The sequence below is a fragment of the Nonomuraea pusilla genome (assembly GCF_900109355.1).
GTDB classification, from domain to species: Bacteria; Actinomycetota; Actinomycetes; order Streptosporangiales; family Streptosporangiaceae; genus Nonomuraea; species Nonomuraea pusilla.
Genome location: NZ_FOBF01000005.1, coordinates 111647 through 225095, shown reverse-complemented (window position 1 = coordinate 225095; position 113449 = coordinate 111647). Strand labels below are relative to the sequence as shown.

The following is a 113449-nucleotide window of genomic DNA, read 5'->3' as shown; positions in this document are numbered from 1 at the left end:
ACCGTCGACGCGCAGGGCGAGATCCTCGAACTCAAGGACACCCTGAACACGATGGTCGACCAGCTGTCGTCCTTCGCCGACGAGGTCACCCGCGTCGCCCGCGAGGTCGGCACCGAGGGCAAGCTCGGCGGCCGCGCCGAGGTCAAGGGCGTGTCGGGCGTCTGGAAGGACCTCACCGACAACGTCAACTCGATGGCCAACAACCTGACCTACCAGGTGCGCAACATCGCCCAGGTCACCACCGCCGTCGCCAACGGCGACCTCACCCGCAAGATCGACGTCGACGCCCAGGGCGAGATCCTCGAACTCAAGTCGACCATGAACACGATGGTCGAGCAGCTGTCGTCGTTCGCCTCCGAGGTCACCCGCGTCGCCCGCGAGGTCGGCACAGAGGGGCAGCTCGGCGGCCAGGCGCAGGTACGCGGCGTGTCCGGGGTCTGGAAGGACCTGACGGACAACGTCAACTCGATGGCCAACAACCTCACCTCGCAGGTGCGCCAGATCGCGGCGGTCTCCTCCGCCGTCGCCCAGGGCAACCTGTCCAAGAAGATCACGGTGGACGCGCAGGGCGAGATCCTGCAGCTCAAGGACACCCTGAACACGATGGTCGACCAGCTGTCGTCCTTCGCCGACGAGGTCACCCGCGTGGCCCGCGAGGTCGGCACCGAGGGCAAGCTCGGCGGCCAGGCCAGGGTGTCGGGCGTGTCGGGCGTCTGGAAGGACCTCACCGACAACGTCAACTCGATGGCCAACAACCTGACCTACCAGGTGCGCAACATCGCCCAGGTCACCACCGCCGTCGCCAACGGCGACCTCACCCGCAAGATCGACGTCGACGCCCAGGGCGAGATCCTCGAACTCAAGTCGACCATGAACACGATGGTCGAGCAGCTGTCGTCGTTCGCCTCCGAGGTCACCCGCGTCGCCCGCGAGGTCGGCTCCGAAGGCAGGCTCGGCGGCCAGGCCCGCGTCGAGGGCCTGGAAGGCACCTGGAAGCGGCTCACCGAGAGCGTCAACGAGCTGGCCGGCAACCTCACCACCCAGGTGCGCGCCATCGCCACCGTCACCAGCGCCGTCGCGCGCGGCGACCTGACCCGTTCCATCGCCGTCGAGGCGCAGGGCGAGCTGTCGGAGCTGAAGGACAACATCAACTCGATGGTGGCCAACCTCCGCGAGACCACCCAGGCCAACCAGGAACAGGACTGGCTCAAGTCCAACCTGGCCCGCATCTCCCGGCTCATGCAGGGCCACCGCGACCTGCTCGAAGTCGCCAAGCTCACCATGAGCGAGCTCACCCCGCTCGTGTCCGCCCGGTACGGCGCCTTCTACGGCATCGACCCCGAAGGCGACCATGAGCTGCAGCTCATCGGCGGCTACGGCGTCCGGCCCGGCAAGGGCCCGCGCCAGCGGTTCGCCATTGGCGAGGGCATCGTCGGCCAGGCCGCCGCCGAAGGCCGCCCCATCATCCTCGACGAGGTGCCGCCCGGCTTCATCACGATCGACAGCGGGCTCAGCCAGTCCACGCCCGCGCAGATCGTCGTCCTGCCCATCCTGTTCGAGAACCGCGTCCTCGGCGTGCTGGAGCTCGCCTCCTTCACCAAGTTCGGCGAGGTGCACCTCGACTTCCTGACGCAGCTCGTCGAGACCATCGGCGTCACCATGAACACCATCATGGCCAACTCGCGCACCGAGGACCTCCTCACCGAGTCCCAGCGGCTCACCCGCGAGCTCCAGGAGCGTTCCGACGAGCTGCAGCGGCAGCAGGAGGAACTGCGCAGGTCCAACGCCGAACTGGAGGACAAGGCCGCGCTGCTCGCCAAGCAGAACCGGGCCATCGAGATCCAGAACTTCCAGATCGAGCAGGCCCGCCGCACCCTGGAGGAGCGCGCGGAACAGCTCGCCGTGTCCTCCCGGTACAAGTCCGAGTTCCTGGCGAACATGTCGCACGAGCTGCGCACGCCGCTCAACAGCCTCCTCGTGCTCGCCAAGCTGCTCACCGAGAACGCCGAGGGGAACCTGACCTCGCAGCAGGTCGAGTTCGCCCGCACCATCCACGGCGCCGGGTCCGCCCTGCTCCAGCTCATCAACGACATGCTCGACCATTCCAAGGTCGAGGCCGGCCGGATGGACATCCACCCCATCCAGATGTCGCTGTCCAAGATGCTCGAACTGCTGGAAGCCTCGTTCGCGCCACTCGCGCAGGACAAGGGGCTGACGTTCGGCGTCGAGATCGACCCCGGCGTCCCCCAGGAGCTGCGCGCCGACGAGCAGCGCCTGCAGCAGGTGCTGCGCAACCTGCTGTCCAACGCCGTGAAGTTCACGCCGAAGGGCGAGGTGAAGCTGCGGGTCGTCCCGGCGCCGCCCGGCGTCTCCTTCGGCGACGACAGCCTCTACCAGGCGCCCGACCTGCTGGCGTTCCAGGTCATCGACACCGGCATCGGCATCGCGCCCGACAAGCGCGAGGTCATCTTCGAGGCGTTCAGGCAGGCCGACGGCACCACCAGCCGCAAGTACGGCGGCACCGGCCTCGGCCTCGCCATCTGCCGCGACATCGCGCGCCTGCTCGGCGGCGAGATCCACGTCGACAGCGAGGTCGGCAAGGGCAGCACGTTCACGCTGTACCTGCCCGCCGCCTACACCGGGCCGCTCGGCGCCCTCGACGGACGCAGACCTCTCGTGTCGGCCCCCGAGGAGCCCGCCAGCACCGCGCCCGAGCCGCCCGTGCCGCTCGACCTGCCCCTGCCCGAACTCGTCGAGACCCCGGCCGAAGTCGCCCAGTGGCAGGGCGACGACCCGCTCGACGGAGCCAAGATCCTCATCGTCGACGACGACATCCGCAACGTCTTCGCGCTGACCAGCGTCCTCGAACGGCACGGCGCCACCGTCGTCTACGCCGAGAACGGGCGCGAAGGCATCGAACAGCTCGAAAGGAACGAGGACGTCGCACTCGTCCTCATGGACATCATGATGCCGGAGATGGACGGCTGGGCCACCACCTCGGCCATCCGCCGCATGCCGCAGTTCGCCGACCTCCCGATCATCGCGCTCACCGCGAAGGTGATGCAGGGTGACCGGGAGAAGAGCATCGCCTCCGGCGCGTCCGACTACGTGCCGAAGCCGGTCGACGTCGACCGCCTGCTCGAACGGCTGCGCGGCTGGCTCAGCCGAGGCCGGGGCGGCGCCGGCTCCGGCTCGCCCACAGAAGGGTCGTGATCCATGGCCGACCGCGCCAAGATCCTCCTGGTCGACGACCGGGAAGAGAACCTCATCGCCCTCGAGGCCATCCTCAGCTCGCTGGACCTGGTGCCCGTACGCGCCAGGTCCGGCGAGGAGGCGCTCAAGGCGCTGCTCAACACCGAGTTCGCGCTCATCCTGCTCGACGTGCGCATGCCCGGCATGGACGGCTTCGAGACCGCCGCCCACATCAAACGGCGCGAACGCACCAAGAACATCCCGATCATCTTCCTGACGGTCGTCGACAGCGCCCCCGACTACGCCTTCCGCGGCTACGCGGCCGGCGCCGTCGACTACCTCACCAAGCCGTTCGACCCGTGGGTGCTGCGGGCCAAGGTGTCGGTGTTCGCCGAGCTGTACACGATGAACAAGCGGCTGGCGGAGCAGGCGTCCATGCTGCGCGACCGGCTCAACACCGAACTACCGCCCGGGGCGGGCGACCAGTCGTCCATCCTGCCGGAGCTGTCACGCCGGCTCACCGCCGTCGAGGACGAACTGGCCCGGGTGAAGGAACTGGCCCGCAAGTCACAGGACCCGGCGCTCTCGGCCCCCCTCACCGACCTCACGGAACGCCTCTCCCACCTCCGCGCCGGCTTCGACGCCCTCTCCTGACCCAACCCCCCGCCACACCAACGCCCCCCACCCGGTACGAAAGCCAGCCGCAGCCCACTGACGCCCCCACCCACAACCCCCGTCCACCGCCACCCCTGACCGGACCATGCCCCCCGCCCAACCGGAACCGAAATCCAACGCACCGCACTGCCACCACCCGACCGGTCCAGGACGCCACACATGACCGCTGACGCCCCCCGACCGGTACGAGACGCCCGCCACCGCCGCTGACACCACCCAACCGGTGCGGTAGGCCCGATGTGGCGCGCTGGTGCCGCAGGGTCGGTGCGGGAGGTCCGATGTGATGGCGTCGCCTGGCCGGCCTCGATCCCGGTCAGGGGTTCGGTGCAGGTGAGGGCATGTGCCGGGCCGCTTTGCGAGGCGCTGAGCGCAGGTCAGGGGCGTGTGCTGGTGCGGCGGTTACGAACGAGGCGCTGGGCGGGGGTCAGGGCATGGGGACGTACAGCAGTTCATCGGCGCGGGGCCGGGTGGGGCACTGCCTCAGGGTGGCGCCTCCGTCATGGTGACGGAGCCCGGCGGCCTGCTCAGCGAGAAACGGCGGACGGGGTCAGTGGCGGGCGCGTTCGAGGGCGTCCCAGAAGCCGCGCCGCAGGGCGTGGCGGACCTCGTCGTGCAGCAGGAAGTCGATCGGCAGCGACGAGCCCTGCAGCAGGCGCGCCTCCAGGTCGGACGGCATGCGCGGCTTGCGCGCCAGCACCGCTTCCAGCCAGAGCGCCGGCGCGTCGCGCGCCACGGACTCCCCGAAGTCGTGCCCTTCCCGGTGCGCGGCCTTCACCGCGTCGGCCAGGGTGGTGGCGCCCGAGGTGGCGGCGGGCGGCGGTGAGACGGGGGCGGGCTGTGGCCCGGTGTACGGCCCGAGCTGCGCCGACGAGTACGCCCCGCTGCCCGACGACGAGATCTGATACCCGCCGCTCCCCGGCTGTGGGACCTGGTAGCCACCGCTCCCGGACTGCGGCGACTGGTACGTCCCGTTCCCCGACTGCCCGGACTGGTACGCCCCGCTTCCGGACGGGGAGACCTGGTACCCCCCGCTCCCGGACTGCACCGCGAACTGCCCCGTGCTCGGCGACCCCGACGACGAGCCCGAGGACCCCGACGACGACCCGCTCTGAACAGGCCCTGTCACGGGAGCCGACGACGGCGAGGAGCCCGACGGCTGGTCGGCCTGGTAACCGGAGTAGGAGGGCAACGCGGGCGGCGTGGACGACGAGCCCAGCCCGGACGTCACCGACATGTCGGACGACGGCGTCTGGCCCTGCCCCGCGCTGTGACTGCCCTGGCTCTGCCCCGCGCTGTGGCTGCCGCCGGCGTGGCTGCCGCTGCGACTGCCCGCGTGGCTCCCGCTGTGCGCGCCCCCGGCGGAGCCGCTGTGCGTTCCACCGTGCCCCTGCGACGACGAGGACAACGACGAAGGAGACGCCGAGGACGGGGAGGAGGACGAGTCCGGGGACGAGGAGGCCGAGGACGACGACGGAGCGGCGTGGCTCCCGCCGCCCGACGACGCAGCCGCAGGCAGCGACCCCGGCAACGAACTGGGCAGCGAGTTCTGCGGCGAACCAGGCAACGAACTCGGCAGCGAGCTCGGCAGCGAACTCGGCAGGGAGTTCGGCAGGGAGTTCGGCAGGGAGGAGCCCGGCAGCGACGGCGACCCCGAGATCATCGGCGTCGAGGACGACGCCGGGGGCAGGGAGTGGGTGGCGTGCCCGTTGCTGACGGGTTGGCGTGCGTTCGACGGGTCGGCCGCGCCCGACACCAGGCTGACGTATGGACGCAGATGCGTGCCGCCCAGCTCGACCAGGTCGTCGCACTCCTGCCGAAGTGTGCGCGACGCCGCCCAGGTGTCGTCGGAGGCGATGTTGACGACGGTGACGCGGATGCCGAGGTCCTGGGCGTCGCAGACCACCTGGGCGAGGTCCTCGTCGCCGCTCACCACGACCGCGTCGCAGATGGCGTTGTTGCGGGCCAGCGTCATGAGGTCGCGGTGCACCTGCGCGTCGACGCCCTCGCGCCGTCCGGGACGGATGCGGGAGAGCCGCAGCTTGAGGCCGGGGAGGTCGGCCAGCGCGTCGTGTTCGGGGGTGCGGCGGCCTTCGACGGTGGCCTCGTACCAGTAGCAGCGCAGCAGCGGCAGGCCGGTGCGCTCGCGGGAGACGTCGCTCATGAGCTGGAGCAGACCTGGATAGTCCCAGGAGACGGCCTCGCGATGACGAGTGCCGTGCACGGCCATCGCCCCGTCCGCCAGCAGATAGCCAGCGTCCACGAACAGCGCACAGCGATCCACTGAACCGCCCCTTTCCTGGTGGTCCGACCTTGCTGGCTCTGCACCGTCAGAGACCGGACTCGGCGGCCCTCTCTCAGGGTAATGAAAGCAGGTGATCGCGCGAGGGTTAATCCTGACGATTCGACCCCCGCCCGCCGCCACGCCGGACCATTCACGCGAACCGTACCATTTCGGAGTAAATCGGATCATGAACGTGCCCGCACGCTGACCGCCGCCACGCCGACGAGGACGACGTCCTTGTCCGTCGTGATCGTGAGGGCCGGATCGTCGCCCAGCTCGGCCACCAGCGTGTCCACGTCCACGCCGGGAGTCATCTCCGTCGCCCCGTTCGAGGAGCCGTCGAAGACGTTCCCCGGGTCGCGGTCGCCGCCCAGCGGCGTGAGCGCGACCCCGCCCGCCGACACCTGGTCGTCCTTGATGTCGGCGTCGCCCTCCCAGGTCACCAGCTCGATCCTGGCGGGCGACGCGGCAGGGGCGAGACCGTCGAGCGGGATGCGCGCCGGTCCGGCCTCCCCGCCGACCACGGTCGCCGCGTCGAGCACCATCGCCCGGCTGTAAGGAAGCCCGGGATCGGTGGTGACCACCACCAGGCTCCAGCCCGCGTACCGTCCCACGCCCTCCGCCAGCGGCGCGTCCGCCACCCACCACGTACCGCTCTTACGCGCGGCCGACACCATCGCCGTGACGTCGGCGAACGCCTGGTACACCGGCACCGACGCCAGCTGGTGCCCCGTCACCTGCTGCGACTGCACCATGACGTACTTGCTGCGCCCCGGCGGCCTGACCATGATCGACCCGCCGGACGTGCCAGCCGCCGACCAGTACAGCCCGGCCCACACGATCTCGCCCTTCGCGGGCAGCGCGAGCACCGCCGAACTGGACGCCCGTGTGCTCCGCACCTTGTCCCCGTCGAACGCCGCCATCGGCCACAGGTCGTTGTCGCGCTGGATCCCCTCGCGCCGCCTCGCCTCCGCGCACCCGGCGCTCGCCGCAGGGCAGCTCAACAGCGAACCGCCGATCGCCCTCACGTCCACTCTCCCCTCGGTGGCGAACCTCGCCGGCGACCCGTCCGTACGCACCCCCTCCTGAGCGCGCGCGCTGACCCGGAGGGAACCGGACCCGACCCGTACGGACGGGCCTGCCGCGCGCGGCGCCTCGGCCGAGACCACGACCCGCAGGAACACGGCGGTGGACTCACCCGGCTGAAGCGCCGCCCGGCCGCACCGCGCACCCACGTCGACGGGCCGGCACACCCACCCGTCGGCATCCCCCACCGCCTCCAGCAAGGGCACCCCGGCCCCCGCGACCCCCCGCCCGGCCGCCAGCCCACGCACACCCCGCCCAAGGCCGGCGGCCCGAACACTCCCACCCGAGTCAGCCCGCCAGTCGCCAGACTGAACAAACGCCTTGTCCCCACCCAGACCCGACTGAGCAGACCCACCATTCCCGCCCAGACCCAACCGAGCAGACGCCCCGTCCCCACCCAGACCCGACTGCGCGGACCCACCGTTCCCGCCCAGACCCGACTGGGCGGAGAAGGCGACAGGGTGGGCGAACCGGCTCTTTCCACCCGGGACGGCCTCCGAGGCCGCCCGCTGGACTGCCGCGCCGTTCCCGCTCAGGCCCGGCTCAGGGGAGGAGGACATCGAACGAGCCCAGGGCGCGAGGCTTGCCGAGGCGGCGCCTTCGCCCTGATCCGACTGGCCGACTGTCGGGCGGGCGCGGCTCGCCCACTCCGCGGGCCCGCTGCGTCCACCTGAGCCTGACTGGAAAGCCGCAGGCTGGGGTCGTGTCCCTGGCTGCTGGACCGGTGTGACGCCGGGCGGCAGGTCGATGACGGCGTCCAGTTCCTCGGAGGGGCCCTTGCCGTCGTTGCGCAGCCGCATGCCGACGATGCCGGGACGCCCGCCCACCAGCGCACCGACCGCCTCGATCGACGCGTGCAGGCGCGGCTTGCCCGCCTTCTTCTTCCTGGACGGCGCGGGGACGCGCATGGGTTCCTCGGCCGGTGGCGGCGACGTCAGGTGCGCCGGGGCGGGCCCCTCGTCGGCCATCCCGCGAAGCGGCTGCATCACCGGCAGCTCCCCCGGGGCCAGGACGATCGCGGCAGCCACGCCAGCGGCAAGCGCCGTGGCCCCAACCAGCACGGTGCGATAGCGCCGCGCCCGCCGCCCAGAGTCAGGAGGTATCGCACCACCACCGGGCGGCATCCCGGCACCACCACCGGGCGGCATCCCGGCACCACCAGGTGGCCTTCCAGCACCCCCACCTGGCGGCGTCCCAGCACCACCAGGCGGCATCTCAGCACCACCCGGCGGCATCCCAACACCCCCACCTGGCGGCGTCCCAGCACCACCAGCGGGCGGCATCCCGGCGCCAGCAGGGGGCGTCCCTGCGGCGCCGCCAGGCGGCATCCCGGCACCTCCGCCTGACGGCGTGTCCGCGCCGGCGCTCTCGACGGGGAAGCCCCGGCCGCTCCCACCAGTACCTTCCGTGCTTCCGCCAGATTCGCCGACACTAGCGACACTTCCGACAGATCCGCTGAGACCTCGCGCACTTCCGAGAGATCCGCTGAAGCCTCGCGCACTTGCGACAGATCCGCCGGCATCTGCAGCGCTCCTGCCGATCCCGCTCACGCCATCGCCGCTTCTCTCTTCGCCGCCTACACCTCCGACGCTCCAGCCGTATCCGATGGCCTCTGGGGCGCTTCCTCCCGGTTGAGAGTCGGCACTACCGCCGTGAAGGTGGCCCACCGGGTCGGCGTACGGTCCGTCGGGAGCGCTGCGGTTGGGCACGTCGGGTGCGCTGCCGTGAGGCGCGCCTGCCATGCCGGTGGAGGCGTCCCACCTGGGCGAAGGGTTGGTGTCGTAGCCGGGCGGAACCGCCTCCCAGCCGGACGGCTCATACGGTCTGTACGGCCTGTCGACTCCGCCGTACTGGGAAGCGACGCCCCAGCTTGGCGCGCCTGCACCGTTCCAGCCGGACGGCTCGTCGGCGCTGTCCCCTCTGGACGGCTCGGTGCTGCCGTCCCAACTGGACGGCTCCGTGGTGCCGTCCCATCTGGAGGGCTCGGTGTTGTCCCAGTGCGGCTGGGCGGTGACTCCGGTGCCCGGAGGAGGGGTGTGTGGGTCTGGGTGCTGGACGGTGCCGTCGTTGGTCCAGGAGGAGCCCCGATGGTGCTCCGTCATGTGGTGGGTGGGTCGGTCCAAGAGGTGGTCGGTGGTGGGGCCAGGGGACGAGACGTCGCAGCCGTACGGCTGGGCTGCGCCGACCGACTGGGAGGGGACATGCCGACTGGGAGGCTCGCTGGTGGCGTGGTCGGGGTGAGGGTCCTCCCAGCCTGAAGGTTGGCTGGGGTTGGGGAACGGGCTGGGGGTTTGGGGTGTGCTGGGGTGGTTGGCGTTCCGGTCGGTGGCGGCTGGGTTTTGGTGGGGCGAGCCCGGAGTGTCGTGACTGCGCAGGTGAGGGACGTCTGTGGGCTCTGGGTGGAGGTGGATGGCGGGCGGCTGTGGGTTTGCCTGCGTGTCGGGCCTGGGCTCGGCACGCGCGGTTACGGCGGGGAAGGGCGGCTCGGGCTTGGGGTGGGGGGTGGTGGGGTCTGGTTGGGCGGCGGGTTTGCGGGGGCGGAGAGTTTTGAGGCGGGACAGGCGGGAGGGGGTGGGTTGGTGTTCTGGGTCGTTGTTGTCGGGCTGTGATGGGGGAGGCGTGGTCGTGTCGGCGCCTGTGCCCGCACGACGGCTCATGTCGCTGGGGTCTCCCGCGCGGTCTTCCGCATGGGTGCGGGAGCGTCTCGGGGGTTTGGTGGGCTTTCCCGATGCGGCCTCGGGGGTGGGCCGGGCGGTGAGGGTGGCCAGGTAAGCGGGGTAGGCCGGGCCGGCGATCAAGGGGCCCACCACCTGGTGGAGGCCGCTGTCGAGGTCGGTGAGGTCGAGCAGGACCGTGCGGCACTCCTCGCAGGTGGCCGCGTGCTCGTCCACGGCACGGGAGTCGCGCTTGGGGAGGCTGCCCCGTACGTACGCGCACATCTCGCCCAGCACGGTGCGGCAGCCGAGGCAGGGGCCGGTGGCGAGGTGGCGGTGGACGTACGCCTGGCGGAGCCCTTCGCGCGCCCGGTAGGCGAGCGCGGCGACGCCGTTGGGCGGCAGGCCGAACAGCGGGGCGACGTCGGGGGGCTGGGCGCGTTCGAGGACGGTGTGCCAGAGCACGGCCTGCCACCGTTCGGGCAGCAGCAGGTATGCCCTGGCCGTCAGGGTGTGCTCCAGCCCGGCGAGGGACGGGTCGACGAGGGGCGCCCCGGGGTCGTGGAGAGCCTCGTGCCCCCGGACGGGAAGCCCCGGCTGCCTCGCGGTGGCCTCCCCGCCGCTCAGGCCCGGCGGGGCCTGGTGGAAGGAGGGGCCGACGTGGAGGCGGGTGTCGATCGTGCGGCGTACGGCGGTGAGGAGGTAGGCGCGGAACGCGGACTCCGGCCCTCCGCCCCTGCCGACCAGGTCGAGGATCCGGGTGAAGGCCTCGGCGGTGACGTCCTCGGCCTCGGGGACGCCGCCGACGAGTTGCGCGGCCAGCGCGCGGCCCGCCCGGACGTGGCGCCGGTGGAGCCGCCCCCAGGCGGCGGCGTCGCCCTGCCGGACGGCCTGGAGCAGGTCCGCATCGCTGTGCGGCGTTTCCACACTCATGGTTACCTCACGATTACGCAGTGTTGCCGAACGCAATCATTCCGCAGCCAGGCGGGTGACTAAACCGCGACCGCCTCTTTACGCGCCGAGCGATCAGGGTGCCTGCGGGCGGCCGGGGAGGGGGACCATAAGCTTGGGCGCATGACAGACCGCGACAACCTGCTGGCGGAGATCCAGAAGAAGGCCGTCGTCCACGGCAAGGTGACGCTCTCCTCGGGCCAGGAGGCCGACTTCTATCTCGACCTGCGGCGCATCACGCTCGACGGCGTCGCCGCGCCCCTCGTCGGCAGGGTGATGCTCGACCTGACGTCCGATCTCGACTTCGACGCCGTGGGCGGCCTGACGTTGGGCGCTGACCCGGTGGCGACGGCGATGCTGCACGCGGCGGCGGCGCGCGGCCGGGCGCTCGACGCGTTCGTGGTGCGCAAGGCGCAGAAGGCGCACGGCCTGCAGCGCAGGATCGAGGGCCCGGACGTGAAGGGCCGCCGGGTGCTGGCCGTGGAGGACACGTCCACGACGGGCTCCTCGCCGCTGACCGCCGTGGCGGCGCTCAGGGAGGCGGGGGCCGAGGTGGTGGCCGTGGCGACGATCGTCGACAGGGGCGCGGCGGCCAGGATGGCCGAGGAGGGGCTCGACTACCGCAGCGCGTTCACCCTGCGGGACCTCGGACTGTGAACGCCTCCCGCGCGCCCGGCCTGCCCTGGGCGCGCGGTTTGCCGTTCTCGGTGACGCGGACGGTGCCCGCGTCGCTGAGCACCACGTCGAGTTCGGGCTCGAAGTAGCTGACCTCCTCGCCCCTGCTCATGTCGCGGTACTGGAGCACGTCGCCGCCGGGCACCCGGACGGTGACGAGGGGGCAGACGTCGGCCACGCACTCGATGCGTACGGTCGCCACCTGGGCGGAGGCCGACGGCGTGCCGCCGGCGGAGACATGCTCGCGCCCGGCGGGGTCGGGTGTGTCGAGCGAGCCGATCAGCGCCCGCGCGCCGATGACCAGGAGCGTCACGAAGCCTCCGACCGCCAGGACGGCGAGCGCGAGGCGGGCGAGGCCCATCGGATCTGACCTGTGGCGTCCCACAGACGGCACTGTACCGGCTGGTAACCCCGGGGGGACGGTCAGTGCTGGGAGTCGGTACGGGACGGGAGCCTGTGGTGCTTGCCGGTGGGGGCGGGGACGTTCTTGCCGGCCCTGCGGGTCTTGATCACCTCGACGACGATGGGGATGATCGAGATGCCGACGATGAGGAAGACGCCCGGCAGGATGTACTTGTCGATCTGCTTCGGGTCGACCTTGCTGCCGAGGAAGTGGCCGATGAGCAGCATGCTCTCGACCCAGAGCAGGCCGCCGAGCACGTTGTAGAGGAAGAACCTGCGCGCGGGCATCTCGAGGACGCCGGCGACGGGGTTCATGAAGGTGCGGACGATCGGCACGAACCTGGCGATGATGACGGCGCGCGCGGGGCCGAACTTGTCGAAGTAGTGCTCGGCCTTCTCGACGTACTCGCGCTTGAACAGGCGGGAGTCGGGCTTGTCGAACAGCCTCCTGCCGGCCTTGGCCCCGATGAGGTGGCCGAGTTGGGCGCCCGCGATGGCGCACAGCGGGGTGCCGATGAGCAGCACGGGGAAGGACAGCGGCTCGATGCCGATCCCCTGCGCGGCCGCGGCGGAGCTGAAGATGCCCGCCGCGACGAGCAGCGAGTCACCGGGCAGGAAGAAGCCGATGAGCAGGCCGGTCTCGGCGAAGATGATGGCCAGGACCCCGATGGTCGCGAACGCGCCCAGGATGGTGAGCCACCAGGTGGGGTCCAGGAGGTTGGAAAGCCAGTCCACGGTGCGACTCTACCGTTAGGGATGCCCGCAGGCGGTACGCGTCGTCACTACCCCATTGGGTAGTGAGCCGGGGATACTGGGCTGGCGGGAAGCCGTACTTCTCAGGGAGATGACTCATGCCTATCGCGACGCCAGAGGTCTACGCCGAGATGCTCGACCGGGCCAAGGCCGGCGGGTTCGCCTATCCGGCGATCAACGTGACCTCGTCACAGACGTTGAACGCCGCGCTGCGCGGCTTCGCCGAGGCCGAGAGCGACGGCATCGTGCAGGTGTCCACCGGCGGCGCCGAGTTCCTCTCGGGGACGACGGTCAAGGACATGGTCACGGGTGCGACGGCGCTGGCCGAGTACGCGCGGATCGTCGCGGAGAAGTACCCCGTCACGGTGGCGCTGCACACCGACCACTGCCCGAAGGACAAGCTCGACGGCTACATGCGCCCGCTGATCGACATCTCGCTGGAGCGGGTGGCGAAGGGGCTCGACCCGCTGTTCCAGTCACACATGTGGGACGGCTCGGCGGTGCCGCTGGAGGAGAACCTGGAGATCGCCAAGGAGCTCCTGGAGAAGTGCGCCCGCGCCAGGATCATCATGGAGATGGAGATCGGCGTGGTCGGCGGCGAGGAGGACGGCGTCGTCGGCGAGATCAACGAGAAGCTGTACACGACGCCCGAGGACGCCCTGGCCACCGCCGAGGCGGTCGGCGTCGGCGAGCAGGGCCGCTACATGCTGGCGGCGACGTTCGGCAACGTGCACGGCGTCTACAAGCCGGGCCACGTCAAGCTGCGCCCGGGGGTGCTGAAGGAGATCCAGGACGCGGTCGGCGCCAAGTACGGCAAGGACAAGCCGTTCGACCTGGTCTTCCACGGCGGCTCCGGCTCGCTGCTGGAGGAGATCCACGAGGCCATCTCGTACGGCGTCGTCAAGATGAACGTCGACACCGACACGCAGTACGCCTTCACCAGGCCGATCGCCGACCACATGTTCCGCAACTACGACGGCGTGCTGAAGGTCGACGGCGAGGTCGGCAACAAGAAGACCTACGACCCCCGCTCGTACGGCAAGGCCGCGGAGGCCGGGATGGCGGCCCGCGTGGCGGAGGCGTGCGAACACCTCAAGTCCGCTGGGACGAAGATCTCCTAGCCACGTCGGCGGCCCGCCGGGTATGACTTGTCCTATGGATAACCTTCTCGCCGGGCCGCCCCCGACCTACCTGCCGGACCTGCCCGAGGCCAGGGAGGCGCTCGCGTCAGGAGCGAAGGCCGCCGACGTGGCGGCGCGCTTCCCTGCCTACCCGGCGGCGTGGGCCGCGCTGGCGGAGGAGTACTTCGCCCAGGGCCACGCCGTCACCTCCTACGCCTTCGCCCGCACCGGCTACCACCGGGGCCTCGACCAGTTGCGCCGCAACGGGTGGAAGGGCCACGGGCCCGTCCCGTGGGAGCACGAGCCGAACCGCGGCTTCCTGCGCTGCCTGTACGCGCTGTCGCGCGCGGCCCAGGCGATCGGCGAGAAGGACGAGGCCGAACGGTGCCTGCAGTTCCTCAAGGAGAGCACGGAAACCGGGTATGACGCGCTGACCACGGCTTAGGCCTTGGGACGAATGGGGATACTCGGGTAGTCTCTCTACGCAAGAGCCCCTGTCGCGCTTGCGCCAGGGGTTTCGTTTTGTGCTCGGGAGACTGAACCATGCCGGCTGCCGTTCTCGTTGGTGCCCAGTGGGGCGATGAGGGCAAGGGCAAGGCCACCGACCTGCTCGGTGGCGACGTCGACTACGTCGTCCGCTATCAGGGTGGCAACAACGCGGGTCACACCGTGGTCATCGGGGACCAGAAATACGCGCTGCACCTGCTTCCTACGGGGATCCTGTCGCCGGACGTCGTACCGGTCATCGGCAACGGCGTGGTCATCGACCCCGGCGTGCTGCTGAGCGAGATCGACGGGCTGGCCGAGCGGGGCATCTCCGCGGAGCGGCTGCTGATCTCGGCGAACGCGCATCTGATCATGCCGCACCACAAGGCCCTGGACAAGGTGACCGAGAGGTACCTCGGCAAGGCCAGGATCGGCACGACGGGACGGGGCATCGGCCCCGCGTACGGCGACAAGGTCTACCGCATGGGCGTGCGCGTCCAGGACCTCCTCGACCCCGGCATCCTGGCCAAGAAGATCGAGTCGGCGCTGACCGAGAAGAACCAGCTGCTGACCAAGGTCTACAACCGGCGCGGCATCGAGCCGGCGGCGGTGCTGGAGGAGTACCTGGGGTACGCCGAGCGGCTCAAGCCGCACATCGCCGACACCTCGCTGGTGCTGAGCAAGGCGCTGGACGAGGGCAAGTTCGTGCTGCTGGAGGGCGGGCAGGGGACGCTGCTCGACATCGACCACGGCACGTACCCGTTCGTCACGTCGTCGTCGCCGACGTCGGGCGGCGCGTGCGCCGGCTCGGGCATCCCGCCGACGCGCCTGACGAAGGTGATCGGCATCCTCAAGGCGTACACGACCAGGGTGGGGTCGGGGCCGTTCCCGACGGAGCTCACGGACGAGATGGGCGACTGGCTGCGCACGACGGGCGGCGAGTACGGCGTCACGACCGGCCGCAACCGCCGCTGCGGCTGGTTCGACGCGGTGATCGCCCGTTACGCGACACGGATCAACGGGGTCACGGACTTCTTCCTGACGAAGCTGGACGTCCTGTCGGGGCTGGAGCGCATCCCGGTGTGCGTGGCGTACGAGGTGGACGGCGTGCGGCACGACGAGATCCCGATGACGCAGACCGACTTCCACCACGCCAAGCCGGTCTACGAGGAGCTGCCCGGCTGGCGCGAGGACATCTCGAACGCCAAGTCGTTCGAGGACCTGCCGCCGAACGCGCAGGCGTACGTGCGGGCGCTGGAGGAGATGAGCGGGGCTCCGGTGTCGGCGATCGGCGTGGGTCCGGGCCGCGACCAGACCGTGGTGGTCCGCCCCCTCGTGTAGGGAACCGTCCAGGGCCTGTCTCGAAGTGTTGATCAACGGCGTGTCGTAGCCGGATAAGCAGAGAGGTCTCCGGTAAAGGGTTCAACGACCAAGAAGAACCTGTACCCGGAGACCTCGTGGCCACCTTAGCGGTGACACGGCGGTTCGACCTCACCGATGCGCAGTGGGCGCGGCTGGAACCGCTGCTGCCCGCAGGCAAAAGACCAGGTCGACCGTCGCGATGGAGCAAGCGCCAGTTGATCGACGGGATCCGCTGGCGGGTACGTAGGCGCGCCGTGGCGGGACGTACCGGAGTGCTACGGCTCCTGGCAGGCGGTCTACAGCCTGTTCCGCCGCCGGCAGCGGGCCGGCATCTGGCAGCACATCCTCCCGGTGGACTACGACCTGAGCCTGCCGATCACGCCCTCGGGCGGTCCCGGGGCGGCCTGTCGACCAAGCTGCACCTGGCGTGCGACCAGGGCCGGCGGCTGCTGGCCCTGGTGCTCACCGCCGGGCAACGCGGTGACGCGCCACAGTTCCCCGCGGTCATGGCCGCGATCCGGGTGCCCCGGCTCGGGCCCGGCCGCCCGCGCACTCGGCCCGAGACCGTCCGCGCCGACAAGGCCTGTTCCTCGCGCGCGATCCGGCAGCACCTGCGCTCTCGCGGGATCCGATGCACCATCCCAGAGCCTGCGGACCGGATCGCCGCCCGGCAGCGGCGAGGCGCCCGCGGTGGCCGGCCTCCAGCCTTCGATCCAGTCGACTACCGCGCCCGCTCAGCCGTCGAGTGCGGCATCAACCGGCTCAAACGGCACCGCGGCACCGCTACCCGGTTCGACAAACTCGCCGTCCGCTACGAAGCCGCCATCCACATCGCTGCCATCAACGACTGGCTCGTGATTCTTTGAGACACGCCCTAGGCGATCCGGGCGAGATCGATGATCACGTAGTCGTCGCCCAGGGGATAGGCGACCAGATTGTTCGCGCTGATGCCCGGCTCCACGCTGCGGCTGCCCTTCCCGCTGGGGGTCAGACGAAGGCCCAGGTCCCCGGACTTGCCTGTGGCCAGGTCCAGCAGCAGCTGCCGTCGTACGCGCTGGTCCCCGGTCCACACGGTCATGAAGCGGTCGTAGGCGACGCCGGTCAAGGCCGGCTGCTGGATCTGCCGTTCGTTCGAGCCATCGCGCAGGCGATGGAAGGGCTTGTCATCCGCGGCGACGCCCACGCACGTCGTCACGCCGCAGCGGACGTTCTGGTCTCCGGGACGTACCAGCGCCTTGCTCGTCTCTCCGGTTTCGACGTTGCGGATCTCCTCGAAACTGGGCTCGTTGTTCGGTGTGTACTGGCCGGGGGTCCCCACCCACGGCCAGCGCAGGATGTGGTGGCGTTCGGCGTCGGCGACCGGGGTCACAGCGCCGCCCGTCAACGGGAGCGTGAAGACGCCGCCTTCCATGACGGAGAAGGCCAGCCTGTCGCCGACGACCACCACGGTGTCGGCACGACCCTCGACCGGGGCGTCCGTGGGGATGGGCTCTGGCTTCCCACCCGCGATGGGCACCGACCAGAACGTGGTCCGCATGTCGTCGATGGTCTGCCAGACGATGCGATCCTGGGCCGCCGCGTAGTTGGAGGCGTACACGCCCTTCGGGGTGCGGATGTCCGCGATCTTCCGATGCCCGCCAATGGTGAGGTCGTAGGCGTAGATCGCGTCCGCCTTCTCGAAGCTCTCCCAGGTTTCGAGGAGGACGGTGTGGTCGTCGATGAAGACGCGCGGCTGGTACTTCTTGACGCCGGGCAGCTTCGCCGGGATCTTCCAGACGGCCTGCGGCCACACCTGGTCGACAGGTCTGGAAGCGGGGGCTGGGGTCGTCGCGGCGGACACCGAAGGCGTGGCGACCGAGTCCAGCACCGCGGGGCCGTTGTCACCCTGCCCCCGCACCGCCCACCCGACGCCGCCCGCCACCATGACGACGGCGAGGGCCGCAGCCACGGCATGGCTACGCCTCCGGCGACGGCGCGACCGGCCGACGATCTGCGCCGGGAATCCAGCCGGCGCCTGCGGCGCACCCTCGGCCCCGCGCATGATGACCCGGTGGAGATCGTCTTCCAGATCCTTCGTCATGGGACGTTCCTCTCAGCAGATGCGGTGCGGGCCTGCGGCCTCGTCATGCGGTCGTGGCCGGCGGGTGTGGGACGGGCCTTCGCGGGCGACGCGCGGCGCGCGGCCATCTCCGAACGCAGCCTCGCCAGTCCGAGCGAGGCATGGCTGCGAACGGTCCCCTGAGAGATCTTGAGCAGGTCGGCGATCTCGGCGTCGGCCAGCTGCTCGTAGAAGCGGAGCACGAGAACGGCGCGCTGCTTGCGGGGCAGCCCGGCCAAGGCGTGCCAGAGATCCTGGTCGCCGTCGGAGGGCAGCGTGTCGTGGAGCGGGACCTCCGGTAAGGCCCACGACAGATGCTCGCGCCGCCTCAGGCGCCACCGGCTGATGTGCAGCCTGGCCATGATCACCTTGGCATAGCGCTCCGGGTCCTCCTTGCTGCGCACCCGCGCCCATGCGTGGTGCAGCCTGATCAGGGCCTCCTGCGTCAGGTCCGCCGCGTCGTGGGGGTTGCCGCTGAGCGCGTAGCCGTAACGCATGAGCGCGTTGGCCCGCTCGGCGACGAACTCCGCGAAACGGGAGTCGTCTTCCACCTGTCGTCTCCACCCTCTCCCTGGTCTGTCATCTCACAGACGGGGATGGGGTGCGTTTCGTTGAAGAACATCCGCAACTCCGAGAAACCCGCGATTCCGGCCCTGATCCTGGCGGCGTTGCAGGTGTTTGCGGACACCACGGAGAAGATCGGCTGAACGAATGAGTGTGGACTCCACCATCGTCCGGGCTCACCAGCACGCGGGCCGGAGCACGCCGACAAGGTCACCCGCGGAAGGAGCCGCCCGCAGGGGAGCGACATGAGCCCGCCGATCACGCGCTGAGGCGCCCGCGCGGCGCAACCAGTGGCTCAACGACTTTGAAACACGACCTAGGGGGCCAGGAGGACGGCGGCGGTCATGGGGGTGTGCAGGGTCCAGCCGAGGGTGCTGTACAGGGCGTGGCCGTCCGCCGTGGCGACGAGGACGCCGGTGCGGGCGCCGAGTGAGGCGGCCGTGGCGGTGAGGGTTCTCATGACGACGGTGCCGAGGCCGCGGCGGCGGTGGCCGGCCGCGGTCTCCACCTGGTCCACGACGGCGGTGGCGCGGGTCACGGCCAGCTGGCCGCGGGCGGCCACCTCGCCGGCGGCGGTGAGGAGGCGGGCGACGGTGACGCCCGCGCGGGTGGTGACGGCGAGCGTGTAGCCGGGCGGCGCCTGGGCGGGCTCGGGGGCCAGGGCGATGGTCATCAGGTACTCCGGCTTCTGGACGGCCCAGCCGGGCGCGAGCCAGGGGGCGACGGCGTCGGCGGGGGCGCAGATCTTGAGCCAGGTGCCGGGCGCGGTGAGCGCGGTGCTGAGCCGGGTCAGCGTCGCCGGGTCGGCGTCGGGGACGATGTGCCGGGCGACGTGGCCGGGCAGTCCGACGTCCACCCTGAGGCCCCAGGGTTCGGTGACGGGCGCGGGAGCCTGGCGGGAGATAACCCATCCATCCACCCATGCCCGGATTGTCGGCAGATGAATGGTTGTGAGGGTCTCCGTCATGGAATCAGCCTATGGGCAGCCCCTGTCATTTTTCCGGCCAGCCCCCTGTCAAGTGGGCGTACCAGGATAAAAAGGGCGCGGCGTGGCATCGCTCGAACCCGCCACGCGCCGGGTAGTGTCCCCCGTGTGCGCGTTGAGATTCACGGTCATCGGGGTGCCAGGGGCCTGTGGCCCGAGAACACCCTGCCGGGGCTGAGCAGGACGATGGAGCTCGGGGTGCACGCCCTGGAGTTCGACGTCGCCCTGACCGCCGACCGGCGCCTCGTGCTGACCCACGACCTCACGGTCTCCGCCGTCACGAGCGCCGACAGGCGGCCCGCCCACCCGGGCGACCCGCTCTACCCGTACGTCGGACGGCCGGTCAACGCGCTCACCCTGGCTCAGCTTCGCACCCTTGAGGTGGGGGTGCGGCTGCCGCGTCACCCCGACGACCCGTTCGCGCTCACCCAGGCGCCCGTGCCCGACACCCGGATGCCCACGCTGGGCGCGGTGCTCGGGCTGGTCGGCGCGTACGAGGCCGAGGGCGTCCGCCTGCACGTCGAGCTGAAGTCCGACCCGACCAGGCCGCACCTGACGGCCGATCCCGAGCTGTTCACCGAGCTGGTGGTCGAAGAGCTCGACCGTCACGGCAGGCTGGGCGGCACGGCCATCCTGAGCTTCGACTGGCGCATCATCAGGCACGCCGCCGCGATCGCCCCGGGCACCCGGCGCTTCGCGCTGATCGAGCTCGACACCCTGCACTGGCACGACGACCTGGGCGACGACGTCCCCGCCGCGGCCCGCGCCGCCGGCGCGACGACGCTCTCGCCCGAGCACGTCATGGTGGACGAGCGGCTGATGGCGCAGTGCGCCGCCGCCGGGCTCGACGTGGCCGTCTGGACGGTCAACGACACCGGGCTCGCCTCCCGCATGCTCGACCTCGGGGTGGCCGGGATCGTGACCGACTACCCCGACCGCATGCGGGAGCTGTGGCGCGAGCGCGGCCTCGACCTGCCGAGGCCGGTGGCGCCGCTCAGGCCGGTGGGCGTCTAGAGCCAGCCGTTGCGCCGGAAGCCGCGGTGCAGCAGGACGCAGGCGGTGACCATGACGGCCAGCACGGCCGGGTAGCCCCAGACCTGCTTGGTCTCGGGCATGAAGTCGAAGTTCATGCCGTAGATGCCCGCGATCATCGTGGGTACGGCGAGGATGGCCACCCAGGACGAGATCTTGCGCATGTCCTCGTTGGCCAGGGCGTTCGAGCGCGCGAGAGCCGCCTGCAGTATGGAGCTGCACAGCTCGTTCGACGACTCGACCTGCTCGCAGACGCGGGAGAGGTGGTCGCCGACGTCGCGGAAGTAGTCGCGCATCTCCGAGGGGATCACGCGGCGCTGCGGGAGCGCCGACAGGGGCGACAGCAGCGGCGTGACCGCCCGCTTGAGCTCCAGCATCTCGCGCTTGAGCTGGTAGATGCGGTTGATGTCGCGGGAGCTGACGTCGGCGAAGACGGTGGCCTCGACCTCCTCCAGCTCCAGCTGCATGAGGTCGGCCACCTGGAGGTACCTGTCGACGACGTGGTCGGCGATGGCGTGCAGCACGCCGGACGGGCCCCGCTTGAGCAGCTCGGGGTGGTCCTCCAGCCGCTCGCGCACCTCGATCAGGGGGCAGTGCCGCCCGTGGCGCACGGTCACGACGAAGTCGGCGCCGAGGAACACCATGATCTCGCCGGTGGCGATGATCTCGCTGCTCGCGGTCAGCTCGTCGTGGTCGAGGTAGGCGACGGTCTTGAGCACCATGAACAGCGAGTCGCCGTACCGCTCGACCTTGGGACGCTGGTGGGCCTTGACGGCGTCCTCGACGGCCAGCGGGTGCAGGCCGAAGACCTCGGCCAGCCATTCGACCTCGGGCGCGGCGGGCTCGTGGAGCCCCACCCAGACGAAGGCGCCTGCGCCGTCCTCGTTGTGCTTGCGCACGAGCTCCAGAGCCTCGGCGATGTCGAGGGCGTAGATCTTCTTGCCCTCGACGTAGGCGCCGTACTCCACGAGCGAGTCGACGGGGGGCACGCAGGGCTCACGCACGGGCTGCGGGAGCGGGCGCGCGACGCGCGGCTGCTGCACCGGGTGACGGTTGATACGACGGAAAAGCGTGGACGAGCGCATGGCAGTCCCTTTCCGCCCGACCTGGCACGCTCCACGCGCGATGAAAAATCACCTCAATCGACGCACATGCGTGGAGGCACGATCAGGCTGCCGGATTGGAGTGGTCGGGGGTATGCACGGCGTACGTGCGCGAGCACGTACTGCTGGGATCACCAGGATTCATCCCGGACCACCTCCAATCATCACGGGACGCCGCAAAGCCGCCCTAACTTACCACAAGCCGGTGAACCCCGCCGAAGGAACACGCCCTTCCCGCGCCGTCCCCCCGCCGGGACCGGAGCGGCGGCACCGCCACGGGCCTGCGAGAATGGAGCCCGTGCGCGTTCTAGTCATTGGTTCCGGCGGGCGTGAGCACGCCCTTTGCCGTTCGCTCAAGCTCGATCAGCAGGTCACCGACCTCCATTGTGCCCCAGGCAACCCGGGCATCGAGGAGGTGGCCACCGTCCACCCCGTCGATCCCGTCGATCCCGAGCAGGTGGCCGAGCTGGCGACCCGGTTGCGTGCCGACCTCGTGGTCGTCGGCCCGGAGGCGCCGCTCGTCGCGGGCGTCGCCGACGCGGTGCGCGAGGCGGGCATCGCCTGCTTCGGCCCGTCCAGGGACGCCGCCATGATCGAGGGCTCGAAGGCGTTCGCCAAGGAGATCATGATGGCGGCGGGCGTGCCGACGGCCCGCGCGCGCACCTGCGCCACCGAGCAGGAGGCCGCCGCCGCACTCGACGAGTTCGGCGCGCCGTACGTGGTCAAGGACGACGGCCTGGCCGCGGGCAAGGGCGTCGTCGTCACCCGCGACCGCGAGCAGGCGCTGCAGCACGCCCGCGCCTGCGAGCGCGTGGTGATCGAGGAGTACCTCGACGGGCCCGAGGTGTCGCTGTTCGCGCTGTGCGACGGCAGCACGGCCGTGCCGCTGCAGCTCGCCCAGGACTTCAAGCGCGCCTACGACGGCGACGAGGGCCCCAACACCGGCGGCATGGGGGCGTACACGCCGCTCCCCTGGGCGCCCGCGGGCCTGACCGACCAGGTCATGCGCGAGGTGGTGCACCCCACGATCGGCGAGTTGTCCCGCCGCGGCCTGCCCTACCAGGGCGTGCTGTACGTGGGCCTGGCGCTCACCTCGAAGGGGCCGAAGGTGGTCGAGTTCAACGCGCGATTCGGCGACCCCGAGACCCAGGTGCTGCTCGACCGGCTGGAGACCCCGCTCGGGGGGCTCCTCATGGCCTGCGCCACCGGCGAGCTGGGCCCCGACCCGGTCTTCAAGGACGGCTCGGCCGTCACCGTGGTCGTCGCGGCCGAGAACTACCCGGGCCCCCCGGTGAAGGACGACGTCATCGAGGGCTTGGAGCCGACCGGGCACGCGTACGTCATCCACGCGGGCACGCGGCGCGACGGCGACCGCATCGTCTCCGCCGGCGGCCGGGTGCTCAGCATCGTGGGCAGCGGGCCCGACCAGAAGACCGCGCGGGAGAACGCGTACGAGCTGGTGTCGAGGATCCGGCTGCGCGGCTCGCACTACAGGACGGACATCGCGCAATGAAGCACGTTCACTCGGGCAAGGTCCGCGACCTCTACGAGACCGACGAGGGGCTGCTGCTCATGGTGGCCTCCGACCGCATCTCGGCCTTCGACTACGTCCTCGAACCCGGCATCCCCGACAAGGGCGCCATCCTCACCCAGCTCTCGCTGTGGTGGTTCGACCAGCTGAAGGACGTCGTCCCCAACCACGTCGTGGCCAGGGGCGACGACTCCCGCAGCGTGCTGTGCAGGCCGCTGCGCATGGTGCAGGTCGAGTGCGTGGCGCGCGGCTACCTGGCGGGCGGCGGCCTGGCCGACTACCGGCGCGACCGCGCCGTCTCGGGCATCCGCCTGCCGGAGGGCCTGGACGACGGCTCCCGCCTGCCCGAGCCGATCTTCACGCCGTCCACGAAGGCCCCGATGGGGCAGCACGACGAGCCGATCTCGTACGAGCAGGTGGTCGCGGAGGTCGGCGAGGAGACCGCCGAGGAGCTGCGCCGCATCACGCTCGCGGTGTACGAGAGGGGCGCGGAGATCGCTCGCGAGCGCGGCATCATCGTGGCCGACACGAAGATCGAGCTGGGCTGGGACTCCGACGGCGTGCTGACCCTCGGCGACGAGGTGCTGACGCCCGACTCCTCGCGATTCTGGCCGGCCGACGAATGGCAGCCGGGCCGCGCACAGCCCTCCTTTGACAAGCAATATGTCCGGGATTGGTTGACGTCGCCCGAATCGGGATGGGACAAATCCACCGGAAATCCGCCGCCTCGCCTTCCCGACCACGTCGTCGAACGCACCAGGCAGCGCTATCTGGAGGCGTACGAGCGCATCACGGGCACTCCCTTTAACGGGTGATTCGGCTGGGCCACCTGGTGTGAGCGGCTACTGTTGGCCCGATCAAGCCTCACGTTCATTCGCAAGGAGCCGCACGAAATGGTCCGTTACCGCGTGCGCGGTGGCAACGCACTGCGTGGAACCGCGTTCATCCAGGGCGCGAAGAACGCCGTGCTCCCCATGATCGGTGCGGCTCTGCTCGCCGCCAAGGGCCGCACCGTCCTGCGGAACGTCCCGATCATCGAGGACGTCCGCCGCGCCGTGGAACTGGCCGAGGCCGTCGGCGCGTACGTGGAGCTCCACGAGGCGGAGCGCACGCTGGTCATCGACGCGTCCCGGCTGAACAACCCGGTGCTGCCCGCCGAGATCGCAAGGCGCTTCCGCGGGTCGGTGCTGTTCACCCCCGCCCTGCTGCACCGCCTGGGCGAGGCCGTCGTCGAGGGCGTCGGCGGCTGCAACCTGGGCAGCCGCAACCTCGACTTCCACTACCTCGGCTACAAGCGGCTCGGCGCCGTCGTCGACGAGGGCGAGACCGTCATCCACGTCAAGGCGTCGGGCCTGACCGGCGCCACGCTCTACCTCGACACCCCGTCCCACACCGGCACCGAGAACCTCATCATGGCCGCCGCGCTGGCCAGGGGCACCACCGTGATCGAGAACGCGGCGCTGGAGCCCGAGGTGCTGGACGTCATCGACATGCTCAGCAAGATGGGCGCGCGCATCAGGGGCGGCGGCACCGGCTTCATCACGGTCGAGGGCGTCGAGGAGCTGCACGCGGTCGAGCACACCGTGATGCCCGACCGGCTCGACGCCGGCGTCTTCGCCATGGCGGCCGCCATCACCGGCGGCGAGCTGAGCCTCGTCGGCACCGGCCTCGACCTGGGCGTGGTGCGGTACAAGCTGGAGCAGATGGGCGTCGACTTCGCCCGGCAGGGCGCGGTGCTGCACGTACGCTGCGACCGCCCGCTGCGGCCGATCAACATCATCACCGACACCTACCCCGGCTTCGCCACCGACCTGCAGTCGCCGATGATGACGGTCGCCGCCCTCGCCGACGGCACCAGCTACATCCACGAGCGCATCTTCGACGGCAGGTTCGCCCTGGCCGGAGAGCTCAACAAGATGGGCGCGAACGTGCAGGTCGAGGACAGCAGGGCGATGGTCTTCGGGCCCACGCCGCTGACCGGCGCCCGCGTCACCGCGCACGACCTGCGCTCCGGCATCGCCCTCGTGCTCGCGGGCCTGGCCGCCGAGGGCGAGACGGTCATCGAGTCCGGCTACCTCATCGACCGCGGCCACGCTCATCTCGCGACCCGAATGCGCGCACTCGGGGCGGACATTACACGAGAGATTTCTGATCGCTAAATATGCGAGAAAAGCCCCGCTGAGCTGGCGATACATCGAGTCGGAGGGTCAGGCAGAGTAGCTTTCCGGAAAAGTCGGGCGTGACATTACGGGCCCCGCGAGCGATCGTTCCAAAAGAGAGCACCGTAAACGGACGGCAGGATGGGACGAACATTGGTCGAGAGGGCCGAAGAAACTCCCCGAGTGTCACGCCCGGGCGCCATGACACCGGACCTCACCATCGGCGTGGTCGGACCCCACGACCTGGTCGAAAGAGTGATGCTGATGGGGCACGCGGCGGCGCCGCTGCCCTGTCGCCTCGTCGCGGCGGCCTACCGCGACGAGCAGGAGGCGCCCGACAAGGTGACGCGGCTCGGGCCCGGCGTCGACGCGTGCCTGTTCGCCAGCCCGGTCCCGTACGACCTGGCCCGGCGTTCCGGCGTGCTGACGATGCCGGCCACGTACGTGCAGCTGGGCGGGGCGGCGCTGGTGGCGGCACTGGCCAAGGCCGCGCTCGACCCGCGCGTCGACCCGAGAAGGGTCAGCATCGACGTGGTCAGCAGGGCGGACGTCGAGGAGGCGTACACGGATCTGGGGATCTCGGCGACGGACGTGCACAGCCGCGACGAGCCGGGGGCGACGGGAACGATCGCCGCCTACCACGAGCGGCTGGTCAGGCAGGGCGTCACCACGGGAGCGCTGACGTGCCTGCCCGCGGTGGCCGAGCGGTTGCAGACGTCGGGCGTGCCGGCGATCAGGATCAGGCCGACGTCGGCCGCGGTCCGCACGGCGCTGCACACCGCGGCGCTGCTCGGGGCGCACCACCGGCTGGAGGAGTCACAGCTCACCGTGGTGCTGGTGGAGGTGCCGACGCTGCGCGAGCCCGTGCGCCGCGCCGCGCCCCGCTACTGGCGCGACGAGCTGCGGCTGTCGCTGCACCGGCTGCTGGTGCAGGAGGCGAACCGCATCAACGCCACCGTCTGGCCCATCGACGACCACAGCTACCTGATCACCGCGACCAGGGGCTCGATCGCGACGGCGACGGACGGGTTCCGCGTGCTCCCGTTCGCCGGGAAGGTACGCGACGAGCTGGGGCTGGCGGTCGAGGTCGGCGTGGGCATGGGACGCACGGCGCACGACGCGGAGTCGCACGCGCGGGCGGCGCTGGCACGCGCGCAGGCGGGCAAGCAGGCGCAGGGGTTCGCGGTGGACCGCGAGGGCAGAGCGCTCATCCCGGCCCCGCGCATGCCGCCCGCGGGCGCCACGCCGTTGAAGCCGAAGGGCGTCGAGGTGCTGGCCCGGCTGGCGGCCAAGCTCGAAGGCGGGGACACGGTGGTCGACGCGGAGGGCGCGGGCAAGATGCTCGGCGTCACCCCGCGGACCGCCAGGCGGTTGCTGCGCACGCTGGTTGACGAGGGACTCGCGTGGCCGCTTCCGCCGAACCGCACTCCGCAGCCTGGCCGGCCCCGCCAGCTGTACCGGCTGATCGTGGAGAAGCTGGGCCCGAGGTAGCCCGCACGGGCGAGGTCCGCCGCCCCTTCCCCTTCCAGGCGGCGGGCCTCTCTTCGGCCCTCCTTCCGGAGGAATATGGAGGAATGTGGAGAATTATTGACAAAGCGTGTACGGCGGGCGAATGTCGTCGCCGGCTTTTGTGAACTTCTTGGTTGACCCGTGGAGATGCGGGTATGTTCTCCAACGCCCCCGATCGACAGGATTCGGACGGGGGCACCAGCTTTTCCGGCACGTTCCCGAGATGGCCCCCACGAGGGCTGTGGCGACCCGTGCGGGCCGCACGAGGCTCGGGCTTCACAGCAGGACCACCGGCCCTTCACGGCCCTGTGGCAGCCTCTCAGCGCGTCAGCACGCGCAGGACGCGCCCGACACGGGGGCGGTGAGCGGGTCCGCCGGGCGGCGGGTCACGCCGGAGGCCGTCTCCACCGGGAAGCCCTCCCTCGCCCAGTACTCGAAGCCTCCGATCATCTCCTTCACCGGATGGCCGAGCCGGGCGAACTCCAGGGCGGCGCGCGTGGCGCCGTTGCAGCCCGGACCCCAGCAGTAGGTCACCACCGTGGCCCCGGCGGGGACCGTCTCGGCCGCCCTGGCGGCGATCTCGGCGGTCGGCAGGTGGACGGCGCCCTCGACGTGCCCCTGCTCCCAGCTCTCGCGGCTCCGCGAGTCGACCACGACGAGGCAGGGCACGCGGGCGGCGAGATCGGCGGCCACGTCGGACACGTCGGTCTCGAAGGCGAGGCGGGCGGCGAAGTGCGCCGCGGCGACGTCGGGCGAGGCGGCGGGCACCGCCGTGACGGCCGACCCGGAGCCGTGCGTGCTCACGGGACCGGCCGGGGCAGGCGCGAAGAAGGTGGACATTTCGCGAAATTTCCTTCCTTAGTGGCTTCATCTGCGGAAACGCCTCGATCCTCGCAGCCGCCCCGGAGCCGTAACAGTGGCGTGAAAGACCATCACCGCTAAGATCCCGCCAGCTTCCTGGTCCGATCCCGGCGAGGTTTGTCCGGTGACCGCCCGCTATTGTCATCAGCCATGAGCTCCAACGCCGCTGACACCCGTGCCCCGCTCGTCTGGGGCGCGCTGGCCATCGTCTACGTCGTGTGGGGCTCGACCTACCTCGGCATCAGGATCGCCATCGAGACGCTGCCGCCGATGCTCAGCGGCGCGCTCCGGTTCGTCACGGCGGGGCTGCTGCTCGGCGGGTTCCTCCTGGTCAGGAAGGGCTGGGAGCCGTTCAGGATGACGCCGCGGCAGTTCCTCGGCGCCGCGCTCGTCGGGCTGCTCCTGCTGACCGGCGGCAACGGCATGGTGGCGGTCGCCGAACAGCACATCTCCAGCGGCCTGGCCGCGCTGCTCGTGGCGTCGGTGCCGCTGTGGCTCGTGGTGTTCAGGATCGCCGTCAGGGACCGTCCCGCGCTGCTGACCGCAGCGGGGGTGCTGGTCGGGTTCGGCGGCGTCGCCGCGCTGTCGCTCAACGGCGGGGGCGAGTCGGCCAGTACCGGCGGCGTCGTCGTGATCCTGGTGGCGTCGCTGTCGTGGTCGATCGGATCGTTCCTGTCGGCCCGCATCCCGATGCCCGCCCACCCGTTCGCGGCCAGCACGGTGGAGATGCTCGTGGGCGGCGCAGGACTCGCCGTGACCGGCACGTCGCTCGGCGAGCACCTCGACTGGGCGGCGGTGTCGGGGCGCTCGTGGCTGGCGCTCGCCTACCTGGTGCTGGTCGGCTCGCTCGTCGGCTTCACCGCCTTCACCTGGCTGCTCGGCAACGCCCCGATCTCGCTCGTCGCCACGTACGCCTACGTCAACCCAGTCGTCGCGGTGCTGCTGGGCGTCCTCGTCGTGGACGAGCACGTGACCACCCAGATCGTGCTCGGCGGCGTGGTGATCCTCCTGGGCGTCGCCCTGGTGGTGTCCACAGAGCGACGCTCCACGTCGAAGGCCCCCGCCGCCGAGGAGGCTCCGGCCTAGGCGCCCTGCGTCCGCTCCCGGAAGCGGGCGGCGGCGGTGAGGAAGGCGTCGTTCGCCTCCGCGTCGCCGATCGACACCCGGGCGCCCTCGCCCGCGAACGGCCGCACGGCCACGCCCTCCACCGCGCAGGCGGCGGCGAAGTCGAGCGTGCGCTCGCCCAGCCTGAGCCAGACGAAGTTCGCCTCGGTCGGCGGAACGTCCCAGCCCTGCGCGATCAGCGCCTCCCTCACCCGGGTGCGCTCCTTGACCACGCGCTCGACGCGCTCGCTCAGCTCGTCCTCGGCCCTGAGCGAGGCGACGGCGGCGACCTGCGCGAGGTGGTTGACCGCGAACGGGATGATCGTCTTGCGCACGGTGGCCGCGACGGGCTCGTGCGCGATGAGGTAGCCGACGCGCAGCCCCGCCAGCCCGTACGCCTTGGAGAACGTGCGCAGCACGGCCACGTTCGGCCGGTCGCGGTAGAGGGTGAGGCCGTCGGGGACGTCCTCGTCGCGGACGTACTCGCGGTAGGCCTCGTCCAGCACCACCAGGACGTCCTCGGGCACCCGGTCGAGGAACGCGGTCAGCTCGGCGCGGCGGACCGACGTGCCGGTGGGGTTGTTCGGGTTGCACACGAACACCATGCGGGTGGCGGGCGTGATCGCCTTCGCCATGGCGTCGAGGTCGTGGTCCTCGCCGGCCAGCGGCACCCGCACGGACGTCGCCCCGGCCAGGTCCGCCAGCAGCGGGTACGCCTCGAACGAGCGCCAGGCGTAGACGACCTCGGCGCCCGGCTCGCCCACCGTCTCGAAGAGCTGCTGCGCGACGGTGACGGAGCCCGCGCCCAGCGCGACGTGCTCGAACGGCACGTCGTACCGCTCCGCGATGGCCTCGGTCAGCTGCGTGGCGCCCGGGTCGGGGTACCGGTTGATCTGCCGCGCGCCCTCGGCGATCGCCTCCACCACGGAGGGCAGCGGGTCGAACGGCGACTCGTTGGAGGAGAGCTTGAAGGACCGGCCGTCGGGTGCGACCACGGCCTTGCCCGGCTTGTAGGCCGGCATGGTGTCCAGGATCTGGCGGAAACGAGGCATGGCCTAACCATATGAAATGCGGCGTCGTGCGGCACCCCCACCCACCCCGCTTCCGGAGCCTGGGCGCACCGTCACTCCTTGAGTGAACGCAGCATCGGCGGGTGGAGGAGCTCGGCCGGGCCGCGCCGGTAGAGCTTGGCGGGGCGCCCGCCGTCGCGGGTGGTGGTGGCCCCGGCCTCGACGAGGAAGCCCTCGGCCTTGGTGACCTTGCGGTGGAAGTTGCGCGGGTCGAGCGTGCGGCCCCAGACGATCTCGTACACGCGGCGCAGGTCGGCCACCGTGAACTCGGCCGGGCAGAACGCCGCCCCCAGCGAGGTGTACTCCAGCTTGGCGCGGGCGCGTTCGACGCCGTCGAGCATGATGCGGCGGTGGTCGAAGGCCATGACGGTGAGCGCGTCTACGGGCTGCCAGCTCATGTGGGCCTTCTCCGACGCGGGCAGGTCGGGGGCGAGGCCGAGGTAGGCGACGCTGAGGACGCGCTGGCGCGGGTCGCGGTCGGGGTAGCCGTAGGTCTGGAGCTGCTCCAGGTGGACGGGCGCGCCGGGCAGGCCGGCCCGCTCCCCCAGCAGGCGCTGGGCGGCGGCGGGGAGGTCTTCGTCGAGCTGGATGAACCCGCCTGGCAGCGACCAGCGGCGCAGGAACGGCGGGTTGTCGCGCCGCCACACGAGCGCGCTCAGCGCCTGGTTGCGGACGGTGAGCACGACCAGGTCGACGCTGACCGGGATGCTCGGGACCATGGACGGCACGTTACACGCTGCCGTGCGCGGGCTGCGAACGCCGTGTCACGCGCTGATGCGGACGTGCAGCGGCTCGGTGGTGGACTTGCCCGACGGCACGGTGACGCTGATCCTGACCCACTCCCCCGGCGGCACCTGGGTCCAGTCGAACGGCACCCAAGCCGTCACCATCCCCTCGGGGACGTCCTCGAAGGGGTTCTGGTCGAGCCAGCCGACGGCCGCGACGTCGAGGTCCTTCCTGCCGCCGGTCCACTCGACGACGACGGTCGCGCCGGTGAAGTTGTAGCCGCGTACCTCGACGCCGTCCTGGATGTCGCGGCCGCGCCTGATGGCGTCGACGGCGACGGGCCGCTGCCAGTCCGACATGATCTCCGACTCCAGCGACGGCTCGCCGCACGTCATGAAGTCGCTCCACATGTACGAGACGATCTTCTGCACGTACCGTCCGGCCATGGTGACGGCCTGGTCGAGGCGTTTCTTGTCGGTCTTGCCCCTGGTGCCCTGCGGGGCGCACGGCCGGTCGCCCGACGGCTCGAACGCCTCGACGTTGGCCCACAGGTCCACCTGGTGGCCCGCCTGGAGCATCTCCTCGCGGGCGGCGGCCATCTCCCTGTAGTAGTCGCGGGTGGAGCCGTGGTAGGCGGTGCCGTACGTCGCCTCGCCGACGACGGGCCGCAGCCGCTCGTCCACCTCGCTGTCGCGCTCGTCGGGCCAGAACAGGCCGACCTTGCCGGTGCCGCGGCTGTCCTGCGGCGCGATGATGCCCACCCCGGTCCGTACGAGCGCCTTGAAGCCCTCGGCCACCTGCTTGGGCGTCTGCCCGAACGCGACCCGCTTGCGCGCGTCGAGGTAGGGGCTGATGAGGATGGGCTTGCCCGGCAGCTCCTGCTCGACGACGGTGTGCTGGTCGGCGTACACCTGCAGGGTGGGGTTCGAGGCGAGCGTGTCGGCCATCTGCACCTCGAACGGCTGGTAGACGCCGCCGAGGGAGGCCCGGCCCGCGAAGCGCTGTCCGTAGTCCTGCAGGATGCGCCTGGTCAGGGTGGTGAGGGTGCCGATGTGCTTGACGTTGGCCCTGGTGGGCACGTCGGGGTCGCGGGGGGCGAGCGGCAGGGCGGGGAAGATCCGCATGCCGAACTGGTCGCCCAGGTTGAGCAGCTCGGTCAGGCTGTCGGTGGCGGACCCGGCGACCAGGATCAGGTCGTACGAGGTCGCCTTCTGGGTGAAGTCGCAGGTGGAGTCGTCGGAGCCGTCGGGCGGGGCGAGCAGGCGGAAGTAGACCCGCTTGCCTGCCTTGATGGCGCGCTCCATGCCGGGGCAGCGGAAGATCCCGTTCCCGAAGGACTCGTCGGTCCTGTACACGTACGTACGGCCGATCCGGTTGCCCTCGTTGGCCTGCCTCAGGTCGCGCTCGGCGGCGTCGTGGCAGCTCAGGCCGTCTTCCACGCAGTCCTTGTAGAGCGGGTCGAGCGTGCCGTCCTTGGCCTTGACCTCGCCCGTGCCCGAGTCGACCGAGCGGAACTGCAGGCCGTAGCCGATCCTGATGATCGTGTCGCCGCCGACGGTGTGGATCTCCTCCAGCTGGTGCCGCCAGGTGCAGGGGTTCGACCTCGGGGTGATCCAGTAGCCGGTCACCGCGTACGGCGCCTGCTCCTTCGTCTCGAACGTGCCGCAGGGGTCGGTGAACTCGCTCACCTTGGGTGTGGGCGCCCCGCTCGGCGCCTTGGACGAGGCCGTGGGCCTGGGCGGCTCCTGGGAGGACGAGGGAAGGACGATGATCACCGCCGCGACGGCGGTCAGGATGGCTGCGCCCAGGAGCACGAAGAGCCAGCGCACGTTCAGGAACCTACCGCCCTCGTGATCTGCCGGATGTAAACGCCTGCCGCGCGACTATCGGGTGACCCCGGCCCACGCCTCCAGCTGGGCCACGAACCGCTTCGCGGAGTTGGGCCAGTGGTGGTTGGCGCGGGCGGCGGCGTAGCCGCGGGCGCCCTGGGCTCGCCGCTCGGCGACGTCGTCCCGCAGGGTCAGCACCGCCTTGGCGACGGCCTTGGGGTCTTCCCACGGCACGACGACGCCGCTGTCGTAGCGCTCGACCAGCTCGACCGCCCGCGGTGACGGCGTGGTGATGACCGGGATGCCGTGCGCCATGTACTCCACGATCTTCGTGGGCATGGAGTGCCGGTAGTTCGGCTCGTCACGCAGCAGCGACAGCCCGGCCAGCGCGCCGTCGAGCCGCTTGAGCGCCTCGTCGTTCGGCATGAAGTCGCGCCACTCCAGCAGGCCCTCCGTGACGGCCTCGTCGAGCGCGGGACGGCTCTGCGGGTCGGCGTAGCCGATCAGCTCGACCGCCACCCGGTACGGCTGGAGCAACTTGGCCACCTCGATGGCCTCGGCCACCCCTCGGGCCCTCGACAGCCAGCCGAGGTACACCACGCGGTCGTCGCCTGGCGGCGTGACCGTGTCGGGCACCCACGTCTCGTTCGGGACGATGAGGTGCGAGTGCTTGAACCTGCCCGCGTAGGCCGTCTCGGCCAGCAGCAGGTGCAGGTGGCGCTCGGCGGTGCTCTCCAGCAGCCGGGCGAGGAACCGCGCCGGCGGGCGCAGGAGCGACGGCAGCCACGGCTTGAGCGACAGCGTGGCGGGCGTGTCCTCGTGGACGTCCCACACGACCGGCGGCCGGCCGCGCACGCCCCACACCGCGAACAGGAGTTCGGGGTCGTGGATCAGCGCGATGTCGACCTTGTCACGCATGCGCTTGAACAGCCGGCGGGCGGCCCACACCGCCGCGATCCGCTTGCGCTGCGCCGCCCTCGGCAGATCGACCCCCGTGACCCACGGCCTGGGGACGACGCCGTGCGCGGTGTAGGAGGCGGCATACGTGACCTCATGACCGGCATCCACGAGAGCGCGGATCTGCCGATGCAGGATTCTCGCGTCCTCGGGGTTATGCACCACCGTCATGACGAGCACGTGCACTGCGCGCAGCCCTCCGTCGCTACAGCCGCTCGACGCGTTCACCCTCGGCGAGAACGCCGCGGGTGTCCAGCACGAGCTTGGCCTTCGCCTCGACCATGTCGAGGTCGAACGCGGCGTGCTGCTGCAGCAGCAGCGTCACGTCGGCGTCGACCACGGCCTCGGCCAGATCTTCCTCACGCGGCACCGGGGTGCCGTCGACCTGCCACTCCTTGACGTACGGGTCGGCGAACGAGAGATCGGCGCCCAGCTCCAGCAGCGCACGCGCGACAGGGAGTGCGGGGGTTTCACGTTCGTCGGCGATGTCAGGTTTGTAGGTGACGCCGAGCATAACCACTTTGGCGCCGTTCACGGGCTTCTTGTGCCGATTCAGCAGTCGCTGGACGCGGGCGACCACGTACGAGGGCATGCGCTCGTTGATCTCCTGCGCCAGCTCCACGAACCGGAACGGGTAGCCGAGCTTGCGCACGGTGTACGACAGGTACGACGGGTCGACCGGGATGCAGTGGCCGCCGACGCCGGGGCCCGGCAGGAACTTCTGGAAGCCGAACGGCTTGGTGGCCGCGGCCTCGATCGACTCCCACAGGTTGATGCCCAGCTCGTCGCAGAAGATCGCCATCTCGTTGACGAGGGCGATGTTGACGTGCCTGTAGGTGTTCTCCAGCAGCTTGGCCATCTCGGCCTCGCGGGTGCCGCTGACCGGCACGACCTGCTCGATGAAGCCGCCGTAGAAGGCGGCGGCGCGGTCGCGGCAGGTGGGGGTGTAGCCGCCGACGACCTTCGGGGTGTTGCGCAGGCCGAACTTGGCGTTGCCCGGGTCGATGCGCTCGGGCGAGAAGGCGAGGTGGAAGTCCTCGCCCGCGACCAGCCCCGAGGTCTCCAGCAGCGGCTTGACGAGCTCGTCGGTGGTGCCGGGCCAGGTGGTGGACTCCAGCACGACGAGCGTGCCCTTGGTCAGGTTGCGCGCGACGGCCTTGGTGGCGCCCTCGACGGCGGACAGGTCGGGACGGTGGTCCTCGTCCAGCGGCGTCGGCACGCAGATGACGATCGTGTTGCTCGTGGCCAGCACGGACTCGTCGAGCGTCGCGCTGAAGCCGTTGGCCAGCATGTGCTCGAGGTCGGCGTCGGTCAGGTCATCGATGTAGGACTGCCCGGCGTTGAGCGCGTCCACCTTGCGGGGGTCGACGTCCACGCCGACGACCTGCAGGCCGGCGGCCACCGCTTCCTTGGCGAGCGGCATGCCGACGTAGCCCAGGCCGATGACAGCCAGGTCGATTTCTGTCACAGCTGTGCCTTAAGGAGCCGGAAACAACACTTCATGGAGGCAAAGGTTATCTCAAGTCCACCTAGCTCACGCCTAATGCGACCGAACCCGTCAGAACAGACAGCCAACATGGAGGTCATCATTGTGCAAGAGATCGGTAAAGAGCTTGATATGTCTCGGCGACCCGGCTCCACGTACGCTTCGCCGCGACTTCCGCGCGCCCGGCCTCGCCCATCTCCGCACGCCGGGCGGGGTCCTCGCGCAGCCCCGCGATCGCCTTGGCCAGCTCGGCGGGATCGCCGGCAGGCACCAGCAGACCGGCGCCGTCCGACCCCACGAGCTCCGAGAGAGCCGGCAGATCGCTGAGCACGACCGGCTTGCCGAGCGCCATCGCCTCGACCGGTTTCAATGGCGTAACAAGTCGGCAGACGCGGAGATCCTCACGCGGGCAGGCGAAGATGTCGATCGCGTCCTGCGCCTGCAGCGCCTCGTCGGGGCCGACCCGGCCCGGCAGGATCGCGTCCGTGAGCCGCAGCTCGTCCACCAGCGCCAGCAGGTTGTCTCGCTCGGTGCCGTCGCCGACGATCAGCACCCGCACCGGGGCGCCCTGGTCGCGCAGCAGCGCGGCGGCCCGCAGCAGGGTCGCGAACCCCTCGTAGGCCACGATGCTCGACACCGACCCGACCACGATCTCGCCCGGCTCGATGCCGTACGCGCTCCTGAACGACGCGCCGTCGTACTCCGCGGTCAGCAGGGAGTCGTCCACGGCGTTCGGCGCCAGGTGGATCCGCTCCCTGGGCACGCCGCGCTCGACGATCTCCACGGCCATCGTCTCGGCCAGCGTGACGACCGCGTCGGCCTCACGCATGAGGAACGCCTCACGCTCGCGCTGCAGCAGGTGGCGCTGGCTGCCCACCCTGATGGGGTCGCGCGAGGCCCACGTCTCCTCCAGGAAGCCGCGCACCTCGTAGACGAACGGCGTGCCCGTCCTGTCGCGCACCGCGTGCGCCACCGAGCCGTTGCGGTGGTCGGTGGCCGCGTGCAGCACCTGCGGGCGCAGCTCGGCGACCAGCCTGGTGACCTCGTCGGCCCCCTTGACCATGCGCCCGCGCATCTCGAACGGCATCTCGCCGCGCCCGTCGGGCAGCAGCCGGTGGTGCGGGATGCCGTCGATCTCCTCGTACGGCTCGGCGTCGGCGTGGCCCTGCAGCATCGGCCAGCCCCAGCTCGTGACCACGTGCGGGTCGAGCCCGGCGGCCTTCTGCGACGTCACGATGCGGTGGGTGCGCACGGTGTAGCCGGCCTGCGTGTACGGCAGGGCGTTGGTGACCAGGTGCAGCACCCGGCCCTCGACCCTGTCGGTCACGGCGACCTTCGGGCCGGGTGGGATCGGGTCGGGGCTGATCGCGGCCAGCTCACCCCGGTAGTAGGCGGCCCTGCGCTTGACGAACGGGTACTTGGTGTGGGCGTCCAGCACCTCGGCGGCCTCGCTGACGCGACCGGCGTCCCAGTGGGCCTTGGCCTCGTTCCAGGGGGCGCGGATCACGCGCATGCCGAACTTGCGCACCATGCGCCGCGCCCTGCGGGCCGCCGGCCAGGCGAAGCGGCCGACGACCGGTCGCAGGCGGGGCGGCAGCGCGTCGGCCGCGGCCTGCGCCACGCGGACGGGGTCGGACTTGACCTTCGTCACGACGACCCTGGTGACGATGATCGGGTGCTGGGCGAACCCCTTGAGAAGCCCGCCGACGCCGGCTCTGGCGGATTTCGCGGAAACCCTTCCGGAGGCCGGAGTGCCCCGCGAGACAGCACCTCGGGAGACATTGGGGGAGTCTTGACGACTGGCGTCGGATGCCACGTGGGGACCGTACCATAGGCAACGTTTTTTCCCTTCCGCTCCGAAAGGCGAGGTCAATGAGGGAGAACCCCCTGGTCCTGCACGTTCTGGGTGCCCGCCCCAATTTCGTGAAAGCGGCCCCGGTGGTGCGGGCACTCGGCGAACTCGGCGTGCGGCAGGGCATCATCCACACCGGTCAGCACTACGACGCGCTGATGTCGGACGTCTTCTTCGCCGACCTCGGCCTGCCCGAGCCGCTCGCGAACCTCGGGGTCGGCTCCGGCAGCCACGCCAGGCAGACGGCCGCCCTGCTCGTGGGCCTGGAGGAGGTCGTCCTCGCCCAGAACCCCGACCTCGTGGTGGTCTACGGCGACGTCAACTCCACGCTGGCCGCGATCCTCGTGTGCGCCAAGCTCGGGGTGCCCACCGCGCACGTCGAGGCGGGCCTGCGCTCCTTCGACCGCGGCATGCCGGAGGAGGTCAACAGGATCGTCACCGACTCGCTGTCCGACCTGCTCTTCGCCACCTCCCCTGACGCGCTCTCGCACCTCGCCGCCGAGGGCGTGCCCGCCGGCAAGGTGCACCTGGTCGGCAACCCCATGATCGACAGCCTCTTCGCCGCCCTGCCGTCGCTGGACCCGGCCCCGGTGGCCGAGCGGCTCGGCCTGACGGGGAGGTACGCCGTCGCCACCCTGCACCGCCCCGCCAACGTGGACTCCCCCGAGGCGGCCAAGGAGCTGGTGGACGCGGTGCTGGAGGTGTCGCGCCTGGTCCCGGTCGTCGTGCCGATCCACCCGCGCGGACGTACCAGGCTGGCCGAGGCGGGCCTCGTGGACGGCCCGACCGTGAAGGTCGTCGACCCGCTCGGCTATGTGGACTTCCTCTCACTCGTCCGCGGGGCCGCGCTCGTCGTCACCGACTCGGGCGGCGTCCAGGAGGAGACGACCATGCTGGGCGTCCCGTGCCTGACGGTGCGGCCCAACACCGAGCGGCCGATCACGGTCACCCACGGCACGAACCGCCTGGTCACGCCCGCCCTGCTGCCCGCCGCGGCGGAGAAGGCGCTGGCGGACGGCGCGGCCACGCCCGCGGGCGAGCTGCCCGTGCTCTGGGACGGCGAGGCCGGCCCGAGGATCGCCCGCGTGATCGCGGCCTGGCTGAAGGGGGACAACCTGTCGCCCGCCTCGCAGGGCCGGCGCGCCGAATAGCCCCCCATACGGGGTGACTCCCGGCGTAACATGACATTCCTCCGCGATGCGATAGGCGAGTACCCCATGGCCGAAACCCCAGAAGAGCCCACGTTCCAGCGGCTCGGGCCCGTCAACTGGCTGCCCGAGGAGCGCAAGGTCGTCGAGCGCTACGAGGCCGAGATCAGGGAGCTGCGGCGGCGGCTGGAGATCGCCGAGGCCAAGGCCGCGTACGCCGCCTGGAAGCTGGAGGCCACCCAGGCGAAGCGGACGTTCAAGCTGGGCGAGGCCCTGGGCTCCAAGAACCCGGGGAAGATCGTCGAGGCCGTGCGGTCGAAGGACCGCGCCCCGAAGCCGCCCGCGCCGGTCACCGAGGTGGCCGAGACCGCCGCCCACCGCCCGCCGCCCGTCGAGATCCCGCCGGTGAAGTGGCCGCTCGGCCCGGTCAACCGGCCCGACCTCAAGGTCGCCGTCATCCTCGACGACTTCTCCAGGATGGCCTTCCGCTACGAGTGGGACCAGATCGAGTTCGGGCTCAAGGACTGGCCAGAGATCTTCGCGGAGAAGCGTCCCGACCTGCTGTTCTGCGAGTCGGCCTGGCACGGCAACCAGGGCCGCTGGCGCTACCAGATGACCGGCACCAACGCCCCCAAGGAGCCGCTGCGCGAGCTGGTCGCCTGGTGCCGGCAGGAGGGCATCCCCACGGTCTTCTGGAACAAGGAGGACCCGCCCAACTTCGACTTCTTCATCGACACCGCCAAGCTGTTCGACTACGTGTTCACGTGCGACGGCGACATGGTGCCGAAATATCGGGAAACTCTGGGCCACGACCGGGTGGACGTCCTCCAGTTCGCCGCCCAGCCGCGCGTGCACAACCCCATCCAGCAGAAGCAGGGCCGCCTGCACGACGTCGTGTTCGGCGGGATGTACTTCCGCGACAAGCACCCCGAGCGCCGCGAGCAGATGGAAGTCGTGCTCGACCCGGTGCGCGAGCTGGGCCTGCACATCTTCGCCCGCAACGGCGAGGTGGACGAGAAGTACGCCTGGCCCGCCAAGTACCGGCCGCACATCGTCGGCGAGCTGCCCTACGACCAGATGCTCGCCGCGTACCGGATGTACAAGGTGTTCCTCAACGTCAACTCGGTGCTGGACTCGCCCACCATGTGCGCGCGCCGGGTCTTCGAGCTGTCGGCCTGCGCCACGCCCGTCGTGTCCGGCTGGTCACGGGCCATCGAGGAGACGTTCGGCGACCTCGTCCCGATCGCGCGCGAACCGGTCGAGTCGTACAACCAGGTGCTGCACCTGATCAACAGCCCCGAGCTGCGGGCCCGCACCGGCCACCTCGCCATGCGGGAGGTGTTCGACAAGCACCTGTTCTCCCACCGCGTGGACCAGATCCTGCGCCTCCTCGGCAGGCCGGTGCAGCCGCGCTCCCGCTCGATCTCCGTGGTGCTGCCCACCAACCGCGCCTCCCAGATCGAGCACGCGATCTCCTCCGTCGCCCGGCAGATCCACCGGCCGCTCCAGCTCGTCATGGTCCTGCACGGCCTCGACATCGACCCCGTCGTCGTCGCCGACAAGGCGCGCATGGCCGGCATCACCGACGTCGTCGTGCTGCCCGCCGACGCAGAGCTGTCGCTCGGCGCCTGCATGAACCTCGGCATCGCCGCCGCCGAGGGCGAGCTCATCGCCAAGATGGACGACGACAACCTCTACGGCGACCACTACCTGTCGGACCTCGTGCGGGCCTTCGACTACTCCGACGCCGAACTGGTCGGCAAGGGCGCCCACTACGCCTACTTCGAGGGGATCAACACCACGATGCTGCGGCTGCCCGGCCTGGAGCACCGCTACTCCTGGCTCGTGCAGGGCGGCACGTTCCTCGGCAAGGCCGGGATGTTCCGCGAGTACCCGTTCGCCGACATCACCCGGGGCGAGGACACCCACCTGGTCAGGCGGCTGAAGGAGGACAGGGTCAAGATCTACTCGGCCGACCGCTTCAACTTCGTCTACTGGCGCAGCGCCGACGCCTCCATGCACACCTGGCAGGCCGACCACATCAAGCTGACGAGGAACGCGCAGTTCTCCTTCGTCGGCCGCCCGGACGACCACGTCCTCATCTGATCGGGTAGTCCTTGAGCGTGATCGCGTCGGCCGCCTTCGTGGTGAGGCGGTCGAGGTAGCCCATGAACATCGGCCGGGTGAGCACCTTGTGCGCGGCATCTCGCATGCGGATGCCCCTGGCCGTCCGCGGCGCGAAGAACGACCCGGCGTTGCCCGCCAAGCGCTGGCACGCCTTCGCGTACGGCGCGATCACCTCCTGGTAGCGGGCGAAGGCGGTGACGTGGTCGCCCCCGGCCGCCGCGAGCTCCCCGGCCAGGACGTACGCGGCGATCAGCGACATGCCGGCGCCCATGCCGCCCATCGTGGCGCCGTACCCGGCGTCGCCGACGAGCGCGAACCGGCCCCTCGTGAACGCGTCCATGCGGACCATGCCGATCTGGTCGAAGTAGAACGAGGACGCGTCGTCCAGCGCCGCCAGCACCTTCGGGACCTCCCACCCCATGCCGCGCAGCGCGTCGGCGACGATGCGCCGCTGCCGGCCGGTGTCGCGGCGGTGGTAGTCGAGCGGGCCTGGGTGGAACACGCACAGCGCGGAGTCGGCGCTCAACGCCACCCCCCTGCCGGGCTCGCTGTAGAGCAGCGACTCGTTGCCCAGCGCGAGGAGGTCGGGGACGGAGAACAGCGCGACGTGGTAGCCGGACGGGCGGATGTGGCGCTCTTCGGGGCCGAACGCCAGCCGGCGCACGCCGCTGTGCAGGCCGTCGGCGCCGACCACCAGGTCGAAGGTTCGCCTGGCGCCGCCGTCGAAGGCGACGTCCACGCCGCCGGCCGTCTCCGTCATCGAGGCGATCGCGTCGCCGAAGACGTACTCGGCGGCGTCCTTGGACATGTCGTACAGCAGGCGGCTCAGGTCGCCGCGGGCGATCTCCACCTGCCCGCCCGTGAAGGAGGCGGGCAGGCTGACCCGCCTGGCCCCGTCGCGGCCGATCAGGTGCAGCGGCCCCGGGTCGGTCCGCCAGCGGCGGATCTCCTCCAGGACGCCCATCCTGCGCAGCATGGTGAGGTGGGCCTCGCCACGGAAGTCGACGTTCTGGCCGCCCTCGCGCAGCGCGGGGGCGCGCTCCACGACCGTGACCCGGTGGCCCGTGCGGGCCAGCCAGTACGCCAGGGCGGGGCCGGCCAGGCCGGCGCCGGAGATCAGGACGCTCTTGCTCATCGGGACTCCTCGTCGTCGGGGTTCGACGGCTTCGAGCCTCGTGGAGCTCGCTGACCGGGTGCGCACCGGCCGCGCACCGGCCGGGCGCTATCTGGTGACCCGCGCGAGGTTCTGGTCGGCCATGCGGCCGAGCTCGTACAGGCCTCTCGGCTTCAACTTCTTGCCGACGAGGATCATGGTGGTGATGAGGTCGCCGCGGCGGATGGCGACGGTGCCGACCTGCGCGTCGTCGCCCTTGCCCCGCATGGCGGTGGTGATGTAGGCGCGCGACTGGTCGCCGTGCTTCGGCATGTCGAGCGCCTTCGTGCGGTAGGTGACCCTGGTGCCGTCGACCTCGGCCTGGTAGGAGGCGCACTGCTTGGGCAGCGGCGCGGGGAACGCGTCGGGCGTCGCCGAGACCACGGCCTGCGTGAGCGAGCCGCCCTCGGTGGCGAAGGAGATGACGGCGGCCGGGGCCTGGGCGAGCTTGGTGGCGTCGAGCTGGGTGGCCGCTCCGCACTCGGGCCGCTCCAGCTTGGACTGGCGGATGGCGGCGAGCCCCTGCTGGGTGGACTTCAGGCCGCCGAAGACGCCGGTCTCGGGCCCGTACGTGACGCGCATGCCCTTGGGCGCGGGCAGCAGGGCCGCGCGCAGCTTGGCGGCCTCGGCGGGCGCGACGGCGGCGGCGGTGGCGCCCGTGGCGGCGTCCTGCTTCGCCGGGGCCTCGGCGGCCTGGCCGGACGCGCATCCGGCGACGGCCAGCATCGTGAGGCATATCCCGGAGATGGCCTTATGCATACGTTCTCCATTTCACTCGTGCGGCTTTGACAAAAAGCTAGAGGAAACGGCAGGCGGCGAGCCGGGCAACGTCGCTATTCACGGGATTCGGCGAACACAGGAAGTATTTTCAATTTTGCGCCCTTTGTGGATGCTTCCTGCCCGGGTGCCGTGCCAGCGGGCCGCAGCAGCCGTCCACTGCCCGGCCCGGCCTTTCCCGCCAGGGACGACCCGAAGAGGCATTCACCGACAACAGGCACCGCAAAATGTTTCTCCAAGCGCTGCGCGGCATGACTGCGGCTTTTGGCCGGACTCTGATGATCGCCGCATGAGCCACTGGAATCCGCGTGACCTCGGGATGGACCGCCGCATTTCCCGCCGCGACTTCTTCGACGGCGTGGCTGTCGCCGCGGTGGCGGGCTCGCTGCTCGGCCCCGGCTCCTCCGGGCGGAACCCCGCCGGCGCGGCCCCCACCGCCCCCACGGCTCCCGTGGCGGTCACCGGCGGGCCGTGCGCCGCGCCGCTCGGCGACACCGCGCAGGCGCTCAGCGTGCCCCACGCCCTGCGCGACGGCCGGTTCTGGGAGTACGCGGGCCGGCCCGAGGACACCGGCGAGCGCTACGACCTCGTCGTGGTCGGCGGCGGCCTGAGCGGGATGAGCGCGGCGTTCGCGTGGCTGCGCGCCGAGCCCGGCGCGCGCGTCCTCGTCCTCGACGCCCACGACGAGCTCAAGACCCCCTCACCCGACGCGGCCGGCCGCGGCTCCGCGCTGCTCGACCCGCCCTCCGCGTGGACGCACGAGGGCAGGGCGCTGCTCGACGACCTCGGCGTCGGGCTGGAACGGGCGGCGCCCGCCTCCCGCCAGGCCGACAGCGTGATGTGCGACCGCGAGACCTTCCCCGTGGAGACCCTGGTCAAGCTCACCCCCGGCCTGCCCGCCGAACGGCTGGCCGCCCGGCTGCCCGTCGCCGACGCGGCCAGGCGCGACCTGGTCATGCTGTGCGAGAACCCGCCCGACTGGTTCCCCGGCCTGCCCGCGCGGGAGAAGCAGGAGCGGCTGGCCGGGCTGACGTACTCGGACTTCCTGCTGCGGGTCTGCCGCGTGCACCCGGACGTCGAACGGTTCCTGCGCACCCTGCCGAACGCCAGGTGGGGGTGCAGCACCAGGTGCCTCGGCGCGATCGACGCCTGGGCCTCGCGCGGCTACCCCGGCTTCCAGGGGCTGGGGCTCGACAGGTCCGAGCCGTCCAGGTTCAACTCGCCCACCGTGGAGCGGGAGTGGAACCGTGAGCTGTACCGCGTGCGCGGCGGCGAGGAATCCCTCGTCCGCGCGATGACCCGCGCCGTGGCCGGCGGCGGCGGCCCAGGCCGGACGGGGCACCAGGTGCGGCTGCGGCCGTCCAGCCCCGTGGTCTCGGTGCGCAACGACGGCGACCCGGGGTCGGCGTCGTCGGCCACCGTGGCGTACTTCGACGGCCACCGGGTGCTGGCGGTGGGCGCGGGCTCGGTGATCCTCGCCTGCCAGGGCGCGATGGTGCCGTACCTGGTGCCGGAGCTGCCGGAGCGGCGGCGGGAGGCGCTGCGGCGCGCGGTGCGGCTGCCCCTGCTCGACGCCGCCGTACGGGTCCGCGACCGGGGGGCCTGGCGGCGGCTCGGCGTGTCCAGGACGCGCTGGACGGGGGCGTACTGGTGCGTGACCGAGCTGGAGGACGGCGGCCCTGAGAACGGCGGCGCCGAGGACGGCGGCGGGCCGGGCGTCGTCAGGCTGCTGGCCACCCCGTGCCGCTCCGAGCTGGGGCCCGACGAGGGCGCGGCGGCGGGCAGGCGGGCGCTGCTGCGCACGCCGTACGCGCACATGGAGTTCACCGTGCGTGAGCAGCTCGCCCGGCTGCTCGGGCCCGCCGGGTTCGACCCGGCCAGGGACATCGAGTCGATCGCCGTGCACCGCTGGGGGCACGGGCGGGCGCCGGAGTACCGCAGGCCGTGGCACTCCTTCGCCCCCGACGGGCCGTTCCCGTCGGACGCGGCGCCCGGGAGGTTCGGCAGGATCGCGGTGGCGGGCTCGGACGCGGTGCCGTGGACGGGCCCGGAGGCGGCCGTCACGGCCGCGCTGCGCGCCGTCGAGGAGCTGAGGCGCTGAGGCGCTGGGGCGCTCGGGCTTGGTGCCGTCGAGGAGCTGAGGCGCTGAGGCGTCCTTGGGGAGGTTCTTGGGGGTTGCCCCAATAGTCACGGTAATGAACCCGTTCCTCCCACTGCGCCGGATGCATAATCGGTGCTAGTCTCCTGTGCGATCTTCCGGAGGTGTGTTTACACGAGGCGTGGAAATGCCCCTCGATTCGAGGTTGGGACATGGGCTCGCGAAACCGGTCTATTCGGTTCAAGATCTTCTTATTGCTGCTGCTACCCCTCCTGTCTCTCAGCGCGCTCTGGGGCTTCGTCCTCAACCTCACGATGGGTGACGGCCAGTCGCTCCTGCGGGCCGGCACCCTCTACCGCACCATCGGCGTCACCTCGGCCGACCTGGGCTTACAGCTCCAGGCCGAGCGCCTGCGCACCGCCGAGACGCTCACCACCCGTGAGCCGACCGACGACCTCGCCGCCCAGCGCGGCCGCACCGACAAGTCCCTCGCCGCCTTCCGGCAGGCCGTCACCGAGGCCGGCGGCGCCGTCAACCCCGAACTGCGCGCCGCGCTCGACGTCCTCCTCACCGAGCTCGGCCGCCTCGCCTCCGTCCGCGAGGGCGTCGACGGCGGCATCGACTCCCGCCTGGCCGGCCTGACCGAGTACAACCGCCTCCTCGACGCGCTCTTCACGCTCTACGACCATCTCGTCCCCGTGTCGGACCTGACGATCTACCAGCAGGCCGGCTCGCTGCAGGCCATGGCCGACGCCCGCGAGGCCATCTCCAGGGAGCACGCCCTCGTCGCCGGCGCCCTCATAGACCACCACCTCACCGAGCCCGAGACCGCCGCCTTCACCGAGTACGCCGCCTCCAGGAGGTTCCTGCACGCCCGCGGCCTCGCCGGCCTCGACGTGGAGCTGCGCCGGCCGTACGAGCAGGTGTTCGCCGGCGAGCCGTTCCTGACGTTCGCCACCATGGAGGCCAGGATCGTCAAGACCGGCGCGCCGCCCGCCGACGCCGAGGCGTGGCGGTCCGCCGTCGACCGGCTCAGCGGCGAGCTGGACCGGCTCGGCACCGCGTCCTCGCAGGTCGTCGCCGACCGCGCCTCCAGCGCCGCCACCGTCGTCATCGTCAAGATCGCGCTGGCCGGGGGTCTCGGCCTCGTCGCGGTTCTCGCCTCGATCATCATCTCGGTACGCTTCGGTCGTCGCCTGGCCGGCGAGCTGGCCGCGCTGCGTACCGCGGCGCTGGAGCTGTCGGAACGCCGGCTCCCCGACCTCGTGGAACGGCTGCGCAAGGGCGACGACGTGGACGTGCGTAAGGAGGCCAAGGCGATCAGGGTGAACGGCTCCGCCGAGATCACCGACGTGGCGAGGGCGTTCGGCTCCGTACAGCGCACCGCCGTCAACGCCGCCGTCGGCCAGGCCGCGCTGCGCCGCGGCATCGGCCAGGTGTTCGTCAACCTCTCCCGGCGCAAGCAGGGCCTGCTGCACCGCCAGCTCGCCCTGCTCGACAGCATGCAGCGCCGCACCCACGACCCCGACCGGCTGGAGGAGCTCTTCCGGCTCGACCACCTGACCACCCGCATGCGCAGGCACGCCGAGAGCCTGCTGGTGCTGTCGGGCGCCCCGCCCGCGCGGGCCTGGCGGCGTCCGGTGCCCGTGCTCGACATCGTCAGGGCCGCCGTCGCCGAGGTCGAGGACTACACGAGGATCGACGTCGAGACCGGCCGCCACCTGCCCGCCTCCTCCGTCGACGGCGGCGCCGCCGCCGACCTCACGCACCTCGTCGCCGAACTGCTGGAGAACGCCACCATCTACTCGCCGCCCGACACCAGGGTGCAGGTGCGCGGCGACCTGGTGAGCAACGGCTACGCGATCGAGGTCGAGGACCACGGGCCCGGCATGTCGGCCGCCGAGTACGCGTCGTACAACGCGCTGCTGGCCAGGCCGCCCGAGTTCGACCTGGCCGACAGCGACAGGCTCGGGCTGTTCGTGGTGGCGAGGCTGGCCGAGCGGCACGGCATCCAGGTGCGGCTGCGGCGCTCGCCGTTCGGCGGTACCACGGCCATCGCGCTCCTGCCGAAGGCGCTCCTCGCCGACCAGGCGGCGCCGGAGCGGGGCGAGGGCGACGCGGAGCCGGGGCTGCCGGCCCGTACGAGGAAGAAGCCGCTCGCGGTGGTCAGCGCCGGCACGCACGCCGGGCTGCCCAGGCGGGTGCGGCAGACCGGCAGGGCGGCGCGGGCGGAAGACCGGCCGGCCGAGCCGGACGAGAAGAAGGAACGCTCTCCCGACGAGGTGCGCGACCTGTTCTCCGCCTTCCAGCGGGGAACGGAGCGCGCCCGGGAGGAGGCCAACGATGAGGGGGACGCATGAGTGCGCAGACGACCAACACCGGTGAGCTGAACTGGCTGCTCGACGACCTGGCGACCCGGGTCGCGGCGGTGCGGCAGGCCGTGATCCTGTCCACCGACGGCCTGGCCATCGGGCACTCCAAGGGCCTGACCCGTGAGGACGCCGAGCACCTGTCCGCCGTGGCCTCCGGCTTCCAGAGCCTCGCCCGCGGCACCGGGCGGCACTTCGGCGGCGGCGACGTCCGCCAGACCATCGTGGAGATGGAGAACGCGTTCCTCTTCGTCACCGCGGCCGGCCAGGGCACCTGCCTCGCCGTCATCGCCGAGGCCAACGTGGACGTCGGGCACATCGCCTACGAGATGGCGATGCTGGTCAAGCGTGTCGGCCAGCACATCACCACCAACCCGCGCTCTGGAGCGTCATGAGCGAAACCCCCCAATGGTTCGATGAGGATGCCGGGCCGGTCGTCCGGCCGTATGCTCTGATCCGCGGTCGCACGAGATCGTCCGGTGCGGACATCGATCTCGTCGCGACCGTGCGAGCCGGGGCCGAACCTCCCGGCGAGCTCAGCCCCGAGCAGGCGCTCATCCTGCGGGCGGCGCAGAGCCCGATCTCCCTGGCCGACCTGGCCGTCGAGCTCGACCTGCCCGTGGGCGTCGTCCGGGTGCTGCTCGGTGACATGCGTGACCACGGCCTCATCTCGGTGACGTCGCCCAGAGCGGGACGGTCGCGGACGAATGAGCGCATTCTCAAGGAAGTGATCAATGGACTCCGTGCTCTCTGAGGACCCTGTCGCGCTCAAGATCCTCATCGCCGGGGGTTTCGGCGTGGGCAAGACCACTCTCGTGGGGTCGATCAGCGAGATCAAACCACTGCGCACGGAGGAGGTCCTGTCCGACCGCGGCATCGGCGTCGACGACCTCGACGGCGTCGAGGGCAAGACCACCACGACCGTCGCCATGGACTTCGGCCGCATCACCATCCGTGAGGGCCTCGTCGTCTACCTGTTCGGCACGCCCGGCCAGGAACGGTTCTGGTTCATGTGGGACGAGCTGTCCTACGGCGCGCTCGGAGCCGTCGTCATCGCCGACACCCGGCGGCTGACCGACTGCTTCCCCTCCATCGACTACTTCGAGCAGCGCGGCACGCCGTTCGTCGTGGCCGTCAACTGCTTCGACGGCGCCGAACGCCACAGCATCGAGGACGTCCGCATCGCGCTCGACCTCGACGACGACGTGCCGGTCATGCTGTGCGACGTGCGGCGGCGCTCCTCGGCCAAGGAAGTGATGATCACCCTGGTCGAGCACTCGCTGCGGACGCTCGCCACCGCGGGCTAGCGGGATCGGCGGCCGGGCGCTACAGCGCCCGCAGGCCGTTGATGACCTCGCGGAGCAGGCTCTCCGTCGGCGAGTTGCCCTTCGTGAGAGGCGGGCGCACCGCGACCAGCCCGTGGTCGAGCAGGTCGCCCAGCAGCACGCGGACGACGCCCACCGGCAGGGCCAGCTCCGACGCCGCCTCGGCGACGGGTCTGGCTCTGCCCGACAGGCAGGCGAGGAGCCGGCGGTGCTGCGCGCTCAGCTCCGCCTTCGCCGGCACCGGCAGCCCGGTCAGCGAGACGTTCGCCAGCAGGTCGAGCGAGGGCGAGGAGGGCCTGGTGCGTCCGCGGGCCACCGCGTACGGCCGCACCACCGGCCCCGCCTCCTCGTCGATCCACTCGTGCTCGCGGCTCACGGTCGAGATCCCCCATCCTGGTCGCTGTCCTGCCGCCCGCGCTGCCAGCCCGACTGCAGCGAGGACAGCAGCGCCCTGGCCTCCTCGGGCGACCGTTCCTCAGCCGGCGACTGCGGAGGCGGCGCCTGCTTGAGCCGCTGCGGCAGTCCCGTCTGCCGTTCGCGGCGGGGCAGCCCCTCGCCCTCGTTCAGGGCGGGGGCATCGCGCTTGGACGTGCGGACCCGGCGCGGCAGCATCCCGGGCCCGGTGTGCTCCGTGTGCAGCACCGACACGGTGACCGGCTCGAACTCCAGCGGCTGCGGCTCAGGCGCCATGGGTTCGACCAGCGTGCCCGGCACCAGCACGATCGCCGTGGTGCCCCCGTACGGCGACGGCTTGAGCGTGATCGTGACGCCGTGCCTGGCGGCCAGCATGCCGGCGACGGCGAAGCCCAGCCGCTCGGTCTGCGCCGGGTCGAACTCCGGCGGGCTGGCCAGCCGCGCGTTGATGGAATCGCGCATCTCGTCGGTCATGCCGAGGCCGCGGTCCTCGATCTCGACGGCGAAGCCCCTGCCGACCATCTCGCCGCGTACCGACACCTCGTTGCTCGGCGCCGAGAACTGGGTGGCGTTCTCGATCAGCTCGGCGAACAGGTGCATCAGGTCGGCCACGGCCGCGCCCGACACGCCGCACTCCGGCATCGGGTAGACCCGTACCCGGGTGTACTCCTCGACCTGGGCGGCGGCGCCGTTCAGCACGTCCTCCACCGGGATCGCGCCGCGCCACCTGCGGCCCGCCGAGCCGCCCGACAGCAGCACCAGGCCCTCGGCGTGGCGGCGCATGCGGGTGGTGAGGTGGTCGAGCTTGAACAGGTGCTCCAGCGCCTCGGGGTCCTCGGTCTGGTGCTGCATCTCGTCCAGCAGGCGGAGCTGGCGCTGGAGCAGCGACTGGCTGCGCCTGGCCAGGTTGCGCAGCGCCTCGGCGACGCCGTGGCGGAGCCTGGCCTGCTCCACGGCGGCGTCCACGGCGGTGTGCTGGACGCTGTCGAACGCGGCGGCCAGGTCGGCGACCTCGCTGGTGGCGTTCCTGCCCACCTCGATGGGCGGCGCCTCGGCGGCGATGTCCACGCTCTCGCCCCTGCGCAGCTTCGTCACGACGTCAGGCAGGCGGATCTCGGCGAGGTCGAGCGCGGTGCGGCGCAGCGCCGCGAGCTCCCTGGTGATCCTGCGTCCGACCCGGATGGAGACGACGACGGAGACGACGACCGCGATGAGGCCGAGCGCGCCCGCGACGCCGGCGCGCAGGAGGATCGCGGTGCCGGCGGGCTCCATCCTGGCGAGCAGCTTGGTGCCGGTGCTGCCGATGCCCTTCGTGAGCTCCTGGAGCACCGGGTCGGCGACGCCGCGCCAGAGGTCCACGTCGATCGGCTGGCCGTCGATGTAGCCCTCCAGCAGGTTCTCCATGGTGACGTACCTGGAGGAGTAGGCCAGCTTCTCGAACGGGAAGCGCAGCTCCGTGTCGAAGTTGGCCAGCGCCTTGGGGAACAGGTGGGTGCGGGTGGCGTCGAGCCCGGCCAGCAGGTGCAGGTCCCGCATCGACGCCTTGCCGTCCGTGGCCACGATGAGGGCGTGCTCGCGGCTGAGCAGCTCCCTGGTCTCGTCCGCGGTGATCAGGCCCTGCGCCTGCAACGCCAGCCGGACGTCGGTGCTGACGCTCAACCGGGAGTACAGCAGGTGGATCGACTCGGCGATCGACGCGTACTCCTCGATGAGGGTGGCGGGGGTGAGCCTGCGGGCGTCGACCTTGTGGCGGATCTCCGGCAGCCGCTCGACCGCGGCGAACACCTCCTGGAGCTGGCTCTTCATGTCGGCGTTCAGCACCGACTGCGCGCGCTCGCCGGTGGCGCTCACGGTGAGGATCTTCCTGATCCTGTCGACCTTGGCCCGCGCGTTCGCCAGCGCGGACGGGTCCGCGGCGGTGCCCGCGATCTGCTCGGCCGACGCGAGGCGCTCGTTCTGGAGCTCGGCGACGAGGGCGTCGCTGTTGTTGATGACGTCGGACCAGATGGTCTCGACCTTGAGCAGGTTCATGGCCTCGCCCGACGTCGTGCTCGCCGCGAAGCCCCAGAGCGCGACCAGGGAGATCAGCGGGGTGACGAGCAGCGTCGCAATCTTGAATCGGATGGATCTGCCCGATGCCATGACACCTGCTCCCGCATAGAAGATCGCGGAGAGAATAGCACCGAAACAGCCCGATTTAAGATCAACTAGCGATAAATCTGTGATATGTCGGGAAATTGAGCGCTCGCGTGGCCTTTGGGTTCCACATCAGCCAGGCCAGCCACGCCGCGAGCACCCCCAGCAGAGACAGTTCCGCCACCAGCAGCAGCCGCTCCACCAGCCCGATCAGCACCCGCTGGCCCGGTAGCGCCACGTACGTGATCGCCAGCAGCCCGAAGCCGCACGCCAGCGACACCCACTCCACGGCCCGCGCCACCGGCTTCCACGCCGCGTCCGCCGTCAGCCTCGGCACCAGCAGCGCCCCCATGGCCGGCAGGCTGACGAACGCCGCCACCGACACCCAGCGGTGGATCTGCGCCGCGACGTCCAGATCGCCGCCGAACGGCGTCGTCGGGACCGCCGCCGCCACCAGCAGCGCGACCGACCACACCAGCAGCAGCCGCTCCGGCAGGCCGCGGACCGGCGCCCCCGCCGCCCGCAGCCCCGCCAGCAGCGCCAGCGACCCCAGGCCCAGCACCGCCATCGCGATCTCCGTGACGCCCCCGCGGTCGGCCACGGCGTACTCGCTGACCGTCACCGTCAACGGGTCCAGCTCCGGGTCGGGGCCGAACTGCCCCACCAGCACCGCCACCGCCGCGAACAGGATCGCGAGGCAGGCCGCCACCGGGTAGGCCCTCGCGCGCCGCCCCCGCGGTGACGGGCCGCCGGGCCGGCGCCCCGCGGCGGCGTCAGGCCCCGGCCGGCGGTCGGGGTCGTGGGCCTGGCGGGGCGGGGCGAGCGTGTCAGCGGGCATGCCCCAACTGTCGCGTCAGGGGACGTACCGCCACATCCGGCGACCTCCCTGAGGCGACCCTGACTCTCCCCTGGTTGGCCACCCCGCACACCCTGAGGCCGCCCCCGCCGTCACCACCGTTGCGGCGCCACAGCTCCCCTCAGCCGCCCACCTCCGCCGTGCAGCCATCTCCAGCCGTCCTCCGACGTCCTCCGGGCGTCCTCGGGCGTCCTCCGGGCGTCCTCGGGCGTCCTCGGGCGTCCTCGGGCGTCCTCAGTCGAGGACGTGTGCGGTGGCGCGGGCGTAGCGTTCGCGGATCTCGGGGACGGGCGGCGCTTCGTACACGGCCGTGTCGGCGGCCTGCCAGGCGGGGGACGTGAGGAGCGAGGCGGCCTGGAAGGCGGCGCCGTCGGCGACGTACTCACCGGGCGGCGGCACCGTGACGGGCACCCCGAAGACGGCCGGCGCGATGCGCCGCACCGCCTCGGAACGGGCGGCGCCCCCGATCAGCAGCACCCGCTCAGGCCGCGTGCCGAGGGCGTCGAGCGCGTCGGCGAGGCCGCACAGCATGCCCTCGACCGCCGCGCGGGCCAGGTGCGCGGGGGTGGAGGTGGCCAGGGTGAGGCCGTGGAGCGAGCCGGTCGCCGTGGGCCGGTTCGGGGTGCGCTCCCCCTCCAGGTACGGCACCAGCGTCAGCCCGCCCGCCCCGGGCGGCGCCTGGAGCGCAAGCTCCCCGAGCGCGTCGAGGCCGACCCCGGCCATCCTCGCGGCGGCGTCGAGCACGCGGGCCGCGTTGAGCGTGCAGACGAGCGGCAGGAACCGCCCGGTGGCGTCGGCGAACCCGGCCACCGCGCCGGTGGCGTCGGCGCTCGGCGTGCCCGCCACCGCGAACGCCGTGCCGGACGTGCCCAGCGACACGACGACGTCACCCGGCCCGGCGCCCACGCCGAGCGCGGCCGCCATGTTGTCGCCGGTGCCCGCCGCGATCATGACGGGGCCGCCGGCGTACGCGGCCTCCTCCGGGCCGAGCACGCGGGGCAGCAGCGGCACCGCGCCGAACGCGGCCTTGAGCAGGTCGGCGCGGTACGCGCCGGTGGCGGGCGACCAGTAGCCGGTGCCCGAGGCGTCGCCCCGGTCGGTGGTGAGGCGGTCGAGCGCGGGCGGCGGCGCGTCGTCCCAGGCGGCGCGCGGCCCGGCGGCGAGCGCGCCGGCGAGCCGCCAGGTCAGCCAGTCGTGCGGCAGGCAGACGGCGGCCGTGCGCGCGGCGTTGGCGGGCTCGTGCTCGGCCAGCCAGCGCAGCTTCGTCACCGTGAACGAGGCCACCGGCACGCTGCCCACAGCCTCGGCCCACGCCCGCGGCCCGCCCAGCTCGGCGACCAGCTCGGCGGCGGCGCCGGCCGAGCGGGTGTCGTTCCACAGCAGGGCGTCGCGTACGACGGCGCCCGACTCGTCGAGGCAGACCATGCCGTGCTGCTGCCCCGCGACGCTGACGGCCGCCACGTCGTCGAGCCCGCCGGCCTCGTCGACGGCGCGCAGCAGCGCGGCCCACCAGTGGGACGGATCGACCTCGGTGCCCTCGGGGTGGGCGGCGCGGCCCTGCCGTACCAGCTCGCCGGTGTCCGCGTCGCGGATGACGACCTTGCAACTCTGCGTGGAGGAATCGACCCCAGCGACCAGCGCCACCCGCGAACTCCTAACCTGCTCCACCGAGCCGAGTAGACGGCAGCCATGCTAACCGCCCCCAACGGGCCGAACCAGGACGTCCAGGGCCTGTTCGGCCGCACGACGAAACGCTCCACACCGCCACCCGGCACCGCAGGGCACAGGGATCTCAGGACAGCCGACGGGAGCCGGGCTCCCGGGCGGGGCGGCCGCCTGGCACGACGCACCGCACCCGACCTCAGGGCAGCCGGGGGGAGTCAGGCTCCGGGGCAGGACCGCCGTCCAGCACGGCGCGTCCCACCCGGCCCGCGGGGAAGGCGGGCGAGTGGCAGGGGGCTTGGGGTTACAGGCCCGAGGGGTCGCGGCCCACGCTGATCTCTTCGGCGATCTTGCGGATCTCCGCCACCTCGAGGCCGGGCGCCTTGGGGAGCTGGCGCAACAGGGCGTCCATCACCACGGGCACGGGCTGGCCCGCCAGCCGCCCCGCGATGCCGTGGACCGCCAGGAAAAGGGCCTCTTCGGTGTGGTGCATCCGCGCCTCCTCGCTCGCCCGTACGGGTTCCGGGAGAACGCTACGGTGTCGCCCCGACAGTTTCCCGCTACCGCTCCAGCGTGTTCCGCACGGCCGAGCAAATCTCGTCCAGGTCGCGTACCTGCTCGGGCGTGAGCACGTCGAACAGGCTGCGGCGCACCTCCTCGACGTGGCCGGGCGCGGCGGCGGCGAGGGCGGCGAACCCCTCGTCGGTGAGGACGGCGACGTTCCCCCGCCGGTCGGACGGGCAGCGTTCGCGGCGCACCCAGCCGCGCTCCTCCAGCCGGGCGACGGCGTGCGAGAGCCGGCTCTGCGAGCTCTGGGCCCTCGCGGCCAGCTCGCTCATGCGCATCGAGCGCGCAGGGGCCTCGGAGAGCGCCACCAAGATCATGTAGTACGTGTGCGGCATGCCGGCGTCGCGCTGCAGCTGCCGGTCGAGCGCCTCGTAGATCAGTTGTGTCGCGGCGAGGAAGGAGCGCCACGCGTGCTGTTCGTCCGCGTCCAGCCATCGGGTCACCCTACGCAGTTTACTTGAACTCTCATATACTTGGTGGAGATTCTGCTGAAAGGGGATCACCATGCCGGTCCAGCGGCTCAACCACGCCGTCCTCTACGTCCGCGACGTGGAGCGCAGCGTCGCCTTCTACCGCGAGGCCCTCGGCTTCGAGGTCGTCATGGGCATGCGGGGCGCGGCGTTCCTGCAGGCCTCCGGCTCCTCCAACGACCACGACCTCGGCCTGTTCGAGATCGGCTCCGGCGCCGGCCCCACCACCGCCGGACGCACCTCCGTCGGGCTCTACCACCTGGCCTGGGAGGTGGACACCCTGGACGAGCTTGAGCGCATCGCCGTCAAGCTGAGCGAGATGGGCGCGCTCGTCGGCGCGTCCGACCACTCCAGCACCAAGGCGCTGTACGCGCGCGACCCCGACGGCCTGGAGTTCGAGGTGTCCTGGCTGGTGCCGGCCTCGCTGCTCACCGACGAGATCCTCGCCGGCCGCTCCGCCGTCCGCCCGCTCGACCTGGCCGCCGACAAGGAGCGGTTCGGAGCGCACACCCGCGGCGGGGTGGGGGTGTCGATTCCCGCCTGACGTACCGTGGGTGGTGAGGCCGATGTCCAGGAGGACGGTCATGCGAAGCGACCCGGATCACGTCCTCGACTCGATCGACGGCGCGGTCGAGGAATGGGAGACGCTGAGCGCCGACGCGATGCGCTGGTCGCCTCCCGAAAGCAAGGGCCCCGACCTTTTCACCGAGGTCAGGGACATCTTCACACCGCTGGCCACCGCGGTGTCCGAGGTGCTGAGGCCGGTGGGCGACCTGCTCGTGCGGGTGTTCGACCGGCTCGGCGGCGACGACGACTGACCCACGACCCGTACGGGAGGGGCCTCGTCGTCGGCTCGTGCGGCGGCCCGGCGCGGCGGGGCTGGTCAGCTCGTGCGGCGGCGGCGCGTCCGGCGCGGGTACGCCTTGGCCGTCTCGGCCAGCCGCGCCGAGTGCTCGGCCTGCTTGCGCCAGTGGCCGTAGGCGTCGCCGCGCTGCGCCAGCCTGTCGAGCTCCCGCATGGTCTCCAGCGGGATGAACGCGGGCTCGGCGTCACGCCACGGCGTGCCCGGCAGCGGCATGAACGTGTGGGTGTGGATGCGCGCCCCCATCTCGGCCAGGTCGGCGGCGAGCTTGAGCGAGGCCCGCTGGTCCTCCTCCGACTCGCCCGGCATGCCGAAGATGAAGTCGACGTTCGGCCGGAAGCCGTGCTCGGCGGCGATCCTGACCGCGTCGCGCACGGGCGAGGTGCCGTGGCCGCGTCCGGAAGCGGCCAGCACCTGGTCGGAGCCCGACTGGGCGCCGATGATCAGGTTGTCGTTGGCGACGTACTTCTTCAGCAGCCGCATGGCCTCGGGCGTGACGTGCTCCGGGCGCACCTCCGAGGGGAAGCTGCCGAAGAACACGCGGCCCCGCGGCGGCAGCTCCTCCTTCACCCCCGCCAGCAGCTCCTCGACGGCGTCGAGGTCGGGGCCGGGGCCCGGGGAGCCGTACGAGAGCGAGGTCGGGGTGATGAACCGGACGTCGCGCAGGCCGCGCTCCACCATGCCGCGCACGTGCTCGCGCACGCTGGCGACGGAGCGGTGGCGGAACTGCCCGCCGAACATGAACGGCGTCTGGCAGAAGCGGCAGGTGTAGCGGCAGCCCCTGGTGATCTCGATGGGGCCGTTCCTGCCGACGAACGACGGGTACGCGTCGAGCGGGAGCTGCGGCGCGGGCCTGGTGCGCAGCGCCACCCCGTCGGAGTCGCGGACGGCCAGGCCGGGCACGCCGGTCAGCGGCTCGTCACGCTGGAGCGCCCCGACCAGCGAGATGATCGTGGACTCGCCCTCGCCGATGGCGGCGAGGTCCCAGCCGGCGTCGAGGACCTGCTGCGGCTCGGCGGTGGCGTGGACGCCGCCCGCGATGTGCTGGCCCCGCCCGCCGCTCAGCGACCTGACGAGGGCCAGCTCGGCCGCCATCGCCTCGGCGTCCGGCGAGTAGAACGACCACAGCACGAGCACGCGGTCGCCGGCGGCGGAGGTGATGTGGGCCGCCGTCTCCTCGGGGGTGGTGCCGAGCAGCAGTTCGTGCTCGACGCCCGCGGTCTCCAGCGCGGCGAGCACGGCGTGGATGCCGTACGTCACCGCCTTGCGGTATCGGACCACCACACTCACGGCCAGCGTCACGCCCCGCAGCGTAGCTCAGGCGGCGCGCAGGGCGCTCAGTGCTCCGGTGAGCTTGGCCAGCTCGTCGAGCATGGCGTCGGCGGACTGGTTCATGACGTCGTTGGGCGTGACCGTGCCGTCCTCGCCGATGAACTGGGGGAAGAACGGGATGTTCACCGCCTCGACGATCGGCACCATCTTCAGCGTGCTGACGACCTGGCGCAGGCCGTTCACGGCGCGGGTGCCGCCGGAGACGCCGCCGTAGCTGACGAACCCCGCGGCCTTGTGCTGCCACTCCTGGTGCAGGTAGTCGAGGGCGTTCTTGGTCACCGCGGTGAAGCTGTGGTTGTACTCGGGCGTGACGAAGACGTAGGCGTCGCCGCGCTCGACGGTGGCGCTCCACTCCTTGGTGTGCGCGTTCACGTACTGCTTCAGCCTGGGGTGGTGCGGCTCGTCCATGAAGGGCAGGGCGACCTCGGCCAGGTCGATCAGCTCGACGTCGAAGTCGCCGCGCTGCTCGGCGCGGTCGCGGAACCAGTGGGCGATCGCGCGTCCGACGCGGCCGGGACGGGTGCTGCCGACGATGATCTGCAGGACGGGCTTGGCCATGGTGAACATCTCCTCACTCAGAATGACAGAGTTGCTCAACATAATGTAGTAGCTACATATTCCATAGCAAATGTACGATGGTCGCGTGAGCCTCCACTCCGTCTGCGTCCGGTTCCACATCGCCCTCGAACTCATCGGCGCGAGGTGGACGGGCGCCGTGATCCACATGATCTTCAAGGGCTCCCACCGCTACGCCGACCTCAAGGCGGCCATCCCCGGCATCAACGACACGATGCTGGCCCGGCGGCTGCGCGAGCTGGAGTCGGCCGGCATCGTCGAGCGCCGGGTGCTGCCGACGTCCCCGGTGCGCGTGGAGTACCACCTGACCGAGAAGGGCGAGGAGCTCCGCCCGGCCCTCGACGAGCTGGTGACCTGGGCCCACAAATGGATCCCGCTCCCCGACCAGGAGCCAGGGGAGACTCCCGCCACGGAACGGGAGGCGAACGCCGGCACGGGCTGACAGGTGGCCGGCGCGCGGCTGCCTTCAGCCGGCGGGAGGCAGCAGGTCCACGACCACGGTGACGGAGAAGTCCAGCCCGTCGGCCCGCAGCCCGTAGCAGCCGGGCTCCCGCACCCAGGTGCCACCCGGCCAGTGCCGGTAGCCGTCGCTGACGTTGACGCCGGGGCCGGCCGGGATCTGGACGGCCAGGGAGCTCGGGCTCTCGCCGAAGGCCACGTCGCCAGGAGCGTCCAGCCGCATTCCACGCAGCAGCACCGGGCCCTCGTAGGAGGGGGCGGAGAACCACAGCGACTTCCTGCCGTACCAGCCGTCTCTGAGCACGTCGAGCTCCGCTCTCGCCTCCCGTTCCGCGCCCACCAGCACCAGCCGGACGGGTCCGTCGCCGAAGGCCGTGCCGCCGAAGGGGAGCCCGTCGGGCAGTCGCGCGCCGGTGGTCGCCGGGCATCTGCCGGCGGGCTTGGAGAAGCTCATCGGCCGCCACAGCCGGGCAGGCACCGATCCTTCCTGGACACGGCAGATCTGGGGATGCCGCTGACAGGACTGCCCGTAGCCGCCAGGCGTCACGAGGTCCGTGGAACCCTGCGACGGCACGCCGCCCGGGACGGGCGAGGAGATGCCTCCCGGGACGGGCGAGGAGACACCGCCCGGGACGGGCGAGGACGCGGGATGGCCGGCGGCAGGTTCGCCGGCGGCGGGTTCGCCGGCCGCCGCGCAGGCGGCGGTGAACAGCGCGATCGACATCGCCGCCGCTTCGGCCTTCCACGTTCCCGATGCGCGCACCGATCTCCTCATCGCCTCTCCTCGTCGCCGCGCTAGCCGCGTCCGGCGAACTTGTCCGTCGCGGCCACCAGCGCCGCACCCAGGCCTGGGCCGTGGCCGGCGTCGTCCACGACGACCAGCTAGCAGCCCGGCCAGGCCCGCGACAGCCGCCACGCCGTCTCCAGCGGGGTGCTCACGTCGAGCCGCCCGTGCACCAGCACCCCCGGCACGCCGCCCAGCCCCTCGACGCCGCACAGCAGCTCGCCGTCCTCCAGCCAGGCGTGGTGCCGCCAATAGTGCGTCACCAGCCGCGCGAACGTCACCCGGAAGTCGCGGTCGTCGTAACGGGTGTCACGCGGCTGCCCGGGACGCAGCCGTACGTGGGAGTCCTCCCAGTCGCACCAGTCGGCGGCCGCCTGCTCGCGCACGGCCGGGTCGGGGTGTTCCAGCAGCCGGGCGTACGCCTCCGCCATGTTCCCTTCAGGCCTGCCGGCGGCCGCGTGGAACCTGTCCCACGCCTCCGGGAAGATCCGCCCCACGTCCCGGGTGATCCACTGGACCTCGCCCGGCGTGGTGGTGCCGATGCCGCTCATGATCACCTCCGAGACGCGGTCGGGGTGCCGCACAGCGTACGCCAGCCCCAGGGTCGTGCCCCAGGAGCCGCCGAAGAGCTGCCACCGCTCGATGCCGAGGTGCCGGCGCAGCAGCTCCATGTCGGCGAGCAGGTGGTGGGTGGTGTTGACGGACAGGTCGGTGTCCCAGCGGGCGGCCGAGGGCGTGCTCCTGCCGCACCCCCGCTGGTCGAACAGCACCACCCGGTACGCCTCCGGATCGAAGTACGTCCTCCACCTCGGCGAGGAGGAGGCTCCCGATCCCGGGCCGCCGTGCACGATGAGCGCGGGCTTGCCCTGGGGGTTGCCGCTCACCTCCCAGTACACACGGTTGCCGTCGCCGACGTCGAGCGTTCCCGTGTCGTACGGCTCACCCGTGGGATACATGTCGCACTCCTCCTATATCTAACAGCACTGTTATATTGGAGTCTATGGCCTCCCTGGGAACCCTGCTGCGCCACGTCCACGACCTGATGGACGGCGCCGTCGCCGAGATCTACGCCGACCTCGGCATGCCCGACTACCGCCCGCGCTTCTCCCCCGCCGTGCGCGCGCTCGTCACCGAGGGGCCCATGTCCATCCGCGACCTCGCCGCCGCCATCGGCGTCACCCACTCGGCGGCCAGCCAGACCGTGAACCAGATGAGCCGCAGCGGGTTCGTCACCCTGGAGCGCGGCGCCGACGGGCGGCAGCGCATCGTACGGCTCACCGCCAAGGCCGAAGCCGCACTGCCCGCCGTCGAAGCCGAATGGGCGGCCACCGAACGGGCCGCGCGTACCCTCGACTCCGAGCTGCCCGTTCCGCTGGGCGACGCGCTCCAGGCCGTCGTGGACGCCCTCTCCCGTCGCCCCTTCCGCGCCCGCATCGCCGACTGCGCCGGCCCGGACCTGCGCGGCCGCCTGGGCGCGGCGGACGAGACGGAACACCTGGGCCAGGGGTCGCGCGGGGCGTGAGGGGGCGGCGTAGGATGCGCGCATGACCTGGCGACATTGATGAACATCTGAGCCGACACCGCCCGCGCCGAGGCGACCTCGGGAGCCGCGGGGAACAGGCCCGCAGGGGCTTCGGGGTTCGGATCAGCCCGAAGGCCCGAAGAGATCTGCAGGCCCGCATTGGCCTGGAGGTCCGCCGGGATCTGCAGGTTCGCAGGAGCCTCGAGGTTCGCAGGGGTCTGGGAGGCCGAGGGGGCCGCCGGGGAGCAGTTCGCTCCTCGTCATCCCCCGTTCGGATCCCCCTCGGAAGGCTCCATGCTCACGTCCCTTCCGCGTGCCGTCGCGACGCTCGCCGGCACCCTGTACGCCTACGCGTTCCTCAGCGAATTCGTCCTGCTCTACCCCGTCTACACCCTGTTGTTCACCGAGGCCGGGCTGTCGGTGGCCGAGACCTCGTCGCTGTTCGTCATCTGGGCCGTCACCGGCATGGCCCTGGAGGTGCCGTCGGGTGCCTGGGCCGACGCCGTGTCGCGCCGCCTGCTGCTGTTCGCCGCCCCCGTGCTCACCGGCGCCGGCTTCGCCCTGTGGACGCTGACGCCCTCCTACTGGGCGTTCGCCGCCGGGTTCGTGCTGTGGGGGGCGGGCGGGGCCCTCACGTCCGGCGCGTACGAGGCGCTGGCGTACGAGGAGCTCGACCGCCTCGGGTGCGCCGACCGGTACGTCACCATGATGGGCCGGGCCCGCGCGGCCGGGCTGGTGGCCGACGCGTCGGCCATCGCGCTCGCGGTGCCCGTCTTCGCGGCGGGCGGCTATCCGGCCGTGGGCGCCGCCAGCGTCGCGGCCTGCCTGCTGTGCGCCGTCAGCGCGCTGGCGCTGCCCGAGCACCGCACGCCCGCCCGCGCCGCCGGTGGCGGCTACCTGGCGACGCTCAGGGCAGGCGTCGCCGAGGTTCGCGGCGACCGGCGGGTGCTCGGGGCCGTGCTGCTCGTCACCCTCGTCACCGCGATCTGGGGCGCGCTGGAGGAGTACGTCCCGTACCTGGCCGCAGAGACGGGCGTGCCGACGACCGCGATCCCGCTGCTCGTCCTGGTCGTGTGGGTCGGCGCGACCGTGGGCGGTCTGCTGTCGGAGGCGGCCCGGCGGCTGCCCGCGCGGCTGTTCGCGCTCGTGCTCGCCCTGGCCGCCGCCGCGATGGCCGTGGGCGCGCTCAGCGGCGGTCCGGCCGGGTTCGCGCCGGTGGCGCTCGCGTTCGGGACGTTCCAGATGGCCGCCGTGGTGGCCGACGCCAGGCTGCAGGAACGTCTGAGCGGCCGGGCGCGGGCCACCGTCACGTCGGTCGCGGGGCTCGGCACGAACCTCGTCACGCTGGGCGTCTACACCGCCTACGGCAGCCTGTCGGCGTACGTGTCGCACGGCGCGTCCTTCGCCCTGCTGGTGCTGCCGTACGCGCTGGTCGCCCTCTGGCTCTGGCGCTCCGCTCCCGGTGCCCGAGGCGGCCGGCGGACGTAGCGCCCGACTCCGGCGACGGCCGGCCTCCGCGGCGTCGCAGCCGCAGGCGGCCGGCCTCCGCTGGAGACCCCGGCCGCAGGCGGCCGGCCTCCACGGCGGCCAGCGGCCCGTCGGCGGCCGGGCGTGGTGCGCTCGCGGAAGCGGGCGGCGGGCGGCGGCGGGGCGGTGCGGTTGCGGAAGCAGGCGGCCCGGCGGCAGCTCGGCGGTGCGGTTGCGGAAGCAGGCGGCTCGGCGGTGCGGTTGCGGAAGTGTCCGGCAGGCAGCACGATGAACGTTCAAAGCGACATTCCCCCTCATACCGCTCGATCGTCACCCCTCCCTGGAGCAGCCCTCCGTGTCCACGGCAGCCGATGTGAACGTTCACCTCGACGACGACTACCTGCGCGAGTTCGCCGAACCGGCGGGCTACCTCGACTTCGCCCGAGTCGGCCCGGTCTCCGACGTCGTCGCGCGCACCCTCGCCGACGGCGCGCTCGCGCTCAGGACCGACCCTGCGGGGGCGCTCGCGCGGCTCCAGGCCCGTACGGAGGCGACCGCCGCCTCGGCGGCCACCCTGCTGCGGGCCGCCCCGCACGAGGTGGCCTTCGTCACCTCCACCAGCCACGGCCTGTTCGCCGCCGCCGCGGCCCTCGGCGGGGACGGCGTCGTCCTCGTACCGCGCGGCGAGTTCCCCTCGAACGTGCACCCGTGGCTGCGTTTCCAGGACCGCGGCGGGCCGCGGGTGCGGTGGATCGACGAGCCCAGGCTCACGCCGGAGCTCCTGGCGGGCCTGCTCGACCGCGACGTACGGGCGCTCACGATCAGCGCCGTGGACGCCCTGACCGGTTACCGGGCGCCCCTCGGCGCGTTCAAGGAGGTCCTCGGGCCCGACCGGCTGCTGATCGTGGACGCCATGCAGGGGCTCGGCGCCGTCCCCCTCGACGTGGAGGCGGCGGACGTGCTGGCCTGCGGCGGCCAGAAGTGGCTGCGCTCAGGCTGGGGCGCCGCGCTGCTGCTGGTACGCGACCGCATCGCCGACCGGCTCGGCCCCGGCCTCGGCGGCTGGTCGGGACGGCGCGACCCCTTCGCCGCCGCCCGCCGCCGGCCGTACACGGCGGACGGGAACACCACCGCCGACACCACCCGCCGCCCGCCCCAGGAGGACGAGCCGCTTCCCGGGGCCGTCGCCCATACCATGACCAACCCCGACTTCCTGGCCGTCGCCGCGCTCGGCGCCGGAATCGACCTGCTGCTGTCCGCCGGCGTCGAGTCCGTGGGCCGGACGGTGACGCGGACCCTCGGACTCCTCCTCGACACCGTCAGGGCCGCCGGAGGCGACGTCCTCCTCGACGGCCTCACCCCGGACGAACGCGGCGGCATCGGCTCCTTCCGGCTGCCCGGCACCGACCCGGCCCAGGTGCACGCCGCACTGGCCGCGGCCGGGCTGACCACGACCGTGCGCGACGGCTGGGTGCGCCTGTCACCGCACGCCACCACCCCCCACACCACGGCCGAACCGCTCGCCTCCGCGCTGCGTGGCGTACGCGACCGCTGACGGGCCGCCCTGCGCCAGGTCATGGGCCGGGCCCGCCCGGCGGCCCCCTAACGGTCGTCGTCGTGCCAGGCCACGGCCGTCATGCGCCAGCCCTCCCGCGTCCGCAGGAAGTGGATCGTCTTCGTGCCCGTCCCCGTGAACGGCTCGCCGTCGCGCACGCCGCGCTTGCGGTAGCGGCACAGCCGCTGCGCCACGTCCCCGAAGATCTCCGTACGCTCCCAGGTCTCCTCCTCGGCGAACCCGGTGAGCTCGCCCGAGGTCAGCAGCCGCTGCCGCGGCTCGGCGAACCCGTCGAGGTCGTACACCTGGGGGCGCGGCCCGCCCTGCACGACGATCCCGCCCGGAACGAACAGCCGGTGGACGCCGAAGCAGTCGGGACGGGCGCCGTCGGCGTTGGCGAACAGCCCGAAGAAGGCCGCCGTCAACGCGTCGATCTCCCCCTTGTCCGTCGGGGCGGCCGGGTCGCGGCGGGGGCGGGCGCGCCACTCGTCGGCCAGCACCGACCAGATCTCGATGTCGATGCGCCGGTCGCCCGCCGTGGTGACCTCCCGCAGCGTGCCGTCCTTGCTCATGCCGAGGCGCTTGGCGACGGCGATGCTGCGGGCGTTGCGCGCGTCGGTGCGCCACTCCACGCGCCGCATGCCGCGCTCCGTCACCGCCCAGTCGATGACGCGTTCCGCGGCCGTGGTGATGAGCCCGCGCCCCTCGGCGCCGGGTTCGAGCCAGCAGCCCGCCTCGCACACGCCCTGCTTCGGGTCGAACGCGGCGAACACTACCCCGCCCACCAGGACGTCCTCCAGCCACACGCCCCAGATGCCGCCCGCGTCCTGCGCCCGCCTGTCGGCGTAGCGGCGCAGCACCGCGCCCGCCTCGGCCAGGTCGGCCGCCACGAACGACGGCGGCACCCAGGGGGAGATGTGGTCGCGCGCCCGGTGCATGTGGGCCAGGAACTCCTCCGCCATCCAGGGCTCCAGTGGCCGCAGTTCGGCGTGCGGGGCAAGGGGAAGGGCGAACACGGAACCTCCGGGCGTTCATAACAAACGTTCGGTACGTACACTAACGGGACATGAGCCCCGCCCGCACCGACCACGACGCCCGCCGCCACGACGTCTCGGAAGCCGTCTGGCGCGTCCTCGCCGAGCACGGATTCGCCGGGCTCACCCTGCGCGCCGTCGCCGCCGCCATGGGCGCCTCCACCGGGCTCGTCACGCACTACTTCGCCGGCAAGCGCGAACTCGTCGCCCACGCGCTCGACATCCTGGAGACCCGCACCCGGCACCGTCCCCGACTCGCCAGCGGCGCGCCAGGGCTCGCCACGCTGCGCGCCCACGTGCTCAACATCCTCCCGCTCACCCCGGAAGGCGCCGCGATGAACCGGATCTGGGTCTCCTCCTGGGACGTCGCGCTCTCCGACCCCGACCTGTACGCCGCCCAGCGGACCCGGTACGAGCGCATCCGCGCCGACCTGCGCGCCGCCCTCGACGACGCGCTACGGCTCGGCGAACTGCCCCCGGACGCCGACACCGAACGCCTCGCCGCGAACGTGCTCTCCTTCACCCACGGCCTGGTCGTGCAGGCGCTCTTCGACCCCGGCACGTTCACCCCCGCCCGCCAGACGGACCTGGCCGACGACCATCTCACGTCCCTCGCCCGCCGGGGACTCCCGCCCACCTGAGCATGCGCGCTCAGAGAAGGCGAAGCTCGGGCGACCGGTAGGGGGCGGGCCGCGTGACCTCTCCGAGCGCCCGCAGGAAGGCCGGGCCGTGCGGGTGGTCCCAGGGCAGCCACCCGGTGGCCCTGACCATGCCCGCCGCCAACAGGCCGGCCCGGAGACGACCGGCCCACCGGAACTCCACGCGCGCTCTCACCGTCCCATGATCGCGGAGCTGCGGTCAGCGGGGGAAGGGCAGGATCTCGACGAGGTCGGCGAGATCGACGTGCCGGGCGACGTCGGCCACGCGGGTGCAGTAGGCCACCAGGTAGCGGCGGCCGTTCACGAGCTGCGTGACACGTAGCCGTGGCCTGCGGTCGAGCACGATCACCTCGACGACGATGCCGTCCGGGCCGTACCAGCTGGTCACGCCTGGAGGGTAAGCCGAAACAGACAAAAGTGCATAATTCGGACAGGTCCCGTCGATCCCGACGCGGAACCGTTCGCTCAGGACAGGAAGGCCGGCCTGAGCATGGTGAAGGCGCGGTCCACCAGGGCGAGGCGGTCGGCGGAGCCGTCGGTGCGCAGCCACTCGCGCGCCACCGCGTCCAGCGCCGCGCCCGCCGCGGCCGCCGCGAGGTCGGCCTCGAACGGCGGCACCCCCCGGTCGGCCAGCGCCCGGATGACGCGCCCGCGGACCTCGTCGCGCTTCTGCAGCAGCCTCGTACGCAGCGCGGGCGTCGATTCGACGAGCCGCATCGCGTCGACCTGGGCGTTGATCCGCTCCTCCCATCCGCGCAGCACGGCGTGCAGGCACTCCCACGGCCCTTCTTCCGGCGGCCGGCCCGCGACCTCCTGGGCGATCTGCTCCCCCATCGCGTCGAGTTCGCCGAAGACGGCGTCCTCCTTGGTCGGGAAGTACCGGAAGAAGCTGCGCTTGGACAGCCCGGCGGCCCTCGCGATGTCGTCCACCGTCGTCTCGTCGAAGCCGCGTTCGGCGAAGAGCTCCAGCGCCTGCCGGGCGAGCTCGGCACGGACGGCCCGCTTGGTGCGGTCCCGCAATCCCTCCATGCCCAGTGATACTACACCAGTTGCCACTTGCGACACCAAGTGCCATATTGTGTGCATCGCTCTGAGTCATGGGAGGTCCCGATGCACGGAAAGACGGCTCTGGTCACCGGAAGCACCGGTGGGATCGGCAGGGAGACCGCGCGTGGGCTCGTCGCGCTCGGCGCCCGCGTGATCCTCGTCGGCCGCGACCCCGTCCGCGCCCGCCAGGCCGCGGCGGAGCTGGCCGCGCACGGCGGCACCGTCGAGGCGCTCACCGCGGACGTGACGGGCCTGCCCGACGTGGCCAGGCTCGCCGCGCAGGTGGCGGAGCGCTGCGACCGCCTCGACGTGCTGGTCAACAACGTCGGCGTGAACCCGCCCCGCCGCACCCTGACCGAGGACGGCGTGGAGGCCACGTTCGCGGCGCACGTGCTGGCCCCGTTCACGCTCACCCGCCTCCTGCTGCCGCTGCTCGCCGGACGCGTCGTGAACATCACGGGCGGCATCCCCGGCGGCCGGATCGACCTGGACAACCTGCAGGGTGAGCGGCGCTACCTGGGCTGGACGTTCAGCCAGTACAACCACACCAAGACCATGCTGATGGCGATGAGCCTGCGCTTCGCCGAGCAGGTGGACGGCAGCGGCGTGACCGTCAACGTCGCCTACCCCGGCCACGGCCACACCCCGATGAACCAGTCGATGACGGCGGCCGGCTTCCCCTACGCGTACCGGCCGATCGTGCCGCTGCTGCGGCTGGCCGCGCCGCGGCTCTTCGGCGACCTCAGCAAGCCGGCGCGTTCCAGCGTCCACCTGGCCTCCAGCCCGGAGGTCGAGGGCGTGAACGGCGCATACTTCACCATGACGTGCCGCCGCGCGCCGTGGCCGGCCGGTGCGCTCGACCGGCGCGCGCAGGACGCCGTCTGGCGCCTGTGCGAGACCCTCGCCGGCGGGACGGTCTGACCGCTCGGACCCGGCGGCTCCGAGGAAGGGACTGGGGAAAGACTGGGCCAAAAGCCGCACGCGTGGCCAGGCCGCGGCGGGCCCTGCCGGTAGACAGGAGTCGTGAGGCTCCGGAAGGGGGACCGGCACCGGCTGCCAGACCCGAGAAGGCGACTGCGGCGGACGCTGGCGACGGTCCCGCTGGCGATGATCGTGTTCATCACGGCCGCCGACCTGCTGAGCCCCAGCTACGTCCACTTCGAGCCGCTGCTCGTGGCCGCCCCCGCCATCACCGCGTCGTTCGCGGGCCCGTGGTTCACGGCCGCGGTCGCGGTGATCGCGCTCGCCGCGGAGCTCTTCATCAACGTCGAGAACGACTTCCGCATCACCCCGGACGAGCAGTCCGGCCTGATCGGCTCGGCCGTGGTCTCCACGTTCATCGTGCTGTTCACGCTGGTGCGGAGCCGCCAGCTCACGCAGGCCAGGACGGTCGCCACGGCCGTGCAGAACGCGCTGCTGCAGCCCGTCCCGTCACGTCTCGGGCCGCTCGCGCTGGCCTCCGCGTACCTCGCCGCCGAGGCGGAGGCGCGGATCGGCGGGGACGTCTACGCCGCCGCCCACACCCGGGACGTGACCCGGTTGATCATCGGTGACGTACGGGGGAAGGGCCTGCCTGCCATCTCCGAGGCGGTCTCGCTGCTGGGCGCGTTCCGCGAGCTCGCCCGCCGGCACGCCGGGCTGCCCGAGCTCGTCGCCGACCTGGAGGACAGCCTCTCGTTCAACCAGGCGCAGGCCGAGGCGTCCGACCCGGGACGGCCGGAGACGGCGGAGAGCTTCGTGACGGCCGCGGTCCTCGACATCCCCGACGCCGAGCCGACGGTCACCGTCGTCAACTGCGGCCATCCGCCGCCCCTGCTGCTGCGCGGCGGCCGGGTGATCCCGCTCGACACGGGGCAGCCGGCCCTGCCGCTGGGGCTGGGCACGCTCCTGGCCCAGAACCACGTCCCCTGGACGTTCCCGTTCGAGGCGGGCGACCTGCTCCTGCTGTACACCGACGGCGCGATCGAGGCCCGCGACGCGGCCGGCGCCTTCTACCCGCTCGCAGACCGGGTCGCCGCCTGGACGGACGAGGAGCCGTCGGCGCTGCTGGACCGCATCTGCCGCGACCTGCTCGCGCACGTCGGCGGCCGGCTCGGCGACGACGCCGCGCTGATCGCCGTACGCCGCCTGCCGGACCCCGCGACCTGACCGTCAGCCCCGCAGGTACGTCACGACCGCGAGGACGCGGCGGTGGTCGTCCTCCGCCGGGGGCAGGTCGAGCTTGGTGAGGATGTTGCCGATGTGCTTGCCCACGGCCGCCTCGGAGACCACCAGGGTCCTGGCGATGGCCGCGTTGGAGCGGCCCTCGGCCATCAGCGCGAGGACCTCCCGCTCCCGGGGCGACAGCCGTTCCAGCGGGTCGCGGCGGCGCCGCAGCAGCTGCCTGACCACCTCGGAGTCCACCACCGTTCCGCCCGCCGCCACACTGAGCAGGGCGTCGACGAACTCCTCCACGTCGCCGACCCGGTCCTTGAGCAGGTACCCCACCCCGGTGCCGTCGCCGGAGTCCAGGAGCTCGCTGGCGTAGGTCTGCTCGACGTACTGGCTGAGCACGAGGACCGGCAGGCGCGGGTTCGCCGAGCGGAGCGCCACCGCGGCCCGCAGCCCCTCGTCGGTGAAGCCGGGCGGCATCCGCACGTCGGTGAGCACGATGTCGGGGGCGTGGACGCGTACGGCCTCCACCAGGCCGTCGGCGTCGCCCACGGTGGCCGCCACGCGGTGCCCGAACCGGGTGAGCAGCCCGGCCAGCCCCTCGCGCAGCAGCACGCCGTCCTCGGCCAGGACTATCGAGAGGGCGGGATCGGCACGCACGGGATCTCCACTCGTAGCAGGGTCGGCCCGCCGGGCGGGCTGGCGAGCATCAGTCTGCCGTCGACGACCGAGACGCGGTCGGCCAGCCCCGCCAGGCCGGTGCCCTCGGAGGCGTCCGCGCCTCCCACGCCGTCGTCGCGGACCTCCACGACCAGGTGGTCGCCGTCCAGGCGCCCGGTGACGGACGCCCGTTCCGCCCCGCTGTGCCTGGCGACGTTCGTGAGCGCCTCGGAGATCACGAAGTAGGCCGCGGACTCCACGGCAGGCGGGAGCCGGCCGGGCAGCTCCATGGAGACGTCCACGGGCGTGGGCGAGCGGTCGGCGACGTCGGCCACGGCGGCGGGCAGCCCGCGGTCGGTGAGGATGCGCGGGTGGATGCCCCTGATCAGGTCGCGGACCTCGGCCAGCGCGAGCTTCGCCTCCTCGTGCGCCTTGCCGACCAGTTCGGCCGCCTCGGCGCCGTCCGACAGCTTGGCCAGCCCGAGCGTCATGGTCAGGGCGACCAGCCGCTGCTGGGCGCCGTCGTGCAGGTCCCGCTCGATCCGGCGCCGTTCCGTCTCGAACGCCTCCACCAGGCGCGTCCTCGACCGCGTCAGCTCGTCCAGCCGCTGCCGCGCCTCGGTCTCCCGCGACACGAGGAGCAGCCTGGCGAGGGAGCCGTGGGCGGCGGCGAGCAGCGTCAGGGGGTACAGGGCCAGGGCGAGCCACAGCATGCCGGCCGCCATCGTCGCGAAGGCCCCGAGCTCGGTGTCGATCACCCAGTACCGCAGCAGCCTCACCTCTCCCATCTGCGCGCGCAGCACCGGCACCAGGATCATGGCCGCCGGCGCTCCCAGGCCGAACGCCACCGCCAGCAACTCGAACGGCCAGAGCACCGTGACCATCAGGATCAGATAGGCCAGCTCCCGCCAGGTCGCCTGCTCCTGCACGCGCAGGGCCACCCAGGCGCGCAGCCCTGGACGGTCCGGCGCGCGGTGCGGCGTGACGGCCGGCTCCGGGTCGATGATGCGCAGCCTGCGGCGTTCCATCGCCGCCACCGGGATGCCGCAGAACCCGAGCGCCAGCAGCAGCGGCACGCCCACCACCAGCACCGTCAGAAGCGTGCTGGTGAACAGCGCGAAGAGGAACACCACCAGGACGACCTCGCCGAGCAGCACGCCGGTGACCAGGTAGGCCACCGAGCGCCACGGCCAGGACGTCCGCAGCAGGTCCCACCGGGCGAGGGCCCGCCAGGCCGGCGACGACTGCATCCCCCGACACTACGGCCCCGGCCCCGCCGCCTCCCAGCGGCCTGGGCCCACTCCCGGGGTATGCCTGGGCATACCCCGAGGACTAGGTTCAGGCGTCCTGCGCCCGGCCCCCGTCCGGCGGTCTCATGGGAACCATGAAGACAGCACCGGCCCCGGACCTGCGGGCGTTCATGTCGGTCGCGCTGCGCAGGCAGAGTGTCGTGGGCGCGATCGTGCCGAGCTCCCCCGCACTGGCCCGAGCCCTGACCGCCGTGGTGCCCACCAGCGGAACCCCGGTGGTGGTCGAGCTCGGCCCCGGAACCGGATCGATCAGCGAGGTCATCAGGAGGCGGCTCTCCCCCGGCGCGCGGCACCTCGCCGTCGAGATCGACCCGGACCTCGCCGCGCACCTGCGGCGTACCAAGCCGTGGATGGAGACGATCCAGGGCGACGCCGCCGACCTCGGCGCGCTCCTCGCCCGCGCGGGCGTGGACCGGGTGGACGCGGTCGTCAGCACGCTGCCGTGGACGCTGTTCCCCGGCGAGGTCCAGGACCGGATCCTCGGCGAGATCGGCCGCGCGCTCGCCCCCGCGGGTGCGTTCACGACCGTGACCTACCTGTACGCGGTGCCGCTCGCCGGGGCGAGGTCCCTGCGGCGGCGGCTGCGCTCGGTCTTCGACGAGGTGCTGACGACCGGCCCCGTCTGGCGGAACCTGCCCCCGGCGATGACGTACGTGTGCCGGCGGCCGGTCCGCGGTGTCTGAGCTGCTCGGCCAGCTGTCGCCGCCACTGCTGCTGGCCGCCGCGTGGCTGCTGCTGACCGCCGAGTCGGGTCTGCTGATCGGCGTCGCCCTGCCCGGCACCAGCGTGCTCGTCGCGCTCGGCTACTTCGCCCACCTCGGCGTGGTGCCGCTGGGCGGGGCGGTCGGGGTGGCGGCGTCCGCGGCCGTGACCGGCACCCACCTGTCCTACCTGTGGGGACGCCGCCGGGAAGGCGCCGACTCGTTCCACCGGTTCGCCCCCGGACGCTGGGACCGGACGCGCGACCTGCTCGGCAGGCACGGCAGCAGGACGGTGGTCGCCGGTCAGTGGTTCGGCAGCGCGCGGACGCTCACCCCCAGGCTGGCGGGCTGGGCGGGGATGCCGTACCGGACGTTCGCCACCGCCAGCCTGCCCACGGCCTGCGCCTGGGCGGCCACGCTGGTCACGCTCAGCTACCACGTCGCGCCGGAGATCGTGCAGCAGTTCACCTCCCACCTGTCGATCGCCGGGCCCGCGGCGGTCGTGCTCGCGCTCCTGCTCCTCTGGGCGACCCGGCTGCTCAGGAAGAGGCAGGCCGGGCGCGCCCGGTGACGCGCGGCCCCGCCGGGGACGGTCAGAGGTCGAGCCGGACCCGGTACTCCCGCAGCCAGGCGTCCAGGTGCAGCAGCCGCTCCAGCGCGCCGCGCGCGGCCGTCGGCTCCGTGTCGCCGCCGGCGCGGTCGAGCACCGCACGCACCTTGGCCCGGTCGAACAGCCGCGGGCAGGGCGGCTCGTCGCCGTCGACCCGCTCGCGCGCCTCGGCCCGCAGCGCCCGCCCGTAGGCGGGGTCCTGGGTGCTGGGGTACGGGCTCTTCACCCGCGTCAGGACCGACTCGGGTAGCAGGTCGGCGACGGCGGCACGCAGCAGGCTCTTCTCCCTCCCGTCGAACGTCTTCATCCGCCACGGCGTGTTGAACACGTACTCGACCAGCCGGTGGTCGCAGAACGGCACCCGGACCTCCAGCCCGTTCGCCATGCTCATCCGGTCCTTGCGGTCGAGCAGGATCTGCACGAACCGGGTCAGGTTGAGGTAGCAGATCTCCCGCATGCGCCGCTCGTGCCCGATCTCGCCGGGCAGCCGCGGCACCTCGTCGAGGGCCCGGCGGTAGCTGTCGGCGCGGTAGCCGGGAAGGTCGAGCAGGTCCACGACGTCGTCGTGCAGGAGCCCCTCTATCGTGGTGTGACCGGTGAGGCTCCGGCCGGCGAGCCAGGGGAACGTCTCGGCCTCCACCGCCTCCGGGTCGTGGAACCAGCGGTAGCCGCCGAAGACCTCGTCGGCCGACTCTCCCGACAGCGCCACCGTGGAGTGCCCGCGGATCGCCCTGAACAGCAGGTACAGCGAGCTGTCCATGTCGCCGATCCCCGTCGGCAGGTCGCGGGCGCGCAGCACCGCGGCCCGGACCGACGGGTCCAGCAGGTCGGCGGAGTCGAGCACGATGTCGGCGTGCTCGGTGCCGACGTGACGGGCCAGGTCGTGCACGTACGGCGCGTCCGGCGTCGGACGGTCGAGGTCGGGGGTGAAGTGCTCGGCGTACCCGGCGAAGTCCACCGCGAACGAGCGCACCGTGCCGAGCCCCTGCTCCTTCAGCTCCCTGGCGGCCAGAGCGGTGATCGCGCTGGAGTCGAGGCCGCCGGACAGCAGCGTGCACAGCGGCACGTCGCTGACGAGCTGGCGGGCGGTGATGTCCTCCAGCAGGCCCCGCACCGTCTTGACCGTGTCCGTCAGGCTGTCGGCGTGCTCGTGGGACTCCAGCCGCCAGTAGCGCCTCTTGCGGACGCCCTCGCGGCTCACCCTGACCATCTGGCCGGGACGCACCTCGTACATGCCGGTGAAGACGCCGTGCTCGGGCGTCTTGACGAACGCGAGCAGCTCGCGCAGCCCGTCGAGGCCGATCGCGCGCTCGGCGAGCGGGTTCGCCAGGATCGCCTTCGGCTCGGAGCCGAACAGGACGCCGTGCGGTGTCGGGTAGTAGTAGAGCGGCTTGACGCCCATCCGGTCGCGGACGAGGAGCAGTTCCTCGCGTCCGGAGTCCCAGACGGCGAAGGCGAACATGCCGTTCAGGCGGGTGACCGCGTCCTCGCCCCATTCCAGGTACGACCGCAGCACCACCTCGGTGTCGCTGCGGGTGCGGAACCGGTGGCCGCGGGCGGCCAGCTCCTGGCGCACCTCGACGAAGTCGTACACCTCTCCGCTGTAAGTGAGCACCACCGGCGGGCGGCCGTCCTCCCCGGCCGTCATCGGCTGCCGGCCGCCCTGCAGGTCGATGACGGACAGCCGGCGGTGGCCGATGGCGGCGTGCGGCGACAGCCACAGCCCCTCGTCGTCGGGGCCGCGGCACGCCATGGTCTCGGTCATGACCCGCGCGGTCTCCTCCTCCCCCCGGAGGTCGCGCTCGAAGTCCACCCAGCCGCAGATCCCGCACATGCCGCCCCCCGCGTTCCCTCGACGTGCGGTTGTCCCCTACCCAGGAGCGGCCGGGCCGGACAGCCGCCGGTCAGGCGCGGGGGGCGGGCGGCTTGATGCGGACCCGCTGCTCCTCCGGGCTGCTCTCAAGGTCGTCGAGCTGCGCGGCGATCGTCTTGCGCAGGGCGTCGTAGTCGCTGAAGCGGTGCTCCTTGAACAGGGTGTAGCCGCTCCACATGAGGTTGGCGCACACCCGCGCCGGCACGCGGCCCGTCGCCGCGCCCATGCCGACCAGCGCCACCGACGTGATGCTGCCGGGCTCCGCCTCGTTCTGCATGTGGATGGCCTGGAACGCGGCGGCGCACGCGAAGGCCACGTTCAGCGTCGCGCTGACGTTCTCCGCCGAGTGCACCATGGTCGGCGTCGAGATCAGGAACGTCGGGTTGACCGCTCCGGAGCGTACGCAGACGGCGCTGCCCACCGGCAGCGTGCCGCCGAACCCCTCGCGGATGGCCCGCTGGACGCGCAGCTGGATGCCGGCCCCGAGGTGGCGCTTGATGACGGCGTCGACGCCGCCGTCCATGCGGCCCCGCGCGTTCGTGGGGCTGACCCAGGCGTCGACCCGCTCGTCGACGATCGACCCCTGGCGGATCTCGATCTCGGGGTGGTCCGCGAACGCGGCCCGCCACGACTGCACCACCTCAGCGTTGATGTCGGCCAGCACTACCTTGAGCTGCGGCTGCACGCCGTCAACGGTCATGGGTCACTCCGAAGGTGTAAGGGCGTTCTCGACGCCGCGGAAAGCTCGAAGCCGCCGAAGGTCTCGACGCCGCCGAAAGTAGCGCCCCCCACCGACAAATCCGACCTCTCATCATGATCTCCGCGGGATCGCGTCTGTCGGAGCCGCACGGCACAATGCCTCCACCTTGATCATCCCGCCGTTTCCGGCACGGCACCCGCACCAGGAGCCCCCGATGCGCGACACCGACACCCCCGCCCCCTCCCCGTCCGGCCCCCAGGAGCCGCACGACCCGCTCGCCCTCGCCGAACTCTTCAAGGGCGGCGGCGAGCCCTGGCTGCCGCTCCTCCGACCGGTCATCGAGGCGCGACCCGCCGCGGCAACGTTCATCGGCCCCGGCCGCGGCCCGGACGTCGTGCCCGTCCGCGAACTGACCTTCCAGGCGCTCAAGCCCAACCCCCCGCACAAGTGGAAGGTCATCGTCTTCGGCCAGAACCCGTACCCGCGGGCCGAGAGCGCCACCGGCATCGCCATGTTCGACAACACCTTCCACGACTGGGCCGACAGCCAGTTCGGCAGGGTCGTCTCCATCCGCTGCATCATCAAGGCGGCGGCCATGTGGAAGCACGGCATCCCGAAGAAGACGCCCATCGCCGACATCCGCGCGCTGCTCAAGCAGCACGACACCGTGCAGCCGCCCGAATGGTTCCAGGCGATGCTCACGCAGGGCGTCCTGCTGCTGAACGCCGCCCTCACCGCCAGCGCCGACGGCGCGATGGGCACCGACCAGCACACCGCGTTCTGGCGGCCCGTCATCGAGAAGGTCGTCGAGGAGATCCTGAAGGCCAAGCGGGACGCCCCCGACGACGAGGACCGCGGCGTCGTGTTCGCCTGGTGGGGGGTGCACGCCCGCAGCCTGAAGCAGGTCGTCCTGCGGCTGCAGAAGAAGTACCCCGAGGTGGAGGTCCGCCACATCGACCACGCCAACCCGGCCGCACAGGGCGACCTCTTCTGCGACGGCGACCACTTCGCCCAGGTGAACGCCGCGCTGGCGGCGCTGGGCGCCGACGAGATCGACTGGCTGCCCGCCAAGGGCTGGAACACCCTCACCGCGAAGGACGGCGGCGCCGACCCCGGCACGGCCGACCGTATGGGGGCGTTCATCGCCTCCACCATGGAGCTCCACCAGCTCTACCTCGAACGCCTCGCCGAGGTCAAGAACGAGGGCCTCGTCCTCCCGGCGATCACCGGGGTCATGGGCACGCCGCTCATGAGCTTCCAGGAGGCCGTCGCCCCCGTCGCCGCGCTGCTGCCCAGCCTCGCCTGGCATGTGGACAAGTCGCTGCGGTTCGCCGAGAAGCAGGCCGGCGCCGCGCCCGGCGGCCTCACCGCCGACGAGATCGCCGCCCTGCACCTCTACACCTGCGAGTCGGCCTTCTATCGGCAGATCAACGCGACCCTCCGCCACCCCGACCGCGCCCAGATCGTGCCGTACCTGGCGTACCTGCGGCTGCTGCTCTCCGCCGTCTCACGCCTGCCGGTGCGGAAGGAACCGCTGTGGCGCGGCGTCTCCCTGGACCTGCGGGGGCAGTACCCGCTCGGGCGGACCGTCACCTGGTGGGGCGTGTCCTCGTGCACGTCGGAGCTCGGCGTCGCGCAGGCGTTCCTCGGCCGCCGCGGCAAGCGCACCCTGTTCGAGGTGCACCCGGTACGCGCCGTCGGGATCCGCCGCTTCTCCGCGTTCACCGGCGAGGAGGAGTTCATCCTCGCCCCCGGCACCCAGCTCAAGGTGACGGACGTCAAGGTGGAACGCGGCGGCCTGTGCACCGTCCGCCTCACCGAACTGGACGAGGACTGCCTCGTGGCCTGAGCGGGCCCCGCGGCGAGTGCCTGATCCGTCCGGTACGCGGTCCGCACCGCCCTCCCGGAGCGCGGTGCGGACCCCGTAGCGTGAGAGCCGTGAGTGAGCCATCGGCGAGCACGGGCCGGGTCCTGGTGCTGGTCCTTCCGGACGTGAACCTGCTGGACCTGAGCGGTCCGGTGCAGGTCTTCGACGCCGCGGCGCACCTGGGTGCCCGCTACCGGCTGGAGTACGTGTCCGACGCCGACGAGGCGGTGTCGGCACAGGGACTGCGGCTGGCCGGATTCGCCCGCCTGCCGTCCGCGGAACCCGGTGACCTGGTGCTGGTGCCGGGACCCCGGCTGAAGGACCTCCGGCCGGGCGAGTCGCCGGTTCCCGACGCGGTGACGCGGTGGCTGCGCACGACGCACCGCCGCGGCGCCCGGATCGCGTCGGTGTGCACCGGCGCGGCGGCGCTGGGCGAGGCCGGGCTGCTGGACGGACGCCGCTGCACCACCCACTGGTCGCTCGTCGAGGCGATGCGGCGCAGGTACCCGGCGGCCCGGGTCCAGGACGGCGTCCTGTACGTCCACGACGGCCCGGTGAGCACCAGCGCCGGCATCTCGTCCGGCATCGATCTGGCGCTGTCACTGGTGGAACGCGATCACGGCCCCGCGCTCGCCGCCGCGGTCGCCAGGGAACTCGTGGTCTACCTGCGAAGGAACGGGTCAGCGTCCCAGATCAGTCCCTTCCTCCAGCACCGTTCGCACCTGCATCCGGCCGTCCATCGGGTGCAGGACCATCTCGCCCAGCACCTCGACACCCCGCACACCCTCGCCGAGCTGGCCGCCGTGGCCCACCTGTCCCCGCGCGGCCTGAGCCGGGCGTTCGCCGCGGCGATCGGCGTCAGCCCCCTTGAGTACCAGCAGCAGCTGCGCCTGGAACGCGCGTCGAGGCTGCTGGCCGACACCGACCTCGGCGTTGACGCGGTGGCGGGCCGCTGCGGCTTCCGCGACGTCCGCCACTTCCGCCGCCTGTTCTCCGCCCGGTACGGGATGCCACCGTCGCAGGCGCGCAAGCACATGCGCTGAGCGACGCGCCTCCCCCGGATTCCCCTCGCCCTGACCGTTCTCGGACGCCCATGTGGCGCTGCCGTGGATTCGCCATGCCCTCGTGGCCGTACAGAGAAGAGATCTCCCGTGTCCCCTGTCCGAAGCCGTCCAGCCGCGCGCTCGAGCGGACGTCAGAAGAGGCCCGTCGCGCGCCGGATCGGGCGCATACTGCTGGGCGCCGCCGTGTTCCTCGCCTGCCTGGGCGGGATCTGCGCCGCCGGGGTCGCCACCACGATGAGCCAGAGCTACCCCGAGTACGGCCGGCGCCCGCCCGTCGAAGGCCTGCCGGCGCCCAAGGCGCTACCCGGCGGACGCATCACCGTCGCGGTCGTGGTCAGCAACGCCGGCTCGGTCTCAGCCGACGTTCTCGCCCCCTACGAGGTGTTCGCCCGATCGGAACGGTTCGCCGTCTACACCGTGGCGGCCCGGCGAACCCCGTCCCCGCTCTCCGGCGGCGTACACCTGCTGCCCGACCACACCCTGGACGAGGTCGCAACCGGCGCCGTTCCCGAACCGGACGTGGTGGTGGTGCCCGCCGTCGTCGATCCCACCGGCACGGCGGAGGAGCCGCTGCGCCAGTGGATCGCCGCACGGTCGCGGCACGGCTCCCGCCTGCTGGGCGTCTGCGCGGGCTCGGAACTCCTCGCCGCGACCGGCGTGCTCGACGGCCGCCAGGCCACCTCGTTCTGGGCCAACATCGGCTCCCTGCGGCGCAGCCACCCCGCGGTGCGCTGGCGGAGCGGCGAACGCTACGTGGAGGACGGCACCATCACCACCACGGCAGGCATCACCTCCGGCACCGTCGGCGCGCTCCGCCTGGTCGAGCGGCTCGCGGGCGCGGACGAGGCCCGGCGGATCGGTGACGCCCTCCACTATCCCGGCTGGAGCCTGAACGGCCCCACCGCGATCACCCCGAACCACCTCGCGCTGTCCGACCTGCCGTACGCGCTGAACGCGGCGTTCCCCTGGCTGCGCCCCACGATCGGCGTCGGACTGGAGGAAGGAGTGGGAGAGATCGACGCCGCCGCCGCGTTCGAGGTCCACTCCGGCGTCTCGTTCAGCTCACGCGCGATCCCGATCAGCGCCACCGGAACGGTCACCACACGGCACGGCGTCGTCCTGCTCACCGAGCCTGCGGACGCGGCGGTGCCGCCCCTGGACCGGTTCGTGGTTCCGGGGGCGCGCGGCACCGTGACGCCCGCCCTCGTGAGCTGGGCGTCCGGACGGGGTCTCACCCCGGAGCGGCCCGGTGGCGGACGGCGCGACGACGAGTTCGGTTTCGACCCGATGCTCCGCGACCTCGCGGCCCACGCGGGCGACGTGACCGCCCGGATCACCGCGAAATTCTCCGAATACCCCATCGGACAGCTACGTCTCTCCGAGACCGGCTGGCCCTGGCGTTCCACGGTCGTCTTCGCCGTCGCCCTGGCCGGCTCCGCCCTCGTCGCCACGCTCGCCGCCACCCTTCGACGCCGTCCGCGCCGGTGGTGAACGTGTGCCGGGAGATCAGTGCCTGGCGCTTCTAAGGGCATGGCTCGCGGGACGCGCGTGTGACCGACGCCATGCGGCCGGCTGTCACAGGGCGTCCGGCGAGTCCGTCCTCTCTCCGCAAGGGCAGAGAGAAAGAAGGCGAGCCATGCCCATTGACAGTGAGAGCACCGCGAGACGACCCGAGACGCCGCCACGCCGGCGGCGCCGCGCGCTCAAGGGGGTCGCCGCGCTTCTGGCCGGGATCATCGCGGCGGCCCTCCTCGTGGCCTACGCCTGGCAGCCCCCGGAGGAACGGGATTTCCGCTCGTCCTGGCAGGCGGACTCGCGTTTCGTCGACACGCCCGTCGCCCGCTTCCACTACATCAAGACCGGGGAGGGCTCCCCCGTCGTGCTGCTGCCCGGCGGCACGCTGTGGAGCTACACCTATCGTGACACCGTCCCCGCCCTCGCCAGAGACCACACCGTGTACGCGGTCGACCCGCCCGGATACGGATACACGAGCGTCCACGACGAGGACTTCAGCTACGACGTGCGGGCGATGGCCGACGCCCTCACCTCGTTCATGGACGCCGTCGGCGTGCCGCGGGCGTCCATCCTCGCCCACTCGCTGAACGGCTCCGTGGCGCTGTATCTCGCCGAGACCCGGCCAGAACGCGTGGACAGGCTCGTCCTGCTGGCGCCCCTGGCGCTGGACACGGAACTCAACCTCAACCTCGATCTGATGCGCGTACCGGTGATCGGTGAGGCCGTGACCAAGCTGATGGCCCGATCCACGTTCGCCTCCGGCCTGTCGGGCGCCTACGCGCGAGGCGAACGGATGACCTCCCACGTCGTCGACGAGTACTGGGCGCCGCTGAGCCGCCGGCCCAACCGGAAGGCGATGTGGAAGCAGGTCCGCATGCTCGACCTGTCGCTCGTCGATCGCAAGCTGGGCGACGTCCGCGCTCCCACGCTGATCCTCTGGGGCGACAGGGACACCTTCGTCTCCCCCGAGCAGGCCGACCTGCTGCGCCGCAGAATCCCGGGATCCGCGCTCCGCGTGTTCCCCGGCCTGGGCCATGCCCTCCACGAGGACGCGCCTGCGCTCATCAACCCCGAACTGACCGCTTTCCTGCACACCGACGCCGCCACACCGGCGCAGACCGGAGGTCCCCAGCGGTAACCCGCACCGACCGCGACCGAGCCCGAGACCACCGCCTCCGTGCCGGTTCCTCCCCGGGCAGGAAATCGGCTCCCGCGCCGACCGTCCCGACCAGGCGGCGCTCGCGCAGGAGCTCGCGTCCTTCCTGGTCGCCCTGCGCTCCGTCCCCGTCGACGACGCCCCGCGGCCGGGCCCCGAGACCGCGTACCGCGGCGGCCCGTTCGCCCACTACGCGGCGCAGGCGCGGGAGGCGCTGCGCGCGCTCGACGTCCGGTTCCCCGTCGCGGACGAGGTGGTGGACGAGGCCGTCGCCTCTCACTGGCAGGGCGCGCCGGTGTGGTTCCACGGCGACGTCGCCGTCGACAACCTCCTCGTGGACGACCGCGGCCGCCTCAGCGGCGTTCTCGACTTCGGGTGCTCCGGGGTCGGCGACCCCGCGTGCGACCTGGTCATCGCGTTCACGTACTTCGACGACGAGGCGCGGCCCGTCTTCCGCCGGGCGGCCGAGGTCGACGACGACACCTGGCGCCGCGCCCGGGGCTGGGCGATCTGGAAGGCGGCGATCACCCTGGCGGACCCGGGCGCCCCGGCCCCGCGCCGGGCCGAACAGGAACGCGCCCTGGCCGCCGTCCTGACGGAAGCTTCCCGTGGGGACGACGCTTGACCTGAAGCCTGCCCCGATGCTCCCCGGGGCGAGGGAGCCGTGTCCCTCCCGCGGGGGAGTACGCCCGGCCTCGGCCCGGCGAAGCTGTCAACCATGAGCACTGCACCCGTGGTCCACCCACCCGTACGGCCCGCGCTCCCCGGCAAGCTCACCGTCTGGGCCGGCCGATCCATGGTCCTGATCGCCGTGGCGCACACCGCCGTGTTCGCCCGCCTCGCCCCCTGGTCCAGCTGGCTCGCAGGGGACCTCCGCAACCACACCGCGGACACCGACTCGGTGGCGACGTTCTGGGCGCTGCCCGGCGGATTCGTCGTGGTGCTGGCCCTGCTGGGGCTGCTGCTGGCGCGCGCCGGACGGCAGGGCGAGCGCATCCCCGGGTACGTCGGCTGGACGATCCTCGCCTGGGGAGCCCTGGCCGTCGCCCTGATCGGGCCGAGCGGCTTCCTCCTCGCGATCATCCCGTCGGCCCTGCTCATCGCCGCCGACCTCACCGCCCGACGGCCGTCCCGCTGAGCGAGTCCTGGCGCCGGGACTGGGGGGCGGCCGACTCACGCCCCGGCAGCCCGTGCGGGCAGCTCGGTCTCGTCGCCGGCCTTGACGTTCAGGTGCGTCCCTGTCAGGTCCGCACCCGTCAGGTCGGCACCCTTGAGGTTCGTCCCTGTCAGGTCCGCACCCGTCAGGTCGGCACCCTTGAGGTTCGTCCCTCTCAGGTCCGCCCCGCGGAGGATCGCCTCCCGCAGATCCGCTTCGCGCAGGTCCGCCCCGCTCAGGCTCGCCCCGCTCAGGTTCACGCCACGCAGGTCCGCCCCGCGTAGGTCCGCGTCGAACAGGTCCACCCCGCTCAGGTCCGCCTCGCGCAGGTCCGCCCTCCTCAGCTTCGCCTTGAACAGGTCCACCCCGCTCAGGTCGGCGCCGTTCAGGTACGCCTCACCGAGGTCCGCCACGAACAGGACCGCGTGCCGCAGATCGGCGCCGTCCAGATACGCCCTGCGCAGGTCGGCTCCGGACAGGTCAGCGGAAGCCAGGTCCGCCCCGCTCAGGCGGGCCCCACGCAGGTCTGCCCGGGTCAGGACGGCGGTGCCGAGGTTCAGCCCGCTCAGATCCGCTCCTGGCACCCGGATGCGCGTCAAGTCGCAACTGCAGACCCAGTCGTGCCCGAGCTCGGTGTCCGGCGCGTCGTAGACACTGCCGAGCACGGTCAGGGCCATCTGCACGTCGGCGGCAGGCTGCCCCGGCAGCCCGGCCTTCGCCATCGAATCGTGCTCCCGTACGTACGCGGCCATGACGTCGACGGTCGTCACGCGGTCTCGCTGAGAGTCGCGTGCCAGGCGTCGCAGCGTCCGGATCGCGTCCAGGCGAACCTCGATCTCCCGGGAGCCGAGCCGCTCCACCGCCTGGTCGTACCGGTCGACGCTCCGCCCTTCCTGCACGGTCTCCATGGACCTGGCGTCGGTGTAGACCAGGCTGCCCGCGACCAGCACCACCCCGAGGACGACGCCCCGGGTGCTCGTTCGCTGAAGAAGCGTCCCTCGTTCGGCCGTGAACCAGCAACCGACGCCGATCAGCAGGACGACGGCCCCGAGGACGGTGAGCGCCGCGGGAAGGAGATCCGCTGCGGAGTACGGCGGCGCCAGGTAGCGGGGAAGCCGTTCCAGGGCCGGCCGCCACCAGACCGTCGCGCCGGCGAGCAGGTGGAGGGCCACGGCGGCGCTGACGATGACGACGACCACGCTGGTCGACCAGATCAGGGCCCGCCGCGGAAGCGCCTGCCGTGATGTCACATCAACCATTCGACCTGAAGGCAACCGGCGAATGTAAGCCTTCCGACGGAACTGTCACCTGTACGAGGCCTCGGTCACCTCCCTCCCCCATCCAGTACCGCCTTCCCCCGCAGACGGCGCCCGGCCAGAGCCTCTGCCGCCTCGGCGACCCGATCCCACCGGCCCCGCCAGGAGATCTTCGGCTTGAGCCGGCGTCCACCGGCTCGCGGACGTTCTCCGGTCCGACGACCAGTTCGTCAGCGCCCAGCTCCGCCGGCTCCCTGCCGCCCTCCGCCGAACCGACAGAGGCGATCACCTGCGCGCCGCCGATCGCGGCGAGCTGCACGGCGAAGGAGCCGGCCCCGCCGGAGGCGCCGGTCACGAGGACCCTCCGGCCCGCCGCCGCGCGCACCTGTCTGCCGATCGTGAAGGCCCTCCCGTCCTGCGGCTCGGCCAGAGGCGGCCGGCTTGGGACCACCGCTCGGCGCAGGCAAAGCTCCTGGGAATTCGGAGAACACCTCACCGGGCGGTGCAACACATTGGCCCCTTGAGTCGTCTGGGTCGTGAGGATCGAGAAGGGACCCCATTGGACGACGAATCCGGCTTCGACAAATTCGTGGCTGAGCAGGCCGACGCGCTGCTCCGCTACGGATACGTCCTGACCGGCAACCCTCACGACGCCGCCGACCTCGTCCAGGAGGCCCTCCTACGGGTGCGCGGCGCCTGGTCGAAAGTGCGGCGTAAGGACAATCCGAACAGTTACGCCCGGATCACTATGGCGCGGCTGCACATCAGCATCTGGCGGCGGCGCAGACGTGAACACCTCACTGCGGACCCGCCGGATCGGGCCGGCCACGAGGTCTTCCCCTTCGAGCAGCAGCAAGGGCTCTGGGAGGAGTTGGCCTCGCTGCCTCGCAGGCAGCGAGCCGTGCTGGTGTTGCGCTACTACGAGCAGCTCACCGACGCCGAGATCGCCAAGGTGCTCGGCATCTCCCTGGGAACCGTACGCAGTCAGGCCTCGCGGGGCCTGGACAAGTTGCGGTCCTCTCTCTCCTCCTCGCCCGCCACCCACGGGAGCCCGCGATGAACGATCTTGGAAAAGAGCTGAGCCGCCTTCTCGCCGACGCGGCGGAACGGGCGCCGCGGGCGCCAGCCGGGCTGTCCGCGACGGTCAAGGCACGTCATCGCCGGCGGCGGGCACGGTCCGCGGCCCTGCTCGCGGCCGTGGCCGTGGCCGTGGTGATCGGAGGGGCGGGCACGGTGGTGAAAACCGTGCGTACGTCGGCCGTGCCGCAACCCGCGGCCAACGCGACGGACAAGCCGACGGGCATGGCGAAACCGCCGACGGACGTCATCCCACCGCCGATCGAGAAGGTATGGCCACAGGCCGTACACAAGATCCCTGCCACGCTGCCCGACGGCCGAGACTACTACCCGGAGTTGCTTCTGGACGATCGCACGCTGCTGGTCACCACGGGGATCAAGGGCGGGAAGCGTCGGTTCCTCTGGACCTACGATCTGCACAGCGGCAAGCCCACGCGAATCGCCGAGATCCCTCCGACGAAGGGCTCGGTGAGCTTCGCCGACGACATCGCGGCGGGAGGCGGAAACATCGTCTGGTGGGCGTACAAGGAGGCGGGCGAGAACCGGATCGCCCAGATCTGGACGGTGCCGGTCCGCGGCGGTACACCACGGCCAGTGAGCGACGTTCCCATGACGAACGCCACGAAGCAGTTGGGCCAGATCACCGACCTGACCGTCGTGGGCAAAGAAGTGATCTTCGCCTACGAGAAAGGAGGGGTCTACCGGGTGCCGCTGAGCGGGGGCCGGCTGCAACCGGTGAAGGGAGCCGAGCGGCAGCACATCCTGCGGTGGCCGTGGGTGGGCACCCATCGAGCGATGGACGACTTCCTCCGACTGTTCAACGCCGAGACCGGTGAACGGCGCGACGCCGTGGCCGCGGCCGACGAGGAGGTCAGATGCGGTGTCATCCGGTGCACGGGCATGAAGGTGCGCTATGAGAAGGTCCCGTGCGCCGTCGAATCATGCGCGGACAAGATGAAGAAGGAGCGGGTCGTCCTGCGCAGCTTCGTCCGCGACCGCGACGGTTCCGGGGAAAGACCACTGCCGGCTGCCACCGACCTGTACGGCCCCACCGACCTCGCCCTTGAGCGGTTCTTCAAGCAGATTCTCCGCGGACCGCGAGGGGAAAGTGTCATGGCCCTCTACGACGTAGAGACCGGCAGGACGGTCGACCTCGGCCTAAGAGTGGATGCGAGAGGATTCATGTCCCTTCCCCAAAGCGGGCGTGATGCGCTGATGACCTACAGGATCGGGGACCAGATGCATGTTCTGGACCTGTCCACGATCGAGTAGACCGAAGGCGGTTGCCGGATGGCGGCTGCCCTTCCTCATCGGGCCGCGGCGCTCTCCGTCGGTCCAGCGATGCGGGCCGATGAGGAGAAGCTCGTCCGCGATCTTCATCGAAGCCTCAGTCGGCGGGGAACGGCAGGAAGAGGCTGTAATCAGCTCGACCTTGTCTGCGCGGGACCGGCACACGACGCCCGGCCCGGTGTCCCGCCGCCGTCCAGGACCGGCCCCCAGGCCGCACGCCCGGACGGCGGGCGGGCGGAGGGCCGGGGTGCGGCGACGCGCCGCATGCGAACGCCGGCCCCGCGGAAAACGCCACCACCCTCTACTACCGGCTCTGAGGCTCATTCCACCCACCACCAGCCGTCCCCCAGGTCGCGGACCGGCCTGCCCATATCTCCCTCAGCGGACGCCTGCATAGTCCCCGCCGCGCGGCTCGGCGAGCACCGCCCTCACCGACTCTGCTGGACGCCCGCCGTGCCACTGACCGATTCTCGGCGGAGCCGCAGGCCCGCGACCGTCAGCAGGGCCACCGCGCCCACGGTGAGGATGGCGTTGCTGGTCAGGTCTTCCACCAGGCTGGTCGGTGGGGTGGGCGGCACCGTCGGGACGATGACCTTCTGCGGGAAGGAGTGCCAGGCGTAGGTCAGCATGGCCCCGCCGGCGAGTGCCAGCCGGTGGGCCTGCGACCAGCCGGCGCGGTGTGACCAGCGGACCACCACCGTGGCGACGGCGACGAACAGAACCAGATAGATGATCACGGTGAGCCACGCCGGGAGGGGGATCGCCTCCGCCAGCCAGGGCGTGAATCCGGTGGGGTCGACCGCGTACAGCAGCACGAAGACTGCTCCGGCGACCATGGCGAGGGCACCGGCGGCCCACGGGCCGGGGGCGCGGCCGGGCAGCGGGGTGACTTCGGCAGGGCGTCTGGGGAGGCGGACGCCGACGACGATGATCGCGGCGATGACGACTCCGGCGCCGATGAGCTGCGGCGCGGAGGCATGGTGACCGTAGACGGCTTGGGCGATGCCCGCGCCCAGGGCGACGGTCGCATACAGCACGCCCGCGACGGTGAGGCCGACCTTGCCCAGCCATGGTGTGGTGCGCCGCGAGCCGGCGAGGGTCTCCGCGACCGCGATCGGGGTACTGATGCTGAAGACCGTGTGCACGCCGACCATGAACATCGTCCATGGTCCGGCCAGGCCGAGCGCGGGGATGAAGCCGTAGTCGAGGGTGTGTGCGCCGACCACCCAGTTCGAGTCCCACAGGGTCTGGGTGACGTAGGCCTCCTCGATCATGCCGTAGGCCAGTGCGAGGGTCATCATGGCGGGCCAGCCGCGTCCGGTGCGGCGGGTGAACTCACGGATGAGGAGGGCGCCGCCACCGTACAGGCAGGACAGGCCGAGCAGCTTGGAGATGCTGTCGGTGATGGGTGAGTTGCCCATCAGGTACTCGGCGGTCAGCGGCGCCAGGAAGAACAGCCCGATGGCGGGCGCCAGGCGAGGCAGTAATGCTCCTTGGATCATTACCTCTGCATACCATCACTGAGTGCAAACATACAACGGTGTAAATATCGTCTGGTGTAAGATCTCATCTATGGATGAGACACGGCGCGAACGCAAGAAGAGAGAGACCAGGGACCTGCTCATTCGCACGGCAATCCGGCTGTTCACCGAGCAGGGCTACGAACAGACCACCGGCGCGCAGATCGCCGCCGCGGCCGACGTGGCCACCAAGACGTTCTTCAACTACTTCCCGAGCAAGGAGCACGTGCTGTTCGCCGACGTGGAACGGTTCTACGGGCTGGCACTGGAGGTGATCGCCGACCGGGCGCCGGACGACACCGTGCCGCAGGTGCTGCGCAGGACCTACGACCGAGTCATCGCCCACTACCTCACCCAGGGGCCGTGGGCCGAGAACCCGGAGCTGAAGGATCTCTACCAGAGGCTGCTCGCGACCGTGCCCGCCGTGCAGGCCAAAGCCCTGCACGTGATGTCCGACTCGCAACGCCGGATCGCCGACGCGCTGCTGAAGGCCTTCCCCGACAGACTGGACCCCATCAGCGCCGCGGCCGCGACCGGCGCGTTCATGGGTGCGGTGCAGGCGGCCGGCCTGGCCAGCCTGGAGATGTACGGCGAGGCGGAGCAGGAGCATCTGGCGTCAACCGGGCGGGCTATGGACATCGCAATGCGCGGCCTGGAATCACTGTGACGGATCACCTGCGGCGGATCAGGTCATTTCCGCCAGGCAAAGCCATCAGTGATTGCACCGAAGAGCCGCCACCGCCCCGCATTCCTTCTGACGCCGTGGCCGGCGCTGCGCGTCCTGCGGGCCGGGGTCTTCGCCATGGTGTGCGTGCTGCTGTCCGCCGGGCTGCACCACCTGTTCACTGCCTCCTCCGTGATGTCTCACCTGGCCGCTCCCGAACCTGGTGCCGGGCTCCGGGCGCATCACCTCCTCGGCCTCCACACCCACCACACGTCGCTCGCCATGGCCGCCGCGCATCAGGAGCACGGCTCCGGGGCCCGGCATGGTGCTCGTCCGCGTGGCCGTCGCGCTGATCTCCGGCTGGTGGCTGGACCGGGGCGACGCCGCGCTCGCCGAGCTGACGCGGCTGGCCGTGGCCTCGGCGACACGGCCTCGTGGCGTGGCTGCTCGCGCCGCCGGGCGCACCCGTCGCGGTCACGCGCCCCGGCCTCGCGGCGGCCGTACCGCGCTGGCCCTTCTGTCGTCGCCGCCGCTCGCCGCGACGATCACCCGCCGCGGCCCGCCGACGGCCCTGTCCGCCTGCTGACCCTCCCCCGCCGCCCCGGGTCCGGCCCTCCGGCTCGGGACGCCGCACCCTGCCTTGCGGGACGCGGCACCCGGCCCCCCGGACGCCGCATCCCGCCCTTGAGGCGCCCTTACCGGTGCCCTCGCCGCCGTACCGGCCGTACCGCGCCCTCGACGCACGCAGCGCACGGGCGGGACGCACCGGCGGGGCACACAGGCGCACGAGGCACGGCGCGGCCGTAACGGGCAGCCTGCCGTGCCACGACAGGCCGCACGCGAGGTATCACGCCGGGCACCGGGTACTCATCAGAGGTGCCCGGAAGCGCGCCGGGGACGGGCCGCTCTCCGAAACGGTGACTACGCCCACGAGCTGAAAGTGCCCGTCGGGTGCGCCGGGGGTCAGGGTGGCCAGGTAGCGGCCGTACCGCTCCTCGGGGTCGCGGTCACGGAAGTCCGCACGAGGAAGCCGCCGGCCTGGTGCTCAGCCACCCAGGCGCGGGTGAACGCCGCGGCGTCCTCCCCTTCCCTTTCCCTTGCGCTTCGGGACATCAGGGCGTGGCCGCCAGTCCCGTCGCCCTCGAGCTCCAGGTGAGACGGTGGATGGCGTCCGGGGTCTTGGTGAGTCGCTTGCGCGGCCCGTGGCGGAGCGGCCTTTGCGGAGGTGCGGCGCTCGGTCGGCGCACTCGGTGGGTATGGCGCGGTGGTGCCACGGCGATGCCCCACGCGGCGCGCCGCCGTTAGATGCGCGATGCGGGGGGGGAGCGGCTCGCGTCCGCTCTCCGGGGGAGGTCCGCAGCCGTTGCGACCAAGACTGCAACTATGACGCCCCTGAAGATCAAAAGGCCCTCTCCCCGTACTCGGGAAGAGGGCCTTTCACCTGCGGAGGATCGGGGATTTGAACCCCGGATGGGCGGTAAACCCAAACCGCATTAGCAGCTCGGGTCGTGGCCGTCCCGATCAGTTCAACCTGGATCAGAATAGCCATAGGGTCCCCGCGGAACGGCCTGGTATGGCTGTGAACTGCAACCCAAACTGCAACCCACTATGGAGCATCGACAGGACGCCCGCGCTGGGATACCCCAGGGCATCCCCATGACTCCCGTACGTGGCCGACGAACATCACCTATCGTGATGCTCGTACTCGTAGAGCCTCCTCCACCGGAGGACCCATACGATCGCGAAGCGCACCGCATCCACCCGTAGAGCCACAACTCTCGCCACACAACCTGCAGTAGGGTTGTGCATCTCCTAGTGGAGCCTACGGATTAAAAGTGGATGTTGCTTTCGTCTGCGACATGCGTCTTGACCTGCTGGGGAGCACCGGCGTGATCAAGCGCTCCCCGTCCCGTTCCGCGTATGTTCCGGGTCTTCACGAGCCGAGGGAGTCAGCGGTAGGGGTAGATACGGTCGGTGAATCCGATCAGAGCTGGGCTGGCGAAACGGGCAGAAGACAGATGAACGCCCGTGGCGCGTTCAGCAAGGGCCAGAGCGCTGGAGACGGGATCGCCCGGAAAACCGAGCTGGTTGCCGTCGACGTCCAGGCCAAGGTCCTCGACATCCGCGTGGAGCCGGTCGGGGTCACTCCCCTTCCGAAGGGAATAGGCGTACAGGCTGAACCTGGTGATCTGCCGGCCGTCTACGCAGTAGGTGAATCCGTCGTTCTTGATGTTCATATACACCGAGGCCACGGCTGTGCCTGTGGACAGCGGAGGGGCCTTGACATAAACGCTTTCAGCCAGGCCGTACTCGATCAGGACGGTTCCTCCATCGGCCGCGTAGGCGGCGACGCCCTGACCTGACTCGCCCTGAGATCCCGGGATGACGTGAATCCGCCGCAGAGCTTCCCGAGGGGACAGGTCCCGTACGAAGCCGGCGCAGAGCCAGGTCTCGTCAGTGCCATCGGTGAACTCCTCGCAGAGCCATTCATAGGTCGCTGCCGTGGCGCCGCCCATTCCTCTACCTCCCGTGGAAGCCGTATCGCGGCGATCATGACAGTGGGGGCTGACAACTCGCTCGTGATCCATGCGCTGTCAGCTTGGGAATCGCATGGATCATGCCTCATGGTCCCCCTGACCTGGGCGTGCAGCCGGTCATAAGTGACCGTGGTTGACCCCTCGTCACCCTGGCTTGTTGCACGCCAATTGCACGACGATCAGCTTACGACCTGGTCTTTCCAGCGCGCCGCGCACACCTCCCGTCCTGATCATCCCGTCTGCCATCGACCCGCCCGCAGGGGAAGCAGGCCAGGGCCACGGGGACAAGGTGGAGCCCCCTGCTGGAGGAACGACCTTGGCCCCGTGGCCCTGGCCTGCTCGGCTTGTCCCGGGTCGATGGCGGACGGGATGATCAGGCATCCACCCCAGCCATCTACGGATCTCAGCTCGCGCGGAGATCATCCTGGAGCCGGAGCGCCCCCGCCGGAGGCAATCGCCCTACGAATTCGGCTGGCGATGCTGCGGTTGATACGACTCACGGCTGTTGCGTCAGGATTGATCATGTCTCTAAGGTGTCCGTTACTCGACCGCAAGCTTTCCTTACCGTCATGGAGGAAGTTGTGCGCCCCTGGGTTCTTAGCGTTGGTCTCTTAGCTGCACTCAGCGGGTGCTCGGCCTCGTCCGCCCCTCAAGCCTTCGATATATCGCCGACTTCCACGGCTGCCTCGACGCCCACGCTTCCGGAAGCCCGCGGTGACGTAGTGCGCCTGGAGAAGGACGGCTTTCCATACACTCTCCAGGGTGTCAACGCGTCCACCAGCCCCACTGCCAACGGAACGCCTGCACGACCGGGGTACACCTTCGTTCTGGCGACTATCAAGGTGGACGGGAAGCTAACTGACCGGGCGACCTCGCTAGACGGTTTCCTTTGGTTGCGAGCGCACTACCCCGGCTGCAATGCGACCTGCTCGGAGCCCATGGAGGCTGCTTTCGCTCCGAGAACGAAGGAGGCGATGGAGAAGGGGACGGAGGCGGAGCCCTGGTCCCTCACTGCAAACCTGGAACCTGGGGTCTCCTACTACACAGCGGTTTACGGGCAGGTTCCCGAGGACGTGGACCCGAAGCTCGTCAAGATATGTCCCTGGCACGAGGGGAAGCCTTGTCTCAGCGTTGGCGATCTGCTGTAGCGGGGCGTCCGAGACAAGCGCGCGGCCTGAGTGGCGGGCCGTGCGCGAGAACGGCCCTCAGGCCGCACGCCCGGGCGGCGGGCGGGGGAGGGCCGGGGGTACGGCGGCGCGCCGCGCCGCCGCCTTGATCTTCATAAGGACTATTCGGCAACGATCTCGGCTGTCACCGGGAAGTGCGTGTACGGCGGCGATGTGGGCCGGTAGCGTCGCGGTGTGGCTACCAATGAAGAGCGGTCGCGGTGGGTCGTTCATGGTGAGCGGCTGATCTATGACAACCGGTGGATCAGGCTGGGCCTGGTGGATGTCGAGATCCCTGATGGGGAGCGGTTCGAGCATCACGCGGTGCATCTGGACCGGGCGGCCATGACGGTCCTCGTCGATGAGCAGGATCGGGTGTTGATGCTGTGGCGACATCGCTTCCTGTTCGACCGGTGGGGGTGGGAGCTGCCGGGCGGGCTGGTGGAGGTCGGCGAGGATCCGAAGGACACCGCTGTTCGTGAGGTGGAGGAGGAGACTGGTTACCGGCCGAAGGAGATCGAGCATCTGATCACGTTCCAGCCGATGGTCGGCATGGTGGACTCCGAGCACGTCGTCTTCCTCGGCCGTGGCGCCGAGTTGGTCGGCGAACCCGTGGGGGAGGTCGAGGCGGACTTGATCGAGTGGATTCCGCTGTCGCAGATCCCCGACATGATCGCTCGGGGTGACCTGTGGAACTCCGGCGTCCTGGTCGGTCTGCTGTACGCCCGGGAACGCCTCAATGGAGCGCGCGGGTAGCGGCGCGTTTCAGTTCGGCAATGCGGCGTCCGTGGCGGCGAGATTTGATCATCGTCGCCAACTGGTCGGCTCGGTGGATGTGCGGGGGGGCGGCGTCCGCCTCGCCCATCGCGAGCAGGGCGTGTGCGAGGTCGCATCGGAGGCCGGCTTCGGCGCGGTTGAACGTGCCGTCCATTCCGGCGAGGGCTGAACGCAGGTCTTCGATGGTCTCGGAGTCGCCGAAGTGGATCAGGCAGCTTCCTCGCCAGCGGGCCAGGTGATGGGTGTTGAGCGCCAGGTACGGCAGGCTGGGGTCGGTGTCGCCTTCGGGCAGGAGCGCGGCGGCCTGGTCGAGAGCCCTGCGGGCGGTCGTCTCGTCCCCCAAGATGGCCGCGGCTTCGGCCTCGGCCGCGGCGAGCCAGGTGCGGAGGTGGCCCGGCACTCTGCTGTCGTAGGTGTGGCGGACGTGGTGCAGGAGTTCGGCAGCTTCGGCGGGCCGTCCGAGGTCGATCAGGACGTACGCCTGTTGTCCGCGCGCGTAGGCGACCAGGGCGTCGTTCTCTGCTTCGCGGCCGGCGGATATCGCGGCCTCGTGGTAGTCCCATGCGTCGGACAGGGCGCAGCGGTCGATCGCCTGCCAACCGGCGAGTGCGGCGGTCTCGGAGAGGACGTGCGCCAACTGGGTTCGGATGCCGGCGCGGATGGCGTGGCGGTGGGCGCGTTGGATCTGGGAGATCTGGGCGCGCATCTTGTCGGCGATGACGAGGCCGCCGAGGCGGCGGTCGAGCAGGCGCAGGTTGTTGGTGTCCGTGCTGAGGATCATGACCATGGTGTCGTCCACGGCGGCGGCCTCGATCATCACCCGTAGGTCGTCGGCCTGCTCCTGGTGCTCCTCGCCGTGGTCTCCCGTGGGTGAGGCGATCGGGGGGCTGATCTTCCGGCAGCGGAAGGGCAAGAGCAGGCTGACGCTCCAGTGCCCGCCGGCCCTGCTCGCGCTCCTCAAGACGCACAAGAAGGCCCAGGTCGCCGAACGACTGAAGGCGGGAGACCAGTGGATGGATCACGATCTGGTCTTCACGACGAAGCAGGGCAGCCCGATCGAGCGCACCAAGGACTGGAAGCAGTGGAAGGCCATCCTCAGACAGGCCGGCGTCCGGGATGTCCGCGTCCACGACGCCCGGCACACGGCCGCGACCCTGCTGATCGAGCAGGGCGTCCAATGGTGCAGGAGATCCTGGGCCATACCCGGGTGACCACCACCGAGCGCTACACCCACGTATCCACACCGCTGATGCGCGATGCCGGGGAACGGCTCGCCTCGGCTCTCTGGGGATAGCCGTTGCAACTAGGACTGCAACTATGACACCCCTGAAGATCAAAAAGGCCCTCTCCCCGTGCTCGGGAAGAGGGCCTTCTACCTGCGGAGGATCGGGGATTTGAACCCCGGATGGGCGGTAAACCCAAACCGCATTAGCAGTGCGGCGCCATAGACCTGACTAGGCGAATCCTCCTGGTAGCCACCGCGGCTCAGCACAGCGTACCGGCCTTCTGCCGAGGCGGCAAAGCGGTTCCCCCAGTTGTCTCTGTCGCGTCCCCGCCGCCGGCCGGCGGGGGTTCGGTGGCAGGGTTTTCAACAGGCTGGGGATAACTGCCTGTGGATGAAGCCCGCCCACACGTCGGGCGGGCTTTCAGGCTGTGGATAACCCGTGGGACGACCCGGGTCAGGCGGGGTTGGCCTCGCCCTCGATCTCGATCTTGACCTTCTTGCCCACCAGGACGCCGCCGGTCTCCAGGGCCTGGTTCCAGGTGAGGCCGAAGTCCTCGCGGTCGAACTCGGTGGTGATGGAGAAGCCCCAGACCGCGTTGCCCCAGGGGTTCGTGCCGGCGCCGCCGTACTCGACGGTCAGCTCGACCTCCTTGGTGACGTCGCGGATGGTGAGGTCGCCCACGACGGTGAACTCGTCGCCGGAGTGGCCCACCACGCGGGTGCTCCTGAAGGTGATCTGCGGGAACTTCTCGGTGGCGAGGAAGTCGTCGCTGCGCAGGTGGCCGTCACGGTCGGGCATCCCGGTGGAGATGCTGGACGCGTCGATGGTGAGCTCGGCGGAGGACTCCAGCGGGTTCTCGGCGATCGTGACGGAGCCGGAGAAGGTGCCGAAGTGGCCGCGCACCTTGCTGACCATCATGTGCTTGACCATGAAGCCGATGCGGGTGTGGGCGGCGTCGAGGTTGTACGTCCCGGCGACGGGGATGGTCAGCGATTCCCAGGTCCTGGTGCTCATGGGGTTCTCCTCAGAGATTGTTGCTGTGCGGATGTCTGCGGCAACAAATGTCTACATGAGGAATATTCCGCACGTCAACTATTGTCCGCTAGGGTATGGACGTGAGCATCATGGAAGACCCGAGGCTGACCGCGATGGGCCTGCTCTCGGAGGTGTACGCGGGCCTGGTGACGCGGATGCAGCCGGTGTTCGGCGCGGCCGGGCTGTCCGAGATCGACTTCGAGACGCTGATCAGGCTCGGCCGCTCCCCCGGTCATGCCCTGCGCATGAGCCACCTGGCGGCGCAGACCGGGCTGTCCACGAGCGGCATGACGAGAGTCGTCGACCGGCTGGAACGCGAGGGCCTGGTCGCCAGGGAGGCGTGTTCCACCGACCGCAGGGCGTCGTACGCGGTCCTCACCGAGGCGGGGCACGACCGGCTGGCCGCGGTGCTGCCGCGCCACCTGGAGGACATCGACGCCTGCTTCACCGGCCTGCTGAGCCCGGACGAGCTGGAGGCGTTCCTCCGCACCCTCCGCAAGATCAGGGACGTCGTCCGCCCCTGCGCTACGGCCGGCGTCCCGGAGCAACAGGAGCAGACCCCCCAGGTCCAGGCCCCACATGCCCCGCGGGCTCGCCCGACGGCGCCGGAGAGCCGAGCGCGCTCCTGAGCTTGGCCATCGCCCGCGACACCGTGCTCTTCACCGTGCCCACGCTGATCCCGAGCGTCCTCGCGATCTCCGGCTCGGTCATGTCCTCGTAGTAACGCAGCACGACCGCCGCCCGCATCCGTTCGGGCAGCTCCTCCAGCGCCTGTTCGAGCAGCTCGTGCACCTCGCCGCAGGCCGCGGGCTCCACGCAGACCTCGGGCAGCTCCTCCGAGGGGTACTCCTCCACCTTCCGCCGCCGCCACTGCGAGATGTTGATGTTCACCATGGCGCGCCGCACGTAGCCGTCGAGCGAGCGCCTGTCCTGGATGCGGTCCCAGGCGAAGTACGTCTTGGTGAGCGCGTTCTGCAGCAGGTCCTCGGCGTCGAGGGGGTGCCCGGTGAGCTGGCGGGCGGCGCGCAGCAGGGCCGGACCGCGGGCCTGCACGTACTCGCGGAACTCGTCTTCCCAGCTGGCGGTCTGCATCGTGGCCAGAATCGCAGCCGGATGCCCTATTCGGGCTGAACCCCATATCAGGTTTCGGTCCGCCAACGACAAAGGTCCGTCAAGGTCGGTGGCAGATTCTTCGCCGCCGGATGTCAACACCCTTCCCCGGGGATGCGTATTTTGCTCTCATCTGGGCGGTACGACGGGGCCACTCCCCTCGCCGTGTGACCCTGGTAACCGCCGACAAGGGAGGGCGAATGGGCTATCCGAGCGTTGAGCGTCGCCGCGTCCTGGCGGCGGCCGCGCTGGGCAGGGAGCCGGGCGTCCCCGGCCCCGACCCGGACGACGGCCGGCCGTTACGAGCCATCAGCGGGGAGATCCTGGACATCAGCCCGCATCTCATCATCATCGAGACGCCGGACGGCAACCAGGAGCGCCTGGTGATCGCGCCCTGGGCGACCGCCTGGCACGGCGCCGACACCGCGCCCGCCGACCTGCCCGTGGGCGCCCTCGTGACGATGCGGGCGCTGCAGGACGGCCGGGTGGTCGAGCGGATCTGGGCCGACACGACCCGCATCACCGGGACGATCCTGTCGATCACCGGCCGCCGCGACCTGACCCTGGAGCTCGACTGCGGGCCCCACCGGGGGCACCGCACCGTGCTCGTCCCCTACCGGGCGAGCGGGCGGATCCAGGTGCGCCACCCGGTGTTCGAGCCGGGGTACCTGTTCGACGCGATCGGCATCAGGCAGGACGGCGCCGGACTCGCGCTGCTGCCCGCCACCTCGCAGCCGCCGTACCCGGCGAGGGCGGTGCCCGCGCCACCCCCGGCCTACGCGGGGGTGCAGCAGCGCGTCTCCGGCACCGCGACGTGGTCCGACACGTTCGACGAGGACGAGCACGGCCTGGCCTACCCCATGCTGGAACGTTCTGACGCCGCCTGCCCCGACGCCGAGACGTCCTGCACGGGGCTGCCGTACCTGTCGATCGGGTCGCTGGTCCAAGTGCGCAACGTCTGCACCGGGCGGTCGGCTAACGTGCCGGTGGTGGCGTGCGGGTGCGTGGCCGGCCGGTTCTGCGACCGATGCGTCGAATGCGACACCTCCCCTCGGGGGCGCGTCGCCGAACTGTCGCCCTCCTCCTTCGTGGAGCTGGGCGGCGACCTCGTCAAAGGCTGCTTCAACGCTCAGATCGGATTGGGGTGACGGACACGTGCTCGAATCGCAGCTGCCGGCCGTGATCGTGCTGCTCCTCCTCGGCACGGCCGCCAAGCTGGTCACGGTACGCACCGGCGGCGAGCCGGGCGCGCTGTCGCGCCTGGGGCCGGCCGTGCTGGTTCCCGGCCGGATGCAGGCTCCGGCCCTGCTGTTCTGCGCCGCCGTCGAGGCGGTGCTCGCCGCCGGCCTGCTGCTCACCACCCACCCGGCGTTCCGGTGGGGCACGGCCGCCTTCTTCGCGATGTCCACGTACGTGCTGCTCGAACTGCGCAGGCGGCGGCCCGACGCCGGCTGCGGCTGCTTCGGGGAGGTCAGCTCCGCCCCGGTGGGCCTGCGGTCGGTCGGCAGGACCGTCGCCCTGACGGGCATGGCGCTGCTGTCGGTGTGGGCGCCGGTGCCCGGCTGGGCGGCCTTCACCCACCCCACCTGGTACGCCGCCGCCGGCGTGGCGCTGCTCGCCGCGCTCTCCCCCGAGGTCGAGGAGCTGATCAACCGGGTACGCTACCGGGCCCCCTGCGAGCAGCGGCCCGCGCCCGCCGAGAGCGTGACGCTCGGCAGGCTCCGCGCCAGCGGCACCTGGCGGGCCCACCGCGACGAGCTGACCTCGGCCGACCCGTACGACAGCTGGCGCGAGCTGTGCTGGCGCTTCTTCGCCTTCCGCAACCGCTCCGGCGAGGACGTGGTCTTCGCCGTCTACCTCAGCGGACGCCGCCCCGCCGTACGCGTGGCCGTGGTCACGCCTGAGGACAGCGACTCTCTGCCGACGTATACGCAGGTATCGGCCTGACGCTAGACAGCCCTAGATTTCCCTCGACGGGCATGGCGATATGGCTCTATTGGGCTGTCTAGCTTCCCCACTAGACAGCCCAATAGAGGACTAGGGGTGCCGTTCAGATCGGTTGGGCACGCAGGAACCTCCCGAAATGCGGCACGGTGAACGCGATCAGGCCGCGCTCGGCGCTGTAGATCAGGCCCTTCTTGATCAGGCTGTCGCGGGCGGGCGACAGGCTGGACGGCTTGCGCCCGAGGGCCTCGGCCACCTCGGCGGTGGCCACCGGCTCGTCGCCGATCTGGGCCATCGCGTGCATGTAGTCGCGTTCGGCCGGGGTGGCCCGCTCGTACCGGCTGCCGAAGAACCCGACGGCGAGCTCCTCCTCCGCCTCGGGCGCCGACACCCGGACGTCCTCCAGGGTGATCGGGCTGCGCGGCGCGAGGTCCCAGGCCACCTTGCCGTACGCCTGCACGAAGTAGGGGTAGCCGTCGGCCGCCTCGTAGAGGGCGTCGAGCGCGTCGCGGGTGAACTCGACCTGCTCCTCGCGGGCCGGCAGGATCAGCGCGAGGTCGGCGGCCTCCCTGTCGAGCTTGTCGATGCGGGCGTACCTGAACAGGCGCTCGGAGTAGCTCTTGCTCGCCGACAGCACGCTCGGCAGGTGCGGCAGCCCCGCACCGACCACGATCAGCGGCCCGCCCGACTGCGACAGCTCGTGGCAGGCGGCGCAGAGCGCCGAGATGTCGGCGGGCTGGACGTCCTGCATCTCGTCGATGAACAGGGCGATGCCGACGCCGAGGTCGGTGGCGACGCTCGCGGCGTCGACGAACAGCTCGGTCAGGTCGATCTCGAGGTCGCCGGAGTCGGCGCGGCCCCGCGAGGCCGGCACCTCGATGCCGGGCGACCAGTGCGAGGTGCCCTTGGCGGCGGAGGGATCGCGCATGGCGAACGCCTTGAGCACCCCGAGGAACTCCTCGATGCGCTCGGGCGCGCGGTGCCGAGGGGCGAGCTCGCGGACGGCCATGTGCAGCGCGCCCGCCACCGGGCGGCGGATCGACTGGTCGGGACGGGCCTCGATCTTGCCCGTGCCCCACAGCCGCTGCATGGCCATGGACTTGAACGTGTTGAGCAGGACGGTCTTGCCGACTCCGCGCAGCCCGGTGACGACCATGCTGCGCTCGGGCCGCCCTCTGGCGACCCGTTCGAGCACGACCTCGAACTGCTGGAGCTCACGGTCGCGGCCGGCGAGCTCCGGCGGACGCTGCCCGGCTCCGGGGGCGTAGGGATTGCGCACAGGGTCCACGCTCTCGGACTCTATTGCGGGATATAGCGGCCGTCGTAGATGTGGGAAGAAAGTGCTACGGCGTGTCCGGACGGGAGCCTCCTCCAGCACCGTCATCGCCCACACCACCTCTCACCAGGCCGAACCCGTGTTCGATACTGTAGCGCGGACTCGAACACGTATGCGATGTATTCGAGTAAAGATCTTGCGCGACTTGGCAGCCGTCCCGCAGGCCCAATACGGTTCGACACCATGCGGACCTTCGCGAACGTACAGGAACTCAAGGCGGCGGTCGGCGAGACGTTCGGCCCGACCGAGTGGCGCACCGTCACCCAGGAGCAGGTCAACCTCTTCGCCGACGCCACGGACGACCACCAGTGGATCCACGTGGACGTCGAGCGCGCCAAGGCGGGCCCGTTCGGCGGCACCATCGCCCACGGCTACCTCACCCTGGCCCTGCTGCCGTCGTTCATGTTCGAGCTGGTCCGCGTCGAGGGCATCGCCATGGGCGTGAACTACGGCCTGAACAAGGTCCGTTTCCCCCGCCCGGTGCCCGTCGGGTCGCGCGTGCGCGCCGTCGGCGAGCTCACCGACGTCAAGGGCACGCCCGCCGGATACCTGTCCAACCTGAAGATGACCATCGAGATCGAGGGCGAGCGCCGCCCCGCCTGCATCGCCGAGACGCTCAGCCTGTACGTCCCCGCCGACCAGGCGTCCTGACGGCGCCTGCCCCCTCTGTGAGGGGGCGGGCCGCACCCGTCACCACCAGACGATCGCCACCACGGCCGCCGCGCCGAGCAGGCCGAGGTAGGCCAGCACGAGCCGGGTGTCCCTGAGCAGGCACTTGCTCCGGGTCAGCCCGGCTCTGCGCGCCTTCCAGTACCCCGCGAAGCCCAGCCCGGCGAACGCCAGCACCGCCCACGGCCCGAACACCCACGCCAGCAGCGCCACCGTGGCGTACACGCAGAGGCGCAGCGGGTCGTAGGTCCGGCCTCCCCCCGGCGGCGTTCCTTCCTGCGTCGTCATGTGATCACCTGCAGGCGCCGCTCCGACGCCACCGCCGACAGCCGCTGCCGCGACAGCTGCGGCCAGGCCTGCACGGCGCAGAACGGCGCGCACTGGTCCTGCTCCGCCCGCGTGCCGACGTGCACGCAGCACTGCGTCAGCCGCTCCTCGATCATCGTCGAGATGTCCATGAACGGCTTGATCGTGATGCGCACCACCCGCTCCCCCAGCATCCTGCGCAGCTTCGCCCGCCTGCCCGGCAGCGCCGACGAGGCCAGCGCGAGCAGCGTCGACACGCCGAGGTCGCAGTTCTCGCAGATGTTGCGCCACAGGTCGCCGATCTGCGGATGCGACAGCGACGACTGCTCCGACAGCAGGCCGAGCAGCGACTCCTGCACGGCCAGGCGCAGTTCCTTCGGGATCTCGCTGTCGGCGATGCGGTTGGCGACCAGGCCCAGGTTCTGCTTCAGCCGGTCGTGGCCGATCAGCGCGACGAGCGAGCGCCACTGCCGCGAGTCGTCCCTGATCAGGTAGCCGACCGAGCAGCAGTGCGGGTGCGAGCACGGCAGCGCCGTCAGGTCGCGCCAGGTCACCACGCCGTCCGTCTGCGGCCCGAGGCGCCTGAGCACCCCCGTGTGCGTCAGGCGGTCGCACGGGTCGATCGCTCCCGACCGTCCGGACCCGAACTGCGGCTGCAGCGACACCCCGCCCACGAACGGCGTGTCGAGCGCCAGCCGCACCACGTCGCCGATCTCGCCGTCGTTCATGCCGAGCGCCGCCGTCATCACCAGCGTCGTGAAGATCTCCCGCTCCGACAGCCGCCGCACCGCGTCCGCCTTCACCCTGCGCAGGTCGCCCCCGCGATGGTGCCTGGACGCCTCCGCCGACGAGCCGTCGTACTGCAGGTAGACCTCCACCCGGTCCCTGTGTCGGGTCAGCAGGTCGAGCAGGGCGTCGTCCCTGGCGATGAGGACGCCGTTCGTGTTGACGAGGATGCGCGTGATCGGGCGCCGCTCCAGTTCGGCCAGCAGCTCCGGCAGCTCCGGGTGCAGCGTGGGCTCGCCGCCGCTCAGCATCAGCACGTCGAGCCGGCCGTTCTCCCTGGCCAGGCGCTGGTCCACGTTCGCCAGGACGTCCCGTACCGGCACGACGCCGGACAGGTCAGGCGAACTGTCGGCGAAGCAGGTCGGGCAGCGCAGGTTGCACGCCTCGGCGATGTCCTCCAGCAGGATGCAGGTGTGCTGCGTCTGCATCTCCGGCAGCCCCTCCAGGTAGGCCGACGGCACCGGCAGGAAGTTCCCCGAGACGTCCGGGATGTGCTGCTTCGTGGGAGCGGTCCATTCCTCCAGATACGCGAGGATCTCCGGGTCCTCGTCGTACAGCGTCCGGACCAGGCCGTGCTCCCGGCAGCCGCGCTCCAGCCACACCCGGCCGTCCCGCTCCACCAGGTAGCCGCTCAGCCGCTCCACCCGGTCCAGGTCACGGCCGTGGCAGTGCGGGCAGAACGCGTTGACGTACCTGAGGATGCGGTCGCCCCGCAGCCCCATCCCTGTGGTCATGCGAAAACCTTTCGTACGAGGAGAGGGGCGTAGTATCCGCGCCGCCAGCCGTATGCCAGCCGGGCGGCGAGCAGCGTCAACCCCGGGACGAGGAAGCACTGCGGCCCGGTCAGCCCCAGCCACAGAATCTCGTTGGCCCTCGTGAACTCCACGAGGAAGCGGAACACCGCGTAACCCGCGAGGTAGAGCGTGAACAGCTCGCCCGGCTGCGTGAGCCGCCTGCGCGCCCACAGCAGCCAGCCGAACGCGGCGAGCTGGAAGACGATCTCGTAGACGAACGAGGGGTGCATCGCCTGGCCCGTCAGACAGCCGGGGCACTCCGGCGTGGACGGCGGCGCGTGCACGCCCCAGGGCAGGTCCGTGGGGCGACCGGGCGCCTCCGTCAGATGGCAGCCGACCCGCCCGATCGCCATGCCCAGCGCCACCGCCGGGGCGAACAGGTCACCCGTCCGCTCCTTGTACCGGATGACCCGCTTGGCCACCAGCACGCCGACGTACGCGCCCGTCAGCCCTCCCAGGACGCTGCGCGAGCCGTACAGCCAGAGGTCGCTCAGGTCCAGCGTCTCCAGCCAGCCCGCCAGCCGCATGCCGATGGCCCCGCCCACCAGCGCGCCGGCCACCGCCACCAGCGACTGCTCGTTCAACGCCCCCCGCCGCCTGGCCTCCCACACGAACACGACCGCAGCGGCGAACACCCCGAGCCCCACGAAGATCTCGTGGTACGGCACGACCGGCACCCCGTCGAACGAAGCAACGTGAACCTCGTAGTGCGGAGCGGCGTGAACCTGGTAGTGCGAACCGACCTGGACCTCGTAGTGCTGGGCAGCTCGAACTTGGTCGTACGAGGCGGCTTGGATCTCGTAGTACGGCACGACTGAGCCCTCGTGATACTGCACGGCCCGCTCGACTACGTGTACAGCGCCGGGTTGAGACCCGTGCAGAAGCCGGCCGTCACGATCGACGACAGCCCCCACCCGATCATCAACCCCAGCCCCAGCCCGATCGACCAGGACTTGCGCAGCACCACCAGCACCACCCCGGCCCCCAGGCCGAGCAGCGCGAGGAACCCCGCCGCCACACCCAGCGCCACCGTCGACTCCATGCTGATGGCCACCAGCGCCACGACCAGGTTGACCATCAGGAACCCGAACATCCCGGCGATCGCCAGCCCCACGATCAACCCGGTGTTACGAGACGGCCGCGGCGGAGGCGGCGGCGGAAACGAGTACGGCGGTGGAGGAGGTGGTGGGGGCGGCGGAGGAGGTGGCGGCGGGGGCGGTGGAGGAGGCTGCGGGGGCACGTTCACGCAGCTCACCCTACGATCCAAACCCCCAATCTGAACACCTATCCCCCAAACCTCCCCGACCCCCCAGAACCACCCCTAAGAAACCCGAAACCCCCGAACGCTTCCCCTGCACCCCCCGCACCGCCCACCGAGAACCCCGCCGAGCGCCTTCCCTGCCCCACCGAAAGCGCGCACCGGGAGCCAGGGGCAGAGCCTCCCCGGAAACACTGGCAGCGCTCACCGAGAACACCGCCGCGCAGCTTCCCTGCACCCCCGAGAGCGCACACCGGGAGCCAGGGGGCAGAACCTCCCCTGAAACCCCGACAGCGCTCACCGAGAACACCGCCGCGCAGCTTCCCTGCACCCCCGAGAGCGCACACCGGGAGCCAGGGGGCAGAACCTCCCCTGAAACCCCGACAGCGCTCACCGAGAACATCGACCAGCGACTCCCTGAACACCAGGCTCCGCACGGAACACCGGCCAGCGGCTCCGCTGCACACCGGCAGCGCTGAGCGAGAAACCGGCCGGCAACTCCCTGCAACCCCCCGAGACGCACCGGGGCGGCTCCTACGTGCGCCGTCCCCCGAGGAGGAACACGGCGCCCCCTACGCCTCACCACCCTCGGGAGGAGGAACACGGCGCCCCCTACGCCCCCGCACCACCCCGGAGGAGAAACACAGCCGCTCCTACACCTCACCACCCCGGATGAGAAGCACGGCCGCCCTACAACTCACCACCCCCCGACGAGGAATCCGAGTAGTAGATCGCCGCCTGCACCCGGCTCTTCAGCCCCAGCTTGTTCAACACCCGGCTGACATGCGTCTTCGTCGTCGCCTCAGCCATGTCCAGCTCCCTGGCGATCTCCGCGTTCGACAAGCCCCTCCCGATGCACGCCAGCACCTCCCGCTCGCGCGGCGTCAACGCCTCGACATCGGGCGTCTCCCGCCGAGGCACCTGCTCCGCGAACGCCGCGATCAGCCTGCGCGTCACCCCCGGAGAGATCAACCCGTCGCCCCGCGCCACCACCCGTACGGCCTCGACCAGCGCGTCGGCATCGGTGTTCTTCAAAAGGAACCCTGCCGCGCCCGCCCGCAACGCCCCGAACACGTACTCGTCCACGTCGAACGTCGTGAGGATGAGCACATCCGCAACGCCGGCGAGTTGCCGAGTGGCGGAGATGCCGTCCAACCGCGGCATCCGAACATCCATCAGCACCACGTCAGGCCTGGTCTCAAGGGCCAGCGCCACGGCTTCCTCCCCGTCGGCCGCCTCCCCGACCACCTCGATGTCCCCGGCTCCGCCCAGGATCAACACGATCCCCGCCCGAACAGCCGCATGATCATCCGCCACCAACACCCGAATGCTCATCCCACCTCCAACTCCCAAATCCCTCACCGCAAGCCGACCCCCGACCACCCCCAAGACCACCAAAGCACCTCAACGATGCCCACCCCGCCCACCTGAGAGTGGGCCACTCCCAGAAGGGGCGCACCACCTCCCCTAGAGGCCCACCAACCCTCCTCCTTGAGAAGCCCACCAACTTCACCCCGGAGAAGCCACCAACCTCACGACCGGAGAAGCCACCAACCCCTCCTCCGGAGAGACACGGACCCCAGCCCCGCCCTCACCACACGAAGAGGCACAAGCCCTCCCCATCCGGAGCCGGAGGCACCCCAGATCCAGCCTCACCGCCCCCGCAACCGGCCCCAAGCACCAGCTCCGCCTTCACCCTGAATCGTCGAAACGGGCAACCCCAGCACGTTCCTCACCGAAGAAACCATCACCGCCCCTGGCACCTCCGTCACCCTGGAAACCATCACCGCCCCCGGCTCCTGCCCCACCCGCAAGACCGGCGCGACCGCCGGCGCGGCCGTCCCCCACACCGACCTTGATCTCAGCCAAGCCACCAGCGGCATCAGCGTCTGCTGCAGCACCCACCTCACCGGAAGCGCCGCCAGCGCCGGCCTCACCCGAAGCGCTGCCGGCACCACCCCGCGCCCCGCCCCGCAAGCCCCCAAGCTGGAACCAGTGCGCACCATGACCCTGACCCCCCGCACCAGGACGGCCATCTCCACCGAGCGGAAGCGTGGCCTTGACCCGCCACCCCTCCTCACAAGGCCCACCCTCGAACGTGCCGCCCACCAGAAGCACCCGCTCGCGCATCCCGACCAACCCGGCGCCCGCCCCAGGCAGCCTCCGCCCGCCCCCGGACTCCCCACGCCCACCGCCGGACCTGCCTCCCCGCGCCGTCACGGCGTTCTCCACCACAACCGTGACCTCCCCCGAGCCGTACGAGATCGAGACGGCCACCGGGGCGTCCCCATGTTTGAGCGCGTTCGTCAACGCCTCCTGCAGGATCCGGTACCCGGCAAGATCGACCGGCGCCGGCAACTCCCCGGGTTCTCCCCGAACCCGCAGCTCCACGGCCATACCAGCCCGTCGCGTGCGCTCGACCAGGGTCTCGGCATCCACCAGCCGCGGCCTGGTGGCATCCGCCTCCTCGCCCTCCTGGCGCAGCAGCCCGATCATGGTGCGCATCTCCGCGAGCCCCTCCACGCTGTTCTCCCGTACGGACGCCATGATCTTCCGTACCGTCGCCCGATCGAGGTCCTCCCGCGACAGCGCGGCCGTCGACTGGATGGCGATCGCGCTGAAATGGTTCGCGATCATGTCGTGGAGCTCGCGCGCCATCCGCGTACGCTCCGCCGCGATCGCGGCCTGCCGGTCGAGCTCGGCGAGCCGCGCCACCTGCTCGGCCCGCGCCCTCTCGGCGGCCGCCTGGTCCCGGTGCTGCCGCAGCACCAGCGCCGTGGTCACCGGCACCACGAAGATCAACGCAGCCTGGATGCTCATCACCGCCAGCGGCCGCCAGTCCCTGGCGATGAACCCCGCCGCCGCCCCCGTCGCGACCGCCAACACCGTCGTGACCCCCAGCAGCCACCGCGACAGCCTCGCCGGCCCGTAGAGCGCCGCAGCGTAGAGATTGTCCGTGAAGATCAGAACGGTGCCCAGCGACGGCCCCACGAACGCGTCCATCCCCAGACCCGCCACCCCGAGCCCGAGCGCCCACAACGGCGCCCGCTGCCGCACCAGAACCCCCAATGAGGTCAGGGCGACCGGGACCACCAGCAGCCAGGTGGGCGCGTCGCGCTGGAGGTGGGCCTCGCCCGCGATCAGGACCACACCCATGAGAAAGGCGAGCCCAGCCCACATCGTGACGCGTCTCATGCCCACATCCCACCACGCCGAGTGCCAGCGTCCCTCCTCCACAAGTCCGCCTGTGGATACACCCTTCGATGTATCCACAACCTGGGGACACCCACGACAGCACCGACCAAGAGCGGGGCCAAGCACACCACGACGACCACCCAACAACAGCTACAGCCCGCCAACCCCACCCCGCCGAGGAACATCCACCCAACACACCCCCACCCCGCCCAGATCACCCATCTTCAGACGCCCTCAAAACCCAACCTCACCCACAAAACCCCAGCTCAGAGCCCACACAGGCACCCAACCCCCGACTCTCGCACCCCACAACCGCCATTTCCGGTTCGAGTCATCGTCCAGAACCCGCTATGCTTGCTTACGCAGCGAGCGGCCGTAGCTCAATGGATAGAGCATCTGACTACGGATCAGAAGGTTAGGGGTTCGAGTCCTCTCGGCCGCGCACAGCAGAAAGGCCCGCTACCAGGGATAACCTGGAGCGGGCCTTTGTGTTTGTCAGGACAATCCCGAGATCTTGCTAACGGCCTTGCTAACAGCGTGGCTCCCGGGTGGCTCCCGCTACTCGCCGACCGCCTGGGCGAAGACCTCCGCCACCGAGGCTTCCGCCGCACGGATCACGTGGGCGTAGACGCGCAGTGTGATCGACGGGTCGGCGTGGCCGAGGCGAGCCGCGACGACGTGAACAGGCACCCCCGCCAGGAGCAGTGTGGTGGCGTGAATGTGCCGGAGATCGTGGAGCCGGGCATGCGGCAGCTCGGCACCCACGTGGGCTTGGTTGTAGCGCTTGATCAGGATCGGGAAGAGCGAGCTGACCGTGTCCGGATGCACAGGCTCGCCCCAGCCGGTCGTGAACACGTGGTCGCCTCCTCCGCGCCACTCAGGTCCCACCACGAGCTTGTCCGCCGCCTGCATCCTGCGCTGATCACGGAGCACCCGGATCGTGCCGTCGTCGAGGCTCACGACGCGCTTCCTACCGCTCTTGGTGCTCCCCTCGACACGCTCACCTGAACGACGCCGAGCCCCTGATGACGAGCTGCTTGCCGTCGAGATCGACGTCGGACCAGCGCAGGTGCAGGAGTTCGCCGCGACGGGCACCCGTGTAGGCGGCGAGGTGGAAGAACGCCCAGAGCCGGTGCGCCCAGGAATGCATGAGGAACGCCTTGAGCTGGTCCGTCGTCCAGACGGTTCCCGGCTCGCGCACCTCCCGACGGGGACGCTTGGCCTTCTCAACCGGGCTGGACGAGAGCAGCTCGTCGACTTGCACAGCGTCGCGGAACGCCTTCCTGAGTACGGCATGAACATAGTCGACGGTCCGGGAGGAGAGCGGCCGTCCGTTCTTGCCGCCGCCAGCCATGAGGTCTCGGTACAGCTTCGTGATCGCAGACGGGCGTACGGCTTGCAGTCGAAGGCCGCCGATGTGCGGCTTGACGTACCGATCGAGGGCGTTCGCAAGCCGGACCTTAGGATCACGAGATTGCGGCCAAGCGGTGCGACATGGCTCTCGACGCCGGGGCTGGATAATGAGAGATAACCTCATCGCCGACGCTTGACCGTCATCTGACCGTCGCTGTCGCCGCCAGCGCTGGGCACTGGTGAGTTCAAGTCAGTTTCTGAGGTGCTCTGATCGCGGTTGAGTCCGGCGATGACTCAGTACTCGGGTTCGAGCGGAGAAGCTCCTCTCGTGGGACGGGACCTGCTCCGGCCCGTTCTGCGGCAGCATGGCGTTGGACCGATGATCAAGGGCGCGGCCCGACATCGTTGCAGCGATCCTCTTGTTCGAAGCGTGGTAGCGCGTGAAACAACGGCAGTTCCACCCGCCTTCCGAAATCCATGCCAATGCAGTATCACGCAGCTTGGAGGAGTCCTTCGTCGGCTCTCGGCTGTTCAGCCGTGGCCGTCCGGGCGGTCGGCGGCGTCGAACAGATCGCAGTTGTGCTGGATCAGGGGCATGTACTGCTCAGCCCAGGCTCGCAGACTTCGCAGTGGCTCGACGAGCGTGGCGCCCAGGCCGGTCAGACGGTAGTACACCCGTGGAGGCTTGCTCGCCTCGACACGACGATCGACAAGTCCGTCTCGTTCCAGCGCCCTGAGGGTCTGCGCCAGCATCTTCTGCGACACACCGGTCATCTCGCGCTTCAACTCGGTGAACCGCAGCTCGCCCTCAGCGGCGGCAAGCGACAGCACGGCCATGGTCGTCCATCGCGACCCCACCCGGTCGAGCAGGAGCCGTGTCGGGCACAGAGGATCGAACAAGTTCCCCTGCCGCGAGGCAGTTACCACGCGGTCACCTGGTGTCGGAAAAGTGCCTTCTTCCCCGTTCATTGGAGGTCTCCTACGGTTACCACGTTCCCAAGCGTAACCAAGGAGGGCACCTGTGCGCCAGATGACTCTTTCCCCCCACCTTCCCGGCGCGACCGTGCACCGGATACCGATCGACGGGGTCGAACTCGCCGTGGAGACTCTCGGGCAGGGGCCGGCCGTGCTGCTGCTGCACGGCTTCCCGCACACCCGCGCGATCTGGCGCGATGTCGCACCCTGGCTGGCCGCGGCAGGTTTCCGGGCCCTCGCGCCGGACCTGCACGGGCTGGGCGACAGCACACCCGCCGTCCGCGGCTACCAGGCATCCGCGATCGCCACGGACCTGCTCCGAATGTTGGACATCCTAGGTGACCACGAGGCACACGTCGTCGGCACCGATCTAGGTGTCACTCCGGCATTCGCCCTGGCAGCATCGTCGCCTGAGCGCGTAATCAGCCTGACCCTGTCCGAAGGGTTGATCGGACTTCTGCCCGGCGCCGAGGCCTTTCTACGGCAGGGGCCGCCGTGGTGGTTCGGCTTCCACCAGGCGCCCGGTGGTCTGGCCGAGGACGTCCTGGAGAACTCGGCGGAGCGCTACGTCCGCTTCTTCCTCTCCGCCGGCAGTCGCCGAGGTCTGCCGGCAGACCTTACACGGGTGATCGTCGAGGCATATCGGGGCAAAACGAGTCTCGGCAATGCCTTCGACCACTACCGCGCGGTGCCGGCCACCGCGGAATGGATCGGGAACTGGGCGCAGGACCAGCGGCTGACGACGCCGACCCTCGCCATCGGCGGTGGCGCGATCGGCGCGGCCACCGCCCGCCAGCTCGAACCGATCACCGACTGTCTCACCCAGCACTTGCTTGAGGACTGCGGTCACATCACCCCGGTCGACCAGCCGGACGCCTTCGCCGACCTTCTCATTGAGCACGCCCGGGCCGTCTGAGCTCACACCTTCACGACCCACCGGAACAGAGCCGACCGAACCCCCAGCAAGGAGCAGATATGAGCCGTGAGCAGCGAGAGGCCATCCGGCAGTTTCGCGCGTCGTCCCCCCTCGACCTCGGCGGTGCGGTCCACGAACAGCGTGCCCTGTTCGAGCAGTTGTTGTCCCACCATCCTGTCCCTGAGGACGTCATCGTCACCGAAGCCCACTACGACACGATCCCTGGCCTCTTGGTCGAACTCGCGGAAGAGCCCTGCGTCGGCACCGTCCTGTACTTCCACGGCGGGGCGTATGTCCTCGGGTCGGCGCGCAGCTCGCTGGGGATCGTCGCAGACCTCGCCCGCAGGTCACAGACACGGGTGATCACCATCGACTACCGCTTGGCACCCGAGCATCCCGCCCCTGCCGCCACCGACGACGCGGTACGCGCTTATCGCGCCCTGATCGCCTCCGGTGTCGATCCGCAACGGGTGGTGGTCGCCGGCGAGTCGGCCGGCGGCGGGGTGGCGCTCGGCCTGCTGGCGGCACTTTCCGCCGTCGACGAGCCGATGCCCGCCGCGGCGTTGCTGTTCTCGCCATGGGTTGACCTCACACTCAGCGGCGATTCGATGACGGTCAGGGCCGAGGCGGACTTCATCCTGAACCGCACCGCCCTCGAACGCCGCGTGCGTGACTACCTCGGCGACGCATCCGCGACAGAACAGCACAGCCCGCTGTTCGCGGACCTGCACGGTCTGCCGCCCACGTTGATCCAGGTCGGCTCTGACGAGGTGCTGCTGGACGACTCCACCCGGCTCGCGGCAAGGCTCGTGGCGGCCGATGTGTCGGTGACGCTGGACGTCACCGCGCAGGCGACACACGTCTTCCAGTCATTCGCCGCCTCGTGGGACGAGGCCGACGCGGCGATGACCCGCGCGGCCACATTCGTCCGCACGATGGTGAAGCCGTGAGCAGCAAATCACCCGCCCGGCGTCGGCATCCGCGCCGGGTGAGCGGTCAGTGGTTGACGATGCTCATTCCGGCCCGGCTGTAGCGGTCGCCGGCGACCTGGTCGACGAGGCTGTGGAGCGCGTCGAGGTGGCCGATTCGTCGGGAGGTGCAACAGGCTGACCACCGGAATCACCAAGGCGATCAAGCAGAGAAGAAGCATGACGGTCGCGTCCTGAGCCGTTCGCTGCGGAGCTGGACGACAGGCTCCGCCTCGTCGTCCAGCTCCCCCGGCAGCCCGTATCAGATCACGACCTTTTCTTCGGTGACCATGACCACCACCGAATCCAGATCGATGAACTTGCTTTCGTCCGGGTTCAGCAGCTCCTTGTAATTCTTCGATCCGAAGAAGGCGTCATGGTCCGCCCAGGTTTCGAACCAGATCTCAGTGAGGCCGTCGTAGCCGGGGCTCGGGTAGCCGTCGGCGGGAACCGGGTGAGAGACGGTGTACCTCTTCACGTACCGTCGCGCCTCCGGGATGGAGGCGAACAATGGGGCGTGGTGGTTTCGGTGATAGTCAACGAATTCCTCGAGGGTCATCCCCTCGACACGGTTGATCATGTAGACGAACTTGATCACGATTTGCTTCCTTCGTCCTCGCGGCACGGGGGAGGCGGCCGCCCGCCCCGGCGTCGGGTTGCGAGCTACGGGGTTACGCTAAACGCTCACATCGATGTCATGGGCAAGGCATTGTGACCCGATGCACACGAGGAGTTGAGATGCGGATCGGTGAGCTGTCCGCCCGGACAGGAGCAAGCCGTCGATCGCTGCGCTACTACGAGCAGCAGGGCCTGCTGGTCAGCACGAGATCGCCCAGTGGCCAGCGGTGCTACAACGACGATCACGTCCAGCGGGTGGCGCTGATTCAGACATTCCTGGCCGCCGGCATGTCCACCATGAGCATCGCTCAGATGGTCCCCTGCATGGCGGAGCCCACCACGGCCAAGGCCCTGCATGCCTTGGCCGTCATGAATCATGAGCGAGCCCGCCTTACATCGACGATCGACAGCCTCACGGCCGCCAGGGAAGCGCTTGATCACCTGATCGAGGTCAACCGGTCCTTCCTGGCGAATGCGGCGGATGCTGCTTGAGTGACGGTGGGCGATAGCGGTGACATGACGTGGCCTTCAGGAAGCCGGTCAATCCGTCCCGTCGAGGCGCGCCGTTGTTGACTGCGGGGCCGTCGCCGGCCTGTGGCGGTACTGCCTCGACCTGCTCGACGCCGCCGCGGATACGGGAACCTCCGCTCGTGCAGCCGCTCAGGTTCAGGGTTCGCGCCGGGCGGCCGGAGTGACGGGGTGACCGGCGCACCAGACGGCGCGGATGTCGCGGGTGGCTGTGATGTCCCGGGTCGGGTCGCCGTTGACCAGCAACAGGTCGGCCCGCATACCCGGCCGGACGGCGCCCCGGTCGACCAGGCCGAAGGCGCGGGCAGGCAGCACGGTCGCCGAGCGCAGGATCTCCACCGGCGTCATTCCGGCCCGCGCCATCAGCTCGAATTCGTGATGCAGGCTCTCGCCGTGGGGCACGGGCAGCGGCCCGGACGGCTCGGCGTTCGCGTCCGTCCCGGCGAGGATCTCAACACCGGCCCGGTGCAGACGGCCGACGTCGCCCAGCACCTCCCCCAGGAGGTCGGCCCGCCCAGACGGCGGGCCGGAGGTCATGAAGGCGGTGAGCAACGCCTCCATCATGGTGATCGTCGGGATGGACCTCTGGCCGGCGCTCCTCATCGCGGCCACGTCGTGCGCCCGGACCCCGCCGGCGATCGGCGTGTGCGTGACGAACTCCGCTCCCGACTCCACGGCCATCGTGTAGGCGCCCGGGGTGGCGGCGTGCACGATCGTCTTGAGCCCGTACTCGCGTGCCGCCTCCACCAGCGCGCGCAGCGCGTCCGCGGGCGGCCCGCCCTCGCCGGGGGCCTCGGCGACGCCCTTGATGTAGTCGACACCCTCCGCCGCCCGCGCCTCGACGTGCCGCCGGGCATCGGCTGCCGTCAGGATGACGGCTTCCGGCGGCATTCCCGGCATGCGGGCGTGGTGGCCGCCCGGCCCGATGGCGGGCAGTCCGGCAGTACGGAAGTCGGCTGCTCCCCCGGCCTCGCGCAGCGAGGCCACCCGCTCGGCCGGCCAGCAGGCCATGTCGAGCCCGGTCGTCACTCCCCAGGTGGCCAGGGCGGCCAGGTTCCCGGGGTCGTGCAGGTGGACATGCGCGTCGATCAGCCCGGGCAGCAGCGCCGCCCCAGCCGCGTCGATCTCCTCCGCCCCTGCGGGATCGTCGCCGATCAGCGCACCGTCGATGACGACGGTACGGGGCTCGCCGAGCCGTTTGCCATCGAAGACCCGCACATTGCGCAAGGCTGTCCTGCCGTCAGTGGACATGGGCCACCCGCCTCAAATAGGGAACAACTTTGTTCACTAACGGAGGCTAGCACGGCGAAGTGCGTGATAATCCGTCCTCATGAGTCCTACCCGCCGCCGCGGAGACGCCCTCACCACCGCGATCTTCCAGGCCGTCCTGAGCGAACTGGCCGGGAGCAGCTTCGAGGAGCTGACGTTCGACAAGATCGCCTCCGCGGCCGGGACCGGGAAAGCGGCCTTGTACCGGCGCTGGTCCACCCCGGCCGAACTCGTCCTCGCCGCGCTGAGCGACCCCGCGACCGGCTTCGGCGAACCGCCGGCGCCGCCCGGCACGGGCGCACTGCGCGATGACCTGATCGCCCTGCTCGAGCACTTCGTACGGGCGCTCGACGAGCCGCGTGGCCGCGCGCTGCTCCCGCTCATCGCCCACCGCCACCGCCATCCCGAGCTGTTCGAGCAGGTCCACCGGCTGGTGGTCCGCCCGCATCAGGAAGTACTGCTGTCCGTCCTGCGCCAGGCGGTCGAACGCGGCGAAGCCGCACCCGGCAGCCTCACCCCGCGCGTCGTCTCAGTCGGGCCGCGCCTGATCCTCCTCCAGGCATGGGAGGGCGGTCTCGTGGGCTCCAGCGAGATCGCCTCCATCGTCGATGAGGTGCTCATTCCGCTGACCAGGCCATGACCCCCTGGTCGGCACCCCGCAGGGCGGCAGTGCGAGACGAAAGGTGCAGGTTGTGAGTCGCCGCCCGTACCGCTGGAAGCCGCCGAAAAGCGGAAGGTCGGCTAGGCCCCGCCCCTGACCGCCTCCCACACCCTCATGGATGCAGCCCTCTGGCACCGCCAGGGCGGTCAGGTGGTACGCCGAGCAGCGGGTACTGCTGGACGGCGCAAGTCGATCACTTTTTCACAATAGGCCCCACAAGCATCGGGCGGTCGAGCATGTCCGGCCTGAACGGCACCCCGGTGACCTTCGCCGCCAGGGCGAAGCCCCTTGGCACGGCGGTGTCGTAGTTGTCCTCCCAAGCGGCGTCCCACGCGGCCTCGTCCTCCGGCTTGTCGAGCCCCATGCCCAGCTCCCGCATGAAGCCGTTGAGCCTGTCAGGGTCGGAGCCGTAACGCTCGTGCGGGTGCCGCAGCGGGTAACCGGTGACAAGCGTGCCGTCGATCGCGTACGCGAAACTGTGCTCGGCGGCGTAGTCGTGCCGGGTGACCGCCAGGACCTCACAACCCTGCGACAGCGCGGTCACCACCTCGTGGAGCGTAACCATCCAACCGTGGGGCTCGATGGCCACGCACCACTCGCCGGCCTTGAAGACACCCACGTAGCCGCCGCCATCCCCGCCGTCCGTCTCGTCGACGAACTCGTAGGCCTTGTCGCCGAGCCCGCCGAAATCCGACTCCTGGCCGGAGCTCTCACCGCGACTGAAGCGGCGCACCACCTCCGCCGGGTCGAGCCCGCGGAAGAAGGCCACGCTGAAGATCACACCCAGTGCGCCGCCGCCCGAGCTCTCGGACACGTTGAGCCACTGGAACGGGGCCAAGGGGTCGAATGTCGTCATGCGGGACATGGTGGCAGGCCGTACCGACAATCAGCCGAGATCTGCGGCCACCCCAATGAAGGCCCACATTGGAGTTGACCCGTTTTATGGATTCCTGATCCCTGCGGAGGAAGTGTTGAAAGCAGCCGGTACAGCAACACCGCCTTACAGGGTCGCTCTCCACCGACTCGCATCTGCCATCCGAGCAGGGCAAGAGGCCGTTGATGAGGCGTCCGCCCTTCCCTATGGATCAGATGGTCAGGGGTTTGTTCGAGTCCTCTCGGCCGCGCACAGCAGAAGGACCCGCTGCCAGGGATGACCTGGAACAAGCTTCGCGTTTGTCAGGACAGTCCTGGGATCTTGCTAATAACGCACCCCCAGGTCGAAGGACGATACTGCTGTCTATCCTCTATGCCAGGCTCAAGTGGGACAGAGACGGCTTCGACGCCGACCAGCGTCTGCTCGGCGTGGAACCGACGACCCAGGCGAACGATCGGGCAGTCAGGCCAGCTTGTAGAGCGCCGCGAGCCGCTGCGCCGCAGCTACAGGAAGTCGCGTACGACCCGGGTGCCGGCGAGGCGGTCGTGCAAGGTGCGGGCGGCCGGGTCGGCCAACGACCACAGACCGTCCACCAAGAGCATCACCAGCCCGCCCTGTGGCACGCAGACGAGGACAGGGAAAACGAGCGCCCGGACCGCGGCCCTGCGCCAACCCGGCCAGTGTCCGGTATCGGTGGAGATGACGCGGAGGCGCATGAGCCGCTTGCCGAACGTCCGTCCCGTCAGGACGTAGAAGAACGCGGGCACGGCGACAAGCGGCGACGTCGGTTCGTTGACCGTGAACCAGTTCAGGAGACCGTAGTCCAAGCTGCTGAGCCCGCCCTCGAAGAGGCCCAGGAAGGCGACGAAGACCAAGTAATCGAAGGTGAACGCCACCGCCCGTCGCCCGGCGGATCCACTCGGCCATGTGTCCCTTGCGGTCCGGGCGGCCAGCAGCACCAACAACGCGGAGAGCAGGAGGGCCGACTCCGCAGGCCCGTAGGCGGTCGCCACGGTCGTGAACCATTCGCCGCTGAGTACAGGGATCACCGAGCAGCCGTCCGAAGCCATGTACGCAGGACCAGCTGGCCCGACAACCGCGAGAAGAACGAGCAGGCCAGCCACCCGACGCCCGATGATCGCCCTGTTCTCGGTGGCCGCCGACATACAGAACCCCGCAAGGACAAGGATGGCGGGCACACCCCATTGGACGGCCAGGCCCGCGATGTCGTAGGCGTCTCCCAGGGATGCCGATGCCAGTCTGGTGAGGCCGAAGCCGCCAGTGTCAGAGGACTCCACGCAGCCGAGGACGGTGTAGGAGGACCCGTACTCGAATTGCCAGGCATTCCAGGTCGAGTACGCTGCGGCGGCCAGGGCGGCCACCCAAGCAAAGTGGGCTAATCGCGACAAGATGATCTCCGTTTTCGCGACACCCTAGCGGTATGGCCGGCCCTCCATATTCACACGCGGCACGGTGGTAGCGGCGTTGATCGGGTGGGCTTCCAAAGACTCAGAGCGGGCTCGTCCGTGATCCAGCGTTTCGGCTGATCAGAACGTCAACGTGGACCGACGTGTCGACTGAAAGAGGCGCTGGCCCGGGGTCTTGCTCACGCTGTTGCTGACGACCTACCCGGATGTCGGTGTACGGAACTGGAAGCAGATCAAGCAGGAAGGGC

General features: G+C 71.0%; 105 protein-coding genes, 2 tRNA genes and 2 pseudogenes (1 of these 109 only partly in view). 53 read left to right on the top strand and 56 right to left on the bottom strand.

The window, feature by feature from the left end; all coding sequences use genetic code 11:
* Both BMX74_RS12810 and BMX74_RS12805 read left to right on the top strand, forming a co-directional pair.
* Positions 1-3213 carry the 3' portion of a HAMP domain-containing protein gene (locus BMX74_RS12810; protein ID WP_055504488.1) on the top strand. The gene continues 948 nt to the left of window position 1, outside the view, so the window shows 3213 of its 4161 coding nt (coding positions 949-4161); its start codon lies off the left edge, out of view; the stop codon is at positions 3211-3213.
* Between the two features lie 3 nt (positions 3214-3216).
* Complete coding sequence (locus BMX74_RS12805) at positions 3217-3846, top strand: response regulator (protein WP_055504487.1); 630 nt, start codon at positions 3217-3219, stop codon at positions 3844-3846.
* 568 nt (positions 3847-4414) lie between these two features.
* On the opposite strand, the gene BMX74_RS12800 is transcribed toward BMX74_RS12805, so the two are convergent.
* Both BMX74_RS12800 and BMX74_RS45535 read right to left on the bottom strand, forming a co-directional pair.
* A complete protein-coding gene (locus BMX74_RS12800) occupies positions 4415-6148 on the bottom strand; it encodes an NYN domain-containing protein (RefSeq protein ID WP_055504486.1) in 1734 nt (577 codons plus the stop codon).
* A gap of 185 nt (positions 6149-6333) precedes the next feature.
* Entirely contained in the window at positions 6334-7047 is a 714-nt protein-coding gene (locus BMX74_RS45535; RefSeq protein WP_256256923.1) for a hypothetical protein, read from the bottom strand.
* A gap of 1 nt (position 7048) precedes the next feature.
* Between BMX74_RS45535 and BMX74_RS45530 the strand changes: the two genes are divergently transcribed.
* Positions 7049-7237: a hypothetical protein gene (locus BMX74_RS45530; RefSeq protein ID WP_256256922.1), complete on the top strand. Its 189-nt coding sequence runs from the start codon at positions 7049-7051 to the stop codon at positions 7235-7237.
* Positions 7238-10962: 3725 nt separating this feature from the next.
* Positions 10963-11496, top strand: a complete 534-nt coding sequence (gene pyrE / locus BMX74_RS12790) for an orotate phosphoribosyltransferase (protein WP_055504482.1) — start codon at positions 10963-10965, stop codon at positions 11494-11496.
* On the opposite strand, the gene BMX74_RS12785 is transcribed toward pyrE, so the two are convergent.
* Entirely contained in the window at positions 11471-11899 is a 429-nt protein-coding gene (locus BMX74_RS12785; protein WP_143078636.1) for a hypothetical protein, read from the bottom strand. The two genes, pyrE and BMX74_RS12785, sit on opposite strands and share 26 nt — an antisense overlap.
* Positions 11900-11937: 38 nt before the next feature.
* Positions 11938-12651 carry a DedA family protein gene (locus BMX74_RS12780; protein WP_055504480.1) on the bottom strand — a complete coding sequence of 238 codons (714 nt, stop codon included), beginning with the start codon at positions 12649-12651 and terminating at the stop codon, positions 11938-11940.
* 116 nt (positions 12652-12767) lie between these two features.
* On the opposite strand from BMX74_RS12780, the gene fbaA reads away from it, so the two are divergent.
* The 4 genes and pseudogenes from fbaA to BMX74_RS12760 all read left to right on the top strand — a co-directional run bounded on the left by fbaA (position 12768) and on the right by BMX74_RS12760 (position 16504).
* Positions 12768-13790 carry a class II fructose-bisphosphate aldolase gene (gene fbaA / locus BMX74_RS12775; protein ID WP_055504479.1) on the top strand — a complete coding sequence of 341 codons (1023 nt, stop codon included), beginning with the start codon at positions 12768-12770 and terminating at the stop codon, positions 13788-13790.
* Between the two features lie 34 nt (positions 13791-13824).
* On the top strand, positions 13825-14235 hold the full coding sequence (locus BMX74_RS12770; protein ID WP_091100400.1) for a DUF3151 domain-containing protein: 411 nt from the start codon (positions 13825-13827) through the stop codon (positions 14233-14235).
* A 98-nt stretch (positions 14236-14333) separates the two neighbouring features.
* Entirely contained in the window at positions 14334-15617 is a 1284-nt protein-coding gene (locus BMX74_RS12765) for an adenylosuccinate synthase (RefSeq protein WP_055504477.1), read from the top strand.
* A 131-nt stretch (positions 15618-15748) separates the two neighbouring features.
* Positions 15749-16504: pseudogene (locus tag BMX74_RS12760) on the top strand (IS5 family transposase).
* Positions 16505-16512: 8 nt separating this feature from the next.
* Here the strand turns inward: BMX74_RS12760 and BMX74_RS12755 are convergent.
* The 3 genes from BMX74_RS12755 to BMX74_RS12740 all read right to left on the bottom strand — a co-directional run bounded on the left by BMX74_RS12755 (position 16513) and on the right by BMX74_RS12740 (position 19219).
* Positions 16513-17718: a TolB-like translocation protein gene (locus BMX74_RS12755; protein WP_143078635.1), complete on the bottom strand. Its 1206-nt coding sequence runs from the start codon at positions 17716-17718 to the stop codon at positions 16513-16515.
* Positions 17715-18287 (bottom strand): SigE family RNA polymerase sigma factor, encoded by a 573-nt coding sequence (locus tag BMX74_RS12750; protein WP_091100395.1) that lies wholly within the window; start codon positions 18285-18287, stop codon positions 17715-17717. The genes BMX74_RS12755 and BMX74_RS12750 overlap by 4 nt, the downstream gene beginning before the upstream one ends.
* A gap of 329 nt (positions 18288-18616) precedes the next feature.
* On the bottom strand, positions 18617-19219 hold the full coding sequence (locus tag BMX74_RS12740) for a GNAT family N-acetyltransferase (protein WP_256256921.1): 603 nt from the start codon (positions 19217-19219) through the stop codon (positions 18617-18619).
* Between the two features lie 174 nt (positions 19220-19393).
* On the opposite strand from BMX74_RS12740, the gene BMX74_RS12735 reads away from it, so the two are divergent.
* Positions 19394-20299 (top strand): glycerophosphodiester phosphodiesterase family protein, encoded by a 906-nt coding sequence (locus BMX74_RS12735; protein WP_055504475.1) that lies wholly within the window; start codon positions 19394-19396, stop codon positions 20297-20299.
* Here the strand turns inward: BMX74_RS12735 and BMX74_RS12730 are convergent.
* The gene (locus tag BMX74_RS12730) at positions 20296-21402 is read right to left on the bottom strand and encodes a magnesium and cobalt transport protein CorA (RefSeq protein WP_055504474.1); all 1107 of its coding nucleotides are present in this window, start codon (positions 21400-21402) and stop codon (positions 20296-20298) included. The two genes, BMX74_RS12735 and BMX74_RS12730, sit on opposite strands and share 4 nt — an antisense overlap.
* A gap of 316 nt (positions 21403-21718) precedes the next feature.
* Between BMX74_RS12730 and purD the strand changes: the two genes are divergently transcribed.
* The 4 genes from purD to BMX74_RS12710 all read left to right on the top strand — a co-directional run bounded on the left by purD (position 21719) and on the right by BMX74_RS12710 (position 26601).
* Positions 21719-22933 carry a phosphoribosylamine--glycine ligase gene (purD, locus tag BMX74_RS12725; protein WP_055505377.1) on the top strand — a complete coding sequence of 405 codons (1215 nt, stop codon included), beginning with the start codon at positions 21719-21721 and terminating at the stop codon, positions 22931-22933.
* Positions 22930-23766, top strand: a complete 837-nt coding sequence (locus tag BMX74_RS12720) for a phosphoribosylaminoimidazolesuccinocarboxamide synthase (protein ID WP_055504473.1) — start codon at positions 22930-22932, stop codon at positions 23764-23766. Before purD ends, BMX74_RS12720 begins: the two co-directional genes overlap by 4 nt.
* Positions 23767-23844: 78 nt before the next feature.
* Entirely contained in the window at positions 23845-25110 is a 1266-nt protein-coding gene (murA, locus tag BMX74_RS12715; protein WP_055504472.1) for a UDP-N-acetylglucosamine 1-carboxyvinyltransferase, read from the top strand.
* A gap of 201 nt (positions 25111-25311) precedes the next feature.
* Positions 25312-26601: a GTP cyclohydrolase IIa gene (locus BMX74_RS12710; RefSeq protein WP_055504471.1), complete on the top strand. Its 1290-nt coding sequence runs from the start codon at positions 25312-25314 to the stop codon at positions 26599-26601.
* A gap of 345 nt (positions 26602-26946) precedes the next feature.
* Here the strand turns inward: BMX74_RS12710 and BMX74_RS12705 are convergent, their stop codons facing one another.
* Complete coding sequence (locus tag BMX74_RS12705) at positions 26947-27459, bottom strand: rhodanese-like domain-containing protein (RefSeq protein WP_091100391.1); 513 nt, start codon at positions 27457-27459, stop codon at positions 26947-26949.
* 171 nt (positions 27460-27630) lie between these two features.
* On the opposite strand from BMX74_RS12705, the gene BMX74_RS12700 reads away from it, so the two are divergent.
* The gene (locus BMX74_RS12700; RefSeq protein WP_091100388.1) at positions 27631-28566 is read left to right on the top strand and encodes an EamA family transporter; all 936 of its coding nucleotides are present in this window, start codon (positions 27631-27633) and stop codon (positions 28564-28566) included.
* Here BMX74_RS12700 and hisC read toward each other — a convergent pair.
* The 6 genes from hisC to BMX74_RS12670 all read right to left on the bottom strand — a co-directional run bounded on the left by hisC (position 28563) and on the right by BMX74_RS12670 (position 36303).
* The gene (gene hisC, locus BMX74_RS12695) at positions 28563-29636 is read right to left on the bottom strand and encodes a histidinol-phosphate transaminase (RefSeq protein WP_177227326.1); all 1074 of its coding nucleotides are present in this window, start codon (positions 29634-29636) and stop codon (positions 28563-28565) included. The genes BMX74_RS12700 and hisC overlap by 4 nt on opposite strands.
* A 71-nt stretch (positions 29637-29707) precedes the next feature.
* Positions 29708-30373 carry an NUDIX hydrolase gene (locus BMX74_RS12690; protein WP_055504468.1) on the bottom strand — a complete coding sequence of 222 codons (666 nt, stop codon included), beginning with the start codon at positions 30371-30373 and terminating at the stop codon, positions 29708-29710.
* 45 nt (positions 30374-30418) lie between these two features.
* Positions 30419-32209 (bottom strand): DUF4434 domain-containing protein, encoded by a 1791-nt coding sequence (locus BMX74_RS12685; protein WP_091100387.1) that lies wholly within the window; start codon positions 32207-32209, stop codon positions 30419-30421.
* 54 nt (positions 32210-32263) lie between these two features.
* Positions 32264-33352 carry a glycosyltransferase gene (locus BMX74_RS12680; RefSeq protein ID WP_082535114.1) on the bottom strand — a complete coding sequence of 363 codons (1089 nt, stop codon included), beginning with the start codon at positions 33350-33352 and terminating at the stop codon, positions 32264-32266.
* 19 nt (positions 33353-33371) lie between these two features.
* Complete coding sequence (locus BMX74_RS12675; RefSeq protein ID WP_082535113.1) at positions 33372-34634, bottom strand: nucleotide sugar dehydrogenase; 1263 nt, start codon at positions 34632-34634, stop codon at positions 33372-33374.
* Between the two features lie 118 nt (positions 34635-34752).
* Positions 34753-36303, bottom strand: coding sequence for a glycosyltransferase family 4 protein (locus BMX74_RS12670; protein ID WP_256256920.1), 1551 nt, complete (start codon positions 36301-36303; stop codon positions 34753-34755).
* A gap of 221 nt (positions 36304-36524) precedes the next feature.
* Between BMX74_RS12670 and wecB the strand changes: the two genes are divergently transcribed.
* Both wecB and BMX74_RS12660 read left to right on the top strand, forming a co-directional pair.
* Positions 36525-37655: a non-hydrolyzing UDP-N-acetylglucosamine 2-epimerase gene (wecB, locus tag BMX74_RS12665; protein WP_055504465.1), complete on the top strand. Its 1131-nt coding sequence runs from the start codon at positions 36525-36527 to the stop codon at positions 37653-37655.
* Between the two features lie 66 nt (positions 37656-37721).
* Complete coding sequence (locus tag BMX74_RS12660; RefSeq protein ID WP_055504464.1) at positions 37722-39758, top strand: glycosyltransferase family protein; 2037 nt, start codon at positions 37722-37724, stop codon at positions 39756-39758.
* Here BMX74_RS12660 and BMX74_RS12655 read toward each other — a convergent pair.
* Together BMX74_RS12655 and BMX74_RS12650 are read right to left on the bottom strand one after the other, a co-directional pair.
* Entirely contained in the window at positions 39751-40914 is a 1164-nt protein-coding gene (locus tag BMX74_RS12655; protein ID WP_091100382.1) for an FAD-dependent monooxygenase, read from the bottom strand. The two genes, BMX74_RS12660 and BMX74_RS12655, sit on opposite strands and share 8 nt — an antisense overlap.
* Positions 40915-41001: 87 nt before the next feature.
* Complete coding sequence (locus BMX74_RS12650) at positions 41002-41691, bottom strand: hypothetical protein (RefSeq protein WP_143078634.1); 690 nt, start codon at positions 41689-41691, stop codon at positions 41002-41004.
* A 307-nt stretch (positions 41692-41998) separates the two neighbouring features.
* Here BMX74_RS12650 and BMX74_RS12645 point away from each other — a divergent pair, with 307 nt between their 5' ends.
* The 5 genes from BMX74_RS12645 (at position 41999) to BMX74_RS12625 (ending at position 47483) form a co-directional block, all read left to right on the top strand.
* A complete protein-coding gene (locus BMX74_RS12645) occupies positions 41999-43810 on the top strand; it encodes an NAD(P)-binding protein (RefSeq protein WP_256256919.1) in 1812 nt (603 codons plus the stop codon).
* A gap of 251 nt (positions 43811-44061) precedes the next feature.
* Positions 44062-46167, top strand: coding sequence for a sensor histidine kinase (locus BMX74_RS12640; protein WP_177227325.1), 2106 nt, complete (start codon positions 44062-44064; stop codon positions 46165-46167).
* The gene (locus tag BMX74_RS12635; protein WP_055504459.1) at positions 46164-46571 is read left to right on the top strand and encodes a roadblock/LC7 domain-containing protein; all 408 of its coding nucleotides are present in this window, start codon (positions 46164-46166) and stop codon (positions 46569-46571) included. Before BMX74_RS12640 ends, BMX74_RS12635 begins: the two co-directional genes overlap by 4 nt.
* The gene (locus BMX74_RS12630; RefSeq protein WP_055504458.1) at positions 46568-46930 is read left to right on the top strand and encodes a DUF742 domain-containing protein; all 363 of its coding nucleotides are present in this window, start codon (positions 46568-46570) and stop codon (positions 46928-46930) included. Before BMX74_RS12635 ends, BMX74_RS12630 begins: the two co-directional genes overlap by 4 nt.
* On the top strand, positions 46911-47483 hold the full coding sequence (locus BMX74_RS12625; protein ID WP_091100374.1) for a GTP-binding protein: 573 nt from the start codon (positions 46911-46913) through the stop codon (positions 47481-47483). Before BMX74_RS12630 ends, BMX74_RS12625 begins: the two co-directional genes overlap by 20 nt.
* A gap of 19 nt (positions 47484-47502) precedes the next feature.
* Here BMX74_RS12625 and BMX74_RS12620 read toward each other — a convergent pair whose 3' ends face one another.
* The 6 genes from BMX74_RS12620 to BMX74_RS12595 form a co-directional block, all read right to left on the bottom strand.
* Positions 47503-47877 carry a DUF742 domain-containing protein gene (locus tag BMX74_RS12620; RefSeq protein WP_055504456.1) on the bottom strand — a complete coding sequence of 125 codons (375 nt, stop codon included), beginning with the start codon at positions 47875-47877 and terminating at the stop codon, positions 47503-47505.
* The gene (locus BMX74_RS12615) at positions 47874-50057 is read right to left on the bottom strand and encodes a sensor histidine kinase (RefSeq protein WP_091100372.1); all 2184 of its coding nucleotides are present in this window, start codon (positions 50055-50057) and stop codon (positions 47874-47876) included. The genes BMX74_RS12620 and BMX74_RS12615 overlap by 4 nt, the downstream gene beginning before the upstream one ends.
* Positions 50058-50118: 61 nt before the next feature.
* A complete protein-coding gene (locus BMX74_RS12610; protein ID WP_091100369.1) occupies positions 50119-50889 on the bottom strand; it encodes a DUF998 domain-containing protein in 771 nt (256 codons plus the stop codon).
* 252 nt (positions 50890-51141) lie between these two features.
* The gene (locus BMX74_RS12605) at positions 51142-52551 is read right to left on the bottom strand and encodes a xylulokinase (RefSeq protein WP_055504454.1); all 1410 of its coding nucleotides are present in this window, start codon (positions 52549-52551) and stop codon (positions 51142-51144) included.
* Between the two features lie 322 nt (positions 52552-52873).
* On the bottom strand, positions 52874-53062 hold the full coding sequence (locus BMX74_RS12600; RefSeq protein WP_055504453.1) for a hypothetical protein: 189 nt from the start codon (positions 53060-53062) through the stop codon (positions 52874-52876).
* Positions 53063-53129: 67 nt separating this feature from the next.
* Complete coding sequence (locus BMX74_RS12595; RefSeq protein WP_236714811.1) at positions 53130-53579, bottom strand: MarR family winged helix-turn-helix transcriptional regulator; 450 nt, start codon at positions 53577-53579, stop codon at positions 53130-53132.
* A gap of 61 nt (positions 53580-53640) precedes the next feature.
* Between BMX74_RS12595 and BMX74_RS12590 the strand changes: the two genes are divergently transcribed.
* Together BMX74_RS12590 and BMX74_RS12585 are read left to right on the top strand one after the other, a co-directional pair.
* Positions 53641-54150 (top strand): VOC family protein, encoded by a 510-nt coding sequence (locus BMX74_RS12590; RefSeq protein ID WP_055504452.1) that lies wholly within the window; start codon positions 53641-53643, stop codon positions 54148-54150.
* A 40-nt stretch (positions 54151-54190) separates the two neighbouring features.
* Positions 54191-54424, top strand: a complete 234-nt coding sequence (locus BMX74_RS12585; protein ID WP_055504451.1) for a hypothetical protein — start codon at positions 54191-54193, stop codon at positions 54422-54424.
* Between the two features lie 65 nt (positions 54425-54489).
* Here the strand turns inward: BMX74_RS12585 and BMX74_RS12580 are convergent, their stop codons facing one another.
* Together BMX74_RS12580 and BMX74_RS12575 are read right to left on the bottom strand one after the other, a co-directional pair.
* Entirely contained in the window at positions 54490-55770 is a 1281-nt protein-coding gene (locus BMX74_RS12580) for a TIGR04013 family B12-binding domain/radical SAM domain-containing protein (RefSeq protein WP_256256918.1), read from the bottom strand.
* 15 nt (positions 55771-55785) lie between these two features.
* Positions 55786-56358, bottom strand: coding sequence for an NADPH-dependent FMN reductase (locus BMX74_RS12575; protein ID WP_091100759.1), 573 nt, complete (start codon positions 56356-56358; stop codon positions 55786-55788).
* An 85-nt stretch (positions 56359-56443) separates the two neighbouring features.
* On the opposite strand from BMX74_RS12575, the gene BMX74_RS12570 reads away from it, so the two are divergent.
* A complete protein-coding gene (locus BMX74_RS12570) occupies positions 56444-56818 on the top strand; it encodes a winged helix-turn-helix transcriptional regulator (RefSeq protein ID WP_063792144.1) in 375 nt (124 codons plus the stop codon).
* 24 nt (positions 56819-56842) lie between these two features.
* Here the strand turns inward: BMX74_RS12570 and BMX74_RS12565 are convergent, their stop codons facing one another.
* Both BMX74_RS12565 and pip read right to left on the bottom strand, forming a co-directional pair.
* Positions 56843-57610, bottom strand: a complete 768-nt coding sequence (locus BMX74_RS12565) for a hypothetical protein (RefSeq protein WP_143078633.1) — start codon at positions 57608-57610, stop codon at positions 56843-56845.
* Between the two features lie 107 nt (positions 57611-57717).
* On the bottom strand, positions 57718-58575 hold the full coding sequence (gene pip, locus BMX74_RS12560) for a prolyl aminopeptidase (RefSeq protein ID WP_256256917.1): 858 nt from the start codon (positions 58573-58575) through the stop codon (positions 57718-57720).
* Positions 58576-58619: 44 nt separating this feature from the next.
* Here pip and BMX74_RS12555 point away from each other — a divergent pair, with 44 nt between their 5' ends.
* The 3 genes from BMX74_RS12555 to BMX74_RS12545 all read left to right on the top strand — a co-directional run bounded on the left by BMX74_RS12555 (position 58620) and on the right by BMX74_RS12545 (position 62163).
* A complete protein-coding gene (locus BMX74_RS12555) occupies positions 58620-59141 on the top strand; it encodes a MarR family winged helix-turn-helix transcriptional regulator (RefSeq protein ID WP_091100363.1) in 522 nt (173 codons plus the stop codon).
* Between the two features lie 294 nt (positions 59142-59435).
* Entirely contained in the window at positions 59436-60629 is a 1194-nt protein-coding gene (locus BMX74_RS12550) for an MFS transporter (RefSeq protein ID WP_091100361.1), read from the top strand.
* A 334-nt stretch (positions 60630-60963) separates the two neighbouring features.
* Complete coding sequence (locus BMX74_RS12545) at positions 60964-62163, top strand: aminotransferase class V-fold PLP-dependent enzyme (protein WP_218153946.1); 1200 nt, start codon at positions 60964-60966, stop codon at positions 62161-62163.
* A 47-nt stretch (positions 62164-62210) separates the two neighbouring features.
* Here BMX74_RS12545 and BMX74_RS46475 read toward each other — a convergent pair whose 3' ends face one another.
* On the bottom strand, positions 62211-63179 hold the full coding sequence (locus BMX74_RS46475; RefSeq protein WP_055504443.1) for a GNAT family N-acetyltransferase: 969 nt from the start codon (positions 63177-63179) through the stop codon (positions 62211-62213).
* A 50-nt stretch (positions 63180-63229) separates the two neighbouring features.
* Between BMX74_RS46475 and BMX74_RS12535 the strand changes: the two genes are divergently transcribed.
* On the top strand, positions 63230-63838 hold the full coding sequence (locus BMX74_RS12535; protein WP_055504442.1) for a TetR/AcrR family transcriptional regulator: 609 nt from the start codon (positions 63230-63232) through the stop codon (positions 63836-63838).
* Between the two features lie 10 nt (positions 63839-63848).
* Here the strand turns inward: BMX74_RS12535 and BMX74_RS42975 are convergent, their stop codons facing one another.
* The 3 genes from BMX74_RS42975 to BMX74_RS12525 form a co-directional block, all read right to left on the bottom strand.
* The gene (locus tag BMX74_RS42975) at positions 63849-64031 is read right to left on the bottom strand and encodes a hypothetical protein (protein WP_143078632.1); all 183 of its coding nucleotides are present in this window, start codon (positions 64029-64031) and stop codon (positions 63849-63851) included.
* Between the two features lie 24 nt (positions 64032-64055).
* Complete coding sequence (locus BMX74_RS12530) at positions 64056-64244, bottom strand: hypothetical protein (RefSeq protein ID WP_055504441.1); 189 nt, start codon at positions 64242-64244, stop codon at positions 64056-64058.
* 77 nt (positions 64245-64321) lie between these two features.
* Positions 64322-64885, bottom strand: coding sequence for a TetR family transcriptional regulator (locus tag BMX74_RS12525; protein WP_055504440.1), 564 nt, complete (start codon positions 64883-64885; stop codon positions 64322-64324).
* An 81-nt stretch (positions 64886-64966) separates the two neighbouring features.
* On the opposite strand from BMX74_RS12525, the gene BMX74_RS12520 reads away from it, so the two are divergent.
* A complete protein-coding gene (locus BMX74_RS12520; protein WP_091100357.1) occupies positions 64967-65824 on the top strand; it encodes an SDR family NAD(P)-dependent oxidoreductase in 858 nt (285 codons plus the stop codon).
* 102 nt (positions 65825-65926) lie between these two features.
* Positions 65927-67051 carry a PP2C family protein-serine/threonine phosphatase gene (locus tag BMX74_RS12515; protein WP_218153945.1) on the top strand — a complete coding sequence of 375 codons (1125 nt, stop codon included), beginning with the start codon at positions 65927-65929 and terminating at the stop codon, positions 67049-67051.
* A gap of 3 nt (positions 67052-67054) precedes the next feature.
* Here the strand turns inward: BMX74_RS12515 and BMX74_RS12510 are convergent, their stop codons facing one another.
* On the bottom strand, positions 67055-67714 hold the full coding sequence (locus tag BMX74_RS12510) for a LuxR C-terminal-related transcriptional regulator (RefSeq protein ID WP_177227324.1): 660 nt from the start codon (positions 67712-67714) through the stop codon (positions 67055-67057).
* Positions 67687-68964 carry a sensor histidine kinase gene (locus tag BMX74_RS12505; protein WP_055504436.1) on the bottom strand — a complete coding sequence of 426 codons (1278 nt, stop codon included), beginning with the start codon at positions 68962-68964 and terminating at the stop codon, positions 67687-67689. Before BMX74_RS12505 ends, BMX74_RS12510 begins: the two co-directional genes overlap by 28 nt.
* 134 nt (positions 68965-69098) lie before the next feature.
* Between BMX74_RS12505 and BMX74_RS12500 the strand changes: the two genes are divergently transcribed.
* Entirely contained in the window at positions 69099-69707 is a 609-nt protein-coding gene (locus BMX74_RS12500) for a class I SAM-dependent methyltransferase (protein WP_256256915.1), read from the top strand.
* On the top strand, positions 69700-70296 hold the full coding sequence (locus BMX74_RS12495; protein WP_055504434.1) for a DedA family protein: 597 nt from the start codon (positions 69700-69702) through the stop codon (positions 70294-70296). The genes BMX74_RS12500 and BMX74_RS12495 overlap by 8 nt, the downstream gene beginning before the upstream one ends.
* Positions 70297-70318: 22 nt before the next feature.
* Here BMX74_RS12495 and asnB read toward each other — a convergent pair whose 3' ends face one another.
* Positions 70319-72169, bottom strand: a complete 1851-nt coding sequence (gene asnB, locus BMX74_RS12490; protein ID WP_091100353.1) for an asparagine synthase (glutamine-hydrolyzing) — start codon at positions 72167-72169, stop codon at positions 70319-70321.
* Between the two features lie 70 nt (positions 72170-72239).
* Positions 72240-72908: a macro domain-containing protein gene (locus tag BMX74_RS12485; RefSeq protein WP_055504432.1), complete on the bottom strand. Its 669-nt coding sequence runs from the start codon at positions 72906-72908 to the stop codon at positions 72240-72242.
* A 214-nt stretch (positions 72909-73122) separates the two neighbouring features.
* Here BMX74_RS12485 and BMX74_RS12480 point away from each other — a divergent pair, with 214 nt between their 5' ends.
* The 6 genes and pseudogenes from BMX74_RS12480 (at position 73123) to BMX74_RS12455 (ending at position 79648) form a co-directional block, all read left to right on the top strand.
* Positions 73123-74757 carry an ADP-ribosyltransferase domain-containing protein gene (locus tag BMX74_RS12480; protein WP_055504431.1) on the top strand — a complete coding sequence of 545 codons (1635 nt, stop codon included), beginning with the start codon at positions 73123-73125 and terminating at the stop codon, positions 74755-74757.
* A gap of 89 nt (positions 74758-74846) precedes the next feature.
* The gene (locus BMX74_RS12475; protein ID WP_091100349.1) at positions 74847-75818 is read left to right on the top strand and encodes a GlxA family transcriptional regulator; all 972 of its coding nucleotides are present in this window, start codon (positions 74847-74849) and stop codon (positions 75816-75818) included.
* A 204-nt stretch (positions 75819-76022) separates the two neighbouring features.
* The gene (locus BMX74_RS12470; protein ID WP_055504429.1) at positions 76023-77330 is read left to right on the top strand and encodes a DJ-1/PfpI family protein; all 1308 of its coding nucleotides are present in this window, start codon (positions 76023-76025) and stop codon (positions 77328-77330) included.
* Between the two features lie 145 nt (positions 77331-77475).
* A complete protein-coding gene (locus BMX74_RS12465) occupies positions 77476-78492 on the top strand; it encodes an alpha/beta fold hydrolase (protein WP_055504428.1) in 1017 nt (338 codons plus the stop codon).
* Positions 78493-78547: 55 nt separating this feature from the next.
* A pseudogene (locus BMX74_RS12460) lies at positions 78548-79135 on the top strand (phosphotransferase); the annotation flags it as partial.
* 93 nt (positions 79136-79228) lie between these two features.
* On the top strand, positions 79229-79648 hold the full coding sequence (locus tag BMX74_RS12455; RefSeq protein ID WP_256256914.1) for a DUF6463 family protein: 420 nt from the start codon (positions 79229-79231) through the stop codon (positions 79646-79648).
* A gap of 35 nt (positions 79649-79683) precedes the next feature.
* Here BMX74_RS12455 and BMX74_RS44020 read toward each other — a convergent pair whose 3' ends face one another.
* Entirely contained in the window at positions 79684-80916 is a 1233-nt protein-coding gene (locus BMX74_RS44020; RefSeq protein ID WP_177227323.1) for a pentapeptide repeat-containing protein, read from the bottom strand.
* A 565-nt stretch (positions 80917-81481) separates the two neighbouring features.
* Here BMX74_RS44020 and BMX74_RS12440 point away from each other — a divergent pair.
* Both BMX74_RS12440 and BMX74_RS12435 read left to right on the top strand, forming a co-directional pair.
* A complete protein-coding gene (locus tag BMX74_RS12440) occupies positions 81482-81982 on the top strand; it encodes a SigE family RNA polymerase sigma factor (RefSeq protein WP_091100343.1) in 501 nt (166 codons plus the stop codon).
* Positions 81979-83271 (top strand): TolB family protein, encoded by a 1293-nt coding sequence (locus BMX74_RS12435; RefSeq protein WP_091100341.1) that lies wholly within the window; start codon positions 81979-81981, stop codon positions 83269-83271. The genes BMX74_RS12440 and BMX74_RS12435 overlap by 4 nt, the downstream gene beginning before the upstream one ends.
* A 446-nt stretch (positions 83272-83717) precedes the next feature.
* On the opposite strand, the gene BMX74_RS12430 is transcribed toward BMX74_RS12435, so the two are convergent.
* Positions 83718-84791, bottom strand: a complete 1074-nt coding sequence (locus BMX74_RS12430; protein WP_055504422.1) for a hypothetical protein — start codon at positions 84789-84791, stop codon at positions 83718-83720.
* A 70-nt stretch (positions 84792-84861) separates the two neighbouring features.
* On the opposite strand from BMX74_RS12430, the gene BMX74_RS12425 reads away from it, so the two are divergent.
* Complete coding sequence (locus tag BMX74_RS12425; protein ID WP_055504421.1) at positions 84862-85476, top strand: TetR/AcrR family transcriptional regulator; 615 nt, start codon at positions 84862-84864, stop codon at positions 85474-85476.
* Between the two features lie 319 nt (positions 85477-85795).
* Positions 85796-86059 (top strand): hypothetical protein, encoded by a 264-nt coding sequence (locus tag BMX74_RS12420; RefSeq protein ID WP_091100339.1) that lies wholly within the window; start codon positions 85796-85798, stop codon positions 86057-86059.
* A gap of 1363 nt (positions 86060-87422) precedes the next feature.
* Here BMX74_RS12420 and BMX74_RS12415 read toward each other — a convergent pair.
* A complete protein-coding gene (locus BMX74_RS12415) occupies positions 87423-87989 on the bottom strand; it encodes a DUF6461 domain-containing protein (protein WP_091100336.1) in 567 nt (188 codons plus the stop codon).
* A gap of 1382 nt (positions 87990-89371) precedes the next feature.
* Here BMX74_RS12415 and BMX74_RS12410 point away from each other — a divergent pair.
* Positions 89372-89932 carry an NUDIX hydrolase gene (locus tag BMX74_RS12410; protein WP_091100334.1) on the top strand — a complete coding sequence of 187 codons (561 nt, stop codon included), beginning with the start codon at positions 89372-89374 and terminating at the stop codon, positions 89930-89932.
* Here the strand turns inward: BMX74_RS12410 and BMX74_RS12405 are convergent.
* Complete coding sequence (locus tag BMX74_RS12405; protein ID WP_256256913.1) at positions 89913-90770, bottom strand: NsdA family TPR-like regulatory protein; 858 nt, start codon at positions 90768-90770, stop codon at positions 89913-89915. The two genes, BMX74_RS12410 and BMX74_RS12405, sit on opposite strands and share 20 nt — an antisense overlap.
* A gap of 49 nt (positions 90771-90819) precedes the next feature.
* On the opposite strand from BMX74_RS12405, the gene BMX74_RS45515 reads away from it, so the two are divergent.
* Complete coding sequence (locus BMX74_RS45515) at positions 90820-91164, top strand: tyrosine-type recombinase/integrase (protein WP_256256912.1); 345 nt, start codon at positions 90820-90822, stop codon at positions 91162-91164.
* A 168-nt stretch (positions 91165-91332) separates the two neighbouring features.
* Here BMX74_RS45515 and BMX74_RS12395 read toward each other — a convergent pair.
* Both BMX74_RS12395 and BMX74_RS12390 read right to left on the bottom strand, forming a co-directional pair.
* Positions 91333-91422 (bottom strand) — tRNA-Ser (locus tag BMX74_RS12395).
* Positions 91423-91632: 210 nt separating this feature from the next.
* Positions 91633-92193, bottom strand: coding sequence for a YceI family protein (locus tag BMX74_RS12390; RefSeq protein WP_055504417.1), 561 nt, complete (start codon positions 92191-92193; stop codon positions 91633-91635).
* A gap of 95 nt (positions 92194-92288) precedes the next feature.
* Between BMX74_RS12390 and BMX74_RS12385 the strand changes: the two genes are divergently transcribed.
* The gene (locus BMX74_RS12385; protein WP_082535105.1) at positions 92289-92843 is read left to right on the top strand and encodes a MarR family winged helix-turn-helix transcriptional regulator; all 555 of its coding nucleotides are present in this window, start codon (positions 92289-92291) and stop codon (positions 92841-92843) included.
* On the opposite strand, the gene BMX74_RS12380 is transcribed toward BMX74_RS12385, so the two are convergent.
* Positions 92740-93306 (bottom strand): SigE family RNA polymerase sigma factor, encoded by a 567-nt coding sequence (locus BMX74_RS12380; RefSeq protein ID WP_091100329.1) that lies wholly within the window; start codon positions 93304-93306, stop codon positions 92740-92742. The genes BMX74_RS12385 and BMX74_RS12380 overlap by 104 nt on opposite strands.
* A 218-nt stretch (positions 93307-93524) precedes the next feature.
* On the opposite strand from BMX74_RS12380, the gene BMX74_RS12375 reads away from it, so the two are divergent.
* Together BMX74_RS12375 and BMX74_RS12370 are read left to right on the top strand one after the other, a co-directional pair.
* Positions 93525-94472 (top strand): hypothetical protein, encoded by a 948-nt coding sequence (locus tag BMX74_RS12375; protein ID WP_055504416.1) that lies wholly within the window; start codon positions 93525-93527, stop codon positions 94470-94472.
* 7 nt (positions 94473-94479) lie between these two features.
* On the top strand, positions 94480-95271 hold the full coding sequence (locus BMX74_RS12370; protein ID WP_091100327.1) for a MauE/DoxX family redox-associated membrane protein: 792 nt from the start codon (positions 94480-94482) through the stop codon (positions 95269-95271).
* Between the two features lie 103 nt (positions 95272-95374).
* On the opposite strand, the gene BMX74_RS12365 is transcribed toward BMX74_RS12370, so the two are convergent.
* Entirely contained in the window at positions 95375-96556 is a 1182-nt protein-coding gene (locus BMX74_RS12365; protein ID WP_055504414.1) for an ATP-binding protein, read from the bottom strand.
* 231 nt (positions 96557-96787) lie between these two features.
* Between BMX74_RS12365 and BMX74_RS12360 the strand changes: the two genes are divergently transcribed.
* Positions 96788-97255 (top strand): MaoC family dehydratase, encoded by a 468-nt coding sequence (locus BMX74_RS12360; RefSeq protein ID WP_091100325.1) that lies wholly within the window; start codon positions 96788-96790, stop codon positions 97253-97255.
* 39 nt (positions 97256-97294) lie between these two features.
* Here the strand turns inward: BMX74_RS12360 and BMX74_RS12355 are convergent, their stop codons facing one another.
* The 6 genes from BMX74_RS12355 to BMX74_RS12325 form a co-directional block, all read right to left on the bottom strand.
* A complete protein-coding gene (locus BMX74_RS12355; protein WP_055504412.1) occupies positions 97295-97561 on the bottom strand; it encodes a hypothetical protein in 267 nt (88 codons plus the stop codon).
* A complete protein-coding gene (locus BMX74_RS12350) occupies positions 97558-99099 on the bottom strand; it encodes a radical SAM protein (protein ID WP_091100322.1) in 1542 nt (513 codons plus the stop codon). The genes BMX74_RS12355 and BMX74_RS12350 overlap by 4 nt, the downstream gene beginning before the upstream one ends.
* A complete protein-coding gene (locus BMX74_RS12345) occupies positions 99096-99995 on the bottom strand; it encodes a prolipoprotein diacylglyceryl transferase (protein ID WP_256256911.1) in 900 nt (299 codons plus the stop codon). Before BMX74_RS12345 ends, BMX74_RS12350 begins: the two co-directional genes overlap by 4 nt.
* 11 nt (positions 99996-100006) lie before the next feature.
* The gene (locus BMX74_RS42970) at positions 100007-100273 is read right to left on the bottom strand and encodes a hypothetical protein (protein WP_177227321.1); all 267 of its coding nucleotides are present in this window, start codon (positions 100271-100273) and stop codon (positions 100007-100009) included.
* A gap of 834 nt (positions 100274-101107) precedes the next feature.
* A complete protein-coding gene (locus BMX74_RS12330; RefSeq protein WP_055504409.1) occupies positions 101108-101752 on the bottom strand; it encodes a response regulator in 645 nt (214 codons plus the stop codon).
* 357 nt (positions 101753-102109) lie between these two features.
* Complete coding sequence (locus BMX74_RS12325; RefSeq protein ID WP_256256910.1) at positions 102110-103612, bottom strand: sensor histidine kinase; 1503 nt, start codon at positions 103610-103612, stop codon at positions 102110-102112.
* A 369-nt stretch (positions 103613-103981) separates the two neighbouring features.
* Here BMX74_RS12325 and BMX74_RS12320 point away from each other — a divergent pair.
* Positions 103982-104054 (top strand) — tRNA-Arg (locus BMX74_RS12320).
* Positions 104055-104170: 116 nt separating this feature from the next.
* Here the strand turns inward: BMX74_RS12320 and BMX74_RS45510 are convergent.
* From BMX74_RS45510 to BMX74_RS12310, 3 genes are all read right to left on the bottom strand, one after another.
* On the bottom strand, positions 104171-104572 hold the full coding sequence (locus BMX74_RS45510) for a site-specific integrase (protein ID WP_256256909.1): 402 nt from the start codon (positions 104570-104572) through the stop codon (positions 104171-104173).
* Between the two features lie 40 nt (positions 104573-104612).
* On the bottom strand, positions 104613-104876 hold the full coding sequence (locus BMX74_RS45505; protein ID WP_256256908.1) for a site-specific integrase: 264 nt from the start codon (positions 104874-104876) through the stop codon (positions 104613-104615).
* 620 nt (positions 104877-105496) lie between these two features.
* Positions 105497-105934: a winged helix-turn-helix transcriptional regulator gene (locus tag BMX74_RS12310; protein WP_091100315.1), complete on the bottom strand. Its 438-nt coding sequence runs from the start codon at positions 105932-105934 to the stop codon at positions 105497-105499.
* 61 nt (positions 105935-105995) lie between these two features.
* Here BMX74_RS12310 and BMX74_RS12305 point away from each other — a divergent pair, with 61 nt between their 5' ends.
* Together BMX74_RS12305 and BMX74_RS12300 are read left to right on the top strand one after the other, a co-directional pair.
* Positions 105996-106856 carry an alpha/beta fold hydrolase gene (locus BMX74_RS12305; RefSeq protein WP_091100743.1) on the top strand — a complete coding sequence of 287 codons (861 nt, stop codon included), beginning with the start codon at positions 105996-105998 and terminating at the stop codon, positions 106854-106856.
* A 59-nt stretch (positions 106857-106915) separates the two neighbouring features.
* Positions 106916-107806, top strand: a complete 891-nt coding sequence (locus BMX74_RS12300) for an alpha/beta hydrolase (protein ID WP_091100314.1) — start codon at positions 106916-106918, stop codon at positions 107804-107806.
* Positions 107807-108086: 280 nt separating this feature from the next.
* Here the strand turns inward: BMX74_RS12300 and BMX74_RS12295 are convergent, their stop codons facing one another.
* Entirely contained in the window at positions 108087-108422 is a 336-nt protein-coding gene (locus BMX74_RS12295) for an EthD domain-containing protein (RefSeq protein ID WP_055504405.1), read from the bottom strand.
* A 140-nt stretch (positions 108423-108562) separates the two neighbouring features.
* On the opposite strand from BMX74_RS12295, the gene BMX74_RS12290 reads away from it, so the two are divergent.
* On the top strand, positions 108563-108934 hold the full coding sequence (locus tag BMX74_RS12290; protein WP_055504404.1) for a MerR family transcriptional regulator: 372 nt from the start codon (positions 108563-108565) through the stop codon (positions 108932-108934).
* A gap of 174 nt (positions 108935-109108) precedes the next feature.
* Here BMX74_RS12290 and BMX74_RS12285 read toward each other — a convergent pair whose 3' ends face one another.
* Complete coding sequence (locus BMX74_RS12285; RefSeq protein ID WP_218153943.1) at positions 109109-110188, bottom strand: amidohydrolase family protein; 1080 nt, start codon at positions 110186-110188, stop codon at positions 109109-109111.
* A 112-nt stretch (positions 110189-110300) separates the two neighbouring features.
* On the opposite strand from BMX74_RS12285, the gene BMX74_RS12280 reads away from it, so the two are divergent.
* A complete protein-coding gene (locus BMX74_RS12280) occupies positions 110301-110879 on the top strand; it encodes a TetR/AcrR family transcriptional regulator (RefSeq protein WP_091100309.1) in 579 nt (192 codons plus the stop codon).
* 214 nt (positions 110880-111093) lie between these two features.
* Here the strand turns inward: BMX74_RS12280 and BMX74_RS12275 are convergent, their stop codons facing one another.
* Both BMX74_RS12275 and BMX74_RS12270 read right to left on the bottom strand, forming a co-directional pair.
* Positions 111094-111756 (bottom strand): DUF6461 domain-containing protein, encoded by a 663-nt coding sequence (locus tag BMX74_RS12275; protein WP_055504401.1) that lies wholly within the window; start codon positions 111754-111756, stop codon positions 111094-111096.
* Between the two features lie 521 nt (positions 111757-112277).
* Positions 112278-113156, bottom strand: a complete 879-nt coding sequence (locus BMX74_RS12270) for an RDD family protein (protein WP_091100306.1) — start codon at positions 113154-113156, stop codon at positions 112278-112280.
* Positions 113157-113449: the final 293 nt, after the last annotated feature.

Excerpts from the sequence above, each read along its gene's own strand:
- BMX74_RS12805 (WP_055504487.1), top strand. The coding sequence starts at position 3,217 with ATGGCCGACCGCGCCAAGATCCTCCTGGTCGACGACCGGGAAGAGAAC.
- pyrE (WP_055504482.1), top strand. The coding sequence starts at position 10,963 with ATGACAGACCGCGACAACCTGCTGGCGGAGATCCAGAAGAAGGCCGTC.
- fbaA (WP_055504479.1), top strand. The coding sequence starts at position 12,768 with ATGCCTATCGCGACGCCAGAGGTCTACGCCGAGATGCTCGACCGGGCC.
- BMX74_RS12770 (WP_091100400.1), top strand. The coding sequence starts at position 13,825 with ATGGATAACCTTCTCGCCGGGCCGCCCCCGACCTACCTGCCGGACCTG.
- BMX74_RS12765 (WP_055504477.1), top strand. The coding sequence starts at position 14,334 with ATGCCGGCTGCCGTTCTCGTTGGTGCCCAGTGGGGCGATGAGGGCAAG.
- BMX74_RS12755 (WP_143078635.1), bottom strand. The coding sequence starts at position 17,718 with ATGACGAAGGATCTGGAAGACGATCTCCACCGGGTCATCATGCGCGGG.
- BMX74_RS12730 (WP_055504474.1), bottom strand. The coding sequence starts at position 21,402 with ATGCGCTCGTCCACGCTTTTCCGTCGTATCAACCGTCACCCGGTGCAG.
- BMX74_RS12720 (WP_055504473.1), top strand. The coding sequence starts at position 22,930 with ATGAAGCACGTTCACTCGGGCAAGGTCCGCGACCTCTACGAGACCGAC.
- murA (WP_055504472.1), top strand. The coding sequence starts at position 23,845 with ATGGTCCGTTACCGCGTGCGCGGTGGCAACGCACTGCGTGGAACCGCG.
- BMX74_RS12710 (WP_055504471.1), top strand. The coding sequence starts at position 25,312 with ATGACACCGGACCTCACCATCGGCGTGGTCGGACCCCACGACCTGGTC.
- BMX74_RS12705 (WP_091100391.1), bottom strand. The coding sequence starts at position 27,459 with ATGTCCACCTTCTTCGCGCCTGCCCCGGCCGGTCCCGTGAGCACGCAC.
- BMX74_RS12700 (WP_091100388.1), top strand. The coding sequence starts at position 27,631 with ATGAGCTCCAACGCCGCTGACACCCGTGCCCCGCTCGTCTGGGGCGCG.
- hisC (WP_177227326.1), bottom strand. The coding sequence starts at position 29,636 with ATGCCTCGTTTCCGCCAGATCCTGGACACCATGCCGGCCTACAAGCCG.
- BMX74_RS12690 (WP_055504468.1), bottom strand. The coding sequence starts at position 30,373 with ATGGTCCCGAGCATCCCGGTCAGCGTCGACCTGGTCGTGCTCACCGTC.
- wecB (WP_055504465.1), top strand. The coding sequence starts at position 36,525 with ATGAGGGAGAACCCCCTGGTCCTGCACGTTCTGGGTGCCCGCCCCAAT.
- BMX74_RS12660 (WP_055504464.1), top strand. The coding sequence starts at position 37,722 with ATGGCCGAAACCCCAGAAGAGCCCACGTTCCAGCGGCTCGGGCCCGTC.
- BMX74_RS12655 (WP_091100382.1), bottom strand. The coding sequence starts at position 40,914 with ATGAGCAAGAGCGTCCTGATCTCCGGCGCCGGCCTGGCCGGCCCCGCC.
- BMX74_RS12650 (WP_143078634.1), bottom strand. The coding sequence starts at position 41,691 with ATGCATAAGGCCATCTCCGGGATATGCCTCACGATGCTGGCCGTCGCC.
- BMX74_RS12645 (WP_256256919.1), top strand. The coding sequence starts at position 41,999 with ATGAGCCACTGGAATCCGCGTGACCTCGGGATGGACCGCCGCATTTCC.
- BMX74_RS12635 (WP_055504459.1), top strand. The coding sequence starts at position 46,164 with ATGAGTGCGCAGACGACCAACACCGGTGAGCTGAACTGGCTGCTCGAC.
- BMX74_RS12630 (WP_055504458.1), top strand. The coding sequence starts at position 46,568 with ATGAGCGAAACCCCCCAATGGTTCGATGAGGATGCCGGGCCGGTCGTC.
- BMX74_RS12625 (WP_091100374.1), top strand. The coding sequence starts at position 46,911 with ATGGACTCCGTGCTCTCTGAGGACCCTGTCGCGCTCAAGATCCTCATC.
- BMX74_RS12615 (WP_091100372.1), bottom strand. The coding sequence starts at position 50,057 with ATGGCATCGGGCAGATCCATCCGATTCAAGATTGCGACGCTGCTCGTC.
- BMX74_RS12610 (WP_091100369.1), bottom strand. The coding sequence starts at position 50,889 with ATGCCCGCTGACACGCTCGCCCCGCCCCGCCAGGCCCACGACCCCGAC.
- BMX74_RS12600 (WP_055504453.1), bottom strand. The coding sequence starts at position 53,062 with ATGCACCACACCGAAGAGGCCCTTTTCCTGGCGGTCCACGGCATCGCG.
- BMX74_RS12590 (WP_055504452.1), top strand. The coding sequence starts at position 53,641 with ATGCCGGTCCAGCGGCTCAACCACGCCGTCCTCTACGTCCGCGACGTG.
- BMX74_RS12585 (WP_055504451.1), top strand. The coding sequence starts at position 54,191 with ATGCGAAGCGACCCGGATCACGTCCTCGACTCGATCGACGGCGCGGTC.
- BMX74_RS12575 (WP_091100759.1), bottom strand. The coding sequence starts at position 56,358 with ATGGCCAAGCCCGTCCTGCAGATCATCGTCGGCAGCACCCGTCCCGGC.
- BMX74_RS12565 (WP_143078633.1), bottom strand. The coding sequence starts at position 57,610 with ATGAGGAGATCGGTGCGCGCATCGGGAACGTGGAAGGCCGAAGCGGCG.
- pip (WP_256256917.1), bottom strand. The coding sequence starts at position 58,575 with ATGTATCCCACGGGTGAGCCGTACGACACGGGAACGCTCGACGTCGGC.
- BMX74_RS12555 (WP_091100363.1), top strand. The coding sequence starts at position 58,620 with ATGGCCTCCCTGGGAACCCTGCTGCGCCACGTCCACGACCTGATGGAC.
- BMX74_RS12550 (WP_091100361.1), top strand. The coding sequence starts at position 59,436 with ATGCTCACGTCCCTTCCGCGTGCCGTCGCGACGCTCGCCGGCACCCTG.
- BMX74_RS12535 (WP_055504442.1), top strand. The coding sequence starts at position 63,230 with ATGAGCCCCGCCCGCACCGACCACGACGCCCGCCGCCACGACGTCTCG.
- BMX74_RS12525 (WP_055504440.1), bottom strand. The coding sequence starts at position 64,885 with ATGGAGGGATTGCGGGACCGCACCAAGCGGGCCGTCCGTGCCGAGCTC.
- BMX74_RS12520 (WP_091100357.1), top strand. The coding sequence starts at position 64,967 with ATGCACGGAAAGACGGCTCTGGTCACCGGAAGCACCGGTGGGATCGGC.
- BMX74_RS12505 (WP_055504436.1), bottom strand. The coding sequence starts at position 68,964 with ATGCAGTCGTCGCCGGCCTGGCGGGCCCTCGCCCGGTGGGACCTGCTG.
- BMX74_RS12500 (WP_256256915.1), top strand. The coding sequence starts at position 69,099 with ATGAAGACAGCACCGGCCCCGGACCTGCGGGCGTTCATGTCGGTCGCG.
- asnB (WP_091100353.1), bottom strand. The coding sequence starts at position 72,169 with ATGTGCGGGATCTGCGGCTGGGTGGACTTCGAGCGCGACCTCCGGGGG.
- BMX74_RS12485 (WP_055504432.1), bottom strand. The coding sequence starts at position 72,908 with ATGACCGTTGACGGCGTGCAGCCGCAGCTCAAGGTAGTGCTGGCCGAC.
- BMX74_RS12480 (WP_055504431.1), top strand. The coding sequence starts at position 73,123 with ATGCGCGACACCGACACCCCCGCCCCCTCCCCGTCCGGCCCCCAGGAG.
- BMX74_RS12465 (WP_055504428.1), top strand. The coding sequence starts at position 77,476 with ATGCCCATTGACAGTGAGAGCACCGCGAGACGACCCGAGACGCCGCCA.
- BMX74_RS12455 (WP_256256914.1), top strand. The coding sequence starts at position 79,229 with ATGAGCACTGCACCCGTGGTCCACCCACCCGTACGGCCCGCGCTCCCC.
- BMX74_RS12435 (WP_091100341.1), top strand. The coding sequence starts at position 81,979 with ATGAACGATCTTGGAAAAGAGCTGAGCCGCCTTCTCGCCGACGCGGCG.
- BMX74_RS12430 (WP_055504422.1), bottom strand. The coding sequence starts at position 84,791 with ATGATCCAAGGAGCATTACTGCCTCGCCTGGCGCCCGCCATCGGGCTG.
- BMX74_RS12425 (WP_055504421.1), top strand. The coding sequence starts at position 84,862 with ATGGATGAGACACGGCGCGAACGCAAGAAGAGAGAGACCAGGGACCTG.
- BMX74_RS12420 (WP_091100339.1), top strand. The coding sequence starts at position 85,796 with ATGGTGCTCGTCCGCGTGGCCGTCGCGCTGATCTCCGGCTGGTGGCTG.
- BMX74_RS12415 (WP_091100336.1), bottom strand. The coding sequence starts at position 87,989 with ATGGGCGGCGCCACGGCAGCGACCTATGAATGGCTCTGCGAGGAGTTC.
- BMX74_RS12405 (WP_256256913.1), bottom strand. The coding sequence starts at position 90,770 with ATGATCGAGGCCGCCGCCGTGGACGACACCATGGTCATGATCCTCAGC.
- BMX74_RS12390 (WP_055504417.1), bottom strand. The coding sequence starts at position 92,193 with ATGAGCACCAGGACCTGGGAATCGCTGACCATCCCCGTCGCCGGGACG.
- BMX74_RS12385 (WP_082535105.1), top strand. The coding sequence starts at position 92,289 with ATGGACGTGAGCATCATGGAAGACCCGAGGCTGACCGCGATGGGCCTG.
- BMX74_RS12380 (WP_091100329.1), bottom strand. The coding sequence starts at position 93,306 with ATGCAGACCGCCAGCTGGGAAGACGAGTTCCGCGAGTACGTGCAGGCC.
- BMX74_RS12375 (WP_055504416.1), top strand. The coding sequence starts at position 93,525 with ATGGGCTATCCGAGCGTTGAGCGTCGCCGCGTCCTGGCGGCGGCCGCG.
- BMX74_RS12360 (WP_091100325.1), top strand. The coding sequence starts at position 96,788 with ATGCGGACCTTCGCGAACGTACAGGAACTCAAGGCGGCGGTCGGCGAG.
- BMX74_RS12355 (WP_055504412.1), bottom strand. The coding sequence starts at position 97,561 with ATGACGACGCAGGAAGGAACGCCGCCGGGGGGAGGCCGGACCTACGAC.
- BMX74_RS12350 (WP_091100322.1), bottom strand. The coding sequence starts at position 99,099 with ATGACCACAGGGATGGGGCTGCGGGGCGACCGCATCCTCAGGTACGTC.
- BMX74_RS12330 (WP_055504409.1), bottom strand. The coding sequence starts at position 101,752 with ATGAGCATTCGGGTGTTGGTGGCGGATGATCATGCGGCTGTTCGGGCG.
- BMX74_RS12325 (WP_256256910.1), bottom strand. The coding sequence starts at position 103,612 with ATGAGACGCGTCACGATGTGGGCTGGGCTCGCCTTTCTCATGGGTGTG.
- BMX74_RS12310 (WP_091100315.1), bottom strand. The coding sequence starts at position 105,934 with ATGAACGGGGAAGAAGGCACTTTTCCGACACCAGGTGACCGCGTGGTA.
- BMX74_RS12305 (WP_091100743.1), top strand. The coding sequence starts at position 105,996 with ATGACTCTTTCCCCCCACCTTCCCGGCGCGACCGTGCACCGGATACCG.
- BMX74_RS12300 (WP_091100314.1), top strand. The coding sequence starts at position 106,916 with ATGAGCCGTGAGCAGCGAGAGGCCATCCGGCAGTTTCGCGCGTCGTCC.
- BMX74_RS12290 (WP_055504404.1), top strand. The coding sequence starts at position 108,563 with ATGCGGATCGGTGAGCTGTCCGCCCGGACAGGAGCAAGCCGTCGATCG.
- BMX74_RS12280 (WP_091100309.1), top strand. The coding sequence starts at position 110,301 with ATGAGTCCTACCCGCCGCCGCGGAGACGCCCTCACCACCGCGATCTTC.
- BMX74_RS12275 (WP_055504401.1), bottom strand. The coding sequence starts at position 111,756 with ATGACGACATTCGACCCCTTGGCCCCGTTCCAGTGGCTCAACGTGTCC.